This is a genomic window from Cyclonatronum sp. (assembly GCF_022565315.1).
GTDB lineage: Bacteria > Bacteroidota > Rhodothermia > Balneolales > Cyclonatronaceae > Cyclonatronum.
In genome coordinates, this window is record NZ_JAIUMX010000001.1 from 1 (window position 1) to 115,343 (window position 115,343).

At 52.3% G+C, this 115,343-nt stretch carries 98 protein-coding genes (1 of these 98 running past the window's edge); 52 read left to right on the forward strand and 46 right to left on the reverse strand.

The genetic code is table 11. The features are described 5' to 3' along the window. Positions 1-135 precede the first annotated feature (135 nt). The 4 genes from metH to rpmB all read right to left on the reverse strand — a co-directional run bounded on the left by metH (position 136) and on the right by rpmB (position 4,780). Positions 136-3,852, reverse strand: coding sequence for a methionine synthase (metH, locus tag LAT75_RS00005; protein ID WP_291480550.1), 3,717 nt, complete (start codon positions 3,850-3,852; stop codon positions 136-138). A gap of 299 nt (positions 3,853-4,151) precedes the next feature. Then, positions 4,152-4,322, reverse strand: coding sequence for a DUF4295 domain-containing protein (locus LAT75_RS00010; RefSeq protein WP_291480551.1), 171 nt, complete (start codon positions 4,320-4,322; stop codon positions 4,152-4,154). Between the two features lie 33 nt (positions 4,323-4,355). After that, positions 4,356-4,529, reverse strand: coding sequence for a 50S ribosomal protein L33 (rpmG, locus tag LAT75_RS00015; RefSeq protein ID WP_291480670.1), 174 nt, complete (start codon positions 4,527-4,529; stop codon positions 4,356-4,358). Positions 4,530-4,546: 17 nt separating this feature from the next. Beyond that, positions 4,547-4,780 (reverse strand): 50S ribosomal protein L28, encoded by a 234-nt coding sequence (gene rpmB, locus LAT75_RS00020; RefSeq protein ID WP_291480552.1) that lies wholly within the window; start codon positions 4,778-4,780, stop codon positions 4,547-4,549. 265 nt (positions 4,781-5,045) lie between these two features. Here rpmB and LAT75_RS00025 point away from each other — a divergent pair, with 265 nt between their 5' ends. Both LAT75_RS00025 and LAT75_RS00030 read left to right on the forward strand, forming a co-directional pair. Further along, positions 5,046-6,986 carry a S9 family peptidase gene (locus LAT75_RS00025; protein ID WP_291480553.1) on the forward strand — a complete coding sequence of 647 codons (1,941 nt, stop codon included), beginning with the start codon at positions 5,046-5,048 and terminating at the stop codon, positions 6,984-6,986. Positions 6,987-7,155: 169 nt separating this feature from the next. Further along, entirely contained in the window at positions 7,156-8,250 is a 1,095-nt protein-coding gene (locus tag LAT75_RS00030; protein WP_291480554.1) for an SGNH/GDSL hydrolase family protein, read from the forward strand. Between the two features lie 455 nt (positions 8,251-8,705). On the opposite strand, the gene LAT75_RS00035 is transcribed toward LAT75_RS00030, so the two are convergent. The 10 genes from LAT75_RS00035 to glmS all read right to left on the reverse strand — a co-directional run bounded on the left by LAT75_RS00035 (position 8,706) and on the right by glmS (position 22,723). Then, entirely contained in the window at positions 8,706-9,146 is a 441-nt protein-coding gene (locus LAT75_RS00035; RefSeq protein WP_291480555.1) for a PIN domain-containing protein, read from the reverse strand. Then, positions 9,118-9,369, reverse strand: a complete 252-nt coding sequence (locus LAT75_RS00040) for a DUF6364 family protein (RefSeq protein ID WP_291480556.1) — start codon at positions 9,367-9,369, stop codon at positions 9,118-9,120. The genes LAT75_RS00035 and LAT75_RS00040 overlap by 29 nt, the downstream gene beginning before the upstream one ends. Positions 9,370-9,563: 194 nt before the next feature. Then, positions 9,564-11,357 (reverse strand): efflux RND transporter periplasmic adaptor subunit, encoded by a 1,794-nt coding sequence (locus LAT75_RS00045; protein ID WP_291480557.1) that lies wholly within the window; start codon positions 11,355-11,357, stop codon positions 9,564-9,566. Positions 11,358-11,399: 42 nt separating this feature from the next. Next, on the reverse strand, positions 11,400-12,749 hold the full coding sequence (locus LAT75_RS00050) for a TolC family protein (protein WP_291480558.1): 1,350 nt from the start codon (positions 12,747-12,749) through the stop codon (positions 11,400-11,402). 26 nt (positions 12,750-12,775) lie between these two features. Further along, the gene (locus tag LAT75_RS00055; RefSeq protein ID WP_291480559.1) at positions 12,776-16,558 is read right to left on the reverse strand and encodes an efflux RND transporter permease subunit; all 3,783 of its coding nucleotides are present in this window, start codon (positions 16,556-16,558) and stop codon (positions 12,776-12,778) included. Between the two features lie 148 nt (positions 16,559-16,706). Further along, entirely contained in the window at positions 16,707-17,192 is a 486-nt protein-coding gene (locus LAT75_RS00060; RefSeq protein ID WP_291480560.1) for a hypothetical protein, read from the reverse strand. 61 nt (positions 17,193-17,253) lie between these two features. After that, positions 17,254-17,472, reverse strand: a complete 219-nt coding sequence (locus LAT75_RS00065; RefSeq protein WP_291480561.1) for a heavy metal-associated domain-containing protein — start codon at positions 17,470-17,472, stop codon at positions 17,254-17,256. A 223-nt stretch (positions 17,473-17,695) separates the two neighbouring features. Next, positions 17,696-20,119 (reverse strand): heavy metal translocating P-type ATPase, encoded by a 2,424-nt coding sequence (locus tag LAT75_RS00070; RefSeq protein WP_291480562.1) that lies wholly within the window; start codon positions 20,117-20,119, stop codon positions 17,696-17,698. Between the two features lie 113 nt (positions 20,120-20,232). Continuing rightward, positions 20,233-20,772, reverse strand: a complete 540-nt coding sequence (locus LAT75_RS00075; protein ID WP_291480563.1) for an AraC family transcriptional regulator — start codon at positions 20,770-20,772, stop codon at positions 20,233-20,235. Between the two features lie 115 nt (positions 20,773-20,887). Continuing rightward, complete coding sequence (gene glmS, locus LAT75_RS00080) at positions 20,888-22,723, reverse strand: glutamine--fructose-6-phosphate transaminase (isomerizing) (protein ID WP_291480564.1); 1,836 nt, start codon at positions 22,721-22,723, stop codon at positions 20,888-20,890. Between the two features lie 451 nt (positions 22,724-23,174). Between glmS and LAT75_RS00085 the strand changes: the two genes are divergently transcribed. Further along, entirely contained in the window at positions 23,175-24,377 is a 1,203-nt protein-coding gene (locus LAT75_RS00085; RefSeq protein ID WP_291480565.1) for a putative sugar nucleotidyl transferase, read from the forward strand. A 33-nt stretch (positions 24,378-24,410) separates the two neighbouring features. On the opposite strand, the gene LAT75_RS00090 is transcribed toward LAT75_RS00085, so the two are convergent. After that, positions 24,411-24,809 carry a hotdog domain-containing protein gene (locus tag LAT75_RS00090; protein ID WP_291480566.1) on the reverse strand — a complete coding sequence of 133 codons (399 nt, stop codon included), beginning with the start codon at positions 24,807-24,809 and terminating at the stop codon, positions 24,411-24,413. A 261-nt stretch (positions 24,810-25,070) separates the two neighbouring features. Here LAT75_RS00090 and LAT75_RS00095 point away from each other — a divergent pair, with 261 nt between their 5' ends. After that, complete coding sequence (locus LAT75_RS00095; RefSeq protein WP_291480567.1) at positions 25,071-25,949, forward strand: transglutaminase-like domain-containing protein; 879 nt, start codon at positions 25,071-25,073, stop codon at positions 25,947-25,949. Positions 25,950-25,993: 44 nt separating this feature from the next. On the opposite strand, the gene LAT75_RS00100 is transcribed toward LAT75_RS00095, so the two are convergent. From LAT75_RS00100 to LAT75_RS00110, 3 genes are all read right to left on the reverse strand, one after another. Continuing rightward, positions 25,994-28,528 carry a CHAT domain-containing tetratricopeptide repeat protein gene (locus LAT75_RS00100; protein WP_291480568.1) on the reverse strand — a complete coding sequence of 845 codons (2,535 nt, stop codon included), beginning with the start codon at positions 28,526-28,528 and terminating at the stop codon, positions 25,994-25,996. Between the two features lie 370 nt (positions 28,529-28,898). Next, positions 28,899-29,858 carry a signal recognition particle-docking protein FtsY gene (gene ftsY, locus LAT75_RS00105; protein ID WP_291480569.1) on the reverse strand — a complete coding sequence of 320 codons (960 nt, stop codon included), beginning with the start codon at positions 29,856-29,858 and terminating at the stop codon, positions 28,899-28,901. 87 nt (positions 29,859-29,945) lie between these two features. After that, positions 29,946-30,533, reverse strand: coding sequence for a CDP-alcohol phosphatidyltransferase family protein (locus LAT75_RS00110; protein ID WP_291480570.1), 588 nt, complete (start codon positions 30,531-30,533; stop codon positions 29,946-29,948). A 160-nt stretch (positions 30,534-30,693) separates the two neighbouring features. Here LAT75_RS00110 and LAT75_RS00115 point away from each other — a divergent pair, with 160 nt between their 5' ends. From LAT75_RS00115 to htpX, 6 genes are all read left to right on the forward strand, one after another. Next, positions 30,694-31,308, forward strand: coding sequence for an NUDIX hydrolase (locus tag LAT75_RS00115; RefSeq protein ID WP_291480571.1), 615 nt, complete (start codon positions 30,694-30,696; stop codon positions 31,306-31,308). Next, positions 31,305-31,886, forward strand: a complete 582-nt coding sequence (locus LAT75_RS00120) for an HAD family hydrolase (protein WP_291480572.1) — start codon at positions 31,305-31,307, stop codon at positions 31,884-31,886. The genes LAT75_RS00115 and LAT75_RS00120 overlap by 4 nt, the downstream gene beginning before the upstream one ends. Before the next feature lie 66 nt (positions 31,887-31,952). After that, complete coding sequence (locus LAT75_RS00125) at positions 31,953-32,687, forward strand: HAD family hydrolase (RefSeq protein WP_291480573.1); 735 nt, start codon at positions 31,953-31,955, stop codon at positions 32,685-32,687. Between the two features lie 24 nt (positions 32,688-32,711). Continuing rightward, positions 32,712-33,710 (forward strand): tRNA preQ1(34) S-adenosylmethionine ribosyltransferase-isomerase QueA, encoded by a 999-nt coding sequence (gene queA, locus LAT75_RS00130; protein ID WP_291480574.1) that lies wholly within the window; start codon positions 32,712-32,714, stop codon positions 33,708-33,710. An 84-nt stretch (positions 33,711-33,794) separates the two neighbouring features. Next, a complete protein-coding gene (gene pheA, locus LAT75_RS00135; RefSeq protein WP_291480575.1) occupies positions 33,795-34,940 on the forward strand; it encodes a prephenate dehydratase in 1,146 nt (381 codons plus the stop codon). A 66-nt stretch (positions 34,941-35,006) separates the two neighbouring features. Continuing rightward, positions 35,007-35,888 (forward strand): protease HtpX, encoded by an 882-nt coding sequence (gene htpX, locus LAT75_RS00140; RefSeq protein ID WP_291480576.1) that lies wholly within the window; start codon positions 35,007-35,009, stop codon positions 35,886-35,888. 514 nt (positions 35,889-36,402) lie between these two features. Here htpX and LAT75_RS00145 read toward each other — a convergent pair. From LAT75_RS00145 to LAT75_RS00155, 3 genes are all read right to left on the reverse strand, one after another. Continuing rightward, positions 36,403-37,806 carry a Glu/Leu/Phe/Val dehydrogenase gene (locus LAT75_RS00145; RefSeq protein ID WP_291480577.1) on the reverse strand — a complete coding sequence of 468 codons (1,404 nt, stop codon included), beginning with the start codon at positions 37,804-37,806 and terminating at the stop codon, positions 36,403-36,405. 104 nt (positions 37,807-37,910) lie between these two features. After that, positions 37,911-39,695 (reverse strand): DEAD/DEAH box helicase, encoded by a 1,785-nt coding sequence (locus LAT75_RS00150; RefSeq protein WP_291480578.1) that lies wholly within the window; start codon positions 39,693-39,695, stop codon positions 37,911-37,913. A 693-nt stretch (positions 39,696-40,388) separates the two neighbouring features. Beyond that, on the reverse strand, positions 40,389-40,985 hold the full coding sequence (locus LAT75_RS00155; protein WP_291480579.1) for a hypothetical protein: 597 nt from the start codon (positions 40,983-40,985) through the stop codon (positions 40,389-40,391). Between the two features lie 406 nt (positions 40,986-41,391). Here LAT75_RS00155 and LAT75_RS00160 point away from each other — a divergent pair, with 406 nt between their 5' ends. The 4 genes from LAT75_RS00160 (at position 41,392) to LAT75_RS00175 (ending at position 45,332) form a co-directional block, all read left to right on the forward strand. Continuing rightward, entirely contained in the window at positions 41,392-41,814 is a 423-nt protein-coding gene (locus LAT75_RS00160) for a protease complex subunit PrcB family protein (protein ID WP_291480580.1), read from the forward strand. Positions 41,815-41,936: 122 nt separating this feature from the next. After that, entirely contained in the window at positions 41,937-42,389 is a 453-nt protein-coding gene (locus tag LAT75_RS00165) for an Rrf2 family transcriptional regulator (RefSeq protein WP_291480581.1), read from the forward strand. A gap of 267 nt (positions 42,390-42,656) precedes the next feature. Next, positions 42,657-44,168: an SLC13 family permease gene (locus LAT75_RS00170; protein WP_291480582.1), complete on the forward strand. Its 1,512-nt coding sequence runs from the start codon at positions 42,657-42,659 to the stop codon at positions 44,166-44,168. A 60-nt stretch (positions 44,169-44,228) separates the two neighbouring features. After that, complete coding sequence (locus tag LAT75_RS00175; protein ID WP_291480583.1) at positions 44,229-45,332, forward strand: porin; 1,104 nt, start codon at positions 44,229-44,231, stop codon at positions 45,330-45,332. Positions 45,333-45,553: 221 nt separating this feature from the next. On the opposite strand, the gene LAT75_RS00180 is transcribed toward LAT75_RS00175, so the two are convergent. Then, the gene (locus LAT75_RS00180; RefSeq protein ID WP_291480584.1) at positions 45,554-46,048 is read right to left on the reverse strand and encodes a hypothetical protein; all 495 of its coding nucleotides are present in this window, start codon (positions 46,046-46,048) and stop codon (positions 45,554-45,556) included. Positions 46,049-46,197: 149 nt separating this feature from the next. On the opposite strand from LAT75_RS00180, the gene LAT75_RS00185 reads away from it, so the two are divergent. Further along, entirely contained in the window at positions 46,198-46,512 is a 315-nt protein-coding gene (locus LAT75_RS00185; protein WP_291480585.1) for a hypothetical protein, read from the forward strand. A gap of 93 nt (positions 46,513-46,605) precedes the next feature. On the opposite strand, the gene LAT75_RS00190 is transcribed toward LAT75_RS00185, so the two are convergent. Beyond that, positions 46,606-48,354: a DUF885 domain-containing protein gene (locus LAT75_RS00190; protein WP_291480586.1), complete on the reverse strand. Its 1,749-nt coding sequence runs from the start codon at positions 48,352-48,354 to the stop codon at positions 46,606-46,608. Positions 48,355-48,729: 375 nt separating this feature from the next. Further along, complete coding sequence (locus tag LAT75_RS00195) at positions 48,730-50,172, reverse strand: M28 family metallopeptidase (protein WP_291480587.1); 1,443 nt, start codon at positions 50,170-50,172, stop codon at positions 48,730-48,732. Between the two features lie 26 nt (positions 50,173-50,198). On the opposite strand from LAT75_RS00195, the gene LAT75_RS00200 reads away from it, so the two are divergent. After that, positions 50,199-50,405, forward strand: a complete 207-nt coding sequence (locus LAT75_RS00200; protein ID WP_291480588.1) for a hypothetical protein — start codon at positions 50,199-50,201, stop codon at positions 50,403-50,405. Here LAT75_RS00200 and LAT75_RS00205 read toward each other — a convergent pair whose 3' ends face one another. Next, positions 50,406-50,936, reverse strand: coding sequence for a hypothetical protein (locus LAT75_RS00205; RefSeq protein WP_291480589.1), 531 nt, complete (start codon positions 50,934-50,936; stop codon positions 50,406-50,408). A 292-nt stretch (positions 50,937-51,228) separates the two neighbouring features. On the opposite strand from LAT75_RS00205, the gene LAT75_RS00210 reads away from it, so the two are divergent. From LAT75_RS00210 to LAT75_RS00220, 3 genes are all read left to right on the forward strand, one after another. After that, the gene (locus LAT75_RS00210) at positions 51,229-51,789 is read left to right on the forward strand and encodes a TlpA disulfide reductase family protein (protein ID WP_291480590.1); all 561 of its coding nucleotides are present in this window, start codon (positions 51,229-51,231) and stop codon (positions 51,787-51,789) included. An 87-nt stretch (positions 51,790-51,876) separates the two neighbouring features. Beyond that, positions 51,877-54,333, forward strand: a complete 2,457-nt coding sequence (locus tag LAT75_RS00215; RefSeq protein ID WP_291480591.1) for a PP2C family protein-serine/threonine phosphatase — start codon at positions 51,877-51,879, stop codon at positions 54,331-54,333. A 95-nt stretch (positions 54,334-54,428) separates the two neighbouring features. Then, complete coding sequence (locus LAT75_RS00220; RefSeq protein WP_291480592.1) at positions 54,429-54,935, forward strand: DUF4112 domain-containing protein; 507 nt, start codon at positions 54,429-54,431, stop codon at positions 54,933-54,935. Positions 54,936-55,030: 95 nt separating this feature from the next. Here LAT75_RS00220 and LAT75_RS00225 read toward each other — a convergent pair whose 3' ends face one another. Both LAT75_RS00225 and LAT75_RS00230 read right to left on the reverse strand, forming a co-directional pair. Further along, positions 55,031-55,351: a type II toxin-antitoxin system HicB family antitoxin gene (locus LAT75_RS00225; RefSeq protein WP_291480593.1), complete on the reverse strand. Its 321-nt coding sequence runs from the start codon at positions 55,349-55,351 to the stop codon at positions 55,031-55,033. 5 nt (positions 55,352-55,356) lie between these two features. Next, the gene (locus tag LAT75_RS00230) at positions 55,357-55,626 is read right to left on the reverse strand and encodes a type II toxin-antitoxin system HicA family toxin (RefSeq protein WP_291480594.1); all 270 of its coding nucleotides are present in this window, start codon (positions 55,624-55,626) and stop codon (positions 55,357-55,359) included. Positions 55,627-55,823: 197 nt separating this feature from the next. On the opposite strand from LAT75_RS00230, the gene LAT75_RS00235 reads away from it, so the two are divergent. After that, entirely contained in the window at positions 55,824-56,114 is a 291-nt protein-coding gene (locus tag LAT75_RS00235; RefSeq protein ID WP_291480595.1) for a nucleotidyltransferase family protein, read from the forward strand. Between the two features lie 6 nt (positions 56,115-56,120). Here LAT75_RS00235 and LAT75_RS00240 read toward each other — a convergent pair whose 3' ends face one another. The 4 genes from LAT75_RS00240 to LAT75_RS00255 form a co-directional block, all read right to left on the reverse strand. Further along, complete coding sequence (locus LAT75_RS00240; protein WP_291480596.1) at positions 56,121-57,422, reverse strand: MATE family efflux transporter; 1,302 nt, start codon at positions 57,420-57,422, stop codon at positions 56,121-56,123. Positions 57,423-57,446: 24 nt separating this feature from the next. After that, on the reverse strand, positions 57,447-58,313 hold the full coding sequence (locus LAT75_RS00245) for a hypothetical protein (protein WP_291480597.1): 867 nt from the start codon (positions 58,311-58,313) through the stop codon (positions 57,447-57,449). A 466-nt stretch (positions 58,314-58,779) separates the two neighbouring features. Further along, entirely contained in the window at positions 58,780-59,058 is a 279-nt protein-coding gene (locus tag LAT75_RS00250) for a helix-turn-helix transcriptional regulator (protein WP_291480598.1), read from the reverse strand. Continuing rightward, the gene (locus LAT75_RS00255) at positions 59,051-59,449 is read right to left on the reverse strand and encodes a type II toxin-antitoxin system RelE/ParE family toxin (RefSeq protein WP_291480599.1); all 399 of its coding nucleotides are present in this window, start codon (positions 59,447-59,449) and stop codon (positions 59,051-59,053) included. Before LAT75_RS00255 ends, LAT75_RS00250 begins: the two co-directional genes overlap by 8 nt. Positions 59,450-59,556: 107 nt before the next feature. On the opposite strand from LAT75_RS00255, the gene LAT75_RS00260 reads away from it, so the two are divergent. The 7 genes from LAT75_RS00260 to LAT75_RS00290 all read left to right on the forward strand — a co-directional run bounded on the left by LAT75_RS00260 (position 59,557) and on the right by LAT75_RS00290 (position 64,484). Further along, a complete protein-coding gene (locus tag LAT75_RS00260) occupies positions 59,557-60,231 on the forward strand; it encodes a hypothetical protein (protein WP_291480600.1) in 675 nt (224 codons plus the stop codon). Positions 60,232-60,363: 132 nt separating this feature from the next. Then, complete coding sequence (locus LAT75_RS00265; RefSeq protein ID WP_291480601.1) at positions 60,364-60,819, forward strand: hypothetical protein; 456 nt, start codon at positions 60,364-60,366, stop codon at positions 60,817-60,819. A gap of 9 nt (positions 60,820-60,828) precedes the next feature. Further along, entirely contained in the window at positions 60,829-61,692 is an 864-nt protein-coding gene (locus tag LAT75_RS00270; protein WP_291480602.1) for a hypothetical protein, read from the forward strand. A 24-nt stretch (positions 61,693-61,716) separates the two neighbouring features. Next, positions 61,717-62,295 carry a 16S rRNA (guanine(966)-N(2))-methyltransferase RsmD gene (gene rsmD / locus LAT75_RS00275; RefSeq protein ID WP_291480603.1) on the forward strand — a complete coding sequence of 193 codons (579 nt, stop codon included), beginning with the start codon at positions 61,717-61,719 and terminating at the stop codon, positions 62,293-62,295. Between the two features lie 21 nt (positions 62,296-62,316). Next, a complete protein-coding gene (coaD, locus tag LAT75_RS00280) occupies positions 62,317-62,808 on the forward strand; it encodes a pantetheine-phosphate adenylyltransferase (RefSeq protein WP_291480604.1) in 492 nt (163 codons plus the stop codon). Positions 62,809-62,882: 74 nt separating this feature from the next. Continuing rightward, positions 62,883-64,082, forward strand: a complete 1,200-nt coding sequence (locus tag LAT75_RS00285; RefSeq protein ID WP_291480605.1) for a pyridoxal phosphate-dependent aminotransferase — start codon at positions 62,883-62,885, stop codon at positions 64,080-64,082. Between the two features lie 117 nt (positions 64,083-64,199). Next, a complete protein-coding gene (locus tag LAT75_RS00290; protein ID WP_291480606.1) occupies positions 64,200-64,484 on the forward strand; it encodes an FmdB family zinc ribbon protein in 285 nt (94 codons plus the stop codon). 141 nt (positions 64,485-64,625) lie between these two features. Here LAT75_RS00290 and LAT75_RS00295 read toward each other — a convergent pair whose 3' ends face one another. From LAT75_RS00295 to lipB, 3 genes are all read right to left on the reverse strand, one after another. Next, positions 64,626-66,125 (reverse strand): sodium:solute symporter family protein, encoded by a 1,500-nt coding sequence (locus LAT75_RS00295; protein WP_291480607.1) that lies wholly within the window; start codon positions 66,123-66,125, stop codon positions 64,626-64,628. Between the two features lie 220 nt (positions 66,126-66,345). After that, positions 66,346-67,245, reverse strand: coding sequence for a lipoyl synthase (lipA, locus tag LAT75_RS00300; protein WP_291480608.1), 900 nt, complete (start codon positions 67,243-67,245; stop codon positions 66,346-66,348). Positions 67,246-67,338: 93 nt separating this feature from the next. Further along, positions 67,339-68,070: a lipoyl(octanoyl) transferase LipB gene (lipB, locus tag LAT75_RS00305; RefSeq protein ID WP_291480609.1), complete on the reverse strand. Its 732-nt coding sequence runs from the start codon at positions 68,068-68,070 to the stop codon at positions 67,339-67,341. A 155-nt stretch (positions 68,071-68,225) separates the two neighbouring features. Between lipB and LAT75_RS00310 the strand changes: the two genes are divergently transcribed. From LAT75_RS00310 to LAT75_RS00340, 7 genes are all read left to right on the forward strand, one after another. After that, positions 68,226-69,644 carry a hypothetical protein gene (locus tag LAT75_RS00310; RefSeq protein ID WP_291480610.1) on the forward strand — a complete coding sequence of 473 codons (1,419 nt, stop codon included), beginning with the start codon at positions 68,226-68,228 and terminating at the stop codon, positions 69,642-69,644. Positions 69,645-69,984: 340 nt separating this feature from the next. Then, a complete protein-coding gene (locus tag LAT75_RS00315) occupies positions 69,985-70,632 on the forward strand; it encodes a hypothetical protein (RefSeq protein WP_291480611.1) in 648 nt (215 codons plus the stop codon). Positions 70,633-70,777: 145 nt separating this feature from the next. After that, complete coding sequence (locus tag LAT75_RS00320; protein ID WP_291480612.1) at positions 70,778-71,158, forward strand: YraN family protein; 381 nt, start codon at positions 70,778-70,780, stop codon at positions 71,156-71,158. 117 nt (positions 71,159-71,275) lie between these two features. Beyond that, the gene (locus LAT75_RS00325) at positions 71,276-72,127 is read left to right on the forward strand and encodes a proline dehydrogenase family protein (protein WP_291480613.1); all 852 of its coding nucleotides are present in this window, start codon (positions 71,276-71,278) and stop codon (positions 72,125-72,127) included. A 27-nt stretch (positions 72,128-72,154) separates the two neighbouring features. Beyond that, positions 72,155-74,296, forward strand: a complete 2,142-nt coding sequence (locus tag LAT75_RS00330; protein WP_291480614.1) for a hypothetical protein — start codon at positions 72,155-72,157, stop codon at positions 74,294-74,296. A 130-nt stretch (positions 74,297-74,426) separates the two neighbouring features. Next, positions 74,427-78,605: an ATP-binding protein gene (locus tag LAT75_RS00335; RefSeq protein WP_291480615.1), complete on the forward strand. Its 4,179-nt coding sequence runs from the start codon at positions 74,427-74,429 to the stop codon at positions 78,603-78,605. A gap of 58 nt (positions 78,606-78,663) precedes the next feature. After that, the gene (locus tag LAT75_RS00340; protein WP_291480616.1) at positions 78,664-79,134 is read left to right on the forward strand and encodes a GAF domain-containing protein; all 471 of its coding nucleotides are present in this window, start codon (positions 78,664-78,666) and stop codon (positions 79,132-79,134) included. A 122-nt stretch (positions 79,135-79,256) separates the two neighbouring features. Here LAT75_RS00340 and LAT75_RS00345 read toward each other — a convergent pair whose 3' ends face one another. Then, positions 79,257-81,368, reverse strand: a complete 2,112-nt coding sequence (locus tag LAT75_RS00345) for a helix-hairpin-helix domain-containing protein (RefSeq protein WP_291480617.1) — start codon at positions 81,366-81,368, stop codon at positions 79,257-79,259. A 10-nt stretch (positions 81,369-81,378) separates the two neighbouring features. Beyond that, a complete protein-coding gene (locus LAT75_RS00350) occupies positions 81,379-82,164 on the reverse strand; it encodes a hypothetical protein (RefSeq protein WP_291480618.1) in 786 nt (261 codons plus the stop codon). Between the two features lie 222 nt (positions 82,165-82,386). On the opposite strand from LAT75_RS00350, the gene LAT75_RS00355 reads away from it, so the two are divergent. The 8 genes from LAT75_RS00355 to LAT75_RS00390 all read left to right on the forward strand — a co-directional run bounded on the left by LAT75_RS00355 (position 82,387) and on the right by LAT75_RS00390 (position 88,377). Next, positions 82,387-83,307, forward strand: coding sequence for a DUF4835 family protein (locus tag LAT75_RS00355; RefSeq protein WP_291480619.1), 921 nt, complete (start codon positions 82,387-82,389; stop codon positions 83,305-83,307). A gap of 21 nt (positions 83,308-83,328) precedes the next feature. Continuing rightward, positions 83,329-83,979 carry a hemolysin III family protein gene (locus tag LAT75_RS00360; RefSeq protein ID WP_291480620.1) on the forward strand — a complete coding sequence of 217 codons (651 nt, stop codon included), beginning with the start codon at positions 83,329-83,331 and terminating at the stop codon, positions 83,977-83,979. A gap of 108 nt (positions 83,980-84,087) precedes the next feature. Beyond that, complete coding sequence (locus LAT75_RS00365) at positions 84,088-84,711, forward strand: MarC family NAAT transporter (RefSeq protein ID WP_291480621.1); 624 nt, start codon at positions 84,088-84,090, stop codon at positions 84,709-84,711. Between the two features lie 205 nt (positions 84,712-84,916). Further along, positions 84,917-85,222, forward strand: a complete 306-nt coding sequence (locus tag LAT75_RS00370; RefSeq protein WP_291480622.1) for a hypothetical protein — start codon at positions 84,917-84,919, stop codon at positions 85,220-85,222. A 72-nt stretch (positions 85,223-85,294) separates the two neighbouring features. Continuing rightward, positions 85,295-85,663, forward strand: a complete 369-nt coding sequence (locus LAT75_RS00375; protein ID WP_291480623.1) for a hypothetical protein — start codon at positions 85,295-85,297, stop codon at positions 85,661-85,663. A gap of 146 nt (positions 85,664-85,809) precedes the next feature. Next, complete coding sequence (locus tag LAT75_RS00380; RefSeq protein ID WP_291480624.1) at positions 85,810-86,400, forward strand: DivIVA domain-containing protein; 591 nt, start codon at positions 85,810-85,812, stop codon at positions 86,398-86,400. 27 nt (positions 86,401-86,427) lie between these two features. Next, positions 86,428-87,264 carry a purine-nucleoside phosphorylase gene (locus LAT75_RS00385; protein WP_291480625.1) on the forward strand — a complete coding sequence of 279 codons (837 nt, stop codon included), beginning with the start codon at positions 86,428-86,430 and terminating at the stop codon, positions 87,262-87,264. 150 nt (positions 87,265-87,414) lie between these two features. Further along, on the forward strand, positions 87,415-88,377 hold the full coding sequence (locus LAT75_RS00390) for a hypothetical protein (protein WP_291480626.1): 963 nt from the start codon (positions 87,415-87,417) through the stop codon (positions 88,375-88,377). A 102-nt stretch (positions 88,378-88,479) separates the two neighbouring features. Here LAT75_RS00390 and LAT75_RS00395 read toward each other — a convergent pair whose 3' ends face one another. The 3 genes from LAT75_RS00395 to LAT75_RS00405 form a co-directional block, all read right to left on the reverse strand. Then, on the reverse strand, positions 88,480-89,550 hold the full coding sequence (locus tag LAT75_RS00395) for an isoaspartyl peptidase/L-asparaginase (protein WP_291480627.1): 1,071 nt from the start codon (positions 89,548-89,550) through the stop codon (positions 88,480-88,482). Between the two features lie 101 nt (positions 89,551-89,651). Next, entirely contained in the window at positions 89,652-93,704 is a 4,053-nt protein-coding gene (locus LAT75_RS00400; protein ID WP_291480671.1) for a CotH kinase family protein, read from the reverse strand. 264 nt (positions 93,705-93,968) lie between these two features. Further along, complete coding sequence (locus LAT75_RS00405; RefSeq protein ID WP_291480628.1) at positions 93,969-96,149, reverse strand: glutamine synthetase III; 2,181 nt, start codon at positions 96,147-96,149, stop codon at positions 93,969-93,971. Between the two features lie 351 nt (positions 96,150-96,500). On the opposite strand from LAT75_RS00405, the gene LAT75_RS00410 reads away from it, so the two are divergent. From LAT75_RS00410 to LAT75_RS00420, 3 genes are read left to right on the forward strand one after another with little or no spacing between them, the layout of a single operon-like run. After that, positions 96,501-97,418 carry a 1,4-dihydroxy-2-naphthoate polyprenyltransferase gene (locus LAT75_RS00410; protein ID WP_291480629.1) on the forward strand — a complete coding sequence of 306 codons (918 nt, stop codon included), beginning with the start codon at positions 96,501-96,503 and terminating at the stop codon, positions 97,416-97,418. A 3-nt stretch (positions 97,419-97,421) separates the two neighbouring features. Beyond that, positions 97,422-98,501: an o-succinylbenzoate synthase gene (menC, locus tag LAT75_RS00415; protein WP_291480630.1), complete on the forward strand. Its 1,080-nt coding sequence runs from the start codon at positions 97,422-97,424 to the stop codon at positions 98,499-98,501. Beyond that, a complete protein-coding gene (locus LAT75_RS00420; RefSeq protein WP_291480631.1) occupies positions 98,485-99,906 on the forward strand; it encodes an AMP-binding protein in 1,422 nt (473 codons plus the stop codon). Before menC ends, LAT75_RS00420 begins: the two co-directional genes overlap by 17 nt. Positions 99,907-99,958: 52 nt before the next feature. On the opposite strand, the gene purB is transcribed toward LAT75_RS00420, so the two are convergent. The 3 genes from purB to LAT75_RS00435 all read right to left on the reverse strand — a co-directional run bounded on the left by purB (position 99,959) and on the right by LAT75_RS00435 (position 103,430). Beyond that, a complete protein-coding gene (purB, locus tag LAT75_RS00425) occupies positions 99,959-101,251 on the reverse strand; it encodes an adenylosuccinate lyase (protein ID WP_291480632.1) in 1,293 nt (430 codons plus the stop codon). A 72-nt stretch (positions 101,252-101,323) separates the two neighbouring features. After that, the gene (locus LAT75_RS00430; RefSeq protein WP_291480633.1) at positions 101,324-102,730 is read right to left on the reverse strand and encodes a hemolysin family protein; all 1,407 of its coding nucleotides are present in this window, start codon (positions 102,728-102,730) and stop codon (positions 101,324-101,326) included. A 238-nt stretch (positions 102,731-102,968) separates the two neighbouring features. Further along, positions 102,969-103,430, reverse strand: a complete 462-nt coding sequence (locus tag LAT75_RS00435) for a single-stranded DNA-binding protein (RefSeq protein WP_291480634.1) — start codon at positions 103,428-103,430, stop codon at positions 102,969-102,971. Positions 103,431-103,853: 423 nt separating this feature from the next. On the opposite strand from LAT75_RS00435, the gene LAT75_RS00440 reads away from it, so the two are divergent. From LAT75_RS00440 to LAT75_RS00455, 4 genes are all read left to right on the forward strand, one after another. Next, positions 103,854-104,186 carry a metalloregulator ArsR/SmtB family transcription factor gene (locus tag LAT75_RS00440; RefSeq protein WP_291480635.1) on the forward strand — a complete coding sequence of 111 codons (333 nt, stop codon included), beginning with the start codon at positions 103,854-103,856 and terminating at the stop codon, positions 104,184-104,186. A gap of 277 nt (positions 104,187-104,463) precedes the next feature. After that, entirely contained in the window at positions 104,464-104,937 is a 474-nt protein-coding gene (locus LAT75_RS00445) for a redoxin domain-containing protein (RefSeq protein WP_291480636.1), read from the forward strand. Positions 104,938-104,961: 24 nt separating this feature from the next. Then, positions 104,962-107,580, forward strand: a complete 2,619-nt coding sequence (gene topA, locus LAT75_RS00450; RefSeq protein ID WP_291480637.1) for a type I DNA topoisomerase — start codon at positions 104,962-104,964, stop codon at positions 107,578-107,580. A 59-nt stretch (positions 107,581-107,639) separates the two neighbouring features. After that, positions 107,640-108,119, forward strand: a complete 480-nt coding sequence (locus LAT75_RS00455; RefSeq protein ID WP_291480638.1) for a hypothetical protein — start codon at positions 107,640-107,642, stop codon at positions 108,117-108,119. Between the two features lie 89 nt (positions 108,120-108,208). Here LAT75_RS00455 and LAT75_RS00460 read toward each other — a convergent pair whose 3' ends face one another. Together LAT75_RS00460 and LAT75_RS00465 are read right to left on the reverse strand one after the other, a co-directional pair. Beyond that, on the reverse strand, positions 108,209-108,697 hold the full coding sequence (locus tag LAT75_RS00460; RefSeq protein ID WP_291480639.1) for a GNAT family N-acetyltransferase: 489 nt from the start codon (positions 108,695-108,697) through the stop codon (positions 108,209-108,211). A gap of 410 nt (positions 108,698-109,107) precedes the next feature. After that, on the reverse strand, positions 109,108-109,932 hold the full coding sequence (locus LAT75_RS00465) for an alpha/beta hydrolase (RefSeq protein WP_291480640.1): 825 nt from the start codon (positions 109,930-109,932) through the stop codon (positions 109,108-109,110). A 221-nt stretch (positions 109,933-110,153) separates the two neighbouring features. On the opposite strand from LAT75_RS00465, the gene LAT75_RS00470 reads away from it, so the two are divergent. The 3 genes from LAT75_RS00470 (at position 110,154) to LAT75_RS00480 (ending at position 113,163) form a co-directional block, all read left to right on the forward strand. Continuing rightward, a complete protein-coding gene (locus LAT75_RS00470; RefSeq protein ID WP_291480641.1) occupies positions 110,154-110,816 on the forward strand; it encodes a ComEA family DNA-binding protein in 663 nt (220 codons plus the stop codon). 23 nt (positions 110,817-110,839) lie between these two features. Further along, positions 110,840-112,393, forward strand: a complete 1,554-nt coding sequence (locus LAT75_RS00475) for a response regulator (RefSeq protein WP_291480642.1) — start codon at positions 110,840-110,842, stop codon at positions 112,391-112,393. A gap of 131 nt (positions 112,394-112,524) precedes the next feature. Next, complete coding sequence (locus LAT75_RS00480; protein WP_291480643.1) at positions 112,525-113,163, forward strand: SAM-dependent methyltransferase; 639 nt, start codon at positions 112,525-112,527, stop codon at positions 113,161-113,163. 26 nt (positions 113,164-113,189) lie between these two features. Here LAT75_RS00480 and LAT75_RS00485 read toward each other — a convergent pair whose 3' ends face one another. Both LAT75_RS00485 and gltX read right to left on the reverse strand, forming a co-directional pair. Beyond that, positions 113,190-113,891 carry a SprT family zinc-dependent metalloprotease gene (locus LAT75_RS00485; RefSeq protein WP_291480644.1) on the reverse strand — a complete coding sequence of 234 codons (702 nt, stop codon included), beginning with the start codon at positions 113,889-113,891 and terminating at the stop codon, positions 113,190-113,192. A gap of 58 nt (positions 113,892-113,949) precedes the next feature. After that, positions 113,950-115,343, reverse strand: partial view of a glutamate--tRNA ligase gene (gltX, locus tag LAT75_RS00490; protein ID WP_291480645.1) — the 3' portion only. 91 nt of this gene lie beyond the right edge of the window; the window shows 1,394 of its 1,485 coding nt (coding positions 92-1,485); the start codon falls outside the window, past its right edge; its stop codon occupies positions 113,950-113,952.

The following is a 115,343-nucleotide window of genomic DNA, read 5'->3' on the forward strand; positions in this document are numbered from 1 at the left end:
AGACCCTACTGATCAACAATCCCAAAAACGCTCCTGGCGCAGGGTTTATCAGGCTGACGCGAAAACAAGCGATGCCCACTGAATTCCCACCCAAAAAAAGAGCCCGAATTTGTTACGCAGATGAGATGAGGAGCCTCACGGCTCGTAGCCCAGCACCGGGGCCAGCCAGCGTTCGCAGGTTTCGACCGGCATGTTTTTGCGGCGGGCGTAGTCCTCAATCTGATCGCGCTGAATGCGGCCCACGCGGAAGTAGGCCGATTCAGGGTGTGCGAAGTAAAAACCGCTGACCGAGGCCGCCGGGTACATCGCAAAGGATTCTGTGAGGGTGATGCCCGTTGTTTCCGGTACCAGCAGCAGGTCGAAGAGCTTCTGCTTTTCGGTGTGGTCGGGGCAGGCGGGATAGCCCGGCGCCGGCCTGATGCCGCGGTACTGCTCCCTGATGAGGTCTTCATTGCTGAGGGCTTCTTCCGGGGCATAGCCCCAGCTTTGCCTGCGCACCTGCTCGTGCAGGTATTCGGCAAAGGCTTCGGCAAGGCGGTCGGCAAGCGCTTTAATCATGATGGCTTTGTAGTCGTCGTGCTCCTCTTTGCAGCGGCTTAGCAGCGCTTCGATGCCGATTCCGGCTGTAACGGCAAAACCGCCCATGTAATCGGGCAGGCCGCTTTCCTTCGGGGCGATGAAATCTGCCAGGGATTTATTCGCCTGACCCTCCCGTTTTTCGGTCTGCTGCCGCAGCATGCTGAACACGGTTTTTACCGAGGTACGGCTTTCATCGGTGTACACTTCCACGTCATCGCCCGCGGCATTGGCCGGGAACAGGCCCCACACGGCCCGGGCTTTGAGGCTTTTTTCGCGGATGATGTCATCCAGTAGCCTGTTGGCTTCCTGAAACAGTTCGCGCGCCTGCTCTCCCACCACCTCATCTTCCAGGATGGCCGGATACTTGCCGGCAAGCTGCCAGGTGATGAAAAAGGGGGTCCAGTCGATGTACTGCCGCAGCACGCTCAGGTCGGCATCTTCCATCACCTGAATGCCGGTTTGTTTCGGTATGGCAATGTCTTCGGCTTTCCAGCTTACGGGCGTCCGGTTCGTTTTCGCGGCTTCATAGCTGAGGTAGCGGTCGCGGCTGCCCTTGTTGCGGTGCCCTTCGGCCAGCATTTCGTACTCCTCCCGCACCGATGCCGTGTAGGCCGCCCGCATGCTTTCGGTAACCAGCTTGCCCACAACGGGCACGCTTCGCGAGGCATCGAGCACGTGAATTACGGGGCCGGAGTAGTGCGGCGCAATTTTCACCGCGGTATGGATGCGCGAGGTCGTAGCCCCGCCGATCAGCAGCGGCATTTTCATCCCGAGCCGCTCCATCTCCCGCGCCACGTGCACCATTTCATCAAGGGAAGGCGTGATGAGGCCGCTCAGGCCGATCACATCCACCTGCTGCCGCTGTGCTTCTTCCAGAATTTTTTCGGCAGGCACCATCACCCCGAGATCAATCACCTCAAAATTATTACAGGCCAGCACTACGCCCACAATGTTTTTGCCGATATCGTGCACATCCCCCTTTACCGTTGCCAGCAGCACTTTGGCCTTGGCGGTTGAGGTTTCGGCTTTGCGCTGCGCTTCTTCGATGTAGGGGATGAGCACCGCCACGGATTTTTTCATCACCCGTGCGCTTTTCACCACCTGCGGCAGGAACATTTTTCCTTCCCCGAAGAGGTCGCCCACCACGTTCATGCCGTCCATCAGCGGACCCTCGATCACCTGCAGCGGTTCGGGGTATTTGAGGCGGGCTTCTTCGGTATCGGCTTCCACAAAATCGACGATGCCTTTGAGCAGGGCGTGCTTGAGGCGCTCTTCCACGCTTTTTTCGCGCCATTCCAGGGTTTTGGTTTCCTTCACTTTGGCGTCGCTTGTGTAGCTCTCGGCGAAGTCAACCAGGCGCTCGGTTGCATCGGGGCGGCGGTTCAGCAGCACATCCTCCACGCGCTCAAGCAGGTCTTTCGGGATTTCGTCATAAACCTCGAGCATGCCGGCATTCACGATGCCCATATCGAGTCCGGCACGGATGGCGTGGTACAGAAAGGCCGAGTGCATGGCCTCACGCACGGGATTGTTCCCCCGGAAGGAAAATGAAATATTGCTGATGCCGCCGCTTACTTTGGCATGCGGCAGGTTTTCCTTAATCCATTTGGTGGCCCGGATAAAATCGAGGGCGTAGGAATTGTGCTCCTCAATGCCGGTAGCGACGGTGAGCACGTTGGGGTCAAAGATGATGTCCTGAGGCGGAAAGCCAACTTCTTCGGTGAGGATGCGGTAGGCGCGTTCACAAACTTCGGTTTTGCGTTCGTAGGTATCGGCCTGACCCTGCTCATCGAAAGCCATCACCACTACCGCGGCGCCGTATTTCATGATTTCGCGGGCCTGTTGGATGAAGGCTTCTTCGCCCTCTTTCAGGCTGATGGAGTTGACCACGCATTTGCCCTGCGTACTTTCGAGCCCGGCTTTGAGCACGCTCCATTTCGAGGAATCGATCATCACCGGCACGCGGGAAATATCGGGCTCGCCTGCCAGCAGGTTCAGGAAGCGGCGCATCAGCGCTTCCGAGTCGAGCATGCCCTCATCCATATTGATGTCGATAATCTGCGCACCGTTTTCGACCTGCTGCCTTGCCACGGAAAGGGCCTCATCCAGATTGTCTTCCTTAATGAGGCGGGCAAAACGGGGCGAACCGGTCACGTTGGTGCGCTCCCCTATGTTCACAAAATTGGTTTCCGGGGTGATGATGAGCGGTTCCAAACCCGAAAGGGAGAGCAGTTTCGTAGGCCGGGGCAGTTCTCTCGGGCGGGCTTTTTCGGCCTGACGGGCAACAGAGGCGATGTGTTCGGGCGTTGTGCCGCAGCAGCCGCCGACCAGGTTCAGGAAGCCGTCGTCGAGGTAGCCCCGGATGGCATCCCCGAAAAATGCGGGCGACTCGTCGTACTCGCCGAATTCATTCGGTAGGCCGGCATTGGGGTAGAGGCTCGTGAACACGTGCGAGCTTTTGGCCAGCTCCTGAATAAACGGCCGCATTTGTTTGGAGCCGAGGGCACAGTTCAGCCCGATGGAAAGCAGGTTGGGCGTGTGCATGAGGGAGGTCCAGAAGGCGCGGGTCGTCTGACCGGACAGCGTGCGGCCGCTCTGATCTACGATGGTACCGGAAATCATCACCGGCAGCGAAAGGCCGGTATCCTGTGCGTGCTGCTGAATGGCGTAGAGCGCGGCCTTGGCATTCAGGGTGTCGAAAATGGTTTCCACCAGCAGGATGTCTGCGCCGCCTTCCACCAGCCCCACGATCTGCTCGTAGTAGGCACCGGCAAGTTCTTCAAAAGTGACGGCCCGGAAACCGGGATCATTTACATCGGGCGACATTGATAGGGTGCGGTTGGTAGGGCCCATGGCACCGGCCACAAAGCGGGGTTTGGTGGGGTTGCGCGCGGTGAAAGCGTCGGCGGCTTCACGGGCAAGTCTGGCAGAGGCTACGTTCAGTTCGTGGGTGAAGGCTTCCTGCTCATAATCAGCCAGCGAAATCCGGTTTGAGCTGAAGGTGTTGGTCTCGATCATGTCGGCCCCTGCCTCCAGAAAAGCTTCATGAATACCCCGGATGATGTCCGGACGGGTGATGCTCAGCAGGTCGTTGTTTCCCTTCAGGTTTACCGGCCAGTCTTTGAAGCGGTCGCCCCGGAAGTCTTCTTCTTCCAGCTTGTGCTTCTGAATCATGGTGCCCATAGCGCCGTCGAGCACAAGTACACGTTCCCGAAGAAGTTCACGGAGTTTTTGAAGATTTTTTGATTCGGAAACGGAGGTGCGTTGCATCATAGCGAAATTATATTAGTCGGATAGTACTTAAGCCTGAAAAGAGCTGTCGGGCGGCATTACAATATCAAAATTCTTTTAAACCGGATTTAAACAAAGGAACGTGTTTTTGAATTCAGGCGGAAATATACAAATCACAGCACCGCTGCAAATTGCTGCTGAAAACCGGTTACTGCCGCAGATTAAAATAAAAAAAGGCTGCATTCACATAGGAATACAACCTTTTTACTCACTACAACTACAACTACAACACGTTCTTAGGGCGGTGTAAAGAGTTAAATGGAGGCAAAAACAGATAAATATCAGGAGCGGTTAGCGGAAATGAAGTCACTGATCTTATCAGCTTCAACAATCGCTTCCTTAAATTTTGGGCTGCCCTGAGCTGTTTTCTGACCTATAATTACTTTCGCCATTTTACGCTGAGACATTTTGGCGGCAAGTACTTTTTCACCGAATGATTGCTTCTTAGCCATTACTGAATACCTTGCGGGTTAAGAATGAATTGCTTATTTGATTTCTTTGTGCACAGTGTGCTTGCGCAGAACAGAATTATACTTCTTCAGCTCCATACGGCCGGTGGTCGTTCTGCGGTTTTTGGTCGTAACATAACGGGAGGTACCGGGCTTTTCGGTGCACTCCAGAATTACCTGAATGCGATTACCTTTTGCTTTTGCCATGATGCTGCTCGTTTAGCGAATTAGATTTTGGTGAGTAAACCGTTCTTTTTCAGTACGGCGTAAATACCATTTTTATTGATGGTACGAAGCGTTTTCGAGCTTACCTTCAGGGTTACCCAGCGGTCTTCTTCCGGAATGTAGAATTTTCTTTTCTGAAGGTTAAGGTGAAAAAGACGCTTGGTCTTGTTATTCGCCTTGGAAGAACGGTAGCCGTTCATGGCTTTAGACCCTGTAATATCGTCTCTGCGTGACATGGGATATCTTTTTTTGGATGGGATATACTTGGTTACAAAGGAAGCTTTGCAGCACCACACTGCGGATTGCGTAAGTGTCTGCTGCAAAGCTTCCTGTTTTTATACAGATTGCAAAAATAAGAGGATTTGAAATCAAAACCAATTTTATTTCATCCCTGCTATACAGGCCTTATTTTGAAGCAAAACACAAGGCTGCGTTTTTCTGCTCTGCCACGCGGCTTTTCCGCTTATTTCTTATACACCCAATCGAATTTGATCATTTATAATGGAAACTGAAAACAAACCTCTGCCCGGGAATCCGTCGCTTGCCTCCTCAACCGAAGAACTGCTTGCTCTTGCTGCCAAAGACACGGGCACCTACCGCTACTCTGTAGAAGACTACTTCCGCAAACCCGCCCTCTCGGCCTTTCAGCTTTCTCCCGGCGGCACATGGATTGCCTACCGCGAGCGCGATGAGCGCGGCCGCCGCCCCATTTTTGCCCGGCATTTTGAGACGGGGGAAGTCCGTAAGATTCTGGACGAGGGTGATGAGCTCATCGACGGATACATGTGGGTAACCGACAGCCGCCTGCTGTACGTGCAGGACAAAAGCGGGGATGAAAACCATCAGCTCTACGGCATCAATGTGGACGGCACCGGCTTTCAGGCACTCACCCCTTTCGACGGGGTGAAGGTGATGCTGCTCAGCCAGCTGAAGGAAGATCCGGAGCACATCATCATACAAATGAACAAAGACAACCCGGAGCTTTTTGAGCCTTTCAAGATTAATGTGATTAGCGGAGCGCTGGAGAAGCTTTTCACCAACAACGACCCCGTATCGCCGGTAACAGGCTACCATTTCGACAAAAGCGGCCGGCTGCGGGCCTTCACCCGGCAGGAAAACGGTACCGAATACGTGCTGCTGTACCGCAGAGATGAAGCCTCCGGCTTTGAGGAAATCCTGCGTACCGGCTGGCAGGACAGCTTCGACCTGCTCGGTTTCGATTATACATCTGAAAATCCGCACCTTGCCTTTGTAAGCTCCAACCTTGAAAGCGATACCGCAGAGCTGATCCGCTACGACCTTGCCGCCTGTACAAAAACCGAGACCCTGTTCCGGCACGAGACCTACGACGCCGGCGGACTCAGCCTTTCCCGCAACCGCGGCTACGAAATTGATTTTTATTACTACACCGGCGAGAAGGATGTCATCATCCCCGTGAGTGAAACCTACACCAAGCTGCATGAACACTTCACAGCCTTTTTTGAGGGGCAGGAATTCAGCGTTGCAGGCAGAACGGACGATGAATCCCGCTACCTGCTGTATGCCGGCAGCGACCGCAGTTACGGGGCCTACTTCCTTTTTGATACCGGCACCGGCAGTTTCGAAAAAATCGCCGACCTCATGCCGCACCTTGATGCAGCACACATGGCTGCCATGCGCCCGGTGCAGTTTACGAGCCGTGACGGCCTCAGCCTGCACGGATACCTCACCCTGCCCGCGCAGGCAGAAAGGGGTGAGAAAGTGCCGCTGATCGTGAACCCGCACGGCGGTCCGTACGGTCCGCGCGACGAGTGGGGCTTCAACCCCGAAGCGCAGCTTTTTGCAAGCCGCGGCTTTGCGACCCTGCAGATTAATTACCGCGGCTCAGGCGGCTACGGCAAAAAATTCTACCTCGCCGGCAGCAAACAAATCGGGCGCCGCATGCTCGACGACCTCGAAGACGGGGTAGCCTTTGCCCTCAAAAACTTCGCGATCGATGAAAAGCGCATCGCCATATACGGCGGCAGTTACGGCGGACTCGCAGCCCTCGGCTCCCTCGTTAAAACCCCTGAGCTGTACTGCTGCGCCGTCGATTATGTGGGCGTCTCCAACCTGTTCACCTTCTACAAATCCTTCCCGCCCTACTGGAAACCCTTCATGGGTCAGCTGCGCGCACAGTGGTTCGATTTTGAGGATGAATCCGATCAGGAAATCATGAAACAGGTTTCCCCGGCTCTTAATGTGGATAAAATAACCCGGCCCGTGTACGTGGTTCAGGGCGCCAACGACCCTCGGGTGAACATTCATGAATCGGATCAGATTGTCGAAAACCTGCGCGCCCGCGGTTTTCACGTACCCTACATGGTGAAATACAACGAAGGGCACGGCTTTCAGCACGAGGAAAACCGCATCGAACTCTACAAAACCATGCTCGGCTTTTTTGCCCTGCATTTGAGCAGCTGAGTTTTTAAACGAATTTTCGCTGCCTCAGTCGGAAACACTGCGCTTTCAATCTAACCGGTAAACAGCCCGTGAAATGCACTGCCTCAATGTCCGCATCAAAAGGAAAACGCATTTCACGGGCATCGTAACCTTCTGCTGAACAAACCTTTCCCGCAATCCGGATTCAATCATGATCAAAAATCTTGCAGCATTTTTTACGGGACTTTTGGCGGCCTTAATCATAGCAGAGGTTTTGCTGCGGTTATGGAGTCCCATTGAAATCCGGGTGAGGGGCAACCGCATCATGCTCCCATACGAGAGGATTTATGAATTCCAGCAGGTGGATATTCCCAGGCTTGATGAGCAAATCAGGCATACCAAAAACAGTTTAGGCTTCAGAGGTCCGGAACCAGATGGCAAGCCGCATGATGTGGCCCGGATCATCGCAGTTGGCGGAAGCACTACTGAGGGTTTTTATCTGTCTGATGGCAAAGATTGGCCCGCCGTTATGGCTTCTGCACTAAATGCGGCAGGACATGAAGTGTGGGTAAATAATGCCGCAATGGACGGACACTCTACAATAGGACATCTCATCCTCCTTGAAGATCATCTGCTTCCCCTGCAGCCCGATTTCATCATCCTGAAAGCAGGTCTGAATGATATTGGCAGAAGCGACAGCTATGAACGACGAGTCAGGTCCGGGCTACGGTTTTCATCGGCTGCTGAGTTCGTCAGGTCTGCTTCATATTACAGTGAAGTCGTAGCTACGGGCCTGCATCTTTACAGGATTTACCTTGCAGGAGACGCAGGGGTCAGACATCAGTTTTTAGACCTAAAACAACAGCCGGTGTTTGAAGAAATTGACCGTGAAGAAGCCGAACGTGCCCTTGCCTGGCATGCCTATTATTTTACAGAGCCGTACCGGAACCGCCTCAGCCGTTTTGTGGAAATGTCTCTTGAATCGGGCATTATGCCCGTTTTGGTAACACAGGCAATATTAGCCGGCGAGGGAACCGACCCGTTAACAGGTGTTGATTTAGCTAAAATCGAATACAGAGGAGGAAGCGGTTATCAGCTGTGGCGTGTGCTGCAGCTGTACAACGAAACGACCCGCGAAGTTGCCCGGGCCTATGGCATTCCCCTGATTGATTTAGCTGCAAAAATGGGAAAGTCATCTGAATATTTTTATGATATGTTCCATTTCTCCAATGCGGGCGCGGCAGTTGCAGGTACCATTATCGCTTCAGGAATGACTGACATTCTGGTTCACGGCAAGGCGGAGTAAAGCGAAGCATGTTATCTTCCGCATCCTGCGGGCATTAGGCCATTCAGCAATTTTTATGCGTACCTTTTTTGATTTTCCTTAATGCAGCCTGACCGTTTCCATTCTTACTGCTTTATCAGCCCCGAACATCATCAACTAACTTGATCTTCGGTGCTCATTCCCCCAGCCCCTACTCAATGCGCGCGATCACATCGCCGCACATGAGCATGATTTCCGGCAGGTAGGGGTTCATGATGGGCTCTTCGGCGCTGAGCCGGTGTGCGCCCTCGTCTTCGAAGGCCATCGGGCAGTATTGGTGGTACACGACGCCTTCATTTCAATTTCAAGTTCCCTCAGCACAAACAGGCGCCATGCCTTTGTAGCAAACCTACTTCGCTAAAAAAACCACAAAGCCCCCCGTAATGCAGCTTCCGGGGGGCTTTGTGGTTTTTTGGGAGGAAGTCAGCTCCTGAAAATCATTTAAAGAAACTCATAAACTCAGCCGGCGTCATAACCGGTAATCTTTTTTCTGATTTTTTGTAGTCTGAAATATTTCTCGTTATGAAATAATCAGCGCCATGATTCAGCGCGGTAAAATATTGCAGGGCATCTTCTTTGTCGCGGAATTCTGATGAAATGGCCTGAAGCATTACCGGCCTTCCTCCACTCAGGATATCACAGGCTAAGATAAAATCATAAAGCTTATCCGAAGCATTTTCAATCTTGTAGATTTCAAAAGAAAGATAAATCAATGTTGCCAGGCTGCTTTCGGAAATTGCCAGTTTGGCCTTGTTCACAGATGCGAGCTCCAAAATCTTTACAGATTCATTAAAGTGCGGCTCACGTTTCGAAATAATGTCAAAAGCCACATCAGCGTCCAAAAAAAGTTCAGGCAAATTTCCTTTGAACATATTCATTTAAGAGCTTTTGATCTTCCTTTGATCGGATCGACTCCGATTTCTCTAATGCCAGAAGCAATCTTTTAGCGGCACGTTGCTGATCCGTTTCAACTCCTTCATCGTGATATGAACCCATAACTTCTTCAAACATTTTGGAAACAGTAACACCCTTCCTTTTAGCTCTGCGTCTCACAGAGCTAATTACCTCTTCTTCTACGGTAAGTGTCAGCTTTTTTTTCATAAGAGCATGGGTTTTGTGATAAATACCTGTTTCTTATCCATTCTACGAAACGGCAGCATGATTTACAACATATCAGGTTCCCGTCTTGAGCTTTTTCCCGCTGTACTCCGGGTTTTGTAAGTGAGGAAGTTCACCGCAGCCCCGACCGGCTTCAGATCCGGCCGGGTCTGCGGTGAAGCTCATTCCCCTGGCCACTACTCAATGCGCGCGATCACATCGCCGCACATGAGCATGATTTCCGGCAGGTAGGGGTTCATGATGGGTTCCTCTGCGCTGAGCCAGTGTGCGCCCTCGTCTTCGAAGGCCATCGGGCAGTACTGATGGTACACTACGCCGTCAACACCGAACTGCCGTACGGCGAGTACCATCTGATCCGAAAGATGACGGAACTGTGCCCGGCCGTCCTCAATATCGCCGGCGGCCAGCAGCAGCTCAACGTGTGCGCCAAGGGCACGGCTGAGCCCCCGCCACGGCTGCACCATATCAACCGGCAGCTGCGCCCGGTCCAGCCCGGCAAGCTGCTCCTGAAAAGCTTCAAAGGCCTGCACCGAGGCCGTGAAATCAGATTCAACGTAAGCCTCTTTCCCTTCGAGATAGGTTCGGGTGAGGCGGGTGAGCCCGGTTCGGAATGCTTCAGGTACATCCCGGAACCGGCGTACTTCGGCGTGGTCGCCGTGCCCCTGCCGCACCGGCTGCAGGCCGGGTCCGCGGTTCATCATGCTGAAGCGGTCAGCCAGCTGGAAAGCGCTGTCCAGCTTAAAGGCCCCGCTGAACACCACCCGCTCGCCAGCTTCGAGGCCGTCTTCAATCACAAAAAAATCACCCGCCCGCAGCCCGAGGGTCACTTCGCGGCTTTCAAAGCGAGGGGTTTCGGCTTCGGTGTCTTCCACAAAAACCACCGATCGCGGCCCGGTCCAGAGTACCGCGCTTGCCGGCACCATCAGCTGTGTTTGGGACAGGGTGATACGTGCCGTGGCCTGCACCAGCTCTCCGGGGCGCAGCTGCGCATCGCGGTTGCTCACCGAGGCCCGCAAGCCCGCTGTGCGCGTGCGCTCATCCACCATCGGATCGATGAACTCCACAACTGCCCCGCTCAGCTCACCCGCCCGGCCGCGGCGGTGCCAGCTGATTTCGGTGCCGGTCTCGATCCACGGCAGGTCTTCTTCCCAGGCTTCGAAACGCAGCCACACCTGTGAGAGATCCGCCACTTCCATCAGCACGGTGCCCTGTGCTACATAGGCGCCCTGCTCCACATTGCGGCGCATGAGCACGCCGCTGACCGGCGCGAAAATTTCGAGCTCCTGCCGCACGCGTCCGCTTTCAAGAATGGCGTCGATCTGCGCCTCGCTCAGCTCCCACTGCAGCAGCCGTGCCCGTGCCGCCCGCAGCAGCTCAGGGTGCTGCGCTGCCAGCCGCTGCGCCTCGAGCAGCTCCTGCTGTGCACTCACGAGCTCGGGTGCATACACCCGCGCAAGCAGCTCACCCCGGCTTATCTGCATGCCGGTCTCAGCCGTGCGCAGGTAGGTGAGGCGCCCGGGGAAATGGGCACTCACCCGGTGCAGGCGGCGCTCATCGGGCACTACCCGGCCCGGCAGGCTAAGCTCGCGCACCGGCTGTGCCGACACCACTTCCGTAGTGCGGATGCCCGCAAGGTGCACGGCGGCTTCACTCATGCTGAGCTCGAAATCGCCGCCGTCATCGGCGGAAGCCGGGGTAAGGTCCATCGCACAAATCGGGCACAGCCCGGGCCCCTCCTCGCGGATGGCCGGGTGCATGGAGCAGGTCCAGACCGTTTCAGCCGCAGCTGCGGAACCGTTACCGGCTTCCCCGTGGCTGTGCGCGTGATCATGATCGTGGCCGTGGCCGTTATGCGCATCATGATTATGACTTCCGCCAAAAATCAGCCATCCCAGAAAAAGTCCGGTCAGCAGTACGCCCGTAAGCAGCAGCAGTGTTTTTTTATTCCATTCCATCATTCTAAAAATCAAAAAGTTAATCGTTCGGGATGTGAGCCTATTTTCGGGTGCGGCCTACTCAAGGCTGAGCACCAGTTCCAGCCAGCTTGCGGTTTCGCGCTCGATGCGGGCCAGTTCACGCTCCGCGCGGAAGCGGGCTTCAAGCCGGTCGGTGCGGGCTTCGAGCCAGTCGCGGCGCAGCTGCAGCAGCTCCCTGAAGCCCGTTTCAGAGGCGGCGTAGCTTTCCAGCTGCAGGCGGTAGAGCTGCTCAAAAGCCGGCTGCAGCTCCTCATCGTAGAGGCTTACCGCCCGCCGGGCTTCGCGCCAGGCCGACTGCAGGGTTTCCGCTCGGGCGACCATCCGAAGCCGGGCCGCCTCGCGGTTTTGTTCGAGGGCCTGCATGCCGGCGCGGTACTCGTCACGCCGGCCGTCGTATTTGCCTCGCCACAGCGGCACGCGCACGGTCGCCATCCCGTAAAAAGATTCCTTCATGGCGGGCATCATGTTCATGGTGCCGTAATCGCGGCCCATCACCTCAAATCCCAGACCGAATTCGGGCAGCCCCATGCGGCGGTTTTGCTCCATCGCGTGCTCCAGGGCCTGCGTGCGCTGCGTGTATTCGCGCAGTTCCGGCCGGTTTTGCAGCAGCTGCAGGGTGATGTGTTCCGGGCCTGCCACCAGCTCCCGAAGCGGCACCTCAGCCCGAAGATTCAGCGGTCGCTCAGGCGCGCGCTGCAGCAGCGTATTGAGCCGGGTCTGAAGCGGAAGCCGGGCATCCTCCACGTTCTGGATGCGGGTCTGCAGCCGGCTGCGCTCCATCTGCAGGGCGATGCGCTCGGTTTGGCGCGCGAGCCCGGTTTCGTGCCGTGCCGCCAGCCAGTCTTCGAGCTGTGCGAGCAGGGCCAGCTCTTCGTGCAGGAGCTGCTCCCGCTGCCCGTTTTCGGCCAGATCGAGCCAGCCCAGCTGCACCTCAAGCACCAGATCGAGGGCGGCCTCCAGATGGCGCTGCCCTTCGGCGGCGGTGAGCTGTTCCTGCTGCCGCTGCGCTGCGCTCAGGGTGCCAAACCAGGGGAACATCTGCATGGCCGAAACCGAGAAGCGCCCCAGAAGCTGACTCTCCTCCGCCGGATTAATGAAGTAGCCCAGATTAACTTCCGGGTCGGGCAGCGACCTCACCTGACGCTCCCGGCTTGCCTGCGCCTCAATCTGATGCGCCGAGGCCGCAAGGGCCGGGTTAAAGCTGAGGGCTTCCAGAATCAGGGCTTCGGCTTCAGCCGGCAGCTTTTGATCGGCCACCTGCTGCGCCAAAGCGGAACTTCCGGCGGCAGGCAGCAGGGCAAGCAGCCCGAAAACGGCGAGGAGCTTCCCCATCCCCCGAAAAAAAACAGCGGAGGCGGGAATGGCCTTGTTTTTTGTAGTATGCATGATTGTTTTCATCATCATCATAAAAATCAGGGTGATGTGGTTTCGGCCGGAGCCGGAATCACGAAATCGGGGCGGTATTCGGCGGCAATGGCGTAGAGCAGGGGCACCATGAAAAGCGACAGCAGCAGGAACAGCACGCCGCCGAACAGCGGTATGGCCATGGGCGTCATGATTTCGGCGCCGCGGCCGGGCGAGGTGAGGATCGGCAGCAGGGCCAGCAGGGTGGTCGCGGTTGTCATCAGGCAGGGACGCACCCGGCGCAGACCGGCTTCGATGGCCGTTTCGATGATTTCAGCGCGGCTGTCGGGTCGTTTCTCGGCAAACAGCTGCCGCAGATAGGTCGCCTGCACCACGCCGTCATCCACGCCTATGCCGAACAGCGCAAGGAAACCGACCCACACGGCCACGCTCAGGTTCACGGTACCCATGCCGAACAGGCCGCGGATATCCATGCCAAGCAGGCTGAAGTTCATGAACCAGGGCTGCGCCCACAGCCAGAGCATGAGGAAACCGCCGGCCCATACCAGCGCAATGCTGCTGAAGATGATGCCGGTTTGGGTAACCGAGCGGAACTGCAGGTAAATCAGCATGAAGATGAGCAGCAGGGTTACCGGCACGATCACCAGCAGCCGCTGCGCCGCCCGCTGCTGATTGCGGTACTCGCCCTCAAGGGTGAAGCTGACGCCCGCCGGCACTACGAGTGCGCCCGAGGCGATGCGCCGGTCGAGATGGCGCTGCACGTTTTCGGCCACCTCCACGGCTGCAAAACCCGGCACCGCATCGAAGGTGACATAGCTGTTCAGGAAGGTGTTCTCGCTGCGGATGCTCATCGGGCCGGTCGCGAAGCGAATCTCCGCCAGCTGACCCAGCGGAATCTGACTGCCGTCAGGGGCGGGTACCAGAATGAGGGCGATGTTCTCCGGGTTGTCGCGGTACTCACGGGCATAGCGCACCCGCACCGGATAGCGCTCGCGGCCTTCAACGGTAGTGGTGAGGGGCATGCCGCCAACCGCGATGGAAATCACCTCCTGCACCTGCTGCACGGTAAGGCCGTGCCGGGCCAGGGCTTGCCGCTGCAAATCAATTTCGAGGTAGGGCTTGCCCACCACGCGGTCGGCAAACACCGAAGCTGCGCGAACGCCCTCAACCTCGCGGATCAGGTGCTCGAGCGCCACGGAGAAGTCATCAATCGTTTGCAGATCGGGGCCGCTTACCCGGATGCCGATGTTGGCGCGCATGCCGGTTTGCAGCATGATGATGCGGGTCTCGATCGGCTGTAGTTTCGGGGCAGTGGTTACACCGGGGATGGTGGCCGCGGCGGCTACTTCGCTCCAGATGTCATCAACCGAGCGGATGTGATCGCGCCACTGCCGGTAGAAGCGCCCGCGCCGGTCGGGGATAAGGCCGCCGTTTTCGTCCCGCACAAAGTTTCCTTCGCGGTCAACCCGGAAGCGGATGCGCCGGCCGTTTTCGTCGGTCCTGAACTCCGGATGATAGGTCACCACATTTTCGAACATGGAAATCGGTGCGGGGTCAAGGGCCGACTCCACGCGCCCGATTTTGCCCAGCACGCCCGACACCTCAGGGATGGAAGCCACGCGCATATCCATGATCTGCACCATTTCGGCGACCTCCGCCATGCCGGCGTGCGGCATGGTAGTGGGCATTAGCAGGAAGGAGCCTTCATCGAGGCGGGGCATAAACTCGCGGTTAAGGCCGGGGAAGGTGTGCGAGGCTGACTGCCAGAGCCCGGTTTCACGCAGCTCCCAGCCGACTGATTCCGCAGCCGTAGCCGGCAGCTGAAATACCCGGCTGAAGCCCAGCCACGACAGCGCGCCGAAAAACAGCAGCAGCACCGGAAGCACAAAAAACAGTGCTCTCCGCTGCATAAAAAACCGCAGCGCCCGCTCATACACGCGCATAAATCCCCAAAACGAAAGCAGCACCAGCGCCACCACAAAAACAAGAAACAGGGTGTTAATCAGCCGGCTGTTTTCGGGGCCAAGCGGAAGCCAGCTGTCTGACATCAGCCAGCTCAGCCCCAGCACGATGATGACGGTGTTGGCCAGGCTGAGCAGGCCCGGCTTGAGGCCCTTAACTTCAAAGGCGCGGAGGAGCCCTGTGAGGCCCAGCCCCAGCAGTATGAAGCCCGCCCACGGCAGCAGCCAAAAGGCCGCGAGGCCGCTCACCACAAGCAGGGCGCTCCAGATTTTTTTCCACAGCAGCTTGTCGAAGCGGGCCGTGAACAGCCAGTACGCAAACGCGGGAATAATGGTGAGGGTGATGACGAGCGCGGCCAGCAGCACAAAGGTTTTGGTGAACGCCAGCGGACCAAACAGGCGGCCTTCCTGCGCTTCCAGCAGAAATACGGGCAGAAAGCTGATAATGGTGGTGAGCAGGGCCGTAACGATGGCGGGGCTCACTTCCTGCGCGGCTTTGGCAATCACTCCGATGCGGCTTTCGGCCAGGGGCGCATCCTCCAGCCTTCGCAGCATATTTTCGGTAAGAATGATGCCCATATCGACCACCGTACCGATTGAGATCGCGATACCGGCCAGGGCTACTACGTTGGCTTCTACACCGAAATGCCGCATCATGATGAAGGAGATGAGCACGGCCACAGGCATGAGCGCGGAAACCAGCAGGGCGGTGCGCAGGTGCATCACCAGGGCGATGATTACGATGAGCGTAATCAGGATTTGCAGGGTGAGGGCCTGCTCCAGGGTGCCGAGGGTTTCAAGGATGAGGTCGCTGCGGTCGTAGAAGGGCACGATGCTGACCTGCGAGCGGGTGCCGTTATCGAGGGTGCGTACCGGCAGACCAGGGGCAATTTCTTCCATTTTGGCTTTTACCGCCTCAATCACCTGCAGCGGATTTTCACCGAATCGGGCAACGACCACCCCGCCAACGGCTTCGGCGCCTTCGAGGTCGAGCATGCCCCGCCGCTGCGCCGGACCCGTAGTGACTTCGGCCACATCGCGGATGAGCACCGGCACATTGTTGTTCACGGCTACCACGCTGTTCTCAATATCAGCGAGACTGCGGATGTAGCCGAGGCCGCGCACCACGTACTCAACGCGGTTCATTTCGAGGGTGCGGGCGCCCACATCGAGATTGCTCTGCCGCACGGCATTGGCGATCTGCGTTACCGTAACACCGCGCTCACGCATGCGCACGGGGTCGATATCCACCTGATATTCCCGCACGAAGCCGCCAATACTTGCGACCTCCGCCACGCCCGAAGCCGAAGAAAGGGCGTATTTCACCTGAAAATCCTGAATGCTGCGGAGCTCATCCAGATCCCAGCCCCCGGCGGGGTTTCCGTCGGGGTCGAGCCCCTGCAGGGTGTACCAGAACACCTGACCCAGCGCGGTGGCATCCGGACCGAGGGAGGGCTGCACGCCTTCCGGCAGGATGCCCGCGGGCAGCGCATTCAGCTTTTCGAGGATGCGGGCGCGGCTCCAGTAAAACTCCGCATCATCCTCAAAAATGATGTTGATGGCCGAAAAGCCAAACATCGAGTTGCTGCGCACGGCCCGCACGCCGGGCAGACCTAACAGCTGCGTTGTGAGGGGGTAGGTAATCTGATCTTCAATATCCTGTGGCGAGCGGCCGGGCCACTCCGTAAAGATAATCTGCTGATTGTCGCCGATATCGGGGATGGCGTCAACGGCAACGGGATCGCGGGGCCAGATGCCCAAATCCCAAGCGAAGGGCGATGTAGCGAGGCCCCATCCCACCAGAAAAAAGAGCAAAAGCGCGGCAATAAGCCGGTTTTCCAGAAAAAAACGAATGGTTCGGTGAAGCATAAGCTGCTGTGTTGAAATGGAGAAAAGCGTGGAGCGCACATCCAAAGCGGACCATACCGGGGCATGGCAGCAAAGCTGACGGGTTTGGGGGGATGTGCGAAAAAAAGCTGAATGCGGGCTTCAGAGCCCTTCAGTCAGCGGCGCTTTCTCAAATCAGATAGCAGCAGTTTACGACACGCAGCGGGAGGGCGGCTGCGGGAGGGCGGATCAGATCGCCGGAAGGTCGGGGAGCGGAAAACCGGGGGAGGGAAGCCTGCAGGGCTTCATCAGCGGTATTGTGCTGAAGCAGCGGAAAAAGGGGGAAGGATTCTTTTTGCGGAACAACGACCCTTTTCAGGATTTCAGCGAAATTGGGCGCATCAGATGCCAGGCTGAAAAAGCAGTCGCACTCCGTACAGCAGGCCGGCACAGCTGCGGATGGTTCGCATCCGCGGGTGCGCTCATCAATGCTAAAAAAAGGGGTAAGTCCGGCAAGCAGGGTTTCACCTGCAAGCTGAGCAACGGCTTCGGCCTGTTCAGGGCAGCAGCTCATAAGCGCGGCCCGCTCCGGGGCTGGGGCAGCAGTTTCCGGGCAGGGCAAACCGGCATACGCAGCCACGGCTTCTGCGGCAGGCAGAACCACGGAAAGCATCATCCAAAAACTTATGAAAATGCTGACTTTTGACCGTAATGAGTTGGTATGCCCTTTCATCGGTTTAGTTTACTACGTCGGGTCCTTTGTAGGTAAAGCCGCTGGCTTCCACAATTTCAGCTACCATTTCTTCGGTAACCTTTCCGGCTATCATAGCGATGCCGTTGGTGTGATCAACTTCGGCTTTTTCGATTTGCGGGTGCTTTTCAAGCTGTTTTTTCAGACGGGAGGAACAACCGTTGCAGGTCATTCCTTCCACCCGAATGCTTAGTGTGTCTTCCATAATGAGAGTTGTTTGTTTAACCAACCATCATCACCAAAACAACAAGAAGTGCAAGCCCTACTTTCAGGGCGGTCATTTTGTTCTTTCTCATGGCAATACCCTAACTTGCTTATTCGTGAGTCCTTAGCGTGCTGACGAATATAGTTAAGTAAACCATGACTGGCAACCTGATGGCCGGATAATTTAAAATTAAGTTGGCTGGCGGTTAATATACTCATTTTGCTTACAATTTCCGGATACGCAGGCTGTTGCCGACTACGCTCACCGAGCTCAGGGCCATGGCAAGGGCGGCAAACATGGGGCTGAGTATGCCAAATGCCGCAAGCGGTATGCCCACAGTGTTGTACACAAAGGCCCAGAAAAGGTTCTGCCGGATGATCCGGAGCACGCTCCGGGAAAGTGTGATGGCCTCGGCAACCTTGCCGAGCGAAGCACCGGCAATGGTGATATCAGCTGATGAAACCGCGAGGTCGGTGCCGCTGCTCAGCGCAATACCGAGGTCGGCCTGTACCAGCGCTGCCGCATCGTTGATGCCGTCGCCCACCATGGCCACATGCTTGCCCTGCTGCTGATAGTGCTGCACAATCTGCGCTTTCTCGTCGGGCTTCACGCCGAAGCGCACTTCCTCAATGCCCAGCTTTCCGGCTACGTAACGCGCCGTTTTTTCCTGATCGCCGGTAACCATCACCGGCATGATGTTCATGGCTTTGAGCTGCTTCACAAATGCGGCCGCATCTTCGCGGGGCTCATCGCTGATGCTCAGCAGGCCAGCCGTTTCGCCGTCGATAAGCACAACCAGAACCGTGCGGCCGGCTTCCTGCCAGGTATCGATTCGGGCCTGCACATCCGCACTTGTCCCGCCCAGCAGCTCTACAGAGCCGATCTGCACTTTTTCCCCGTTCACCACTCCGGTAATGCCGGTTCCGGCCTGCGTCTGCGTACTTTCCGCGCGGGGCATGTGCGGCGCTTTTTGCTTTGCGTAGCGCACCACAGCCTGCGCGATCGGGTGATCGGACTCCTGCTCGACGGAGGCCGCAAGGCTGAGCAGCTCCTCCTCCGGCAAACTTCCCGTGGTGAAGATGCCGGTGAGCTGCATTTCGCCGGTGGTGAGGGTTCCGGTCTTATCGAGGAGGATTACGTCGGCCTTTCGGGCTTCTTCCAGGGTAATGGCATCTTTTATGAGGATGCCTTTCTCTGCCGCCCGGCCTGAGCCGACCATAATGCCGGTGGGTGTTGCCAGCCCCAACGCGCAGGGGCAGGCGATAATGAGCACAGCCACCATGTTGACCACCGCTTTTGCGGGGTCGCCGTCCAAGAACATCCAGGCAAGCAGGGTGATGAGGGCAATCACAATTACGACGGGTACGAATACGGCAGCGACTTTATCCACCAGCCGCTGAATCGGCGGCTTGGAGCCCTGCGCGCGCCGCACGGCCTCGATAAGACGGGCCAGGGCTGTATCTTCGCCTACGGCAGTAGCCTTCATCCGGAAGGACTGATTTGTGTTGCGCGTGCCGCCGGTTACGGCATCGCCGGGGGTTTTGTCGGCCGGCACGCTTTCACCGGTCATCATCGATTCATCAAGCGAGGGGCTGCCGCTGAGCACTTCACCATCAACCGGAACCTGCTCAAATGCCTTCACGAGCAGCTCGTCGCCCGTGCGCACCTGATCGAGGGTGATGGTTTCGGGCTGCCCCCCGGCACCGATGCGGTGCGCGCGCGGCGGCGTGAGTTTGAGGAGCCCGCCCAGGGCATCACGGCTTTTGTTTCGGGCGCGCTCTTCCATCCACCGGCCCAGTAAAATGAGGGCGATAATCACAGCCGCGGTATCGAAGTACACATCCATCGGTTCCACCAAACCGCCTTCGCGCCCGAAGAAAGTCGCATAACCGCTAAACAGGAAAGCCGCGCCGGTACCCACGGCAACCAGCACGTTCATGTCGGCGCTTTTGCGCTTCACCGCTTTCCATGCGCCCGTAAAAAACTGACTCCCGGCATAAAACATAATGAAGCCGGTAAGCAGCAGCTGCGCCAGATTCCATTCAAACATAACCGGATGGATGGCCTCATGCCAGGCATGGATGAACATCGGGCCCATATCCATCACACTTACGAGCAACGCCAGCGGCAGCGCGATAAAAAACCGGCGCCGGAAAGTGGTGCCCTCCGTTTCTGTGGGTGAAGCGGTAGTAGTGTTTCCGGTGATGGCTTCTGCTTCGAAACCCGCTGCATCTACGGCTTCAATTACGGGGTTCAGGTCGGGCTCATCCCGGAAAAAGCGGGCTTCGCCGGTCGCGAGATTCACCGAAACGTCGCGGGTGCCCGGCACCCTGGCGATGGCCTTCTCGACACCGGTTACGCAGCTCGCGCAGCTCATGCCGGTAATTTTCAGGCGGTGCTCAGCGGGCTGCTGTTTTTTTGTTTCGGGCAGTACCGCTTCGAAGCCGGCATCGTCAACGGCCTGCATCAGCCGCTCTTCCGAAATTTTGCCGGCCTCGTAAACCACTTCGGCCTGATTGGTCGCCAGATTTACGGAAACTTCTTCAACGCCCTCAACCCGGCTGAGGGCTTTTTCGACACCGCTCACGCAGCTCGCGCAGCTCATGCCTTTGATATCGAATCGGATGCGGGAGAGGGTTGCTTCCATAGCAAAACGGGCTTTTGGCTTTCGGGATGATGACTCCTTAAGGTAGGCACTTTACCGGGCCCGGGCGTTCGGATTTGCCGCTACTTTGTATATATTTTTTGGGTGATGCGTTTCTAAATCGCATCCAGTGAGCGGCGTTCCCCGCCCTTTTGCCGCCAGGCCGTGGGGCTGAGGCCGGTCTGTTCCCTGAAGCGGGCCGAGAAGTGCTGCGAGGAACTGTAGCCGAGGGTGAGGGCAATTTCACCAACGCTGAGGCGGTTGAGAGCGAGTAATTCTTTGGCGCGTTCGGTGCGCAGCTTCTCATAAAACTGCGTGATGGTGTGTCCGCTTGTTTGGGTGAACTGCCCGCTCAGGTAGCTGTAGTTTTTGTTTAGCTTGCTGCTTAGCCAGTCAGAAAGCAGGCCCGGTGCTGCCCCCGCCTCGATTTGCTGCTGAAACCTGATGATCTCACTTTTGATCTGAGCGCCCAGCTGTTCGTCGCCCGGGGGGATAAGCTCAAAGCCTTTTGCACGAAGATCCGCTTCCAGCTGCTCCAAAGCGGCCTGTTCCGGCGGACTTTGCAGCACGGCTTCACCCAAACGAACGGTCTCCTGGCGCAGCCCGGCATCGCTCAGGCTTTGCTCCACCGCATCGATACAGCGGGGACAAACCATATTTTTTATGCTGAGGACATACATGCGGGCAATCCGGCTTTCGTCGGTTAAAAAAGAAAAGGCAGTATCCTTCCGATTGAGGATACTGCCTTTACAAACATCTGCCGCGGGAAAATTATTCCACGGTAACGCTTTTGGCCAGGTTACGCGGCTGATCTACGTTACACTTGCGGTACACCGCAATCTGATACGAGAGAATCTGCAGCGGAATTACCGTGAGCAGGGGCGTAAGTAAATCGTGCGTTTCCGGAATGGTAACCGAGAATTCAGCAAGGCGCTGAACGTCTTTGTTATTATCCGTAGTGATGGCAATTACACGGCCTTTGCGGGCACGTACTTCCTCGATGTTGCTCACCATTTTGTCGTTGGTATGTGCTGCTGAAGCGAGTACCACTACCGGCATAAGCTCATCGATAAGGGCGATAGGTCCGTGCTTCATTTCAGCGGCCGGGTAGCCTTCCGCATGGATGTAGGAAATCTCCTTGAGCTTGAGCGCGCCTTCAAGGGCAACCGGGAAATTGTAGCTGCGGCCGAGATACAGGAAATTCGGGGCATAGGCAAAAAGGCGGGCAATGGCGTCAATTTCATCAAACTTGGTCATGATTTCCGCCACCTTCTTCGGAATTTCGCTCATGGCCTTAATGATTTTTGAAGCTTCGTCCGGAGCCAGCGTTTTACGGCGCTGACCGAGCAGAATGGCCATCATGGTAAGCACCGTAACCTGTGCGGTAAACGCTTTGGTTGAGGCAACCCCGATTTCAGGGCCGGCGTGAGTGTACACCCCTGCATCGGTTTCACGCGCAATGGTTGAGCCTACCACATTGCAGATGCCAAGCACAAGCGCTCCTTTGGAGCGGGCTTCGCGCACGGCTGCCAGGGTATCGGCTGTTTCACCGCTTTGGGAGATCACGAGCATCACATCTTCTTTGGTGATGAGCGGATCGCGGTAGCGGAACTCGGAAGCGTATTCGACCTCGACCGACATCTTGGCGAGGTGCTCAATCAGGTATTCACCAACAAGCCCGGCGTGCCAGCTTGTACCGCAAGCCGCAATAATGAGGCGGCGGGCATTTACCAGGCGGTCTGTGACTGCTTCGATACCGCCGAGAACAATTTTATTATCTTCCACAATAAGCCTTCCGCGCATACAGTCGGCGATTGTTTGACTTTGCTCATGAATTTCTTTGAGCATGAAGTGGGCATATCCGCCTTTTTCAATTTGCTCAATATTCATTTCAAGCTCGTGAACTTCCTTGCTGAGCTTAACATTTGAAATGGTTTTCACCTGATAGCCGTCGCGGCTGATAATTGCCATTTCATCATCATCGAGATAAACCACTTTATTGGTGTATTCGATAATCGGGGAAGCATCAGAGGCAATAAACACCTCGTTATCGCCAATGCCAAGCAGCAGAGGCGAGCCCTTCCGGGCTACGATAATTTTATCCCGCTCGTTTTTATTTACGATAGCCAGACCGTAGGTGCCGTCAACCTGCTTGAGAGCCATCTGAACGGCTGTTTCAAAATCAACGGATGCAACCCGCTGAATTTCTTCAATAAGGTGTGCGAGCACTTCTGTATCGGTCTCTCCCTGAAAAATGTGGCCCTTATTGCTAAGTTCTTTTTTGAGGGCATCGTAATTTTCGATAATGCCATTATGAACAATGGCGAAATTCTGACTGCCATCCCAGTGGGGGTGTGCGTTGATGTCGTTGGGCTCGCCGTGTGTGGCCCAGCGGGTATGCCCTATGCCAATGGTGCCTGTAACGTCTGTTTCTGTGAGCAGACTCTCAAGATTGGCAACTTTGCCCTTTCCTTTCCTTACAATTAATGTTCCGTTTAAAATTGCGATTCCTGCTGAATCGTAGCCTCTGTATTCAAGTCTTTTAAGCCCCTTGATGATAACATCTGAAGCTTCGCGAAATCCAATGTATCCGACTATTCCGCACATAAGAGTATTGGGTTTGTTATTGATTTACTTAATAATACAGGTTTAACTGAACTGCTCAATTAATGCACAGTAAACCTGCACGACCTGCTGTTCTTGACTTGGAAAAGTTATAATTCACCTAAATTAGGGAATTAAAACCAGTGTTGAAAGCGCATTTTTTTTTCACCTTTTATCATGATTCCTGTTCCTGATTGTGCATTAAGCTTACTTTGCTAAATTGTAAAAACAGCTTGCAACATCCACAAAAGCCTTTTTCTGAAAATGGGTTGATCTCTCAGAAACATGTTAGTTATAAATACATATATTATAATAATGGCATTACTTAATGGCGTTATACGGCAATCTGATTCACAAAATGTGCTCATTTAATTGCTATATTGGCTAAACTCTATTCCCTTTTTGAGTTATAGAGCCATCTCTAATCAGGTCTTCCAAGCTCAATAGCTGAACCATGCAACTTTGCTTTTTCGATGATTCAAGGGCTACACGGCTGATGCCCCTCACATTAACAAAGCCGTCAAATATGGTCAGGATCGGAATTCTGACTATAGCTGAAAAATGGGAGCGGTACCTCAGCCCGGAACTGGTTACACGTCAGCTCCCTGAATATATGGCTGGTGTGTACCCCGCACCTCCGCTCAACCCCGACGAGGACTGTATTTGGATTAACGGCCGTTTTTTACCGGACCTCGAAGTTTTAGGCCAAATTATGCAGCTGCAGACCGATGAAGGCCTGATGCACAGCAATACGCCCGTTGCTCTGAGGATGGATGGCAGCAGAAGTGTCAGCATTTTCAATGCTGGCAGCATTCCTGGCACAGATATAAGCTTTCGTGATACCGACCGCGGAACTTTGCTTGATGCACCCTGGCAGGTTTTTGGATTTAACGGCGGGGAAATACTGGCAGATATAAGCCTGCTCAAATCAGGCTTAAGACCTGTTGATGAAAGTCGGTTTCCGGGTGTATTTTTTCAAAACGCCTATCAGATATTTGTTGATGAAGGCGTCGTAATCGAGCCTGGCTGCACAATACTTGCAGCAGAAGGGCCTGTTTATATTGGTGCGAAAGCTACCATTATGGCAGGTTCAATGCTCCGTGGCCCTGCTGCTGTGTGTGATCATGCTACCGTAAAAATGGGCGCAAAAATTTATGCTGACACCACCATCGGCCCCTGGTGTAAGGTCGGGGGGGAAGTTCAGAATGTGGTAATGCAGGCCTACTCGAATAAAGGCCATGACGGATTTCTTGGCAACTCTGCCATCGGCGAATGGTGCAACCTCGGTGCCGACACTAACAACTCCAATCTGAAGAACAACTACAGCAGCGTGCGGCTCACTGAATGGGAGACCGGAAAGGAATACGATACCGGCCTGCAGTTCTGCGGCACCATCATGGGCGATCACTCCAAAACAGCCATCAATACCATGCTCAATACGGGCACGGTTTGCGGGGTTTTCTCCAATATCGTGCTGGGTGATTTCCCCCCGAAGCACATCAAATCCTTCCGATGGCTCACCAAAAACGGTGAGGATATCTACAAGTTCGACAAAGCTATGGAGGCTGCCGAAAGAATGATGGGCCGCCGCGGCATTGAAATCACACCGGAATACCGGGCTATGATGCGGTTTCTGTTTGAAAAAGCCAACCGCTAAACCGCACGGCCGCACGGCCGGCACCCTTGCCGTTTATGCCGGCTCGTAGGCCTGATCTTCTTCGGGCTCCCGCTCGCTTGTAATACCGTGCGCTTTGGGGCGGCCGTTTTCATCTACATGCACGAAAACAATTTTATCGATAGTGATAATCTTGTTTTTATTGAATTTATTCCGGACTTCACACTTAAAGGTAACAGAAGTTGTCCCGAAGCTGAGTATCTCCATACCCATTTCAATGATATCTCCGGCTTTGGCCGAATTGATGAAATTGATTTCGGAGATAAATTTCGTAACAAGCTTATCGCTCTGAAGCTGGCAAATAGCGAAAATCGCAGCTTCTTCATCAATCCACCGCAGCAGGCTTCCGCCAAACAGGGTGTGGTTGGGGTTAAGGTCTTCAGGCTTGATTAGTTTTCTGGAATAGAATCTCATGATATTTTTATCTTAATGGACAGCATTATTATCGGAACTGTATTTCTGGATTTTCGCATTTTCAAAAGGCATCACAGCCTATAGCAAAGCTTGTACCAAACTGATGCAGCCTGTCGTTTCAATTTCCTGTATTAAGCTTTTCAGGTATTAATCAATGCTGCTTTCTCTAAACATTTAAACCGGCAATAGCGTTGCTGAAGTACAGGATAGCTGCCAAACTGCTGTTTTTCTTTCAACGACTCAGACCTACGTATCAAAACCTTGAACGCACAGACCACCATACAGCGCGAAATTTCAGCATTAATCAGGTTGTTGGATGATCCCGAACCCTCTATCCGGCAAACCATAACCAATCGCCTTATAGAAATAGGGGAGGCAGCCGTGCCTCAGCTTGATGAGCACCGGGTTAAAACCAGCGACCCAAGCCTGCGTAATCAGGTTCAGTCGATAATCCGCTCAGCTACTTTCGGCAGTTACCAGGAAGAAGTTGCTGTTTTGGCAGGGCAGGGCATTCACACCATGGAAGAACTTGAAGATGCTGTTTTTCTGTTTTCACGATTCCAAAACCCAACCCTGCGCATCCGGCCTTTCAGGGAGTTGCTTGATGCACTCGCTCACGAAGCAGCTGTACCTATTAAAAAAGCAGATACGGCTGAAGCACAAATGCTGGCTTTTACCCGCTTTTTGTTTGTTGAAAATGATTTCAGGGGTTGCACCGAAGACTTCCTGCACCCCCGGCATTCCTATCTGCACGAGGTACTTCAGCACCGGCGCGGAATTCCGCTATCGCTTGCTTTTGTGATGCTTTTTTTAGCAGACCGGCTTAAACTGCCCTTCTACGGAATGAACATCCCCCTTCATTTTCTGGTGAAGTTTGTTACCCCTTCCAACCAAAGCATACTTGTAGATCCGTTCAATCAGGGTAGCATTATTTCAAGGGAGCAGTGCGACCGCTTTCTTGCAAATAACGGAATTCGCAGGTTTCCGGAATACTATGAAGCAGCATCCCCTTATTCGATGTTCACGCGCTTTGTACGAAACCTCATTAACGGGCACATGGAAAGCAGCGAACCTGAGCTTGCCCGCTCCCTGCAGGAGCTGCTTATGCTCGTTGAATCGGCCCATACAGATCGTCAGTAATAAAAAAACGGGCACATGTATTCTGCGCTTACCTGAGCCCGTTTTCACCTGCCTGTAATTACAAAGGATGCCCAGTTAACCGGGTGAGCATACTGCGGGTTTTCAAGCAGGCTCAGCTGTGCTTCGCGCAAAGCCTCTTTATAGTTAAGTTCCGTGTTTCTGCGGCTAAAGCGCGGCCGTTCCTCGTATTGCCGGTTTAGTTGCTGGTAAAAATTTCGCATCAGCAGAGAAGTTGCACGGTCTTCCACACTCCAAAGGGTTACGGCTACCGCAGAGCTGCCGGCGTTCAGGAAAGCACGTTGCAGGCCAAGCACTCCTTCACCGCTTAAAACCCTGCCGATACCCGTATTACAGGCGCTTAACATTACAATATCAGCGTTTAGCCGTAAAACACTGATTTCAGTTGTCCTCAAAAATCCGTCAACATTATGACCGTAACCCTCATCTTCTGCAGAAGTTGCAAGTACCAGACCGGAATACCGCGGGTTACGTTCATCCAATAACCCGTGCGCAGCAAAGTGAATAAGACTGTAGCGTGAAATATCAGGCTCAGAAAGTACCGTTTCTCTTGCCTCCGTACCCGTTTTGAGGCGTACGGCTCCGGGGAAAAACTCAGCAACCCAACGACCTTCAAGCTCGCTGAACGGCAGCGGGCGCAGGTTTTGCATATCTGCGATGTTTCCGGAGGTTCGGGCATCCGGGTCAGAGGCCGGGATTACAGGATTAGCAAACACAAGTGCTTCACGCCTGCCATTTCGGTTAATCAGATGGCGCTGATTTAGCAGGCTGCGGGCAGTAAAAGAGGGGGTAAAGGAGATGGTTTTTGTTTCAGCAAAATAAGTATCTCGGTAGCGCAGGGCAGCAACAGGCAAATACGCCCAAACACCATCTACCGAAATAATCAGCTCTCTGGCACCGGCCAAAATCTCCAGAATTTCAACCGGTATCATGGCTGTCGTTACTTCATCCAAAAATGGCTTCAGCTCTGATAAAGGCAGCCCTGAAATAATTCTTTCCCTCACTCCGGTAACATTTTCTGCAAGCTCCTTACCGGAGAGGCTTACAACCCCCTGTCGCGTTTCTGTATTGGTGAAGGCCAGATAGCCGGTTTCAGAGCCCCCGGTAACAATATGTAAGCCAACGGCACCCTGATCTAACTGAGCAGCGGCCTGTGCAAGGCTGATGCGCGGCGGGTTCATAAGTTCGTGCAGTGCCGGGTTTATAAGCGAGACTTCACCCAACAGTGCTTCAAGCCTTAACTGCTGCTGCTCGATCTCCATTTGCAGCGTATCACGCTGTATAGGATCGGCAGCCTGAAGTACCTGATTTTCCAATGAAATAATCCCGGCCTGCAGTACTTCAAAATCCTGCTGTCTGTTAATTTCAATCAGAGATTGCGAAAGCAGGCTGCTGAGGTTCAGTTCTTCTGAAAAAACTCTTGATTTGAGGCGTTCTGCTACATCAAAGGCCTTAGCTGCATCTCCTTTTTTCATGTAAATCAGAACTATTTCAGACACATACCGGCTTAGCTCACTAAAGTATTCCGCGCGTGTGTTTCCCGTTAATGCCGTCTCCAGGCGGAACTTTTCAAGGTACTCGAGAGCTTCACCGGCCTGAATGAGGCCTGCCTGCTCGTTAATTGCTATCAGGTTGAAGGCTTTCCTGAAATAAAATTCGGGTTCGATACGGTAAGGAGCGGCCTGAATATACCTGGTACCCGCTTCCCTAAAATATCGCGCTGCTGATATGTAATCAGAATTAAGATAGCTGAGATATGCCTTTTGGGCTATAAAGTCAGCCGTTTCAAGCTGCGACCCAAGCTCCCCAATGATTTCTTCTGTGGCACTGATTACCTCATGCGCCTTAACTGTATCACCGGTTTTTAACAAAAAATCCAGATATGAAAGCTTAAGCCGTACAACCCAGGGCAAGTTCACCTCCTTTACCATAGCATAGGAGCGCTCGTAATTATACTTTGCAGCCTCAGGTTCCCCTAAATTAAGATGCACCAGCCCCAACGCGCTGTAAAGCAATGATTTGGATCTGGTTTCTCCAAATTCCTGCGCGGCTTCAAGACCTTCCCTGTAATAAAGCATGGCAGCATCAAAATTTCCGAGGCGGTTCAGCACATTGGCAAAGCTGCTTACAATCTCCATATACAGGCGCCTGTGGTTGATCAGCGTTGCATAGTGAAGTGCCCTTTCGTACATCACCAGACTTTGATCAAGGCGGTTTAAGTCGTCGAAAGTACGGGCATAGTTCAGGTATGTTGCTGCAAGGCCAAGTTCACCACCGTTCTGAACACGAAAACGGTACTGCAGGGAGCGATGATGATAGTTAAGGGCTTCAACAAATTCTCCTGTTTCTCTGAGTAAGGTTGCAATACTGTTATTAACTACCGCATTGCGATGTGAATCATCTTCATCTATGAAATCCAGAATTCTTTTAAAACTTAACTTTGCCTGATCATAATCTCCAATCCATCTGTAGAAAAAACCACGCTCGGTAAACAACATATACTGCAGGTCAATATCAGGATTTCGCTCAAGGTATGCTTCGGCCTTATCCAATAATTCCAAAGCTGAAGCCTGATTTAGCTGACGCCTAAGAAGCTGTGCCTCAGTTATCCATAGCCTGACGATCTGCATGCTGTCGGCAGCAACACTTGTCTGCGCTTTTACAGTTTCTGCATAAAAAAACACCCCTGCGTTGCAATACGGCGTATGTACAGGTAAACAGAACAATAAAATGAGCATAGCGCTTTTAAGCAGCTTGCCTTGCGGTTTCATACAGTCATCTTAGGATTTAATCTAATAGTCCTTTAACAGCAATCAATTAAGCTAACGTTTATATATTAGTCAAGCTCAATGAGTAACTATTTAAATATTCCCGGCTTCCCCCACAGCCGGCTCAATTGCGCACAATATCAGGTATCAAAGTCGAGCGCTATCAGGATTTATCAAAAAGTGCATTTACAAAGCCGACCCGGTCAAAAACCTGCAAATCAGCTGCCTGCTCACCTACACCGATATATTTCACCGGCACGTTCAGCTCCGAAGAAATCCCGATTACGATGCCGCCTTTGGCAGTGCCGTCCAGCTTGGTGAGCGCCAGACCGGTGATATCGACCGCTTCCGTGAAGGCCTTCGCCTGCTGCATGGCATTCTGACCGGTTGAGGCATCAAGCACAAGCAGCACCTCGTGAGGGGCTTCCGGCACGATTTTGCTCATCACGCGTTTAATTTTCGAGAGCTCGTCCATCAGTCCTTTCTTATTGTGCAGGCGGCCGGCTGTATCAATCAACACTACATCTGCGCCGCGCGATTTTGCTGCGGCTACGGTATCGTAGGCAACAGCTGCCGGATCGGCATTCTGACCCTGCTGAATAATGGGCACCCCGGCCCGCTCGCTCCAGATGGTGAGCTGATTTACCGCCGCGGCCCGGAAGGTATCTGCTGCACCAAGCAGTACATTTTTTCCGGCCTGCTTGTAGTGCCAGGCAAGCTTGCCGATGGTTGTCGTTTTCCCCACACCGTTCACCCCAACTACCATAATAACATGGGGTTTGGCAGGCGTTGCCGCTTCAAACTCGGCCGGTTTGTCGGTGTCATTTTCGCGCAGCAGCGCAATGATTTCTTCCCTTAAAATCCGCTGCAGCTCATTTGTGTTCAGGTATTTGTCTTTTTTGACCCGATCTTCAATTCTGCGGATAATTTTGAGGGTTGTTGATACTCCTACATCAGAGGTAATAAGCACTTCTTCGAGCTCATCGAGCACCTCATCATCAACCGTATCCTTCCCGATAACCGCTTTACCGAGCTTGCTGAGCAGGCCGGTCCGGCTTTTTTCAAGGCCTTCTTTTAGCCGTTCTTCCTTCTTTTTAAAGCCTAATTTTTCTAAAAAACTCATAATAATTTATTCGCTTGGTTCTGTCTGCATGTTAGCAGACAAATTGCTGAAAATAATCTTTAAGGCGATATACCGCAGGGGCAGCCCTCATTCATACTGTGCGCCCTGCATTATTTCGTACCCGCGCTTCAGATAAATATAGCTTGAATACCCGAGCATGGTCACACTGGCATATTTTAGAATAAGGGTGAGGGTTTCCGCATCCGTAAACACCAGCGCAAGCCAGTACAGTGCCAGGATGTTTACCGCAATTTTGCCGGCCATCACCGACATGGCCACCTTGCCTCTTTTCTGCTTAATGAGCAGGGAACCTGCCAGAATGAGGACATCCCTCAGCACAATAAACCCAAACAGCCAGCTCGGCACCATGCCGATCCACCACACATAGGCGAACAGAATTCCGGCGCAGGCTTTATCGGCCAGCGGATCGAGCCATTTCCCCATCTCACTAACCTGATTAAGCGCCCGGGAGGCAAAACCATCCAGAAAATCTGACAGGATGATGTACCCCACCACAAGCTTCATTTCCAGATTTGGCTGGAAGTCGTTGGCATAATGAAGCCATATCAGAATAGGCAGGGCGAGTATTCTGGAAACTGACAGAAAATTACCTACCGTCCAAATCTGCTTGGTTGGTTTTTGGCCGGTTTCTGATATGTTATTCGCAGTTTCCAAAATGATGATTAAAGGGTTATTTTGCGAAGCTATACGTTTTAATGCCAATCGCATCAGATTATTAAGATACTTCTAATCCCGCGAATTTACACGAAAAGAGTGCATCACCCTTCCCCAGCACCGTGCAGTTATCCCGACTGCCCTAAACCCGCTTACATTTTTGGATTCTGTTGAAAATTGGGCCGGGAAATCGGCCTGGCTTAAAGAAAAACGCCACTCCGGCAAACAGGTTTACAAGGGCGTACTGCTGAATGCCTGGCAGGATGACGTCATTTTGCCGGACGGCAGCCGCTCGAAAAGAGAGTACATCAAACACCCCGGCGCTTCGGTTGTGCTGCCGGTTTTTGAGAACGGGGATGTGATGCTTATCGGGCAGTACCGCTACCCGGTGCAGCAGGCCCTGCTGGAGGTGCCCGCCGGAAAGCTCGACGCTGGTGAGCCGCCTGAAGTGACGGCAAGGCGGGAGCTTACCGAAGAAACCGGCCTCAGCTGCCGCGAGCTGCACTACATCGGTTTTTTCCATCCCTGCATTGGCTACTCAGATGAAGTAATCCACCTGTTTACCGCATGGGACCTGGCTGAGGGGCGGGAGAACACTGACGATGATGAGTTTCTCACCCATTTCCGGCTTCCGTTCGCGAAGGCCGTTGAGATGGTCCACTCCGGTGAAATCACCGATTCCAAAACCATCATTTCCCTGCTGCGCACCAAAGCCTGGTGGGATCGCAGCGGACCTTTTCCGCTGCCCGGCCAAACCCCCATCAAACCTGAATGAACGCACCTCCAATGCAGCCTGCCTGTTTTCTTGACCGCGACGGCACCCTGAATGTGGATCACGATTTTGTGCACCGGCCTCACGAGTGGGACTGGATTCCGGGCGTGCCCGAAGCCCTGCTGAAACTTCAGCAGGCCGGCTACAAGCTGATTGTGGTCACCAATCAGTCGGGCATCGCGCGCGGCCGCTTCACGCTGGCGCAGGTGCACGCGCTGCACGAATATGCCGGAAGGCTGCTGGCCGATACCGGCGTTCAGATTAATGGCTGGTACATTGCACCCTGGCATCCGCAGTTTCATGAGGGGCAGGATCCGGAGCTGCTGAACGAACGCAAGCCCGGCACGGTCCTGTTCGAACGGGCAGCAAAAGAGCATCAGCTGGATCTGAGCCGGTCACTCATGGTCGGCGACAAGGCGAGCGATCTCGAACCCGCACTCCGGCTCGGCATGAAGCCATTTCTGGTTCGCTCACGGTTTTTCAGCGACGAACTTGCGCAGTGGTGCACCCGGCACGAGGTGCCCGTATCAGAAACCCTGCCCCTGCTGCTCAGCGAGCGCCCGGAACTGCTTCAGCTCTGAAGCCCGACATACCAGTTTTACGGCAGCAGAGGCTGCCTTCTTTTTTCAAAATCTGACTTCACCTTTATGGAAACACCCGGCACTTCTTTCATCTCCATCGATTTCTGGAACACCATCGTAAACGCCCACACCAACGGCGAAAAACGCGCCAAACGCCGCATTGAAGCCCTCCACAAACTGGCTGAATCGTTCGGGAAAAACATTTCTGCCACCGATGTTAAGCAGGCGCACGCCCATGCCTCCGCACGCTTCGACGAAATCTGGCTGGGGCAGGCGCGCACCCCAAATTCATACGAGCTGGTGGGCTTCACCCTTGAATCCCTGAAGCTTTCGATAAGCCCGGAGCAGCAGCGCGAGCTGGCTTTTGTTTATGAGGAATCCCTGCTCGACGGCCCGCCCGAGCTGGCTCCCGGTGTGCTGGAAGCCGTCGAAAAACTGGCCGCTCACTACAAGCTGGGCATCATTTCCGACACTATGTTTTCTCCCGGTCGGGTGCTCAAAGCCTTTCTAAACGACAAGGGCCTGGGCAGGCATTTTTCGGCTTTTGCTTTTTCGGATGAAGTAGGGGTAAGCAAACCGCATCCCAAAATGTTTGAGAAAATTCTGACCGAAACCGGCAGCAGCACTCAGGGCTCCTGGCACATCGGCGACATTCAGCAAACCGACATCAAAGGTGCGCAGGGCTTCGGCATTAAGGGCATTCTGTACACCGGGGTGAGTGATTTTCACAAAAAAGACACCACGGCCGACCTCATCTGCGAGAGCTGGGAGCAGGTTTGTGATGCCGTCATCAAATCCTGATCCGTCAGCTACTTCCTATCTGAAATGAAACAGTTTACGCTTTCTGATTTTGACTACGAGCTGCCGGCTGAGCTTATCGCGCAGAAACCGGCTGAGCCCCGCGACCACTCCCGGCTGCTGGTGTACCGGCGCGAAACGGGCGAAATCACCGATACCGTTTTTCATCAGCTCGGTGCGTTTCTGCACCCCGGAACCACGCTGGTGATGAACAACAGCCGGGTCGAAAAGGCACGGCTGCTCTTCGGTAAAATGGAGGTGTTCATCACCCATACCCACAATCCGCACACGGTTGATGCGATGGTTCGCCCCGGCAAGAAATTTCGGGAGGGCCGCGAAATTGCCCTCACTGACAGAATTACCGCGCGGGTTGACCACATCGAAGACGACGGCCTGCGCCGGCTCACCTTTAACCTCCCGCTCGACCACCTGGCCTTCGAAGCACACCGGAACACGCCCTTCCCGCCCTACATTGCGGCCGACGAATCGCTCGCAGAGCGCTATCAAACGGTGTACGCCAAGCCGGAAGGCAGCAAAGCCGCCCCTACTGCGGGCCTGCACTTCACCAAAGAGCTGCTGCAAAAACTGCGGGAGGCAGGTCACCCGACTACAGAAGTGACCCTGCATGTAGGGCTCGGCACCTTCGCGCCGGTGAAAACCGACGATATAAGCGCGCACAAGCTGCACACCGAAAGCTGGATGATGGGTCCGCAGGCGGCCGAAGCCCTTAGCGCGGCCAAGCACATCACCGCGGTTGGCACCACTACCACACGCGTGCTGGAGTCGCTGCCCGAAAGCGGGCGGCAGTTCGCAGCCGGCTCGGGGGATACGGGCATCTACATCAAACCCGGCTACCGCTACAAACATACCGACAGCATGATCACCAACTTCCACCTGCCCAAAAGCACCCTGCTTATGATGATTGCCGCATTTACCGGCTATGAAGAAATGAAGCGCATCTATGAGCACGCAATTCAAAAAAAATACCGATTTTATTCTTTTGGGGATGCCATGCTGCTTTTGTGAAGCAAAATGGCAAAATCCGGCACGGAGATTGTAGTGCTACCCGTCTTGTATGAATGCAGATTTTAATCCACATATCCTTTCAAAATGAGTGAGAAACGTGAGCTTAGCGATATCCGCAAAGAGCTGGACCGCATCGACCATAACCTGCTTGAAGCGCTTGCTTTCCGGCAAAAGCTGATTCAGGAAACCGCGCACCTCAAGCGCGACAAGCGCGCCGTGCTGCGCGACCCCTCGCGGGAGCACGAGATCCTGAGCCGCATCGGGCGGGTTGCGCAGGAGCAGGGCGTTGACAAATACTTTGCGATGACCCTCTTCCGGCAGATTATAGATTACTCGGTGCGTTTTCAGACCGATTTCCTGATGGATCACCACAACCTGCGCGATGCGGAAAGCCTGCTCCGGGTCGGGTATCAGGGTACGGACGGCGCTTACAGTCAGCGTGCGGTGCACACGCACTTCGGCACCCGCCGCAACGAACTGCTCTCCATCGGCTACGAAACCTTCCGCGATGTGGTCGAAGCCGTTGATAACGGCTCGCTGCACTACGGCATGCTGCCCATCGAAAACACAACCGCCGGCTCCATCAACGATACCTACGACCTGCTGCACAAGCATGAGCTGCACGTGGTAGGCGAAGAAGTAGTGCGGGTGCAGCACTGCCTCGTAACGCTGAGCGATGTGCCCGTATCCAACATCAAACGCATTTACTCGCACCCGCAGGCAATTGCGCAATGCTCGGAGTACCTTTCCAAGCTGCATCACTGCAAAGTTGAGGCCTATCTCGATACCGCTATGGCAGCGAAAAAAGTACTGGAAGATGACGACCTCTCTCAGGCGGCCATTGCCAGCCGCGATGCTGCCGAGCTGTACGGCCTTCATGTCGTCTCCGATCTCATCGGCAATCAAAAAGAAAACTTTACCCGCTTCCTGGTTGTTGCAAAGGAGCCTGTAGTTTGTGACGGACAGATTAAAACCAAGACCTCCATCATCATGAGCGCGGCACACCGCAAGGGAGCGCTGGCGCAGGCCCTGAATATTTTGCATCAGTACGACCTCAACCTTACTAAACTGGAATCACGACCGAGCCCCGGAAACCCGTGGGAGTATTTGTTTTATATCGACTTTGAAGGCAACCTGGCCTCACCTGCTGCCGCAGAGGCACTCGAAAAACTGCGTGAGCACTCAGGCTTTATCAAAGTACTGGGAACCTACCCGGCGCGTATATCATAAACCGGCCCGGCTACGTTTAGGGTCACAAAACTTCAACCGAATCAACATTAAAATCATAAATACTATATGTTCAGAATAGCCTTATTTCTGCTTACCAACCTTGCAATTATTTTTGTTGCGGGTATTGTGCTGAGCATTTTGGGGGTAGGCTCAACCCTTGATGAAACGGGGGCGCTTAACCTCACCAACCTGCTCATCATCTGTTTTGTTTTCGGGATGATAGGCTCCGTGATTTCGCTGCTGCTGTCCAAGCCGATTGCGAAATGGAGCACCAAAGCCCAGATTATTCAGGATCCGCGCACGCAAACCGAGCGCTGGCTGCTTAACGAAGTACGCGATATGGCCACCCGTGCCGGCATCGACATGCCCGAAGTTGCGATTTTCCCCATGCAGCAGGCCAATGCCTTTGCAACCGGCTGGAACCGCAACAACGCCCTCGTTGCAATCAGCACCGGTATGCTTGAGCGCTACAGCAGAGACGAAATCCGTGCCGTTATGGGCCACGAGATTGGTCACGTAGCAAACGGCGACATGATTACGCTCACGCTCATTCAGGGTGTGCTTAACACCTTCGTGATGTTTTTTGCCCGCATCATCGGCCATATCGTGGACCGTCAGATTCTTAAAAATGACAGCGGCTACGGCATCGGTTATTTTGTTGTAACCATTGTGATGCAGATTATCCTCGGTATTCTGGCTGCCATGATCGTGATGTGGTTCTCCCGCAAGCGCGAGTTCGTGGCCGACCGCGCAGGAGCCGAACTTGGCGGCAAAGCCGGCATGATCAGTGCCCTTAAGCACCTCAAGGCTGAATCGCAGGTTCCCGATCAGATGCCCGAATCGATGAATGCTTTCGGCATTTCGTCCGGCAAGCGCAGCGGCATTCAGGCGCTCTTTATGAGCCATCCGCCGCTCGATGAGCGCATCAAAGCCCTCGAAGCCGCCTGATATTGGCCAGCCACCATCACAGCCTAAATCTCAAAAAAAGGCCGCTGCTCCGTTCGGAACAGCGGCCTTTTTTTAATGTTGTCCGCACCGTTGCAGGCTGAAGTCAGTATGCTTTGGCATTCCCGGTGCTGTTATTTTTGGGAATACTCCGTGCACATCACTGGCTGCAGTGCTGCTCGTGCCATCCCAAATCGGCGGATTAGCCCGTGCTTTTTTTGGGGGGGCAGTTTCGCTATCCCATCAGTAAGCCTAAAACCTGTGTAAATCCGGCAGGGTACACCCAATCCGCGAGTAACAGGCGCAAAAGCACGGGCTAATCCGCCGATTTGGGATTTTCCACAAGCACTGCAGCCAGTGATGCGCAAGGCGTTTCCCCCCCCAAAAAAAATCAGAGGGAGACGGACAAGGCAAGGCAAGGCAAGGCAAGAGATGATCAGCTTCCCGGCCTTCGATGCGCCCCTTTACAGTTTGACCGCTCAGGAGTGGTGTGTTTTCCTCTCTGGCTCAGGTTCGCTTACGGGAAAATGCCCATGCGCTCATAAATGCTGCCCACCTTTTTAATTGCGCTCACAAAAGCTGCTGTGCGCAGGTCAATACCGTGAAACTTGCGGATTTCGTTGATTTCATTGTAGGCTGTAATCATGGTGTCTTCAAGGCCGGAATCTACGAGATCAGCTTCACTTGCGCCGTGTGCGAGCTTCGAAATGTCTTCATCAGAGAGGCTTCTGCTGGTCATCACCTGCATGGCATCGAGCATGCGGCGGGCTGAGTTTTCCTCGAAGCGGCGGTCCATCCGGCCAAAGCGAACGTGAGAAAGGTTTTTGAGCCATTCAAAATAAGAAACCGTAACCCCGCCGGCATTCAGGTAATTATCAGGAATTACCAGGGCACCGCGGCTTTTGATGATGTCGTGGGCTTCCTGCGTTGTAGGGCCGTTAGCAGCTTCTGCAATAATTTTTGCCTTGATGCGGGGTGCGTTTTCAGCATTGATCTGGCCTTCGAGTGCGGCGGGCACCAGAATATCGCAATCAAGCTCCATCGCGCTGCGGCTGTCTTTAATGAGAGTTACCCCGGGGAAGGTCGTAATGGTTTTGTGTTCTTTGCGGTGAAGATCGAGCGCGATGATATCGATGCCGTCTTCGTTGTAAACGGCGCCGTCCCACTCGCAGATTGCAATAATTTTGGCATCGGCTTCCATCAGATATTTGGCTGAGTGATAGCCCACATTCCCGAAGCCCTGCACGATCACGCGTTTGCCTGCTAAACCGGGTTCAAGGCCGAGGGCTTTCATATCCTCTTTGTTATCGCAGGCTTCCCTCACCCCAAAGAATACCCCTCGGCCGGTAGCTTCCGTGCGGCCACGGATGCCGCCAAGACCTATCGGTTTGCCGGTAACGCATCCCAAAGCATTGAGAGACGGGCTGATGGCCGTGTAGGTATCAACGATCCAGGCCATTTCCTGCTCGCCGGTTCCGTAGTCGGGGGCGGGCACGTCAATATCAGGACCAATGAAGTTTTTGCTTACGAGCTCAAAGGTGAAGCGTCGTGTGATGCGCTCCAGCTCGGCGGTGGAGTAGTTTCGGCGGTCGATTCTGACACCACCTTTTGCCCCGCCAAACGGCACATCAACAACGGCACATTTATAGGTCATGAGGGCTGCCAGGGCTTTTACCTCATCTTCGTTCACCATCATACTGTAGCGGATACCGCCTTTGGTGGGCAGCTTATGATGGCTGTGCTCGGCCCGCCATGCATGGATGGTTTCGATGGAGCCGTTATCCCGCTTCAGCGGGAAGGTGAAATGACATACGGTATTGCAGGCTTTGATCTGCTCAAGCAGACCATCGGTGAACTTCACATATTTCGCAGCACGATCGAAATTGAGGTTCACCTGTTCAAAAAAACGCAGGTTTTCCATAAAAGCAATAAATTTGATATAATCGTTGAATCTATTCTGAAAAAGCGCTTCCAGAAAGAAGCGATTTTTTTATGCACATCTTAATGTTCCAAAGGTACGAAGAATTATCCCAGAATTTTCTTCTTAAGTTTCCCCCAAAAGCCGGCGTTTTCTGTGGCTTTTGATGTTTGTTTTTCCGGGAAATTGAGGCTGCTTTGCTGTACCTGTTCGATTTTTTTCTCCTGTTGGCGTATCACTTCGCTTCGGTCGCCGGTCTTCTTTGGAGGCCGGCTCCGACCCGGAGCCCGACGGCGGCCCGAAGACGGGTTATCAGAAGTTTTACTGCGTGATGACTTCTGATTTGCCTCACCACTGTTAGAATCCTGTGATCTTTTCTGACGCGGCTTACGGTTACGGCGCTTCTTCTTTCGTACTTGCTGTCCGTCGTCGTCAGCACTTTTGGTAGCGGCTGTTTTTCGGTTTTCACCGTTCTGATCCTGTCCGGAAGTTTCCGAATCAGCCCCCTGTGGTTTTTTTCTTCTTCTGGATTTTGGCCTGCGCTTTGGCCTGTCGGAGCCTTTTTGTTCTTCTTCATTGTTTTTTGGGGCAGGGCTTTCTTCCTGCGTATCAGGTGTCTGCTGCACTGCGGTGTCTTCGTGCCTTGGCTGCGGTCTGTCTTCGCGGGGCCGGCTTCCCCTGCCGGATGAACCCCGGCTCCGGCCCGCATTCCTGCCCCGACCACCCCGTTCGCGGTTATCCTGTTCTGCATCGCCATCCTGCTGTGCTGCACCAGCAATTTCTTCAGGTACCTGACCTTCCTTGATTTCCAGCCCTTTTGCATCCATAATCTGAAGCATGGAACGCCAGTCGCGGCGGGATACAAAGGTAATGGCTGTTCCGGTGGATTCAGCCCGTGCAGTGCGGCCGATACGGTGGATGTAATCATCCTCGTCGTTAGGCACATCGTAATTGATGATATGGGAGATATCATCAACATCTATGCCACGGCTCATCACATCTGTTGCAACAATGACCTTGGTTTTGCCGCTGCGGAAGCGCTCTAAGGTTGCTTCACGGTCTTTCTGTTCTTTGTCGCCGTGCATACTCTCAACGGCAACGCCCATTTTATTAAGCGAACGTGAGAGCAAATCCACCCCACGCTTGGTTGAAGCGAAAACGATAGCAGAATGCCACTGCTGTTCTTTAAAGAGGTGAATCAGCAGATCTTTTTTGCGGGCGTCGTCTATTTTGTAGTAGTACTGATCGATACCGGCAGCAGGTGCAATCCGGCCTACGGCAATCCGTTCAAAACCTCCCTGTGTAAATTCATTGGCAAGACTTTCAATCCTCGGTGTTACTGTAGCAGAAAAAAGCAGGGTTTGGCGGTTTGAAGGAATCCGGTTTATGATGCTTCTAACATCAGGCAGAAACCCCATATCGAGCATGCGATCAGCTTCATCCAAAATCAGCACATCAATATTGCTGAAATCGTAGGTTGTGATTTTCATCTGATCGAGCAAGCGGCCGGGTGTGGCAACCACTACATTTACGCCGGCTTTCATCGCCTTCTCCTGAGCCGACCAGTCTGAACCGCCGTAAACACAGGCGCTTGAAATGTTCGCGTGATAGCCCAAAGCCATGAACTGTTCGTCAATTTGCTGGGCGAGTTCACGTGTTGGGGCAAGCACCAGGGCCTGTATGCCCGATTTTCGGCTTGAAAGTATTTTTTGTATTACCGGAATTACAAATGCTGCTGTTTTTCCGGAACCTGTATATGATGTACCAAGGAGGTTTTTGCCGGCAAGGGCAATAGGAATAGCTTCTTTCTGAATTTCAGTTGGGGTATCAAAACCCATATCCAGAATACCGTCGAGCACCTCAGTGCTGAGGTCGAAATCAGTAAATAACAAATCAGACTAAATTAAAAATGATGTTTATTTTGCCTTAAATCCGGTTTAGACTGCTTGTGAGTGCCGTTTTGGTTTGGGTCAAATGCATGGCGTCGATACAAGCTGACTGCTTTGCCTTTAATATTCAGGTGCTTTCAGTCTGTTTAAACAAATATCTGATGGAACTGTTTACGGGCGGGGCGTGAACCCGGGGTAATAACATGCGGCTCGTATCTTTACGGTCTTAAAGACTGCCATACGTACATAAGCTGCAAAACCCGATTGCATTCAGGTTTGCTTACCTGAATGCCACCATTCTAATCATGCTTTTGAGCTGTTACGCACAAAATTCGTTACTCAGTCAGGCAAAGAGCGCAGATCTGATTCCCGGCTTGTTATCTGCTGCACGAAGCAGCGCAGTGCCAGGTTTATCATATCCGGATTTAAAGCAACTATTAAGCTTTAAATATCCTGCCAAGATATGCAAAAGACTTCAATTTTGATAGCAGGCAGTTTCATGCTTCCATCATTTAATAAAAACGGTGTTTAAAGGCCCGGGGGGTTCTCCTTAATCGCGAAATGCGCTTATCTCAAATTAAATGTGGCTTCAGCCCGGGGCAGCAATAAAAAGGGCTTCAGACAGATGTTTTTCTGTCTGAGGCCCTGTATTACCATTTGAAGAACGTTCAACTTTACTACCGGCCGCTTTTAAGATTAGGCAAAAGCACCGTGTGCTGATTCGGCTTCAGCTACATGCTCATTGTTATTTGAGTCCGTTTCATCCTGTGTTTTCAGGTAGTCTTCGTAGCGCTCTCCGTAAATATCAAGCATTACTTCATCCCGAAATGATTTGGCAAGCTCGAAGGCTTTTTCATCACCGTATTTGTGAACACTCCATTGCCGGTTTTTTATTTTTCCGGGTTTGGGCGACCAGGTTACCTGGTAATAATGATTTACCTTCCCGCTTTTCAGCGTTTTCTGGGTTTTACTTACACCTACCACGCCTGACTTATTTCGTTTATCCCGGGTTACAAGCCTGCGAATGGGCTTGTCGGGTATTTTGCTTATAGTTTCAAGGGCTAATTCCCGTGCTTTTTGTGCAAACTTTAAAGCCCGTTCTTTCCCGTTGTATTTGCTGTCGGAGTAGAGCTTGGAATATGTTTTCCCGTTTTTGTACACACGAACATACCAGCCGTGGGTTCCTTTAGAGTCAATTCTGCTGATACCTTTCATGTTGTTGGTATCTGACTTCTCAACCGACTTTTTCCTTTTCTGAATTCTTTTCGCAGGAGCTTCTGTTTTAAATTCCATATTTGAGTGTACCGTCGTTTTTTGATTTTAGAAGCGAATAATAAATTCAAGTTGCCAACCTTTACCAGTGTAGGCCTCATCGCTCAAAGCACTTTTGCCTAAATGGCCATCTCACAGTGTTCATACACTGAACTTCGTTATTTGCTACGTTAAACTACGTATTATTGATAACAGTACAAATACGTATCTTATTTTTTACACTTAATCCTCGATTTAAAACCCCGAGCCCCCTGTACCCTTAATTACTTCAAAACAATTGATTATCATCATCTCCGTAGATATAATAGCTTACCAAAACGCTAAATAATTGTTAACTATGAAGAACACTTCCCCTATATTTGGACTCTTGTTTACCGCAGTCCTCCTTATTTATGCAAGTGCCTGCTCGCAATCCAAAAATTTGCAGATGGAAAACCAAGCTGAAACCCCGGAACCCCTCAGCATTGCCAAAGGAAATTATGCTCCTTTTCAGCCAGGTGATGACGAAGCTGTTTTTGAACTCCTTATTCAATCGCAGGACGCATATGAATCGCTTGCCCGCGAATTCGAAAAGGGAGGATTCTCTGATCCATTTCCGGAAATCGATTTTAGTAAAAGAATGGTTGCAGCGGTTTGGTTGGGGGAAAGCAACAGCTCCGGCTACAATATTGAGATAACAGGCTTTGATGAACAGGAAGATCGTTTTCAGATTTGGGTACGAAATGAATTTCCTGACCCCTCCTGTGCTTACCTAACCGTCATTACCACACCTTTTCATATTGTTAGCCTCCCAAGATCCGACAAACCGGTTACATTCCGGTTTAACCGTGTAATGAACAGCTGCAACTGATTGCAGCTGCAAGCCCTTAATCTTGTTGTTCTTTTGCGCATAAATCTGATTTATAAATTATATTATTATGTATATATTTCAGATTCCAAGTTCTCAAACCCATTCCAAAAGAAACAGCCCGTATGCAATTATTGTCACAAGGTGCTCAATACACTATTTCAGCCATCATTGCGCTCGCACGTGAGCCAATGGGTAAAGCCGTTTCAGCCGGTGACCTTGCCCGCCCGTTAAATTGCCCGGCTGCATATCTTTCACAGACGCTTGCCCGGCTTGTTCCGCATAAAATTATCGACACCCGCAGGGGTCTCAACGGCGGGGTATACCTGCTTAAAGAACCCAAAGATATCCGCCTCATCGATATCGTGAACGCCATCGACGGCAGCGATTTTTTTGAAAAATGTTTTCTTGGCATACCCGGCTGCGGGCATATCGAGCCATGCCCGTTTCACGAAACCTGGTCTAACATGCGTACTGAAATACAGATGTGGCTTGAGCAAACCACCATCGAAGATGCAAGTAACGGCATGACGGAAGAGTGGTTCGACCTTCGGCTGAAGTTTGACCGCAGGCGGTAGCTCTAAGAAAACAGAACCGCCGCTTTTCATATATTTTGTATAAAAAATGCCCGCAATATCAGATTGCGGGCATTTTTTATGACTTTTAAAAGGCAGGGCATATTTTTGTCTGCTATTCGTAAATTATTTTGAATGGAAACGCTTTTTTGAGTATAATTGAACCCTAATATTCAAATTAGATTATTAGCCAACTAATACAATGCCCTGCGCAGTCCGGTAGCGAAACACCGCTCTTCGTAAATCCTTCAATTACATAACCCTGATTTTATGAGCACGTATGACCTCAGGTCCCGTATCGGCCTTTTTTTAGGTCCCGCACTATTTTTGCTGATAGTTTTGCTGCCCACTCCGGAATCCCTCAGTACTCAGGCCCATATGGTGGGTGCTGTTGCTGTACTCATGGCCGTTTGGTGGGTGAGTGAAGCCTTGCCTATCGCCGCCGTTGCGCTGCTTCCGATAAGCCTTTTCCCGCTGCTCGGGGTTATGCCTACCGGCTCGGTAACCGCGCAGTATGCCAATCAGATCATCTACCTTTTTATCGGCGGTTTTTTTATCGCCGTTACCATGGAGCGATGGAACCTGCACCGGCGAATTGCGCTCTCCGTAATTAAGCTTGTGGGTACCGCACCGGCCCGCATTATTCTGGGGTTCATGATTGCCTCCGCCATTCTTTCGATGTTTGTAAGCAACACCGCTACCGCCATGATGATGGTGCCCATCGGCCTTGCCGTAATCAAGCAGGCTTCAGATATCGTAAAGAAAAACAATGTTCAGGGCGTCGATACCCGCCCCGAAAACTTCCATTTCGCCATTGCACTCATGCTCGGCATCGCCTACGCCTGTTCGATCGGCGGAGTGGGCACCATCATCGGTACGCCGCCCAACACGGTTTTTGTAGGGGTCGCAGAAACCCTTTTCGATCAGCAGATCAGCTTCGCCCTCTGGATGCTTTACGGAGTGCCGCTTGCCGCCATCATGCTTATTCTCTGTTGGGGCTACCTTATCAAGGTCGCCTTCCCGCTGCGTATCAAAGAGCTGCCCGGTGGCCGTGAATTCATCAACGAAGAACTCAAAAAACTGGGCCCGATGTCCAAAGAGGAGAAAATGGTCCTCGGGGTGTTTAGTCTGGTAGCCGCCGCATGGATTGTGCGCGGTTTCGTTGACTTCGGTTTTTTCAACGACGCTGCGATTGCCATCACCGGCGCCATGATTCTGTTCATCCTCCCCTCCAACTACAAGCAGGGCGTTTTCCTGCTCGACTGGCAGACCGCTGTTAAAATTCCCTGGGGTATCGTGGTTCTTTTCGGCGGCGGCCTTGCCCTCGCGCACGGCTTCAGCCAAACCGGCCTTGCCGCCTGGATCGCCAACTCCCTGATGTTCCTGTCCGGCTTCAACATCATCATCCTTATTTTCGCCGTAGCCCTGCTCACCATCCTGCTCACCGAGGTTACCTCCAATACCGCAACAGCTACCATGCTGATGCCCATCCTCGCGAGTATGGCGCTTGCCATGAGCGTGCACCCCTACGGACTCATGATCGGCGCCACCATCGCCGCCTCCTTCGCCTTCATGCTGCCGGTTGCTACCCCGCCCAATGCCGTCGTATTCGGCAGCAGCTTTGTTACCATCCCTCAGATGGCGCGGGCTGGTGTCTGGCTGAACATCATCGGTGTAATCATCATCGTGCTGTTCACCGTGTTTGTACTACCGCTCATCTGGGATATCGACCTTACCGTTCTGCCCGAATGGCTGGAAGGCATAGAATCCATCGGACAGTAACAGACGCACAGAATTTCACCAAACGCTTAAAAAACCTTTCACACACTCAGATCTATTATAATGACGCTCAAAAATTATTTTTTCGCCCTCCTTGTCGTCTTAATCAGTTTGTCGGTCAGTTATCAGGCACAGGCTCAGATTGACCTCCGGGTTGGCGGCTACATCCAAACCTGGTACGTAGCCGATCAGCACACCGAGCTGAGCTCCGGCAGCGAACTTAACAACAGCGGCTTCCGCGTGCGCAGGGCCCGGCTTACCGCAAGAGGAAGCCTCAACGAAACCTTCAGTGCCACAACCTGGCTTGAGCTTTCAGGCCAAAACAACATCCTGCTCGATTTCCACATGGATGCCCACATCAGGCCGTGGCTGAACCTTCGCTTCGGGCAGTTCATCATGCCGGGGCAATCGCACGATACCGCCCGGCTCGTGTCTTCCCGGCTGTTTTTCTACGAGCGCCCGCCCGTAACCACAACGCTTGCCAGCGGCATGGGCTACGACGCCTTTCGCGATATCGGCATGATGGTGTACGGAACCTACGGCCCCCTCTGGTACGGCATTCACGCCGGTAACGGGGCCGGACGCTTCAACCAGACCGGTACCACCATCACCAACCGCAGCTGGGGCAGCGGGCTGTACGGCGCACGCATCGACTACACCCTCATCGACGGCCTCGTTCTTGGAGGGCACGTTTCCACCAATCAGCAGCGCGACCTCGTGCAGGGCGGCAGCGAACCCTTCGACCTCGACCGCACCTCATGGTCCATCCGGCTTGCTACCAACAACCTGGGCGCCGACCGCCTCTACACACAATTTGAATACATGGAAATGAGTGTAAACGATACCAACCGCGGAGTCGCCACCATCGACGGTGCCTACGACATGAACGGCTTTTACGCCGAAGCCGGCTACGGACTCACCCGCGAATGGCACATACTCGGCCGGTTCGACAAAATTATCCAAAAACCGGGTCAGGCCGGCAGCTTCCGGGATGTACCCCGCTACAATCAGGACAGCATCACCCTTGGCATCACCCGCTACTTCTTCCACGAAAACCGCGAAATTGCCCGCACCTACCTCAACTACAACCTCGGCACAGCCGACCCCGGCGACCTCAGCCGGCACGCGCTCGTACTCGTACTTCAGCTTCGGTTTATCCCCGTCTAACCAAAGGCAATACAGACATCAAAAACAAAGCCCCGCTGCCTAAGCAAACAGCGGGGCTTTATTTTTTGGGAGAAACTCCGTGCACATCACTGTTTTTCGTGCTTGTGAGAAATCCCAAGTCAACGGCTTGTCCCTTGCTTTTGGGGTGAAGGCGCTCCCAAAATACCCGGCCCAACAAATGTACTGAGGCCTCTTAACCAAACAGCAAAATCCGGGAACAGCTACAGCCGCTTCGCCTTGTTCCGAAACTTCCGGATCGTGCGCTCCAGCTCGCCCGCCCGTTTCGATCCCAAAAACAGCTTACGCCCGTTAGAAAAGCTGATTTCAACCCCTTCACTTCCACCCACGGTGTAGGCGCGGGTAGGGCCGTAGCGCACACCCCAGCCTGCAAGCCGCCGTATCGGGCTGGTCTCCACAACTTCAACATCCTGCACAAACTCCCAGTCAATCACCTGAAACTCATTCTGAACGGGGCTGAAGCGGAACTCCAGTGCCTGCTCGTCAACCCGTACGTGCAGCTCCATCCTCCGGAAAAACATCACCAGAAAAAAGAACAGCGCAATGCTTGGCACCATCGCCAGCAGGATAAAGGTGTTCACGCCAATGAGGGTGAGCTGGAAAAACGAGTACAGTACTATCACAAAAACGCTCAGCATGGCAAACCAAAGTCCATGCCGGCCAAACGATTGCGTTTCTTCAAAAACGGGATTTTTCATGTCTTGTTTAATTCGTATCTGAAAAGGCTTACCTGCACTCGCAGTAAACATTAGGGCAGCTGCAAAACATTCTGTTTTACAATTAAGCCCCTTGCATGCAAGCGGCAAAGCTGTTATGTTAAATTTTATTCTTCATAAAAGATGTGATTATGAAAAAGCTTGGACTAACCGCCTTTTTTTGCCTGCTGCTGCTTTCCGGATTTTACCTCCTTTCCCTGCAGCTCAACACCCAACCTGAAACACCGCGGGTTGTTGTAATCACCCTCGACAACGACAACCTGATTTACCTCGACGGGCAGCGCATTTCGTTCGCGAATCTTCAGAAACAGATCGACGGCATCCGCAACACCGAGCCGCTTGTGTTCGAAATCCGAAGCGAGGCCGGCAGCTGCATTTACCGCATCAACGACCTCACCCGGTTCCTGCATCCCGATCCTGTGCAGTTTGCGCACGCCCGACCCTGAAATCCGAATCCTGACTTTTTTAATAAGCCGCATCCGTTTCCAAAACCAATGCGGCTTTTTTGTTTTTCACAATCAGCGGCCCAAGAGTGCACCTCAGCGGTTTTCGACAATCCAGCCGCGCACCTGCTCTTCCAGCACTTCCAGGGTGATGCTGCCGTTGGCCAGCACCATATCATGAAATGCCCGGATATCGAAAGCATCACCGAGTGCTTCTTCCGCTTCGCGGCGCAGCTCCCTGATTTTGATCTCGCCCGTTTTGTACGCCAGCGCCTGACCCGGCCAGAAAATGTAGCGGTCCACCTCATTCCGGATATTCAGCAGCGTGAGGGCTGAGTTGGCTGCCATGTAGTCGATGGCCTGCTGCCGGGTCCAGCCTTTGGCGTGTATGCCGGTATCGACCACCAGCCGCAGCGCACGCCACATTTCATAGGTGAGGCGGCCAAAATTGCTGTACGGATCCTGATAGAAGCCCATCTCCAGCGCCAGCCACTCCGAGTACAGCGCCCATCCCTCCACAAAAACGGTAAAGCTGCTGTTCCGGCGGAAATCCGGCAAACCTTCCAGCTCCTGCTGAAGCGCCAGCTGCAGGTGATGCCCCGGCACAGCCTCATGAAACGACAGCGCCTCCACCTCATACAGCGGCCGACTCGGCAGGTCGTAGGTGTTCACAAAATAGAAGCCGGCCCGGGTGCCGTCCTGCGCGGGGCTGTTGTAGTAGGCGGTCGTCATGCGCGGGGCGAGGTAATCGGGCACTTCGCGGAGGCCGTAGGGCATGCGCGGGAGCCTGCCAAAAAATGCGGGCAGGGCACCGTCCATTTTTTTCAGGACGAGCGCCGTGCGCATCAGGAGCTCCTCAGCAGATTGCGCGTAAAATTTCGGGTCGGTGCGCAGATAGTTCACGAAAGCATCGAAATCGCCCTCAAAGCCGGTGGTTTCAATCACCTCGAGCATTTCCGCGCGGATGCGCGCCACTTCCGAAAGGCCGGTCTCGTGAATTTCATCCGGCGTGATATCGAGCGTAGTGTAGAAGCGCACAAGGTAGTCGTAATAAGCTTCGCCGCCCGGCACCTGCGAAATGCCGATGGCTTCGGGTGCGGCCGGGTAGTATACATCCCGTAAAAAAGCGGCGAGCTCACGATAGGCCGGGAGTACCTGCGCATCAATCAGCTGCACGGCTTCAGCACGCAGCCGCTGCTGCTCGGCCTCCGAAACCTGAGCCGGGAAGCGGTCGAAAGGGGCAATAAAGCGGCTGTCTTCCGCACGGGCGGCAATCAGCGCCTCCACCGTAGGGATGTAATTTTCGAGCACCACCCGCGGCCTTACGATGCCCTCCTCCACGCCCATGCGCAGCCGCTGCAGGTACTGCGCGTTCATAGCCGGAAAAGCCCGCAGCCGCGACAGGTAGTTTTCGTAGTCAGCCACGGTGCCGAAAGGCATGCGGTTGGGCTGCTCGGCAAAGGTTGCGTGGTAATCCCACCAGCCGTTAAGCGGCAGCAGGTACTCGCGAAGCTCGTGCGCCTCTGTTGCGTTCATCATCTGCCGCTCAAAGAGCCGGTAGCTGATCTGATCCTGCACGGAAAGCCGGCCGTAGCTGATGCCGCGCAGCCGCTCCAGAAATCGGGTATTGGCATCGTAGCGGGCATAGAGGGCATCAAGGCCGGCATCGGGCAGCAACGCGTTGGCATCGGTGTTGCCCGAGCTGCCCGCGAGGTAAGGATTTACCGAAAGCTGATACGCCCAGTAGTCATCAAAAAGCTGATGCAGGCGCTGCTCGTCGGTCTCAACCGTACACGCAAGCAGAAAAACCGTTAATAAACCGATGCCAAAAAGTCTTTTGCTCATAAATCCGGGCCTGAATTGTGGTTAGGTTCTGGTTCTGATGCTGTTTTGCAACATCTGAAGGTTAAATATAGGTGCTCAAAGGCTTAAAAAGCTCAAAATATTCGTTTGCAGAAAAAGCATCACCCTGAATCCGGATCATTACACCTTCCTGCGCCATCCCGCAAAACGCCCGATGATGGCGCGCGTCTATTGCGGACCAGGCCGGATTTTTGCGTTTCTTTTTAAGGCGCAGAAAACCAAAAGCACGGGATTGGCCGTGGGTTTTTCAGGTTATAAACGGCACGAAAGACCGTGATGCGCACGGAGTTCCCCCTAAAATAAGAAGGCGCAGAAAGGTAAGCGCCGGCGGAGGCAGGAGGAAACGCTCATTTTTTCTTACTCATCGGCCCAGGGCAGGCGGGCTTCCATATCGGCTACCACGTAAATCATTACGGCTGTGGCCGCAATTACGCGGGCGATATCTTCTGGGTTTTGCTTATCGAGGGTGTCGGAATCGGTGTGATGGTACCAGAAGTATTTTTCCACATCGGTATCGATGCCCATGCCCGGCATACCTTCGCGCATGAGCGGACCGATATCGACCGTGCCGGAGCTGCCGCGCCGCAGGATTTCGGCTCCGGTTGGTGCGGTGAGTTCCATGATCGGCTCGAGCATTGCGAACGCTTCCTCTGTGCCGGTGAAGCCAAAGCCGAGCGGCGCGAATACGCCAAAGTCGATTTCAAAAGCCAGCTGATGGTTGCGGAAACTGCCATCTTCCATCACCATATCGCGGTAGGCAAGGCCGCCGCGCACGCCGTTTTCCTCGTTGGTCCAGCCGACCAGCCGGATGGTGCGCCGGGGCTGCAGGCCGAGTGCTTTCATCAGCCGCATGGCCTCCCAGGTTGCGATCACGCCGCCGGCATCATCCATCACGCCGTGACCAATATCCCAGGAGTCGATGTGTCCGCCGATTACGACAATTTCCTCCGGCTTTTCGCTGCCGCGCAGCTCGGCGATGATGTTGTGTGAAAGGGCATCGGGCAGCATCTGCGCTTCCATTTTGAGGGTCACTTCCATGCGTTCGCCCCGGTTCTGAAAGCGCTGCATCAGCTCGGCATCTTCCAGGGTGATGGCCGCGAAGGGGATGGGATCGACATCCTCATCGTAGCGGATGTTGCCGGTGTGCGGGGTCTGCATCGAAAACGGGGCTACGGAACGCAGCAGTGAGGCAACAGCCCCGACCCGTGAGGCTTCGGAGGCACCGCGTACCCGGTACTGCACGGTTTCGCCATAGGTGGTGAAGGGCACATTCCAGACCACGATCTTGCCCCTTGCTTCGGCGGCGCGCTCCCGGAGCTCGTCAAAACTCTGCACGACCAAAATCTCCGCCCTTATGCCTTCAGCCGGCGTACCGACCGAGCTGCCGAGCCCGAGCATGCGCAGTTCGCGCTCCCACGGCCCGTGAAACGTGAGCGATTCGCGGCCGCGCACCCAGTGCGGCACCATCACTTCCTGCTTGTACACGCGGTCGAAGCCGTCATCATTCAGCTGCCCGTACATCCAGTTTATGGCGTCTTTGAGCATTTCGCTGCCGCTGAGGCGGTGCGGGTAATAATCGGTGAGCCAGGCCAGCCGCTCCCACATGAAGTCCACATTTTCGGGATCGAGGGCGGCTTCGATAAGCTGATTAGCCACATCGCGGTAGCTTTCGGCCCAGCCGGCACCGGCAGGCTTGTTCGCTGATGAAGGTTCGGTGCTGCGCTCACCGGCAGCAATTGCGGCGGGTGCTGCCGCGAAGCATACAAGCAGCAGGAGGGTCAGTAGCTTTGTTCTCATCATAAAAAGGCTTACATCGAAAGTTATTTGTGAACATATTAAATCGGGAACTGCCGAAATATCACATTTTAGACTATTATGCAAGTCCGCCGGACCTTACAGGCACAAACCGGAAGACTTCCGTTTTTGGCTATTCGCTCAGCACGATTTACGGGCTGTGGTTTTGGGCAGCTTGGACCGGGGTGAAGTTTACTGTAACCGGCGCTGCTGAGGCGGTCTTATCCTCCTACAGCTGATCAGCGCGGTGTAAGAATAATTTCCAGCCTGCCCTGTAAAGGAGGCAGCCCCTGATACCGGTCTGAAAACTTTGAGAGATCAGCTGTTTTAACAATACTTAACTCAAGCCTTTCCCCTATCTGTCCCTCTTCGGGTATGCGGTCAAGATGCACGGTTGGATCAAGCAGCAGCGGTGCCAGCCGCGCTTCTGATCCGGCAGCAGCCAAAAGTTTAACCTGAGTTGCTGTGAGCGAAAAATTTCCCGCTATAATTGATTCCGGGCCTTCTTTAAACTGATAGTTCAGAAGAAACTGTCCACCATGTGTAAGTTTCAGGAAAGAATTTGCGGTTATCAGCGTATCAAGAATATTCGCGGGCTGTACTGCCGTCGCTAAAGGAATAAACTCAAAACGGGAAAAGCTGTAGTCACCCGCTACTTCATCAGGAGTCACGTTTACCGGGTTTTCTTCCGAACAGCCTGCTACTACAACCAGCAGAATGGCCGCGGCCAAAATGGCTCCTTTACCTTTATGAAATCGACAAATTCTCATCAACTCTCCTCATAAGTGAACAAATAGCTGCAAATGGCAAAGCGAACACAGAAAGGCTCGCAAGCTGATTCCAGCGATCTGTATTCCTCAAACAAACTATCATAAATAATACTTAAATAAAAAGCTGAGGCGGTGAAGCGCTCAGATATCAGGCGTGCAGCTGCTTCAGCAGGGTGGCTAAATACAAAGACGCAACTACACACCTATTTTAAGTGTGGCAGATTTCTTCGGGCTCGGGGTTCTGCAGCTAATTCCGTATTTTGCAGAAACTAAATAACTATACAGTAATAAAATGAAGCTCCGACACTATCTCATCATTCTGTTCATGCTGCTTGCTGCAGCTCCGCTTTTTTATTTTTCGAACCGTCCGGCGGGTCCGGCTGAGTTTCCTTCCATCATGATGCGCGACATCACCGATCCGCTCACCCGCAGCGACGAGCTCAAACCAGCGCCGGATTTCAGCCTGACAGATATGGAAGGTAACCCCTTCACCCTGAGCGATCACAGGGGCACGGTTGTGGTGCTGAACCTGTGGGCAACCTGGTGCCCGCCCTGCCGGGAGGAAATCCCCGATTTTATGGCGCTTCAGGAAGAGATGCAGGGTGATGTGCTCTTCCTCGGAGTTTCGGTCGACCGCGAAGGCTGGGAAATCGTGCGGCCGTTTGTGGAGCTGATGGAAATCAACTACCCGCAGGTGGTGGATGACGGCACCGTTGCCCGGCTGTACGGTCCGATAAGGGGCATCCCGACGACTTTTCTAATAAACCGCGACGGCTACGTGGAAGGGTACGCGCCCGGCATGCTGCATAAAGAGCAGCTGAGGCCGCTGCTGGAGGCGCTCATAGCCGGCTAAAGGTTTAGGTGCAAAGCTTTGTAATTTCGGCTAATTTGGAAGGTGCATTTTGAAGTAAAAATCATCCTTCTTTTAGCCTTAGCCTGCTTGTTTTCCTATTTCCGAAATACCGATTCAGCCTGGATTGCCGCCGGACTGCTCTGCCTGATGCTGGCTTTTGCCATTCACGGCCTTGCCATACCGGGTGCCGCTCCACAGCTGAACAACCCGGAACAACAGATTCGGGAATCCGCCCAAACCTTACTTACACACTGGGGTGCCTCAGAGGTAAGCCCGGCGGACAGGCCCAAACTTATTAAGCAGCACGAATTTACCGAAGCCTTCATCCGGCTGAACGGTAAGCGGGCCATGCGAACCACAGAAGGGGCGCATCAGGCCCGGATTCCTTTTTATGTATGGCAGGCAGGCTACGATCTGGCGCTGCCGGCCTCAGCCGGGGAAAGCGCAGCGGCTGACAGCAGCACTGTTACCGTGCTCACCAAATGGAGCGAAAGCTCGGAGCTGGTTGAGCTGCAGATGGAAGGCAGCCGGCAGCCCGTGCTATCGCACGGCATGGGTCCGCTCGGTGCTGATGTATCTGACACCCTTGCCGTGCAAAGGGCCCGCTCGTTTTTGAACGAAAGCATCTGGAGCCGCTGGCAGAAGACCGTAACACACGTTTCGCGGGAAAGCGCAGAAGCTGACTTTTTCTACCTCATCCGCTTTAGTGTGGATGAAGCGGCCGTGCCGTCTGAGCTAACCGTAGAGCTGAGCAGCTCCGGCGCCCTGCTCAGGATTTCGCACAGCCCAACAGCAGGCGGGCCCGAAGTATCGGTGGCCGAAACCATAGTCTCTGTTCTGATTTCCGGACTAATCCCGGCCTTTATCCTAATCCTCCTCATCGGTCAGTTCTTCAAACGGCAGTACAACCGTATGATGGACCTGCGCATCGCGCGCTCCGACAGCCTGCTCATCGGCCTTATTGGCGGGGCGTTCATTGCTGTTACTGTTTTTGTGATGAATGAAACACCCGAACAGCAGCTGTATCTGCGCCTGCTGCTTTCCGGCGGACTTTTTCTGATTACTTCCCTTTTGTTCAGTGCCCTCGCGCTGGTTCTTTTTTCGACGGCAGACTCCCTCGTTCAGGAAGCATGGCCCGAAAAGAAGCACGCGATCACCTACATCCGGCACGGATTTTTGCTAAACACACAGGTCGGCAAAGCGCTGGCACGAGGTCTCGGGGGCGGAGCCGCAATGAGCCTGCTCTACACGCTTACCCTCATCGCAGCCGATTTCAGCGCTCCGTCGGTTTCACCGGAGCAGGATTCGATTTTGAGTGCCTTCGGGAACATTTCACTGCTCTACGTGCCGGGCGAATCCCTGCTTACTGCCGTGCTGTTATGCACCTTCTTTTTGCTCATCCCCGGTTCATGGCTGAAGCTTCGGGGCCTCAGTACCGCGGCCGCAGCAGGGCTGCTCATTTTGGGCCTGTCATCCGTGAGCCTTGCCCCGGATCACCCTGTGTACTGGTTTGAGCTGCTTCACAAAATGATGCTCGCCTGCATCCCCGTGCTGCTCTTTTTACGCTACGACAACCTAAGCGCCATCACTGCTATTTTCGTTTTCGTGCTGGTCAATCACAGCATCTACAGTTATTTCGCACCGCACCTGCCGGATGTACTCCCGCTTGTGATGAATCTGGGACTGATAGGCGGACTTGGCCTGCTGGCGATTGCGGGGCTGCGTAGCAAAACGGAGCTCACCGAGCTGCCCGATGTAGAGCCCGAATACCTGAAGCGCCTCGCACGCGAAAAGCGCATCGAAAAAGAGTTTGAGCTGGCACGCGAAGTACACGACTCTTTCCTCACCTCCGTGAAGCCCGATATACCGGGCTTCGACATTGCGGCAAGCTGCAACACCGCTTATGAGGTGGGCGGCGATTACTTCGACTTTATTTCGCTGGATGAGCACCGAACCCTCGTTGTTATTGCTGATGTAAGCGGAAAGGGCGTTAAAGCAGCCTTTTTTATGACCCTGCTGAAAGGCTACCTGCAGGCCGTTGCGGATCAGCACCGGGATGTCGCTGAAATCATAAAAATTGTGAACCGGCTGTTCCATGCCAATTCCCCGCGCGGCACGTTCATCACTGCGCTGGCCGGCGTGCTGGATGCCCGCTCGGGCGAGTTCACCTTTGTGCGGGCCGGGCACGACCCGCTGCTGCTGCTCAATGCCCAAACCGGCACTGCGGAGGTACATCAGCCGAACGGCTTCGCGCTGGGCATGGCGCGGCCGGCAGCTTTCGATGTATTTCTGGAAACCCGCCGATTCACCCTGCAAAACGGTGAGGCCATCGTACTGTTCACCGATGGCTATGCCGAGAGCTTCAATCCGGCGCGGGAGCAACTGGGCGAGAAAAAACTGGCGGAAGTTGCTGGTAGCCTGTACCGGAGCAATCCTTTGGGCTCGGCACGCCTTCTGGAAGCCGTACATGCGGAAGTGCTGCGGTTCAGCGCAGGCGCGCATCAGCACGACGACATGACCATGATTGTGCTTCAGAAGCGCTGATGCCTTCACCGGGCGGGGTGCGGCATCTGAGCCCCTGCCGTCGAAAAATGCCCGAAACCGGAACCTAAACCGATACTCCCCCCCCCCGACCTGCCATGGCGCAAGCTGACGGAAACACATCCCCCGAAAAAAACAAACCGCGTATAAACAGTACAAAGTCTGAGGACGAGCTGCGGCAAATTCTGGAGCGGCTCGACACCTTCAGCTACTACACCGACAGCAACATCCGCGTGCCTTTTACGAAATTCCGGTTCGGGCTGAGTCCGCTGCTTGGGCTGCTACCGGGCGTCGGGGATTTTGCCGGGCTCATTCTCTCCCTCTACGTGCTGTGGGAAGCCCGCCGCGCCGGGGCAAGCGGCAGGGTGAAGCGCCGCATGATCCGCAATATGCTGATTGAGTTTGTTTTCGGGCTGATACCCGTAATCGGGGATGCCTTCGATGCGGCCTTTAAAGCCAACACGCGCAATACCGCGCTGCTGCGCCGCTACCTGCTCGAACAGCTGGACGAAGCCCCCAAAGAGCGCTTCCCGTGGCTGGCCTTTGGCGTGTTTATCGTTTTTTTTGCCCTGCTCGGCTGGGTGGTGTGGCGGGTTTTTGGGTGATGGGATCACCCTGTCTCAACCACCCAATGCCCGATTAATGCACGGGCTACAGCTTCTTTTAAGCCTTACCGGAAAAACGCATGGTAGCGCGGTTGTTAATCGGTGAGGATTAGTTTTTCGGTGATGTATTCATTCAGGCTTTTGCCCTCTTTTTGTGCGCTTACATAAACCCTGCGATGAACATCAGAAGGAAGACGAAGCATGAGCCGGCCGGAGAAGGCTTTGTCCGGCTCCTCATTACGCTGCCGGCAAAAATCGAGATAATCATCAACCGAATCGCGAAAGGCCTGCACCAACTCGTCAACGCTTTTGCCCTGAAAAGTAATTACATCACGTAAATCCACAACCTCTCCGTGAAAGAGACCGGCTTCTTCGTCAAACTCAACTTTTCCCTGATATCCTTTATATTTTAACATAACGGCTACTTTTTTGGTGGTGTAATGCCAGCTTCTTTCAGAAAACGCCGAACAGACTTAAGCGCTCCCTTGTCTGTTTCTTTCTCCGGGTGTGGACGATGAAACACGGCCCGCACGCCATTCAGCGCGACTCTGATACGTGACCCGCTGCCTTCACTAAGTTCAGCTCCCAGGGCAGATAGCATTGATTCGATTTCCTTCCAGTCAACATCAGACCTGACCGGGTTGTCAAATATCGCCCGCAGCGTGTTTATGTGTCTGGAGTTAAGTTTCATAGTGTCATTTTACGACACTATACGGACAATCGCAATTTGATGGACAAGTATTTTGAGGTTATTAACCCAGGAAGTGTAATTAATGGCTTAAGTCCAGTATTCGGCTACTGCTCGGCTGGCTGGTGTGGCGGGTTTTTGGGTGATGGGGCTTAAGCGGTTGTTTTGATTCTTCGGCTACTACAAACCATCTTTCAGGAATGAAAACCATACAGGAAATACAGCACATTTTAGAACAGCATAAGGCGCGCCTGCAGGAAAAGTATCTGATAAAGTCGCTTGCCGTTTTCGGATCGTATGCGCGCGGCACCGCAGGTCCGGCCAGCGATGTGGACATTCTGGTTGAGTTCAGCGGCCGTGTAGGTATGGAATTTATTTCGCTGGGGGATGAGCTCGAAGAGCTGCTGGGGCAACGGGTGGATTTGGTTTCCCGGAATGGTATAAAGGCCCGCTATTTTGAGCAGATTGAGAGGGACTTGATTTTTTGCTGAGGATGCTCACCCTACCCGCCCCAGCACTTTGCCCGGCAAAAACCAGAGCAGGGTTGCGCCTCGGGCGATCATGTAGGCGGTCATGGCCAGCCACAGGGCGTGGTTACCGATAGAGCCGACGCTGAGGTAGTAGGCCGGCAGAAAGACGAGAAAGGTGGAAATGAGCATGGAGTCGCGCATCGGGCCGGTTACGGTGGCCCCGATGTAGATGCCGTCGAGCATGAAGCAGAAGCTGTTGATGAGGGGCGCGGCGACGGTCCAGGCGAAGAAGGTGAGACCGAGAGCGATCAGCTCCGGGTTGTCGGTGAAGATGCGCAGCAGGCTGGCATCGAAAAGGTAGTAGATCAGGCTGAAGGCCGCGCCGAGGCCCATGCCCCAGGCTACGAGCAGCTTCACGGCCTGCGTGAGCCCCGCACGGTCGCCCCGGCCCGCGTACTTGCCGGTGATGCTCTCCGCAGCATAGGCGAAGCCGTCAACCCCGTAGGCCATGATGTACCAGAGCTGCATCAGGATGAGGTTGACCGCCAGAATTTCATCGCCCAGCGCCGCACTTTGTATGGTGAAGAAGGAGTAGGTGAAAATCAGGCTCATGGTGCGGATGAAAATATCGCGGCTCACGCTGAAGAAGCGTTTGAGGCCCTCAACGGCGAGCAGGGCCTTGCGGCCGAGATGAATGTAGCCGCGCCCGTAGTGCCGGAAAAAGAGCCAGAGCGCAAAAAAAAGCCCGAGGTACTGTGCAATCACGGTGCCGTAGGCCACGCCATCGACCGTCATGCCGAGGCCGTAAATAAAGAAGATGTTCAGCCCGATGTTGAGCAGGTTGATGAAAATGGTGATGTACATCGGGAAGCGCGCGTTCTGCATACCCAGAAACCAGCCCTGTATGGCAAAGAGCGCCAGCACGGCGGGCGCATCCCAGATGCGGATATAAAAATAGAGGGCGGCCATTTCGCGCACTTCCTCCGAGGTGCTCACCACCAGCATGGCGCCGGAAAACAGCAGGTACTGCGAAACAATGAGCAGGCTGCTGCCGAGCAGGGCCGCGAGCATCGCACGGCTCAGCACAACGCTCACCTCCGCATCGTTTTTGCCGCCGTAGGCCGTAGCGGTGAGGCCCGTGGTGCCCATGCGCAGAAAACCGAAGCCCCAGTACAGGAAGTTGAAAATCATGCCGCCGATGGCGAGCGCGCCGAGGTAGTACACGCCGTCGAGCCGGCCCACAAGCGCCGTATCGACAGAGCTGAGCAGCGGCACCGACAGGTTGCTGATGATGTTGGGGATGGCGAGCCGAAGGATTTGCCGGTTCAAACGCGGGTGGATTTAGGGGTCAGTTCAGAACGGCTGATGCGTACCGAGGTAGCTGGCGAGCAGCCCGAGGATGCGGTCGATATCGGCGATAAACACCCGCTCATCCCGCTGATGGTAGGGGAAGATGGCGGGCTCGAGGGCAACGGAGGGCACGGCCGTTTCGGGACCGGTTTCTTCGTTCAGGACTTTGCCGTAGGTGAGGTAATCGTTGGTGTTGTTGCCCCGGTACAGCAGCGGATCAAGCTCCGTTAGGCGGTCGGCGAGGGCCAGCGTGCGGGCCTGCTCTTTTGGAGTGGGGTCGGTTTTGGTGAACTCCCAGTGCCCGGTATAGAGCGCACAGCCGGGTTCGCCGCGGAACAGCGGCGTGGTATCAACCGTGATGACCGCATCGGGCAGCAGCGCCTCATCGATGAGGTGGCGGGCGAGGCGCTCGGCGCCCATGCCGGATGTGAGCCCTTTGCCGGCATCGCGAAGGCGTTCGGGGTGCTCGCGAAGCCCCTTGCTTTCTTCCATTTCGGAAAGCAGCACGAGCAGCCCCGGCCACTGCTGCTGCGGGGCCTGCTCAAGCAGGCTCATGGTGATGCCGATGCCCGCGGTGTTATCCATTTGGCCCTGCAGCTCGGTTTCGGTTCGGGTGAAGGGCAGCTCCGCCGGGCAATCAGGGCCGAAGTGGTCAATTTTATCGAGGTGCGCGGTGAGGGCAACAAGCCCGGGCCGTTTTCCCGGCACATAAAACAGCAGGTTGCGCTCCGCCACGACGGTGATTTCGCAGCCGGGAATTTTCTCTGCGGCATCGAGCAGGTACGGGTGCAGGCGCTCTTCGAAGGAGCTGAAGGAGGGGATGCGGGCGGTATCGCCGATAATCTGAAGACAGCGCTCAGTGAGGGTCAAAGGCTTTGGTTTTGGCTTTGGGTTGAAACATTTTCGGGCAGGGGGGATGATACCATTTTTTGAAGGAAAATGGGGAAGCAAGCTTTTCTGCGCAGCAGCTTTGTTTTTTTAGGGTGATGCGGTTCCGGCCTTTCGCTTGGCTCACGGGAGGGTTGATGCCTTTGAAGGGCGCTGTTCAGGAAGGGATGCAATGCCGGCGACACCCTGCACCGATGCGGGCATTTGCAGAGCGGGGTGGCAGGCCTTATCATTTGGGCGTGGCTTCATCACCCGTCATCCCCAAAAAATAAAACACGCAGTTTTTAATCTGACCGGAGACGGATGAGGGCAGCCATCACCCTTCACCCAAAAAACCGGAACCGGAGTGGAACATAAAGACCCGGGCAGTAAGTCGGGGCACAGCGACTTCCCGTAACAGACGATCAGACGTTAAGCGGCGCAATGCGCTTGCGCGACAGGAGACTGATTATTGAATTTCGAGTTTTACTTTGCGCCCCAGGGCTTTTGCGTACTTCCGCAGGGTTGAGAGGCGGATATCATCGGCATGATTTTCCATCCGTGAAATAACCGATTTTGATGTGTTCAGTTTGTCTGCCACTTCTTGCTGGGTGATACCCATTTCTTCGCGTGCCTGTCGCAAAATTACGCCAATTTTGAAGTTCAGATAACCTTCTTCAAAGTTTTCGGCAAAGTCCGGACTTTCAGCTTTTTTCTTCTCTATAAATCGCTCTAAATCGTCATGCATTGTTTTTTCTCCTGAGGTAATCGCGTTTCCGTTCTTCAGCTAATTTAATTTCCTGTGGCGGCACTTTGTTGGTCTTTTTCGAAAATCCGTTTGTCACAATAATGAGCGCATTACCATCAAAAAAGCATAAAAGCCGGTAAGTGTCAGAACCCAAAGTAGCCCGGATTTCCCAAATGTCGTCGGTATTCGTTAGCTTCTTCAGATACTGAACAGGTACCTGATCAACCTCTCTCACAATTCTCAAGACCCAGGATATTTTCCTTGATGACTTATCAGGCAGATTTTCCAGGAAATCTAAAAACCGGACTTTTTCCGCTTTCGCTGTGGTAGAAATTAATTTTCCACATTCATTAATGTTAGCATAAATGCGAACCCGGTTCAAGTACTTCATTTAAGCTATTGGCTCAGTCAGAGCTTATTTTCAGTGTTTTATCAGGCAAATTTTCGAGACCTTGTGGAAATCTGTTTGGTTTAACCGAATCCTTTTAGCCCAACCCTATGGAACAAAGTTACTGGCAGGCGCGCTGGCGCAAGAACAAGATCGGGTTTAACGGGGCACAGCCCGATGCCGCGCTGTTGCAGCACTGGCCGGCGCTGGGTGTACCGGCGGAGGCCTGCGTGGCGGTGCCGCTCTGCGGGAAATCGGTGGATATGCGCTGGCTGCGGGAGCAGGGGCATCTGGTGTACGGGGTGGAGTTTGTGGAGCAGGCCTGCGGGGCATTTTTTGAGGAGCATCACCGGCCGCCGGACGGAGGCACCGTTCAGAAAGGTGTTTCCGGGCGCATTCCTTATTATCAGCACGACGGCGTGCTGCTGCAGGCGGCGGATTTCCTGAAGCTGCGGCCGAAGCAGGTGCCGGTTGATGCCACGGCGCTGTACGACCGCGCCGCGCTTGTGGCCCTGCCGGCTGAGCAGCGCCCGGCCTACGCAGCCCGGTGGACCGAACTCTTCCCCGAACTGGAGCAGGCCCTGCTCATCAGCTTCGAGTATGATCAGGCCCTGATGGGCGGGCCGCCGTTCTCGGTTGGCGGGGCCGAAATCAGGGCACTTTTCGGGCAGGCGTTTTCGGCCGAAGAACTCAGCCGAACCGACATGGTGCCCGTATCGGAAAAGTACCGGCGCATTGGCCTGCCCGAGATGATTAAGGTTGCCTGGAGGTTAAGCCGGCGTTAAAACCCGCAGCGGATTTGCGGGCACCAAGAAAAAAAGCCATTTTTGCCTTCAAGTTGCATATCTTTGGGTCAGGGTGTATTTTCAGCCTCTGAATTCGAATTCTATCAAACCACGCATTTCATTCTATTTACAATGAATATAGACCAGAGAAACCGAATTGTGAGCATCGTGCTTATCGTCGTCATTCTATTTTTAGGCTACTGGCTGTACGTTACCATCACCGGCCCCTGGCAGGAAGTTCAGCGGGAACGTGCCGTGACGGAGCAAGTTCGTGATAACCTGATGGCCGTGAATGAGGCTATCCGTTTTTACAACGAGCAGAATAACCGGTTCCCGGTAGCGCTTGACTCGCTGATGGTTTTCCTGACAGCCAACGAGCGCTTTATGGCCAACCCGGACAGCGTGCTCCGTAACCGCCGCTTTGATGCAAACAACTTTTTCCTTTCTCCGCGCACGGGCAACCGTTTTGAGTACGCGCTGAATGATTCAGCCCGCCCGCCGCTGTACCTGCTCAGCGATCCGGACAGCGACGACCACATCGGTACCCTCACCCGGGTAACAGACCGCGGAGCTCCAAGCTGGCGATAGGCACATGATATGAGCGAACCCGCGCACGTGCTCGGCATCAGCTTCAGCGGCAATGCGCTTTATTATGCACTGAGGCCAAAAAACGAGACGTCTTATTTGAGCTATATCGGAAAAGCTGATTTCAGCTTTTCCGTGCTTGATGCGTTTCGCAATGCTGATGAACAGCTCTGCACGCACATACACCGCGCGATTTCCAAAATAACCACCGGCCTCAACGCGGAAACCATCCGGATTGTGAGTTTCCCTCAGTTTGAATGCTGGACCTCGCTCCCAAAACTTGCCTACGACGTACCCGCTGAGCGCGAAGCGCACCTGAAATTGCTGGCTTTTGGGCTTGAACGCCGAAATATTGAGACAACGTGGTTTGAAACCAGCATTCAGGATTTCCGCTTCTTGTGCATTCGCGACCTCACTATGGTGAAAATGCTGAATGCCTGCACCGCATCTTTTTTCAGCACCGAGTACTGTTCCGATTTTGAGGTCGGTATGGAGTGGATGAAGCTCACCGGCAACAGCGGCTCCTTTCTTGCGCTCGGCTGCGGACATGAGTCGCTTTCCGTTTCTTCTTTTGTGCTCGGCAAACTTCGTGCGGCAACGAGCATCCGGCAGACCCGCCCCGAAAATCTGGTTTACGCCTGGCGGCAAAATGAAGCTTCGCTGAGCTGGATGAACGGCTATCACGATGAGATTCTGCTCTACGGCCCGAATGCCGACCTGGTACGCAATCATCTCGCTCCGGTTTTGGAAACGGGCGCCGGAATCCGCAACATCAGCTCGCTCGATGATATTGGCGTACAGGCTGCTGAACAAACTTACTCTTTCCCCCTGCAGCACGCTTTTCCTGCCATTATGATGGCCGTAAAACAGGATTAGCCCGGCTGAACGTAACCCCCGCCCATGAGAATCATTACCGGAAAATTAAAAGGCAGGCGCTTCGATGCCCCCAAAGATGTGCAGATACGGCCAACCTCTGACCGCGCTAAAGAAGGCCTTTTCAACGTAATTGAAGCACGCCGGTACATTAACGGTGCCCGCGTGCTTGATCTGTTTTCGGGCAGCGGCAACCTCGCTTTTGAGGCCATTTCGCGCGGCGCCCTGCAGGCGGTACTGGTTGAAGCGAGTCATCTTGGCGTAAAACAAATTGAAAAAACAGCAGCTCAGTTTGGCATTGCAGATCAGGTTACGGCCTACTGCGTGCCGGTTGAGCGCTACCTCGCGCAGCGGCCCGTGCCCTACGACCTTGTGTTCGCCGATCCGCCCTACGATTTGCCGGGCATCCCGGAAATGGTCGAAACCGTGGTTCACGGAGGCTGGCTGGCCCCCGACGGCTGGTTTATTCTCGAGCATGATGTGCGCCACCTGTTTCACGAGCATCCCAACTGTGTGTTTACCAAGCCCTACGGCCGCACGGTTGTGAGCATCTTTATGCTTAAAACCGGGGATGATGAGTCCGAAGCCGACTCCTCTGATTCCTGAGCCCTTCAAAAGCCTTTTTTTATGAAAGCCCTCTACCCCGGCACCTTCGATCCCATCACCTACGGCCATCTCGATATTCTGGAGCGGGCTTCTTCGCTGTTTGAGGAAGTCGTGATTACCGTAGCCGTAAATACCCGCAAGGAATCGGTGTTTACAGAAGCCGAGCGCGTTTCGCTGATTGAGCAAAGCCTCGAAGGCAAAGCCTGGGCAAAGAATGTGCGGGTCGTGGCCTTCACAGGACTGCTGGTTGATCACGCCCGTGAGCTGAAGGTCAACACGCTGATTCGGGGCGTACGGCAGCTGTCTGATTTCGAGTACGAGTTCCGCATGGCGCTGATGAACCGCCGCCTCGCCCCCGAAATTGATACCGTGTTTCTGATGCCGCAGGAGCAGCTCACCTTTGTTTCGGCCACCATCGTGCGCGAAGTGGCGTACTGGGGCGGCGACCTGAGTCAGTTTGTGCCCGACCACGTTGCGGCAGCGCTGCGCCAAAAATTTCCTCCCAAACGCTGAATTTTTTTTGAACCGGGCCTGCTTTAAGGCTTACCGAATCTTCCTTTTCCGAAAAACAACCAACACCCACCCGTATGATATCCAAAAGAGCACAGTCGCTTGCGCCCTCCGAAACCATGAAAATTTCCGGCATAGCCAAAGAAATGCAGCAGGCCGGCAAGTCCGTGATTTCGCTGAGTCAGGGCGAGCCTGATTTCAAAACCCCGGCTCACATTTGTGAAGCAGCCAAGCGCGCCATCGACGAAGGGCACCACGGCTACACCATCAATGCCGGCACAACCGGGCTTCGCGAGGCCATTGTGGAGAAGCTGAAGCGCGAGAACAATCTGGAGTACACCGCAGCTGAAGTTGTGGTTTCCAACGGCGCGAAGCAGTCGGTCGGGTTCAGCCTGCTGGCCGTGGTTGATGAAGGCGATGAAGTGCTGATTCCCGCCCCGTACTGGGTTTCCTACCCGGAAATGACCAAGCTGGCGGGCGGCGTGCCCGTTATCGTGCGCACAGCTTTTGAAAACGACTACAAGCTCACCCCGGAGCAGCTGCGCAGCAGCCTTTCCAAAAAAACGAAAGTGCTGATTCTCTGCTCGCCCTCCAACCCGACCGGCAGCTGCTATACCGCCGGCGAGCTGGAAGCCCTGGCTGAGGTGCTGCGCGATTTCCCGAATGTGGTGGTGCTCTCCGACGAAATTTACGAGTACATCGTTTTTGACGGTCCGCATGTGAGCATGCTGCAGGTTGCCCCCTGGCTCAAAGACCGCTTCATTGTGGTGAACGGCTTCTCCAAAGGCTTCGCAATGACGGGCTGGCGGCTGGGCTACATCGCCGCCCCGAAATCCATCGCCGGGGCGCTGGGTAAAATTCAGAGTCAGGAAACCTCGGCTCCGAGCACCATTTCGCAGATTGCCGGCGAGGCAGGCTACCGCAGCCCGCTTTCGGCTCCGGCCATTGAGGAAATGCGCAAGGCTTTTGCCGAACGCCGCGATTACTTCATCGCAGAACTCAACAAGATTGACGGGGTGAAGTGCTTCAAGCCCGGCGGCGCGTTTTATGCCTTCCCGAATATTTCGGCCTACCTCGGCAAAACGGCTCCCGACGGAAGCAGCATCAGCTCGAGCACCGATCTGTGTATGTACCTGATTGAGCATCACGGCCTGGCGATTGTGCCGGGCGATGCCTTCGGCGAGCCCGAGGGCGTGCGCCTGAGCTACTCCGCCTCCATGGAAACCCTGGCCGAAGGCCTGAAGCGTTTCCGCGCCGGTCTCGCAGCCCTGAGCTGAGTTTTGAGAACCGGGTAGTGCATCGGTCAGCGGACTGCGGTCCGAAAAATGGCACACCATTTGCTTTATTTGCCGCTGAACTCAATTCACCCTATCAACCTGTTCATTTTCTGAATTATGCCAACCTACGAATACATTCGCGAAGACGGCAGCCGGTTCGACTGGCTGCAAAAAATGTCGGATGCCCCGCTTACCGAATGTCCGCAGACGGGCCAAAAAGTCAGACGCGCCATTCACGGTGGCAGCGGCGTCATTTACAAGGGCACCGGTTTCTACAACACTGATTACAAGGCCAAACCGGCACCTTCCGCCAAAAGCAGCGATGCTTCCGGCAGCACCGGCGATAAGACCGAACCCACCGCAGCGCCAAAATCTGATGCGGCCCCGGCAAAAACGGACTGATTCAGGTCCGGCTGAATCATCCGATTCATTTTACCAAAAAGGCAGCCTCCCCGCGGAGGCTGCCTTTTTTTGTGCAGGGTGATGCGGCCCGGAAGCCCATCCATCACCCTGCCAAACAAACCAAACTGCGGGTGCCGCCCGCTACTTTATTTTGTGCTCTTTGATGGCATCGGCGAGGGTGCCCGATTCGGTGTAGAAGGGCCTCCATTTTTCTTCGGGGTCGGGCTGCGTGAGCAGCGAAACGACTACGAGCGCAAGGATGGAAGCACCGGCAGAGGGCAGCACGATGTAGGCGGTATCGAGCAGGGGCTCGGCAAGCACGGCATTGAGCACGGTGATGAGCAGGGTAACGGCCATACCGGTGGCGATAGACGCCACCCCGCCGGCGGTGGTAACGCGCTTCCACAGGAAGGCTGCGAGCAGGGCAGGGGTGAGGCCCGCCCCGATCATGGTGTAGGCCGTGAACGCCATCGCGAGGATGGTATCAAACTGCGTGAGCATGAAATACGCACATACCCCAAGCGCAAGCACCGTGATGCGCTGAAACACCACAATCCGCTTTTCGGAGGCCTGCGGATTCACGAACCGCTGGTAGATGTCGCGGGTGATGTTGGTGGAAGGCGCAAGCAGAAAGCTGTTGCCGGTGGAGGTGATGATGGCCACCGCGGCGCAGATCAGCAGGAGTCCGCCGGCAATGGGGATGCCGACCTCCGTGCCAAAGCGGGCCGTGTGCAGGATAATCTGCTCGGAGTTCTCTACGGCAAGGTGGTAAAGCGAGTCGGGGCTCAGGCTGTTGAAGTGGCTGAAGGCCAGAATCGCGAGCGTGGCGATGGCGGTTTCTACCACGATGGTACCGATAACCCACCACACTACGGCGCTTTTGGCTGCCTTTTCATCCCGTGCGGAAAAGAACTTCTGGTACATGTTCGATTCGCCCATCAGCAGCAGGAAAGTGGGCAGAAACACGCCCATCGCCCAGAGAAAGTTATGGTCGCCAAACACCGTGAACAGGCTGGGATCAAGCTCGGTGCTCACATACTCCATGCCGCCGAGGTTCATAAAAACCAGCGGCACCGCAAAAAGCACGGCAATGGTGATGATGGCCCCGTTGATGATATCGACCGATACAATCGAGAGCATCCCTGCAAAAGCCGTGAAGGTGATGATAAAGGCAGCCGTAAGCAGCACGCCCTGCCACTGCGGCACTCCGGCAACGAGCTCGAGCACGAAAGCACCGCCGCGGAACTGATAGCCCACAATGGTGGTGTAGGCAATCACGATTACGATGGTGCCCAGAATGCGCGCCCATTTGTTGTAGCGCAGCTCGAGAATATCCGGCACGGTGTACTGCGAAATCCGCCGTACGCGGGCCGCAAGAAAGAAAACGAGGATGATGCCGATCCAGGCACCTGCAGCCATCCAGAGCTCCGAAAGGCCGACCTGCGCGGCGAGTCCGGCACCGGCGAGCAGGCTGCCCGAACCGATCCAGGTGCAGAGCAGGGTCGCGACCAGCTTGTAGGTCGGCACCGAGCGCCCGGCAACCATGAAATCCTCCTGATTCTTAATGGCGAAGCTCTTCACAATTGAAATCGACATCAGCAGGATGAGGTAGCCGATTACGACCCAGAAAAAAACATTCATCACAAACCCCGGTTTGGTTTACTTTTTCGATGGATGGCAACTGCCCCTGAGCCCGGCCGCCGGCTGAGATACACATCCTCCTTTAATCAAAAAAGCCCCGAAGGGCTTTAGTTAGGAGGATGCACTGCCGCACACCGGAAACCTGCCAGGTATTGCCACCGCAATGATAGCAATACGCAGGCAGGATTAACAGCAAAAATTGAGGCGGAAAGGACCGGCCTTAAAGGTGGCGTTCTGCGTGGTAGGAAGAACGCACGAGCGGACCGCTTTCCACGTGTTCGATGCCCTTGCCCTCGCCGATTTCCTTGTAGGTGGCGAACACATCGGGGTGCACCCACTCCTGAACATCGAGGTGCATTTTGGTAGGCTGCATGTACTGCCCGATGGTCATCACATCAAGCTGCGCGTCAACGAGATCATCCATGAGTTCGAAGACTTCCGCCGGCGTTTCGCCCAGGCCGACCATGATGCCGGTTTTGGTGCGCAGGCCGCGGTCGTGGCAGATTTTGAGCAGCTCGAGGGAGCGGTCGTAGCGGGCCTGCGGCCTTACCTGCTTGTACAGGCGGGGCACGGTTTCGAGATTGTGGTTCAGCACTTCGGGCCGGGCTTCGATCACGTACTCGAGGGCATCCCAAACGCCGCGAAAATCAGGGATCAGCACTTCGATGGTAACACCCGGGATTTCTTCCCGGAGGCGTTTGATGGTTTCGGCGAAGATGGGCGCGCCGCCGTCTTTGCGCTCGTCGCGGTTCACAGAGGTGATAACAACATGCCGCAGCCCCATCAGCTTTGCGGCATTGGCCACGCGGTTGGGCTCATCCCAGTCGAGGCCCTGCACCGGCCGGCCGGTTTTGATGGCACAGAAGCCGCAGGAACGCGTGCACACATCACCCAAAATCATGAAGGTAGCGGTGCCGGCGCCCCAGCACTCGCCCATGTTCGGGCAGCGGGCTTCCGCACACACGGTGTTGAGGGAATGCGTGCGGATGGTATCGCTCACTTCCTTAAACTTGGGGCCGGAGGGCAGTTTCACCCGCAGCCACTCGGGGCGCCTGCCGGCTACAGCACTGTTTTTGGATGCAAACGTTTGGGCGGCCTGAGCCTGTGTTGCGCAACTCATCAGATAAATCGGGTTTTGAATTTGTGGAAATTGGGTTGTTTTCGCTGAAATTAAGGCTTAACGGCAAGGATTCCGCATCAGCCGAAAAGCTTTTTACACGCTCAAAGGCAAACCGGAACTGAGCCGGAAGGCAAACTGCTGCTGCAGGGCTTCGGCCATGCGCTGCTTTACCTCATGGAGGTCAACGACATCCCCCAGTAGTTTCTGCATGCTCGTAACCGGCCGGTCCGGAATACCGCAGGGCACAATATGCCCAAAATAAGACAGGTCGGTATTTACATTAAGGGCAAAGCCGTGCATGGTCACCCAGCGGGAACACTTGATGCCCATGGCGCAGATCTTCGCACCGCCAACCCATACACCGGTATAGCCGGGCTCCCGGCTGCCGGTGATGCCGTAGGTAGCCAGCAGCTGAATAACAGCTTCTTCGAGGGTACGAAGGTAGCGCCCGATGTCGGTGAAAAAAAGGTCGAGATCCAGAACCGGATAGCCCACGAGCTGACCCGGCCCGTGATAGGTGATGTCGCCTCCGCGGTCGATTGCGACAAATTCCGCCTCAATCTGCCTCAGGAATTCAGGCGAAGCCAGCAGGTGATTGCGGCTGCCGCTCTTGCCGAGGGTGTACACGTGCGGATGCTCCACATACAGCAGATAGCCGCCTAAAGAAGCCTCCTCCCGGTGCACCGAAAGCTGCCGGGCCGTTTTGCGGTCAATCATTTCCTGCTGCAGGTTTTTCTGCAGTTCCCAGATCCGGGCATACGGCTGATGCCCGAGGTCATGAAAATACACAAGGCGCTCCGGCGCTGAAATGGCTTTTTGTTTCATGGCATCGCTAACGTCGCTTTACTGTAAATCGTTACCTGATGCGCTGCAATACGATAGTGGCAGGGGCTGATTTCAGGCTTGCAGGGCGGGAAATCTCTGTTATCTTTTCGGCGGAACCATAAAATGAAATATATCTGCATTTAACTATCGTGATTATGAGCACATCCTCCCTGCACTACAAAACGATCGGACTGGCCAAAGAAAATGAATCCCCTGAAAATCCGGGTGCGCTGGAAAAGCGGGTTGCGCTCATCCCCGAAGATGTGCGCAGGCTAACAGAGGCCGGCTGCACGGTTTTTGTGGAAGCCGGTGCCGGTAGCGGCGTGGGTTTTAAAGATGCGGATTATATAAAGGCCGGCGCTGCCATCCAAACAACGAAAGAGATTTACCGGGACAAAGATCTGCTCATTAAGTTCAAGGGGCCTGCCCTGGAGCACATCCCGCTAATGCGGCCTGGCAGTACGCTTTTCTGCATGGCGCATTTTCATTCTTTCCCCGCACGGGCGAAAATGCTGGAAGAGCACAACATAACCGTGATCGCGATGGAACAGATTGTGGAAGCGCCCAAACGCCGCAAAGATGAGGAAATCATAGGCCGTATGGCGGCTGATGCCTGCCTTGAGGAATCCATCAAACGAAATATGCACAACCTGCTCAACATCTACATCTTGGGCTACCGTGACGGGATGAAGGGTATGATCCGCCGGTTCGCCAATCAGAACCCGCACTCCATGTCGCTGCTTCAGCCCGGTCAGGCACGGTCGGAGCGGGTAAAATCGGTCAGGCACGCACTTTTTGTTGTTGACTCCACCGCTTTTCCGGAAACTCTCGATGTTGTGCAGCGCATGAAACCCGAAAACGCCATGCTGTTTGATGTGGGTAAATTCCGGAGAGAGAAAGGCAAAGCTGCACTCCGTTACTACAAATGGGTGCATGACCCGGCAAAGTACGGGCTACGCCGCATTCAGTGCCTGCACGAGACCGGGATGGCCGGCGCACGCTATGGGTTTAAACTGCTGCACGAAGTGAGTCCGCTCCGGAAAGAGGCGCAGGCTGCTGAGGCTACAGTACTCGGCTACGGCAATGTGGGCATGGGAGCGATTCATGAATGTTACATGCAGGGGGTGCGGAAGGTGAACATCCTCGGGCGCTTTCACACCAAAAAAGACCGGATTGAAACCTGGCTGAAGCGCTCTGATGTGGTTATTAACGGGGCCGAGCAGCCGGTTGAGCTGCGTGGCAAAAACTACCTCATTACAAACAGGCACCTGCGGGAGGTACTTCCCAAAGGCAGCGTTGTGATTGATCTGATTGGCGGCAGCGCGACCAACCGCAGCCCGGTGGAGCCGGTCGTAGAATGCACCTACCTCACGGATCCGCACTTTGAGCAGGATGGCGTTTTGGTTTCCGCGCTCTGGGGCTGGCCGATGATGGGCATGATGAAGGAGACAGCCGTGCGGTACAGCGGTCAGATTACGGACGTACTTCTTGGCAGCGACGAGTACCTGATTGGCGGTTTAACAGAGCCATTGCACCCCGGTGTTGCCCCTGCCATTGTTTGCGGCCCTTTTTAGCCGGCAGTTTCAGATATTCTCTTCAAGGGCCGTTTATTCAAAAAGGCCTCCCGCCATTTCACTTAATAAGCTGTTGTAATCTCTAATGGGAATAACCATTATTCCGGGTTACCAGAATCCCCTATCTTTTAGCAGGCGCAAATACGTTGTGTGCCTTCTGCCGGTTGGCAGCAGGCTTACCGTTTCCGTTATAGCAGCTTTTTGCTTTCTGCTTCAACCCCCCTGCTGCTAATGATTTCTTAGTTGAAAGTGGCTGTTTTTTTTAAATGAAGCGGATTGTCCCTATTTTACAAACACTCTGCAAGGCATTACCCTTAGATACAAGTAACGATTCCTATTTATGAACCGCGATAACCGATCCCGCGAATACCAAAAAGCCCTTGAACTATTCATAACCTACTGGGGTGAGATGGCTTCAGAGTGGGGTATCAATAAAACGATGTCTCAGATTTACGCGCTGCTTTTTGCCGAGCCCGAACCAATGGATACTGATACCATTATGAAAGAGCTGAGCATCAGCCGCGGAAATGCGAATATGAATGTGCGCAACCTCATGCAATGGGGTCTTGTGCACAAGGTGAACCTGCCCGGAAACCGCAAAGATTTTTTTACTTCTGAAAAAGACCTTTGGACTACAGCTGCCCGCATCATTGCGGAACGGCAGAAACGTGAAATTTACCCCATCAAGAAAACCCTCACACAGTGCCTTGATTTACTAAATGAAGGGGAAGGAGATACGGCCCAAACAAATCACTTCAAAGCAAGGCTGGAAGGTTTTATCAGTTTTCTGAAGCTGTTTAATGATTTTTCTGAAGCCATTCTACCTTACATCTCGGAAAAAAATACGGAACAGATTAAAGGGATCGTAGAGATGGCCAAAATGTATAACCTGCAGCAGGCTCAGGAACAGGAACTTGAAAAACAGCGCAGGCAAAAAGCCTCAGAAATTGCCAAGCGCAAGCGGGAACTTGCTTCGGCAGCGAAATAGTTTGTAAGCTCTGTTACCCACAGTCGTAGCATTATCCGCAGCATGCCGGTTTTGTATTTCCCAATCAGCCCTGGCGGTACTGAAAGGCCAAGCCGGGGCGGATATCACCAAAAACTGCTGATCATTTATCCAAGCTGAGTTTATTTTGAGTAAAAAATTACCTGCACACCTTGAGCTGGGCCGCCGCGGTGAAGATATCGCCGTAGAATGGCTCGAGAAAAATGATATCCGGATCCTGGAGCGTAATTATCACTTTGAAAAAGCCGAAGTTGACATTATTGCTTACAACGGCCGGCAAATTATATTTGTGGAAGTTAAAACACGTTCTTCCAATAATTTCTCCGAGCCCGAAGATGCTGTAACAGACGAAAAAAAAAGGTCGCTGCATAAGGCTGCGGGTGCCTGGCTTTATGAGCGAAAAATGGACGGCGCACCCGTAAGATTCGATATAATTTCCGTAATTTTGCCTTCCGTGCAAGCAGTGCCGGTTGTACGGCATTTTGAGGGGGCATTCTGGCAGTTGTAAGAAATGCAGGATACTGCTACCTGCTTTTTCACTGTTCAGGCTCCTGCCGTACTTTCTGGCTTGCCAGCTGTTTTTTTTAATCTCTTCCCTTTATTTCAACGACTGTTAGCCGCTCATATGAAACTCCCCTATGCCCTCGCCAAACGCTTTGTTGCCGGTGAATCGCTCGATCAGGCTGTACCAAAAGTTGCTGACCTGAACGAACATGGTATCAAAGTAACCCTGGATCTGCTTGGCGAAAACGTCAAAGACCGTAAAACGGCTGACGACACCCTGCAGCACTACATTGAATTGCTGGAAGGCATTCATGCTCAAAATATTGACTCATCCATTTCCATAAAGCTGACTATGCTCGGTCTGGATATCGACCGGGATTACTGCCGGAACAATCTGTTTGAGCTGCTTGATGCTGCCGTTAAGTTCAATCAGTTCATTCGTATCGATATGGAAGGAACCGACTACACACAGGCAACCATCGACCTGTACAAAGAAGCCTTCAAAAAATACGGCAAGCATGTGGGTATTGTGATTCAGGCGTATCTGCACCGCACCAAAAACGACATCGCTGATCTGGCGGAACTTGGCGCAGATGTGCGCCTTTGCAAAGGTGCTTATAACGAGCCCGAGCGCCTCGCGCTGCAAAATATGGATGCTATTCGCGAAGCCTACAAAGAATACCTGAAGGTTCTCCTCGACAAAACCGTGTACCCGCGTATTGCAACGCACGACAACAAACTTATCAGCTGGGTAAAAGAATACACACAGGAGAAGGGTATCGGCAAAAGCAGGTTCGAGTTTCAGATGCTGTACGGCATGCGCCTGAATACCTGCAAAGCGCTGGCTGCCGAAGGCTACAACGTACGCGTGTACGTACCCTACGGCACTATGTGGTTTCCCTATTTTACCCGCCGGTTAAAAGAGCGGAAAGAAAATATCTGGTTCGTGCTTTCCACCATGTTCCAGAAATAACGGGTTCACCAAACTGATTTCCCGCTGATGCCAGCCTACGGGTTTAAAGCCTTAACAGCCGCACTCTTGTGCGGCTTTGTATTGAGCTGGATTCCCCTGCTTCGGGAAGTTCATTTTTTATCGGCCGGGCTGGTTGGGCTTATCGGGGCATACACGGCTGCATATATAGCCGCCAAACGAACCTATACGCGCAAGCCGGCAGCCGGACTTAAGGAAGCCTTCGGGCTGGTTCTTATTTTTCTGGCGCCGCTGTTGCCCATGCTCGCAGGCGCTTTATGGCGCGGCTGCTTTTCAGCTGACGGCCTGAGTTTCTGGCTTCTTATACCGGGCCCGTCGGTGCTGCTGGGTTTTGCTTTGGGCCGGTACATGTCGCTGCACACTGCTCGCCCCCGGTTTTACACGCTTGCTGTATTGACCTTCGTTGCCGCCGGCATTTTTGTACGGGAGTTTTTCAGCTACCCGGCTGTTTTCTATCACAATCATGTTTGGGGGTTTTGGCCGGGACCGATTTACGATGATGTGGTTGAGCTGCGCCCGTCGCTGGTGCTTTTCCGGTACATCACCCTTTGCTGGGCGGCTTTACTGTGGCTGATGCCGCACTGGCACAGCCGCAAAAACCTGCGGCTGCCGCTGCTGCTGCTCACTCTCAGCCTGATGCTCAGCTACCTCAACCTTGCACGTGCCGGCATTCTGCACTCCGAAACATGGATTCAGCAGCAGCTCGGCGGCAAACTCGAAACAGAATACGCCGTGCTGTTTTACGACCGGCAAATTGATGCTGCCGAAATTGAATGGCTGGCCGCATGGCACGACTTTCACATCCGCGAACTCGCTGAAATACTGACGCTCGACCTCAGCACGCTTCCCAAAACACACAGCTATCTGTACCGGCATGAGTGGCAAAAAAAACAGCTCACCGGCGCTGGCGGAACTGTTTATGTACCGGTTTGGCTGCGACAGCCGCAGATGCACATTCACTGGCAGGCGGCTGAGCGGGTACTGCGGCATGAGCTGGTTCATGTGCTTGCCCGGGAATTCGGGGCACCGGTCATTAATGCGAGTCCGGTAATTGCCCTTGTGGAAGGGCTTGCTACGGCTTTCGAAACCGAGCGGGACCCGCGCGGCACCGCCGATCAGCTGGTCGCCGCACAGACCGAACTCCCGACGGAGCGTTACATGCGCCGGCTGATGAGCCTTACCGGCTTCTACGCGCTCGACGGCACGTTGAGCTATACTATTGCCGGCTCTTTTACAGGCTGGCTTTGGCAACACTGCGGTACCGATGCTATGAAACAGGCCTACGCTACAGGTCGCATCAGCCATTCATGCGCACAGCCTTTCGGCACCCTTGTGGAAGGATGGCACGCACACCTGCAAACAGTGGAGACAGACTCCCTGCAGTTCGCCCTTTCCGGACGCCTGTTTGCCGCACCCGGAATAGCAGATGCCCCTTGCAGCTTTCACCCCTCACAACACCATCGGGATATCTCTCACATACAAATGCTGATAGCCGAAAACCGGCAAAATGATGCCCTTATATGGCTGGAGACACAACAGTCAGACTTGCAGTTTTGCGGGTTTAACCGGCTTTCTCTGGTTCGGGCAAACCTGCTGATGCGCGCCGGTAACGCACAACCGGAAGCGCTCCTGAACCTCATGCAGGGCTGTGAGACATCACCCGAAGAACTACCTGCTTCTCTTCGCCTGCTTGTTGCTGACGCTCTGATGCTCAGCGGCAGCGAACACCAAGCTCTGAAGCTGCTCGGAAGTTTAGGATCAGATTCAGAAGCGGTACGGCTTCGGACAGACGAACAGCTGCAAACCGTACTGCTTGAGCTGCTTTACGAACCCACGCCATTTATCCCGGCATATATTGCCCCCGATTTAAAACCCTGGGTAGTTTGGCACTGTACACAACATATCCATGACGAAGGATGCCGCACTTTAGATCCCGGCGTTTTTATCACCGATAGCCGCAGACATTTTGTAATTTGGGAAAATTACATCCGGGCACTTTACAAGTTTCATTCAGACGAAAATGCAGCCGACTGGGTGGCAACACTCGAAAGCCGCCTCGACAACCCGGTTTCCGACCAGGCAAGGTTGCTGAGGCTTAACGAATTAAGCCGGTTTTCAGCTATCAAAAAAAAGGGCTCTGCCCGATTGTAAACGGCATAACCATAAAGATTTCTTAAATTACGAAATCTGGTTTTTGAAAACTGTTGCAGCTTCCCCCATTGAACCCGACCGGTTTTGACTAAACCACTGCAAAGCGGTCAGAGTTGTACATATTTACAAAATGAAAGCTTTACCCCTCCTTCTTGCTATTCTGCTTACAGGCCTGATCAGCGCTTATGGTCAGGGTGCGGAGCGTTTGCGCCATAGCGAATACCGCATAATCACTTACCAGACTCAGGATGGCATGCCTACTAACCTTGCAAAAGGCGTGATTACCGATCAGCTTGGGTTTATATGGTTCGCTACAGATTCCGGTATAGCACGGTTTGACGGGGAAGATTTTGTTCATTATTCAGACATGCTTTCAAATGCTTATCCTAAGGGCTTCTTCGAAAGGGCTAACGGGGATCTTTTAATTTACCATGATGCCGGCATTTCGAAAATTGAACAACATAATTCGCGCAGTCTTGAACTTTCGGTTTTGCTCCGCGGAAGCGGAAGCCCCGGTGTTTCAACCGTAAACTATCCAAAATCCCTTTTTGAAGACCGGGAGGGGCGTTTATGGATTGGGGAAGTCTATTCCGTAGCCTACCTCAAAGATGACACGCTTCACCGGTATATTTTGCCGGATATGTACCGCACCTCAAGTTTTATCCGTTCTTTTGAGTTTGCTCAGGATTCGGAAGGCACCATATTTATATCATCTCAGCAGGGGGCTTTATTTTATCTCGATACTTCTTCAGACAGTTTTGAACTGATTCCCGGTTCTGAGGAAGTAGGAACTGTTAGCTCTATGATTTATGAGCCGGTTACCGACCTGATATGGGTTGGTACTAACAATGGCGTTTTTGGCCTTCGGGCAGCTTATGGGGAAGACACCGATGCCCCGATTGGCTTTGAGATCAGCCGGATTCTGGAAAACCCGCTTATATCCAAAATTGCGCCGGGCGAACCCGGCACTGTTTGGGTAGCCGGCTGGAACAGCCGGGAAACCGGTTTACTGCGGGTTGAAGTATCAGAAAACGGCGTCACAAATGTGATAGCCATCCAGCAGTTCAATCTTAATTCCGTGAATGATGTGCATTATGTACCTGACTCCGGCTTATGGGTTGTTACTGATGAAGGGGCAGGATTTCTTTTCGAAACTGATTTTGTGCGCGTTCCTGTAAATCAAGATCGTTTCTATGTGCAGGGACTTTCACGTCACCCTTTGGAAAACACCTTTTACATGACTGACGCCTCGCAGGTGTACAAAATCCGCCCTGAGGGCAATTATTATGAAATTGAAGTGCTGTTTGTTAACCCGCTAAACGACGATATCCTCACCGTTAACTCTAACGAAACAGGAATCCTTTTCGCTACCTCAAGAGGGCGGGTGTACCACATGCTGCACGGAGCCGGACAAAATGAAGCTGACCTCATCTTTTTTGATGACGAGTTTGAAAATTCGGTTTTCTTTAGCCTGCGAACCCCCGAGGGTGACTTTTGGTACACTCAGTACAATGCAGCAGGAATAAGCCGGATTCGCCCTGATTTGTCCCGAACTGTTTATGCCGAAGACAAAGGGCTGGATCAGTTCATCAACGTAATACGGCTGAGCCCAAACGGGACCCTGTTTGCGGGGAGCAGCGGGGATAAAAAGCTGTATCAGTTCACAGAGTATGAAGAGCGCTTCGTACCGGTTCCCATAACCGGGGTAACGGGCCGGGAGGTCGCACTTAACCAGCTCATCATAAATGATATGTGCTTTCTTGATGATGGCAACATTCTGCTTGGAACCAACCGTGGCGTAGCTATTTACCACCAAAACACGGAAACTCTGGAGATGCTCGCTCTCGATCCTGAAGCCGATAACGAGTATATCAAAAGCATTTTACACCTTAACGGCACCATTTGGATGGGCACCGACCGCGGCATTCTTGCCTATGATGAAAACATTGGCGTATTGGTAAGATACAACGAGTTTAACAACGGGCTGCCATCACGGACCAACGCTTACCGCGGCTTTACCACAACTCTGGATGGCAACTTATGGGCTGCAACATCATCTGGCATCGCGGCTTTGCTGCACCCGTTTGATATCAGCCAGACACAAACCCCGACCCTCATTTCAGCCGCTATCAGCGATGAACATGCCGTTCTTGATATCACTGGAGGAAGCAAAATTCCTTACAACTCTTTTCTCACGCTGCATTTCCGAAGTCTGATGTTTCCTACCCGTAACATAGTTTATCAGTATCAGATTAATCAGGATTCCTGGCAAATGCTGCAGCAGCAATCATTTGTAAACCTCTCCCAGCTCTCCCCGGGAAGCTATCACGTTAGAGTTAGGGCCCTGCAACAAGGCTCATACAGCTGGAGCGACCCTCTAAGCGTATCTTTTGTAGTGCTGCCCCCCTGGTACTTCAGGCCCGTTTTTCTGGTGTTTTACCTTATTGGGATTTTACTGCTTATATACACAACCACATCGCTTTATACGGCAAGCCTGAGGCGGTCAAAAGAGCGCCTGACCATTGCCGTACAGGAGCGTGTAAGTGAAATTCAGCAGAAAAGCAAAGAACTTGAGGCAGCCAAAGAGGAAGCCATTAAAGCTAACGAGGCAAAAAGTCTTTTCCTTGCCAATATGAGCCACGAAATCCGCACACCATTAAACGGAATTATTGGTTTTCTGGAACTGCTAAAGGATACAGAACTTAACAACGTACAACGCGAGTACATCAGCTATGTGTCAAATTCGGCACATACGCTCACGCAACTTGTAAATCATATACTTGACTTTTCTAAAATCGAAGCCGGCAAACTGGAGCTTGAGAGTGATACCTTCAGCATAGAAGAGCTTTGTACCAATACGCTTCAGATTGTCAGCTTTTCCGGGGCCGGGCGAAACGTACCTGCTTACCTGGTAACCGACCCGCACCTGCCTCATAAAGTAAAGGGGGATGCCCTCCGAATCCGGCAAATACTCATCAACCTTGTGGGTAACGCAGTCAAGTTTACAGAAAACGGAGAAGTTGAACTGCATATAACGCTAATCGACGAAGCCAGAGCCGGCACCTACTCGCACATCCGATTTTTGGTAAGCGATACCGGTATTGGTATTTCAGAAGAAAACCTGCGCCGTATTTTCACCCCGTTTACGCAGGCTGATATTTCAACAACCCGTAAATACGGGGGCACAGGGCTTGGCCTGTCCATTACAAAATCACTGATTGAAAAAATGGGGGGCGAGCTCGAAGTTGAAAGTACCGTTGGTGAAGGAAGCCGCTTCTCTTTCACGCTTCCTCTCGAAGTCGTTGAAGAGGGAATAAACCCGACAGGCTCAGCTGAACCGTTTTTTAAAGGTAAGTGCCTGTTGTTCCTCAAAAATAAAAGGGAGTATGAGCTTACAGCCGAATATCTTGGTCTTTTCGGAATTTCTGAAACCCTGCATTGCAGCAGTCCGCTTATACCGGAGCATTACAAAGCTTCAGAACAAGCTGTACTTATCTTTGCTGACTCACACCTTTTTAAAGATCCTGAGGATATCCTTGGTTTCGCAGAAGTGCTCAATAAAAAGCGCATAAAGTGCAAAGCATTCATAATTGTTCACGATATTCATGAAGATTTCAGCACCCTTTGTGAAAACTTATACCGCCAGAAGAACATTTATTGCGAACGTCTTCTCAGGCCTGTACATTTCAATTCGCTGTACCACACCCTTGGTAAACTTAAGCCTTCATTCCGTTCTGATGCAAAGAATACTCAGATCCCGACTGCTAAACCCGGATTTGAAATTCAGTCCGTAATTTCCGGGCATCAGGCTGCTGAAATACAACCCGAACCTACCGTATCCTCCGCGAAATCGCCAATATTGCATAGCCATGCCATGGACTCTATTTCACCGATTACAATTCTTTTGGTAGATGACAATACCATCAATCTTAAGCTTGCGTCTATTCTTTGCAAAAAATCACTCGGCCGTATTCCATCCAATATTATTACCGCCGATAACGGAGAGGCAGCTGTAGAAAAAGTCCGCGAGGTTCACCCGGATCTTATCCTGATGGATCTTCAGATGCCGCTGATGGATGGTTTTGAAGCAAGCCGGGAAATTCTCAACTATGTGAAAGAAAATCAGCTGCCTGATATTCGCATTTTCGCCCTAACCGCCGGGGTTACAAGTGAAGAAGAGTCCCGTACTCAAAAAGCCGGCATGACCGGCTTCATCACCAAGCCTATCAACAGGGAACAGTTTCATAAGGCCGTTATGGACGTTCTTTATGAAAAGTACGGTAAAGAACTAACCCTGGAGTTGCTCTGAGGCTTTCAGCCCGATTATCAATTTTCCGTCCGCTCAAAACTCATCAAACTTTTCATCAATGCCTTACGACAAATCTGTACTCAACACCCTGCCTGCAAAGGCTGAAGAAATCATCGCTTCAAATACCGACCGCGACACCATCCTGCTTGAAATCTGTAAACTGCTTCGCGATACCGTACCGGTTTATGACTGGGTCGGTTTTTACATCGCTGATCCTGAAACAGTCCGGGAGCTTTATCTCGGCCCGTATGTGGGTGAAGCCACCGATCATACCCGTATCCCTTTTGGGAAAGGAATCTGCGGTCAGGTAGCTGAATCGCACAAGACCTTCGTTGTTGAAGACGTTCATGCGCAGGATAATTACCTTTCGTGCAACATTCATGTAAAGAGCGAAATTGTAGTACCGATCCTTAAAAATGGTGATTTCGTTGCTCAGCTCGATATTGACTCCAACACCCTTGCGGCAATGGATGCGCACGACCAGCAGGTACTTGAAGATATTTGCGTGAAGCTAAGCCCCTTGTTTTGAGGCGAATTTGAGCCTTAACGAACCACACTTTTAGGGAAAGTATATTTTGGGGGAGGAGTGACGGCAGAATGCACCCCGGGCTGCTCTGCTTCAGCCGCAGCAGCTTACAAAGCCGTCTCGACTCATATGCGGACGCGCATTTGCAGCCCGATTTGTGAACGTACGTTGCCCTGAGCCTCCGTGAGTCCGCTGCCGGTTGTGCTTCTGTCTTCAAATACCGTGAGCCCGTACTTCAGCCAGAAATCAAAGCGGGATGCCGTTGCGTATCGCAAAAGGGCATAGGCACGCTGCCCGGTACCGGATAGCATTGTATTTGAAAACACATACAGCAGATCATTTTCATACATAAAAATCCGGGATGCAAAACTGTCGGTTTCAAACACCGCAAGCCGCAGATCAACGGTTAGTGCTGGAAGGGGATTCCAACGCACATCCTGAAAGAGCAGCACACCATAATCAGGGCTTTGCGCATCGCGGTTGCGGGCACGTACCCATTCAGCGCGGGTACGCAGCCGCAGTTGTGGCAGCACCTGATACTCGGCTTCTGCGCGCATCGAGGTTCGGGCATCCTGCCCTGTCGCCATTAGCGAACGGCCGAAGGCATCAGTTACTTCATAGTCATTTTCTCTGATTTTACTTCTCGCCACAAAGTAGACGGAAAACTGCCGGCTGAACCTGAAATCCAGATATCCAAGCATATCATACCCGGACGTTGCCTGCGTAGTGCCGAAACGCGGTGCCGGAAACCGAAAACGGTCGTAATAAAACCCCGTCGATACCAGCCGGCTGAACCTGTGCGTGAGGCCTGTGTAGAGCCCTTCCTCGTTTCGGGGGCGTCCGCTGCCTTCCCCAAAAGCCGAACCAAATAGCGATTGAAAATCACGGGCATAATTCCGGTAGATAATCGTGATATCGGTGCCTTCACCTAAAGGGTACTGAAGCCCGCTGATTAAGCCGGTACCTCCGTTGCGGCTTCGTGCTGCTTCCCCAAAAAAATAAAGCGGGGCCAGAAGTAAACGGTAATCTGCACCAAAAGCCGAAGCCTGCCTGCCTTCAAAATCGTAACGGTTATGAAGCGCATCTCCCGGCACAATGTAACGGTTGTAAGCCGCATGATAGCCGGTGGTGCCAATCATACCGTAGCGGCCGGAGTAGGTGATGCGACCGCCCGCCATATCGAGGCGGGTATTGTTGCGGCGCTCCCGCTCTGTTGGGGTGCGGTGAAAGCCGCTCGCAGAGGGGAAACGAATGGTCTCCCCATCGATAACAGAGGCACTCAGGGGCCGGCTCGAATAAAACCCTGTGAGTTGCAGCTGCCGGCCAACGGTTGCCGCCACACCCCTCATAAAGCGCGTCTGCTCGCTCGACTGATAGGGTGCAAGACCGCGCTCAGCCCTGAGCGGACCGCCGGACACATCCCGCCCTTTGCCAAAGCCAAGGCCGGTATGCAGTACAAGCCCCTGACCGGCCCAGATTCCGTAGTCGCCAACTACAAAGCGCCTCACCATGCCAACATTCTGAATGCCGGCATGCCATGAATTAAAATCAAAATCGTACGGTCTGCTCAGAGGCTCACCCGGAGCCTTAAGCTGTGTAAGGTTAAGCGAGAGGTGCCGGCTGCGGTAGTTAAAGCGCTGATAAACACGCCACGGACCACCGGCGTAGCGGGTCTGCCCTTCAAACTCGGGAGGGGTGAAACCGGCTTGTGTTTCCAGTACCCGCTGCCCGCGGCTTATGTACTCAAAGCGGCCACGGTAGGTCCAGTAAGCGGGGCTTGTTAAGAGCATTCGGGCCAGCTCAGCACTGCTGCCTACAGTAACATAAGGCCGGATGCGGTCAAGGCTCACCCGGCCAATCCCACGGATCTGAAGAAGCTCTTCGAGGCTTTCAAAAGGTTTTTCCCCTCTCCTGGCAACAATGGCCTGAGCCTGAGCAAGGCTGATTCCGGGAACCTGAGCCAACTCCTGAACCGAGGCGCGATTAATGTTAAGCGGGTTTGATGCGAGATCGAGCAGGAATCCGGCGAGGTCTTCCTGCCCCTCTGTTTCGTCGTCAGGCTCAGTTTGTTCGAGCAACCATTCCAGCTCCCGTTCAAGTACCCGAAGCGAATCCGGCGGTATGGTTTGCTGAGCCATCAGGGGAAGCCCCGGGCCCGAAACAAACAGCATCAACAGTACCGGGAAAAACCATAACCGTTTGCTGAATATCAGCTGTGGTAGCCGGGTAGATTCCATGGCAGCGTCCTTAAAAATGCAGGGTCAGGTCAAGCCCGGGGCTCCATCCGAGCACGTAGTGCTGCTGAGCAACCAGGTTGATATGAAAATTAGCAAAGCGATAACCGGCGCCGGCAGAGAAAGTTTGAGGGGCAGTTGTAAGGCCGCCCCTCAGCACGAATGCATGGGAAAGCTCCATCTCAAGGCCAGCGCGGAAAGCCAGCGGAAACCGGACATCTTTAACCGCATCAAGTGCGAACAGCGCTTTCTCCGAGATGGTATAGGCAAGGCCAAGGGCAAACTCGGCCGGCAGTTCCTCACGGGCTTCGCCGGCTCTGCCCCGGTTAAGGTTGGCCGCGCGCGCGCCGAAACGAAGTTCAGGGATGACCTCCCAGGCCAAACCAATATCAATCGCTGCCGCTCCGGCTGAGCCGTAGCCTTGTATAAGAAGATGGGTATAATTGAGTGCAAACCCGGCATAGAAACCAGCATACCCGTACGAATAGCCAAGGCGCAGCCGTGTTTCGCGGTAAAGCTCGTCACCATAGGTGTGAAGTCCGGAGGCAGCTACACCCCCAAGCACCTGATAGGTTGCAGCCATTGCTGCATCAGTAAGCTCAGCAAAGCCATAATTGCGGATGCCGTAAAACGATACCGACCGGGGGCTGCCTGCTGACAATGCAGGATTTGCGAAAACCGCCCATGCGCCATCACCTGCTGCGGTTACAGCCTGCCCCATACCCACCTGACGAGCCCCAAGCACCTGCTGCGCATACAGCTGTGGCCCCGTAAGTGCCCCTGCAAGGAAAAAAAACAAGCCTGCTAAAACAGCTTGCAACCTCATGCCCGTATGGTACCTGTAATCATACTTTTCCATAGATGCTTACGTTTTGAAAGCTTATCTTTTTGCGAGATGAGCAATGGATACTTAAAATCCAAAAACCTTACAGCTCTTAAAGGAAAAAATCAGATTTCCTGCTCCGGCAATGGCTGTTCTGCTTATCAAATACTAATTTTGCTCTGTTAAGCCCGTTTTATTTTGTACAAGCCTGCAAGCCATTCTTTTTTCGTTTACGCTATCTTTCTGCTGCTCCTCATTCCGGCCTATTTTGCGCCTGCACACGGGCAGGAAATCCGGGCACGGGTTGATCTGAACACCAGCCAGATCAGCAGCTCAGACTATGACTACCTGAACGAGCTCCGCACCCTCATTGAGGAATATGTAAACGAAACACGCTGGACAGAAGACAGCTACCTGGAAGATGAGCGCATTGAAGTCGACATCCGCATTACACTAACCAATGCCGATAATAACGCCAACTTTGATGCCAACCTGATTATCCAGTCCAGCCGGCCAATCTACAACACCCTGGCTAAAACGCCCCTTGTACTCATCAGCGACAACGCCTGGCGCTTCAATTTTACACGAAACCGAAACATCCTCCGGGATGATTTCCAGTATGACGACATTGCCTCCGTAATTGATTTTTATATATTTATCGTTCTGGCTTACGATTATGACACTTTTTCTGAGCTTGGCGGCAACCCCCACCTTCGCCGTGCAGAAAATATTCTGAATGTGGCACAGTCAACCGGAGGGGCCTCCGGCTGGACCTCCATCGGTACCCGGCGTAACAGGCACGGACTCATCACACAGCTCAACAATCCAAACTATGAGGGCTTTCGCCGGGCCTTGTACAAATATCACCGCCTGGGTCTTGATCAGTTTACCCTAAACCCCGACCGCGCAAGGCAGAACATTCTGGAGGCGTTTAACCTGCTTCAGGAAACCCGCCGGCAAACAACTGAGCGGTACTTGTTCGACCTGCTTTTCTCGGCCAAAAACCGGGAGTTCACCGCGGCCTTTTTAGATGCGGAACTCTCAACGCGGCTTGAAGCCTTCAACCTGCTTACCGAGCTTGATCCAAGCCATATTTCGGAATATGAAAAATTACAGTAAAACCCGCTTTCCGTTAGCTGTATGAAAAAAATAGTATCCCGAATTAAAGACCCCATAAGCTGCCTTACACACATGGCAGGGGCTTTTTTCGCCGTTATCGGGCTCATCCTGATGCTACTTACCGCCAATGCCCCGATAGAAGCAATAGCTTTCAGCATATTTGGCGGCACCATGTTCCTGATGTACCTGGCAAGTACGCTTTACCACCTTTTTGATGCCGGTGATGCGCTCACCAAAGCCCTCCGGAAATTCGACCATGTGATGATCTACTTTTTCATCGCCGGCACCTTTACACCCTTCACCTTGCTGCTGATTGAAGGAAATCTCCGCTGGGTTTTCATGGGTATAATCTGGGGGATAGCCCTCGCCGGCATGGTTTTTAAATTGTTCTGGCTTCATGCCCCGGCATGGCTCTCGATCACACTTTATTTAGGGATGGGCTGGCTGGGCCTGCTGATACTTCCCTACGCCTTTGGCAACCTGAGTGCCGCTGCCGGAAACTGGATTATTGCCGGCGGTCTATCTTACACAATTGGTGCTGTAGTTTATGGTGTGAGGCGGCCCGATCCCTGGCCCGGCACTTTTGGGTTTCATGAGATTTGGCACCTTTTTGTGATGGGAGGGAGCTTCAGTCATTTTTGGGTGGTGTACCGCTACCTTCCGCTTGGCTGATAGCAACAACACTAATCAGGGCCGGAAAAGCCTTATATTTGAGGTCGCACCCGCATCAGATCTAATACGCAAGCGGGTTAATATACTCACGCAAAAAAAAGGATTTCATTGATCTCCGTCGGTTTTCTGCTCACAACATTTATTTCCATTTTTTCCATCGTGAACCCGTTTACGGCCATGCCCGTATTTCTGGCCCTTACCGGAGATCTAACGGAAAAGGAGCGCAATAAACAAGCTTTATGGGGCGCCATTTATATGGTTATCATCCTGGGGGCCTTTCTTTTTGGCGGTCAGTATATCATCAGTTTTTTCGGGATCAGTATCGAAGGCATCCGGATTGCCGGCGGGCTCATGATTATGCGGTTTGCCTATTCGCTGCTTAACCCTGCAGAAGGCGGGCGCAAAATCACACCTGAAGACGAACAGGAGAGTCAGAATAAACCCGACATTTCCTTCAGCCCGCTGGCCATGCCGCTGCTGTCCGGGCCCGGCAGCATTGCGGTTGTACTCGGCTTTGGCTCACAAACTACCGGTGTATTCGATGCAGTTCTTGTATTTGTGGCAATTATACTGGTAGCTGTTGCCGTATTTGGCGTACTTTACGTAGCGCCGCGCCTCATCAAAATACTGGGTAAAACAGGTATGACCGCCCTCACCCGCATGATGGGCTTTATTGCCTTATGTATCGGAGTGCAGTTCATCATAAACGGCATCTCCATGCTGATTGTGTAGACTGAACCCATCATCGCCACTGATTTACCCTGTTTTCACTGAAGTTATGCAGCGGTTTGATATCATCATAAACAACAGTAATTTTGAAACGCAAACAGATCACATCCGTAAAAATATAACATGCCGCCACTGGCTAAAACTTCCCTTCCCTTCCTCAAATCAGCCATACCTGACTTAGAGGTATCACTTTAAATCTTATTTTACCATGGGCCTCTGGACCGCAATCGTCATTATAGTAGTAATGAGCCTTCTTGCTGATATGTATAACAAAAATCAGAAGAACAAGGCACGCTTCAGCGGTAATGACAAAAAGATTAACGAGCTTAACGAGACCATTAAGACCCTTGAAAAGCGCATTGAAAATCTTGAAATTATTGCCGTATCTGATCCCGACAACTTTCAGGACCGTGCCCGCAATACCTCCTATTACCATGAACCGGAAGAACCGGCGCGTGCCAATCAGCGACTGGTGAACGAGCTGGCCCGGGCCAAACAGGGCGGGCAGAGATAAGCAGCCCATGTCCATTGCCGGTTTAACACGGCAAGCATAGCTGAATCCATCAACCTGCAAAAAAAAGACTTTATGTTCAGCGAAGACATCATCATCCCTCTTGTTGCCATTTTGGCCGTTTTCGGGCCTGCCTTCTACCTTATTTATGCAGGAGCCAAACTCATCCGGTACCGGATTGACCGCAAGTATGCACATGAAAACAGCAGGGAAGTTAAAGAGCTGCGAGAGTTTATGGAGCGCACGGAACTTCGCCTGCAGGCCCTCGAAGAAATCGTAAGCGAAGATGGCGTAATTCTGGAAGATGCGGTTGCCAAAGCCGAAAAACGCATCTCAAAGCCCCGGAAGATTTCAGCTGACTACCTCAAAGAGAACAGCACCCCTGCATCAGATAACCCTGCTGACCCCGGCAGCAGCAAACTCAGAAATCAGCTTAAATCGTGACATAATGCCCGCAATTCGTTAACTTACCTGACCTTGCACTTAATTTTGCTGCAAGGTCTTTTTTTTTATCTGACCTGTGCGCTTTATCCTGCTCAGGCAGCAGCATCCCGTTATCATCCCGAAACTCCTCACTCTGTGCAGCCGCCATGACGATTACAGCCCTTGATATTAAGCAGCGCAATTTTTCAAAATCCCTCAGAGGGTACGATCCCGCAGAGGTAAATGCTTTTCTGAACATGCTGGCTAACGAATGGGAGCATCAGGTTACCAAAATAAAATCGCTTGAGCGGGATGTACGCGAAGTAAACGACAAGCTAAGCCACTACCAGCGAATTGAAGCAACCCTGCACGAAACCCTGCAGACTGCCCGCGAAAATGCTGAACAAAAAATGGAAAATGCCCGGAGAGATGCCAAAAACAAGCTTCAAAAGGCTGAAATTGAAGCCGAACAGGTTATTAAAGAAGCCCGCATGCAAAAGCAACATATCCGGCAGAGCATCCTCAAATTACTTGAACGCCGCGAAGAAATTATCAGGGGGATGAGCTCCTACCTCGATGTAGCTCAGAAATCGCTGGATAGCTTCCACAAAGACGGGCAGGGCGTTTATCAGCTCCCCCGTGATGAAGCCGAAACAGAGCCCCTGCCGGTTGACCGGAAAAAAGATACCGCCGCCGGAATTGCCAAATCAGCACCCGGCACTGAAGATATTGACGACCTTATCGAAGAATTAGATTAACCTTTCCGTTTACATAATTTTTTAAAAATGACATTCGACACTATAGAAAGCTTCCGAAACAAAAGAGCCGAAGCTGTAGATTTTATACGTTCCAAAACCGACTATCAACCTGAAGTACTCATTATTTTGGGTACCGGCCTCGGCAATCTTGCCCGTGAACTTGATGCCGAAGTTACCATCAGCTACGAAGACATCCCGCACTTTCCCGTTTCAACGGTTGAGTCACACTCCGGCAAGCTGCTTTTCGGCAGCCTTGGCGGCAAACGGGTTGTACTAATGCAGGGCCGTTTCCACTACTACGAAGGCTACAGCATGCAGGAAATTGCTTTTCCCGTTCGTGTAGCGCAGGCTTTGGGTGCGCGGGCGCTTCTGGTAAGCAACGCTGCCGGCGGCATGAACCCGCTGTTCCGCCGTGGCGACATCATGTGCATCACCGATCATATCAATATGCTGGGCGACAACCCCCTGATCGGGCCTAATGACAACGAACTCGGCGATCGCTTCCCGGATATGAGCGAACCCTACAGCAACCGTCTGGTAAAAATCGCCGAAGAAGTTGCGCTCGAAAGCCGCATCAAAATGCATCAGGGGGTTTACGTGGCCGTTCCGGGGCCTAATCTTGAGACCCGCGCCGAGTACCGTTTCCTGCGCCTATTCGGAGCTGATGTGGTTGGGATGAGTACCGTGCCAGAAGTAATTGCCGCAGTACACATGAAAATGGAAGTTTTTGGCATCTCTGCCATCACCGACGAGTGCTTCCCGGAATCGCTTCAGCCGGTTGTGCTTGATGAAATTATTGAAGCAGCATCTATCGCTGAACCCAAGCTCACTAATGTGATCAAGGGTGTGCTTGAAAAACTTTAGACCGAAACAGTAGCTTCTGCATAAGGTACGCATGGATTGACATCTACAATTATCCGTTTTTTCTTCGTACCTTATGCGGCACCACTTCATCACTACTGATGAATCAGCCATACAGCGACACACATCATTACCAGGCACCAACTTCTTGCTATGAAATCCAACTCTTCGAACGATATTTGGGACGAGCACAGATGGGAAACCCATATAAATGAGGCGGAACAAAAAAGTGAAGAAATCCGCCATTTCTTAGATAAAACCTTCGGCAGCGAGGGTCCGCGTTGGGTTAAAATTTTACAGGAATCTGAATCGGAGCACGAAGCGCTCGATGCATATATAGAGGAAGAACTCCTGCTCGATGAAGCCTATCTCCCCGACGATGATGACGACTGGGATATTGACGATTTTGACGACTTTGACGACGATTTTTTTGCTGCAACTGACAGTCAACCGATTGATTCAGATGGTGATTCACCTAATTCAGAGGCAGATGCAGATGCACATCCTTATCCAGGGTCGGATGTCCCCTTTGATTTCGATCCTTTTGCGCCGATTACAGGCAGCAGCAATAATAACAAAATAAACAGTCAGGATGATGACGACGATTATTCGGATGAATCCGGTGATGACGATCTCGGAGAATTCGACGATTTCGACGATTTAGATGAAGGCGAAGAATGGAAACTGCTCAGTAATGATCACACTTTGAGCGACTTCGGTTCACTTGACAATCTCGATGTTTATGACCGTGCTCATGCTTTCGGCACGCATATGCTTGTGAGATCTGCGCATTTATATTTCGAAAAAACTGAGGATCAGCACCTGTATAATCTGTTCATGGCTGATGTGCTTCAGATTAGTGCAAAAATTGCTGCCGGCTATACGCTTGGTTTCTTTGATGATATGCTCGGTGGCAATATCGCTTTTTGCAAAAAGGCGCTGCACGCTGCCAATCGTGCACTGAACAACCTTCGGTTCATTAAAGAACGCAATCTGGTTTTCGGTGAAATTGAGTACCGGCAGCTGCACTGCGACCTCTTTGAGATCCGTAACGACCTTGGTATTTACATACAGGAACTGCGGGATCTGTTCGATCAGCACCAAAACTTAATGTGATGTAATCTATTTTAAATCAGCTTCATTTAACCCCAAAAAGCCCGCAGGAACAAAGCTGTTTCTGCGGGCTTTTTGGGTTTTGTAAAGCAGCTTTCCTTGTCTTTAGCGGGAAGCTTCAGCCTCGTTTTCATCCCATATAGCAACCTCAAAGCGCCCGTTTGAATCGGCAGCTCCGCGAAACATTCCCCGGCTGTTGAAGATCATGGCAATTTCACCAGTGTGGCTCACCCCGATAATTCCGCCGTCACCCGGCTGGAGTTTGTCATGAATTACGATGCGGGCCGCTTCATTAAGGGAGGCTCCTGTGTATTCCATAATTGCACAAATCTGAAATGCAACGGCATGCCGGATGAATTCTTCCCCGGTTCCGGTTGATGAAATAGCACAGCTTTTGTTGTTGGCATAAGTACCGGCACCTACAATGGGTGAATCCCCGACCCGTCCGAAACGCTTGTTCGTCATGCCTCCGGTAGAGGTTCCTGCAGCGAGGTTGCCGTTGCGGTCGAGCACGGCTACGCCTACGGTACCATACTTGTTGTCGTCTATTGCCTGATACGGATTCATGGATTGCGCACTGTCGTCATGATCGAGGGTTACTTCATCGCGCTCCCTTGCGCGTATCAGCTGTTGATGGCGACGCTCGGTGTAGAACCAGGACTGTTCTACACGCTCAACACCAGCGCCGTCGGCAAAGCGCTCAGCGCCTTCACCGGCAAAAAGCACATGCCGCGAGTTTTCCATCACATGGCGGGCAAGGGTGATAGGGTTCTTCACCGTTGTTACACCTGCTACTGCACCGGCAGCAAGGTTACGGCCGTCCATAATGGAGGCATCCAGTTCAAAGGTTTCAGCATTTGTCATAACAGCCCCCCGGCCGGCATTATAAAGGGGGTTATCTTCCAGCAGGCGAACAACCTGTTCAACCACATCAAGTGCATCAGCACCATCGGCAAGCATGCTGCGCCCAAGCTCGAGTGCCTCTGCGAGACTGTCAACATATTGTTGCTTAATTTCCGGATCTATATCCCGGGAAATTACACCGGCCCCGCCGTGTAAAGCGATCGCATACTCAACCCGCTCTGCAAAGGTTTCCGAATCAGATTGATTGCTTTCGGCACATGCGGTAAATAGCATAAGGGCGATACCTGATATAAAAAATAAACTGTGCTTCATTTTGGTATTTGCTTGGTTAACGGCTATAGTTGGGTAGTTTCCAGGCCGAATATGCCCCGATTAACTTGCTTTTCCAAATCCGGCAGGGTTCAGCTGCGGGCTTATTTCACAAGCAGCATTTTTTTTACCTGCACAAAGCTGCCGGCTTCTACCCGATAGAGATAGACCCCGCTGGCAATGGGGAAGTTTCGTGCATCAAATGTAACAGTATGTGTACCGGCACTTTGCATGCCGTTTTGGAGGGTCGTTACCAGCTGCCCATTCACACTGAAGACATCAAGTCGTACATGAGTTGGCTCCGGAATCGAGTATGTGATTTGGGTAGCCGGATTAAACGGATTGGGGTAGTTTTGATAAAGCACAAATTCAGCTGCCATCTCCGTGTCTGTTCCGGGCGCCGAAACCGGTGTAAGTAAATCCAGAATAATGGGAAAACTGCCTCCGCCTGATGGATTTACCGTAGAAATGCCTTCTGCCCAAACACCATCCGGACTGGTGAGTACCTCAATTTCGTGGCCGTCAAGCAGGGAGCGTTCCTCAACACGCCTAATGCCAAACGGGAAATCGTTTGGCAGCATTACTGCCCATCCGCCGTCAGTAGTTTCTACCCACTCCCGGAAGAAAGCGGCATAGCGGTCATCAAACTGAATACCAGACTGTTGCACAAAAGTCGTATAAACAGGGCGGTCAGCACCGGTTTCATCATCATAAATTACCACAAAATTACCGGGTACAGCATTAGAAAAAGCGGCTACTCCCGTAGCCTGATCAGCTTCCTGCCCGAACGACAGCACCCGGATATCAGAGGTTGTATCAAGCACATGATGCACGCCGCTGCCACCTTCGCCATCATTAAGCATCAGGCGAATGCGAAGAATACCGCCGGGTGTAAACCGCCTGTTTCCACTTGGTTCCGTAATAAACCAACCCTCATACTGACCTTCACCGTTGGTTGTAAAGGTATAATGACCCGTTTCGAAAGCGGCCTGGCTAAAATCAGGGGAGGAGGTGGTACGGATAAACGAGGATGCATCATTGCCGGCAAATATCATGTTTCCGGCTCCGTTTTGGTGATAGTCATCCTCATCATCAATCACCCGATTGGCGAAGCGGTACGTTGCATTAGGCTTCAGACCTTCGAGCTTCAGCCGATAGGCAAAAGGGATGCGGTCATTATTTTCAGGCTGCGCTCCCTGCATGAAGGCAGGCATTATTACTTCTGTGAGCGCTGCCACCCGAAGCGGTTCACTTATAACACTATGGGTTTCGGAGGCAGCCTGTAGCCTATAAATACCAGGCTGTGTAAAACTGATTCCGTTAAACTGCGCGCGGCCGGCTGATGCACTTACTGTAAGGTTTCCGGTTAGCTCTCCGGGGCCATCAGCCTTGCTGAGTGTTATAGTGCCGTTAAAACCGGAATCCTCATTACCGCTTGCATCAAACACAATTACTTCGAAAGGCTTCAAAGAAAAACCGGTTTGAGCTGTTGGGCTCAGCTGCGCAAACTGCAGTGGCTCATTCACTTCAAAAGGTTCTGCCGATATGCGGATGTCTGCCAGCCTCAGCTTGCTGCGCTGTCCGCTTTCACTATCGAGGCGAACGCCGGTGTAGTAATATACCCAACGTAATTCCGCATAGCTGCGGTTGAGTATTGCCTGAGGCAGTTCTACTGGGCCTATATAGGAACTGTGGCCTGCTGAACTGTTCCGCTCGTACTGTACCGGTTCACCATTGCTGTCCAAAACATCCTCAAAATTATCATTCGGGCTGATGCGATACTGCAAGCGAATGTTATAGACTCGTGAATTCGGCAATACGGTACCGCCTCTCCAACCGGCATATAGCTGTGCAGTACCTGATGTGTTCAGCCCCACGACTGCTGCACCCAGCCAGCCGCCGCCCTCTTCCTGCGCGTTAGCTGTATTAATAAACCCGAGCCCTTGATCACCAAGGCCATTTAAGCGGCTGCGGTTTGAGAGGTTATAGGGAAGGGTCCAGGCTTCATTAAACTCAGATGTAAGGGTAGGATCGGCAACGGTAGCCTGATAGAACATCATATGAGCGGGGTAAGTACCGGCCTGTTCGGTTGCACTCCAGCTGCTGAACGTAAAATCGCCCTGAACCATGTGCCAAGGATCAATAGGTGGCTCAGCTCCGTCGTCATCCTGCGGAACAAAAACAGCCGTCAGGTTGGTAGCCTGCTGCGGTGATACAGCGATAGCGGAATCGGTTGAAGAAACGCTTCCAGTCCATTCTGAAAAAACATAGCCTGTTCGGGCAACCGCTTCGAGTATTACTGATACACCACTAAAGTAGGTACCCGACCAGGGGTAGGGCTGAGCGCTAATACCCGGTGTGCCCTGTCTGATTTCCGTTTGATTGATACGGATGTACCCGTGCGCAGGATCGCTTACATCAAGGGTGATTTGTGCCGGAGCCGATGACAGGTTGAACTGCTGCCGGATGTGCTGCCGGAGAAAATCAGGGCGTTCAGCGGCAAAATCACGCATTACCTGAATATGCTGCTGCCATGTTTCCTCCGAAACCGGGCGCCTCCAGCGGTTGATGTGTTCCTGAATTTCAGGCAGATACATGGCCTCAAGTGAATCCAGCCGGGTCTGTACGTACTCAGGGCTGAAAACCGTGTTCAGCAAATCTGCCGCCCGGTTGATAAACTGACGCCGGTATTGCTGGTTTTGAAGCAGCTGCCGCGGGATGAAGGTTGCCCATGGCGGATTTGGCCATCCGGGTCCGTTATCCTGCAGAGCAAATGCAAGGGTGTTATGTGCCGGACCCTCCTGATAACCCTCTACGTAGTTGAAATCAAGCCCAAAACCAAAATCAGTATCAAACATCATCCATCGCCAGCGCCCGTCAGCACCGGGTTCACCTTCCGGAAGCGTACTGTTTGTTCCGCGCCAGTATTGTTTATTGTTTCCCGGCCAGTCTGTATTGCGGAAATAAACCTGTGCCAGAAAGTAATCGGTGAAGTTTTCCACATCCATACGGTTGCGGAGCTCTTCAAAATTGGCATTATTTGCTACACCGGGATTATTGAGGAATGACCTCATTTGATTGTAGTGCGTGAGGCCCTCTGGGTTTCCGCTGTCAAAAACGGAGTTGTTTTCAGCAATCGTGAAGCTTTCCTGATTTCCCGAATCTAAACTGTAATGGGTTTCAAGATAGCGCTCATCAAGCCGGTCGCGGATATTGTGCACGCCCCAGTATTCCCCGTTAATAAATACGATGGCCGGGCGTGAGTGCTGCATATCAACCTCAAGGCCCCGTATGAGCGACTGCATGAAGCTGTCCCGAAAGATAGCTCCGTCCCAGTCGTTACCGCTGTTTCGGAGCAGCAGCCGCTTAAACTGCCCGATTGGTTTGTCAGGAAATATCTGATGGTTAATCCAGGAGGTTCCGTAATCAGAGCGGGCATACAAACGGAGTGATTTGCGGGGCCTGCTGCGGCTTGTGCCGCCGTGTATTCGCACACCAATACCCTGCGAAAAAGCAAGTGAGCCGTCATCCTCAAAAAACTCAATCCATGCGGGCCGCTCCCATTCCCGCCCGCGCTGATTGTAATTCAGGTTATTGCCGGGCACATAGATTCCGATTTCATTATCAAAAAAATTATCCCTGTGCGAAGTAATGGAAATAACCGGCATGCTGTACCGGCTGAGGCCCGCTTCATCAATGATAAAACTCCCCGTGATCACCTCACCCGGCTGCATACCTTCAATATAGGCACGTGCTCTGATGGTGTGGATTTTAAAGACTTCACCAAATGGAGGCTGCCAGGCTTCGTTGTACTGATCGTGTGCCGGGTCGATGTTGTTGGTTGGAATCATTGAAATATCATTCGGCTCTCCGACCCTTGAACCCAACAGCAACGGCCCGTCGAATATCGGGCTGTTTTCATCGGGCTCGCTCCCATCGGTTGTATAACGAATTACAGCCTGCCCTCCGGAAGAGATGAACAGGCTGATAGGCTCGGTATAAAAACCGGGCGCAAGACTAAACTGCGGCACGGGGGCTGCGGCTTCGGGTTGCTGAACCTGTTCTGCCTGCTGTTGGGTATCATTGAAAGCATAGGATACGTTTCCCGAACCATGGGCATGCAGCACATTGACCTGTAACAGCATCAGCAAAAGCATCACAGCAACCACAGCTGGTTGTGTGTAAAAGCGGAGGGGCATTTATTTAGGGGGAGGGCTGTAACGAATGATCGATAGAAAACGATTTTATTTATGGAAGGCCAACGGATTACAGAGCAATCCATTGGGTTATGATAGTGCATTATAATAATTTAATGCAATTACGCAACTATTATGCGATTTTTTGTTACAAATCTCACAAAAAAAGGCGGCCTCCCGAACGGAAGCCGCCTTTTTATAAAAACACTGCCTTGCAGATGCTGCTTACTTTATAAACAGCATGTCTTTGTAGGTAGGCATTGGCCAGTAATCGTCGGCTACGTAACGCTCGAGGCGGTCGGCAATCTCGCGCACCTTGTTCATCGCAGGGATGATGTTAGTCCGCATATGCTCAGCCTTCTCAACCTCGGTTTCGCCGCCGAGTTCTGCATTTTGCTCCATAAGCTTTTCATTGGCTTCGATAAGGGCATCAAGCTCTTTAGCAAGATGATCTGCTACGCGCTTAGTACCGGAAATCGTAAAACCAAGCTTCTCGCCGCGGTCAAGGGTAGCGGCAAGCTCATTCAGGTAACGGATAATAGCCGGGATTACCATGGTCTGAACCATTGATGCGGTTGTTTCACCTTCAATGTTGATACCCTTGAAGTACTGATCCACAAAAATTTCAAAACGGGATTCGAGCTCGGCCGGGCTGAGCACATTGTACTTTTCAAACAGGGCTGCATTTTTGCTGCTCTTAAGGTATGGCAGGGCATCCATAGTGGTTTTCAGGTTAAGCAGGCCGCGTTTGGCTGCTTCTACCTGCCACTCTTCTGAGTAGCCGTCGCCGTTAAAGAGGATGGCATGATGCTCGTTCGTCACGTTTGTGAGTACAACTTTGAGTGCCGACTCAAAATCAGCGCTCTTGAGCTGCTCATCGAGCAGGTCACACATGTAGTCTACGGCTTCGGCCATAACCGTATTCAGCACTGTAACCGGCAGTGAGATCGATTGAGCTGAACCTACTGCACGAAACTCAAACTTATTGCCGGTGAAGGCAAAGGGAGAGGTTCTGTTTCGGTCGCCGGCATGTTTTGGCAGCGGCGGCAATACAGGGGTTCCGAGGCCAAGCAGCCCACCTTTCTTAGACGACTTCAGCTCACCAGATTTAATCTGATTGTAGATATCGTCGAGCTGATCGCCCAGAAAAATTGAGATTATGGCAGGAGGTGCTTCATTCGCACCGAGGCGATGATCATTGCCTGCTGAGGCTATAACAGCCCGGAGCAAATCCTGATGTTTGCTTACTGCTGAAATAACAGCGGTACAGAAAAACAGGAACAGCATATTCGAATGCGGGTCGTTACCCGGCTCCATCAGGTTTAATCCGTCAGAAGTACTTACAGACCAGTTGGTGTGCTTGCCGCTTCCATTCAGGCCGGCAAAAGGTTTCTCATGCATGATACAAACCAGGTCATACTTCCGGGCTATCTTACGAAGCACAATCATGGTAAGCTGCTGATGGTCAGCCGCTACGTTGGCGGTTTCAAAAATCGGGGCAATCTCATACTGGCCCGGGGCTACTTCATTATGGCGTGTTTTAACAGGAACTCCGAGTCGGTAAAGTTCTTTTTCCACATCAAGCATGTAGGAAAGCACACGATCCTGAATAGACCCGAAGTAGTGGTCGTCGAGCTCCTGACCTTTAGGCGGAACGGCACCAAAAAGAGAGCGGCCGGCCATCACGAGATCCGGACGGCGATAGAAAAATTCCTTATCGATGAGGAAGTACTCCTGTTCTGCACCTACGGTAGAAGTAACGCGTGTAGCCTCAATACCGAAATACTCAAGGGCGCGTAAGCCGGCTTTGTTCAGAGCTTCAACCGAACGCAGCAGCGGGGTTTTGTGGTCGAGAGCTTCACCTTTCCAGGAAACAAAAGCCGTAGGAATGCAAAGGGTTGCACCGTTTTCATTTTCCATGATGAAGGCCGGGGAAGTAGGATCCCAGGCGGTATAACCACGTGCTTCAAAAGTGGGGCGCAGGCCGCCGCTCGGGAAACTTGAGGCATCCGGCTCACCCTGAATCAGTTCTTTGCCTGAAAACTCGGCTACAGCACCGCCACCCTGATTAGGCGTAATAAAGCTGTCGTGCTTTTCAGCAGTATGTCCGGTAAGCGGCTGAAACCAGTGAGTGTAGTGTGTGGCACCGCGCTCAGTAGCCCAGTTTTTCATTACAACTGCAACTGCATCGGCCACATCCGGATTTAAAGGTGCATTATCAGTGACCGTTTTTTTGAGTTCCTTCCAGATTGTTTTTGGAAGACGGGCCTTCAATTCAGTAAGATGAAGTGCATTTTCACCGAAAATACCAAGGATGTCGAATGCCTTGCCGCTCTCACTTAAAGAGCCGTTTCCGGGGGATTTTACAGCAGCTATTGCATCGAATCGTTTGAAAGATTTACTCATAATATAGTCTTGGATTTGTTTTGAGGGCCGGTTGCGCTTTGCACCGGTCTGATTCGGATTCAATAATAAGGTAATTTTTCCTAAATGCCATACTTTTTTAAGTCCAATTTGTTTAACCCCAAACTTTGGTAGGTCGCATAGCCTTAACACAACTAAAAAGCGCTTTTAGATTAGATGTGATGCGTTACGCCCTAATTCTGCAAGTAAAAAAGTGCTTACAGCCTGAACCCGCACTTTCAGCTTAAAAACAGGGCAGCTGCCATTTTAGGGAATGATTTTGATGATGAATCAGTATTTTCAGATGCCCATAGCCAACTGTTTCAATTACTGTTCAAATTCCAACTTTTTTTTGTGAGCACACCCGATTCGGCCCTGCTTCCCCCTCAGTCACAGCTTTCGGTTTGGATCGCCGCCATGCGGCCCAAAACCCTTGCCGCTGCTTTTGTTCCCGTACTGATAGGCGGAAGCCTTGCCTACAGCCATGATTCCTTTCTTGCCCTGCCCACCTTCGCAGCTCTGATGTGCGCTTTTCTGATTCAGATTGGCACCAACTTTGCAAACGACTACTACGATTTCAAAAAAGGGGCAGACAGCACCAATCGGATCGGCTTCGTAAGGGCAACTTCAGCCGGGCTTATTGCCCCGGAAAAAATGCTGCGTGCAACAATCCTTACCATGGCTGCTGCTTTTGTGCTGGGCCTCTATCTGGTGTGGCACGGCGGCTGGGTTATTTTGCTGATCGGCCTGCTATCCATTTTGTTTGGAATTCTTTACACGGGCGGCCCTTTTCCACTGGGCTATAATGGGTTAGGCGATGTATTTGTCTTCCTCTTTTTTGGTTTTGTAGCGGTGATGGGCACGTACTATCTCAACACCTTTACCTGGTCGGCACAGGCTTTTTGGGCTTCCATTGCAGCGGGTGCTCTTTGCACGAATATCCTGGTAATCAATAACCTCCGCGATGCCGAAGAAGACCGCATTACCGGCAAAAAGACCCTCGGCGTACTTTTTGGCGATAGCGCTCTGAAAATCGAATACGGCCTAATGTTAGCCCTGGCATTTGCCATCCCTCCGCACTTTTTTGTTCAGGAAGGCTATAACTGGCAAGTACTCCTGCCAATGGCTCTGATTTTGCCTGCAGCTGTTCTCTACCGCAACGTACTGATTGTACCCGACAAGCGAAGCCTCAACAAAACCCTCGAACAAACCGCACAGTTTATGGCCGCCTTTGGCATATTTTTTTCAGCCGGTTTGGTGCTTGGTGCATAAAGCATGAAGCTAACGATCTTTAAATACAGCCTCCCTTTTCGCACACCCTTTCGCACAGCCGGTCATATTTTTGAAACGCGGGAGGGGTTGCTTTTTTTGCTGGATGATCAGGGCTACCTGCTCGCATCAGAAGCCGCGCCTCTTCCCGGCTTCTCCTCCGAAAACCTTACTGATATCCTGGTCTATCTGTCTTCAAATCCCGGCTGGTACCGATTCTTGAGCCTGCACGACCTTCCGGATTTTTCTGATAGTATGCCGCCATCCCTTCAGTTTGCCTGCTCTGTACTCTGGCTTAAGCACAAAGCTCATAACAGCAACACTTCCGTTACTGTAGTTCTTGGAAAATCTGCGGCTGCCCGCGTTGCCGTAAATGCCGCCATTGGCCTGGGCAGTGCTGTTGAAATTACATCTAAAACCAGGCAGGCTGTTTCCCATGGCTTCAAAACCATTAAATACAAAGTTATAGGAGAAGCTGACGAGCTACTTTCGGCCCTTAAAACCATCCGGAATACTTTTCCCGCACTTAAACTGCGCCTCGATGCTAATGGCTGCTGGCATCCTAAAGAAGCAGCAGCAGTACTCCAAAAGTTCGAGCCGCTCACGATTGAGTACTGCGAACAGCCGGTTCAGCCGGATGATGACCACCACATGGCCTGGTTGCGCAACCAAACCAGCATCCCCCTTGCTGCAGATGAATCCGCCCGTACCCCTGCGGATGTTCAGCGAATTCTAAGTAACAGGCTGGCTGATGTGCTCATTATTAAACCTATGTTGTGCGGCAGCATTACAAACCTGCTTCGGATTTCTGATGCTGCAAGAAAAGCGGGCACGGATATGATTTTCACCACTTCTCTCGACAGCGCTCTTGCCCGCAGAGATACCGCCGTTCTTGCCGCGGCTCTGTCAGATAACGCAGCTATGGCGCACGGACTCTCAACCGGCAGCCTGCTTTCACAGGATACGCTTAATGAGCCTGACCCGATTTTTAACGGGCTGTTCGAAACGGCCGGCATTGCCCCCCTATTAAACCCTAAATCGCTGAACTACAGCGTTTTACATAAGCTATATGAATTTACCGTTTAACTTCCGGCCTCCTGTTCCGTTTATTTTTTCGGCGGCAACAGGCGGGCTTCTCGACCTCCGCTCTACCCGGGAAACGGTAATCCGGATGGCGGCCGTCATAAAGCGCTGGCACACACAATACTGCTCTGAACCTGAGCAACCGCTTAGCTTCCCCGCCAATCACCGCATGGCTCCGGAGTTTATTGCTGCATGCTGGCATGCTTCTGTTCCCTACTGGATTGAACCCGCACTCGCATCAGCCACTATCACAGCCCGTGCAAAACACCTGCTTAACCCGGTACCCTACCACTGGAAGCAGGCTCTGGATGAATATCTTAAAAACAACGGCGACGACTTTCCAACAAGGTCTTATACAGATGATCCGGAATCAATTTTCAGCTACCTGTTTACTTCAGGAAGCAGCGGCGCGCCCAAGCTTGTCGCGCTGCGCCGGGCACAGATGCAGGCCGCATTCAGTAGTATGGAAACCAGCCTGCTCCCTGACAGACTCGAATCGTGGCTGCTTTGCCTGCCGCTCAATCATATTGGCGGCGCAGCAGTTGTACTTCGGTCGTGGCTGAACGGCAACTCCATTGTTGATGCGCGCATGTGTGGTTACGATGAAATGCTGGCTCAACTTACAGGAAATGAATCCCTCACTCTGGCCTCTATGGTACCCACACAGCTTGACCAACTGCTTGAAATCGGAAAAGCCCTGATTGTTCATCCCGGTTTTAAAGCCATCTTGCTTGGGGGAGGACCTTCACCCAACGCGCTAATCGAAGAAGCCCGCTCCCGCGCAGTACCTGTAATGAAAAGCTACGGTATGACCGAAAGCTGTGCCCATGTAATCAGTGTTCCCTACAAAGAGCTGGGTAACGCCCCTTTTGGCAGCAGTGGCAAAGCAAACCCCGGACATTATGTTCAGATCCGGGATGCGTACGGAGCCGTTTTACCGGCAGGAGAAACCGGCCTGCTTTGGCTAAAGGGACCACAGCTGATCAATACCTACGCCGATGCCCCCGCAAACAGCCCCGCCTCGTTTGATGCTGATGGCTGGTTCTGCACCGGCGATTACGCACGGCAAGACTCCGGCGGCTGGGTTTACATTGAAATGCGGCGCTCTGATCTCGTAGTAAGCGGAGGGGAAAACATCAACCCCGGGGAAGTTGAATCCATACTGCGCAGCGAAATAGACGGGATTGCCGACCTGGTAGTAGGCGGACTGCCGGATGCCCGATGGGGGCAGAGGCTGGTTGCCTGGATCGTGTTTGAGGGCGACAAACCTGATCCGGATAAGCTCCGTAGCTGGCTCAAAGAAAAAATGCCGGCATGGATGGTACCTGCCGAATTCAGGTTTCCGGAGCGAATACCGCGTAACGAAATGGGTAAAATTCAGCGGGAAGCCCTGGAAAAGCTTTTATAGTTTAATTCCCGCCTCCTTTATTGCAGGCTTTGGTCAGGCCTGGCCAAAGCCGCTAAAGCCCGACACGGGCAAAAATCCGGTTAACCTGTGCCATATGGTGGCCAAGATCGAATGCGTCTTCAACATCTTCTTCCGAGAGTTTCTCACGTACGGCATCACTGCCCAAAACCAGGGGTTTGAGATGTGTTTGCTGCTCCCAGGCCTGCATGGCAAGCGGCTGTACTGTATCGTAGGCTTTTTCGCGGCTGAGCCCTTTATCTATGAGCTTGAGCATCACGCGCTGAGAAAAAACAAGACCGTGTGTGAGGTCTATATTCGACTTCATGCGACCGGTGAAAACCACAAGCTGCTCCATAACGCGGGCGAATCGGTGGAGCATATAGTCCAGCAAAATGGTAGCATCGGGCAGGATGATGCGCTCCGCTGATGAGTGTGAAATATCGCGCTCATGCCACAGCGGCACGTTCTCGAATGCCGTAACCATGTAGCCGCGAATCACCCTTGCACAACCGGTGATGTTTTCTGAGGAAATCGGATTCCGTTTATGCGGCATGGCCGACGAGCCCTTCTGACCTGCGGCAAAATATTCCTCAGCTTCCCGGGTTTCGCTTTTTTGGAGATGTCTCACTTCAACTGCCATCTTTTCCAGGGTGGATGCAATCGTAGCAAGGGTAGCTACGTAATAGGCGTGGCGGTCGCGCTGCAGGGTTTGGGTGGAAATCTCGGCAGCTTTGAGACCGAGAATACGGCAGGTAATTTCCTCAACCTCCGGCGGGATGTTCGCAAACGTGCCAACAGCCCCGGAAAGCTTACCGACTTCTACATCAGCGGCGGCCATAACAAAACGCTTTTGGTTGCGCTTCATCTCGGCAAACCAAAGAGCGCATTTCAGGCCAAAAGTTGTGGGCTCTGCGTGAATGCCGTGTGTGCGGCCCATCATTACGCTGTGCTTGTGCTCAATGGCTTTGGCAGCGAGCACATCACACATGCGCTGAATGCCGGCGGCAAGAATTTCATTGGCTTTTTTGAGCCGTACCCCCCATGCTGTGTCAACCACATCGGTTGAGGTAAGGCCATAGTGTATCCATTTTTTTTCGGGGCCCAGCGTTTCGGAAACCGCGCGGGTAAAAGCTACAACATCGTGCCGGGTAACAGCTTCAATTTCAAGGATTCTGTCAATTGAGAAGCCGGCATTGTTGTACAGCTCATCCACATCTTCGGAAGGAATGTGCCCCAGCTCGCTCCAGGCACGGCAGGCTGCAAGTTCAACATCAAGCCAGGCCTGGAACTGCGCCTGATCGGTCCATATTGCCGCCATTTGCGGCCGGCTGTAGCGTTCTATCATAGTAATAAGCAGGTTTTGTTATTAGCAGAAAAGGCAGGGCGGGGCAGAAGTGCGTCATCCTGCAAAAAAACTTTAGTCGGCTCCGCTTCCTTCACCCGAGGCATCATCGAGATAATCATCGGGGAGCACATGAATTCTTATTTTCCGGAGGCGGTTGTTCTCAGTTTCATGTACCGTTAGCTCCAGGCCCCTGAATATGATCTGTTCCCCTTCTTCGGGGATACGCTCGGTTAGGTGATACACTAACCCACCCAGGGTTTCATACTCGTCATTGTCGGTTGTAAGTTCACGGTCAAGCACCTGCGCTACATCATCGAGATCGACTCTTGCTTCAAAAATGTAATCTCCGTTTTCAGTACGGGCAAAAAGCTCTTCAGTCTCGCTGTGCTCATCATGAATTTCGCCGATAATTTCCTCGAGAATGTCATCAAGTGTAATGAGGCCTTCGGTACCTCCGTACTCATCAACAACAATAGCAACGTGTGTTTTCTCCCGCTGAAAATCGCGAAGGAGGTCATCAATTTTTTTTGAGGTAGGCACGAACAACGCCTTTCGGGCATTGGTTTGCCAGTTTATTACGGAGCTGTCCTGATTGGACAGCAGAAACGGAAGAATATCTTTGGCGTGAATAATACCGGTTATGGTATCAAGATCACCGTCGAACAAAGGGAAGCGGGAGATGCTTTTTTCCCGGATGAGGGCAAGCACGTCATCCAAAGTTGCCTCTGTAGAAACTGCAACCATGTTTACCCTTGAGGTCATTATTTCTTTTACCTGCGTATTGCTGAACTCAATTACGTTTTCGATAATCTCACGTTCTTCCCCCTTTAAGGTACCTTGCCTTTCACCAACTTCAGCAATGGTTTTGATATCTTCTGAGCTGATCTCATCCTGCTGTGTTGGAATCCGGGCTTCGAGCTTGGCAGCTGAGTGAGCGATAATGCGGGCAAGGGGCGATAAAATCAAAAAGAAAAACAACAGCAGGCCGCTGAGGCGCCGGGAAATAGTATAGGTATTTTTTAAAGCAAGAATTTTCGGCGTAATCTCAGTCAGGATTACAATAGTAAAAGTGAGAATCAGTATTTCGGCCGAAAAAATAAGCCAGGCCGGTAAAGCGAAGGCTTTAATAAGTTTACCGGTTACAACAGCAGCAAAAACGGCTGTTACTATATTAGCTGTTGTATTTCCGATTAAAATGGTAGCAAGCAGCCGCCGTGGCTCATCAAGCATGCGCTTTACACGCATCTCCTGACTGTCGAGCCGCTTTTCTTTATCGCTGAAGCGGGTTGTATTCTGCTGCGAAAAGTAGGCGACTTCAGAACCGGAAAAGAAGGCCGAAAAGATGAGCCCCAGAAAAATGACAAGTAACTGCAGCCCGGTTTCTACAGGATCCAGGGTATTGAGATGCCCGATGGCTTCAGCCTGCGTTTGCGCGACAGCAATGCTAAAATCAGACAGTGATAAATGCGGAGGCTCCAACGGAACAGATAAATTAGTAATCAGTACGCACTAACCCGGAATAAGGCCGGCGTTTTTTTCGGTAAAGGCAAAAGGTAAACCTTAAAAATACAGTTCTAAATATACTAATTAAAAGTGGCATCTTTCACCTGCTAACAGTCAGTGTAACTGCCCTGCAAGTTGCCGGTTTGATAAAATAACAAAGCCCGGCCTGCTACAGCTTGCAGATCGGGCTTTGGGTTGTTTACAGGGCCGGGCGTTAAAACGGAAGGTCGTCTTCGACCTCGTTAAGTGTATTATCTGAGAAATTGTTAACATCGCCCGATGCGGCTATACCAGGCTTTGATGCAGCGCCTGAGCTGCTGTAATCACCTCCTGAACTGCCCTGCCCGGGGGGTGTCAGCAGCACGATGTTCAAAGCCTTAATTTCCGTAGTGTAACGCTTTTGTCCGTCTTTATCTTCCCACTGCCGGGTTTGTATCGGCCCTTCAAAGTAGGCTTTGTTACCCTTTTTCAGATAATTCTGGCAGAGTTCAGCAAGCTTACCCCAGGCGATAATTCTGTGCCACTCGGTCCGCTCCTGCAGTTCACCGTTGTTATCGCGGTAACGCTCGGAGGTTGCCACACTAAGTGTAGCAACAGCTGTGTTATTTGAAGTATAGCGTACCTCTGGATCAGCACCTAAGTTACCGATAACCATTGCTTTATTTAAACTGGACATATGTTGTGTCTCCTTTTTTGTTCTCGTATTAGTTGTTTTGCATTAAGATTCACACAGGCCTGAAACCTTACAGCAAATTTGAATTTTTTTTTGCGGAGTATCAAAAAAGCCGGTGCAGGCTTTGGGAGGAAGGAAATGAATCAGGCATTGTTAGTAAGCAGTTTGATAGCAGCTGATGGCAGCGTAAATCAGGTTTTACAGCCCGGGTATGGCGGCTGAACTTAAGATACAAACGATTTAGAACCAAGATACATTCACTGCATTCTCAGATCACAAACACATTAAATTACCGATTAGTTATATAGTTGCGTTTTTCATACCTTATAAAGTCGCTTCACAAATTGTTTTCAACTACCGTTTACATGCTCCGGGAATCATAATTGTTCAACCCAAGCTCCCTTATTTTTCACTTAAGTATTTTGTATGCCTAAACTTAACGACCAAACCCTCGAACACGTAGCACAGCGGTTTAAAGTGTTAGGTGAGCCTATGCGTCTGCGCCTTCTCGCTTGCCTGCAAAAGGGGGAGTACTGCGTTCAGGACCTGGTAGAGCTTACGGGGGCCGGGCAGGCGAATGTATCCAAACATCTTTCCCTGCTTATTTCGCACGGCATCCTCGGCCGGCGTAAAGAGGGCCTCCATGTGTATTATTTTATTGCAGACGAATCGGTTTACAACCTGTGCGATCTGGTTTGTGAAAGCATAGCCAACAAGGCCGAAGGTGTTCAGCGGCTCTTCAGTGATGCCAGGGCCTGAACCAGCAGTATATTCAGACTGCAACGAGGCTGGCTTTATTCAGCTGTAAAGGCATTTAAGGAACGTTTATAAGGCCTGGTTCCATTTTGGGCCACACATCCTTTACCGAAAACTGCAGGGCCTGCCCTTGCGCAATTTTTATGCTTCTTTTTTTATTGGGGAAACTTTTTCATTTTGCTCTTTAGAAAAATTGTTGTGAAAAAAATGAGCTGGCTTCAGTGGTTTCTGAAAACCGGATGTTCAATAACATCAACCAAAACCAAACTTTTTTTGCACTATGGTAACCAAAGGCGATAAAATCAATACAGAATTCACTCTTAAGGTAATTCGGGGCGGATCAGAAACGGAAGTCAGCTTTGCTGAGCTGCTTGATAAGCCTGCAATCGTTTCTGTTTATATGAAAAACAATACCGGCAGCTGCGATAAACAAAATAAAAGCCTTGCCGAACATGCAGGCAGTTTTGCGGAAAGAGGCTACAACCTCATCGCCATTTCAAAGGATAGCTGCGGTTCACATAAAAAGTATGCGGAGAAGCTTGGCATAAGCTATATTTTGGCCTCCGACCCCGCGAACGCCTTTTCAAAGGCAACAGATTCTGTTGTTGAGAAAAAAATGTACGGCAAAACTTACGAAGGTCCTTCCCGTTCAGCCTTTGTAATCGGTACAGACGGATCCGTTTTGGGAGTAATCGAGAAGCTCAATCCTGCTGATCATGCAACAGAACTGCTTGAACTCATCGATTCTCTCTAATTATATCACGTATTAACTTTTTATATGAAATCCTTAGTCATTGTTGAGTCCCCGACCAAAGCTAAAACCATCAAAAAATACCTGCCAAAAGGCTATGTGGTAGATTCTTCTAACGGGCACATCCGCGATTTACCGGCATCGGCCAAAGAAGTGCCTGCCAATATAAAAAAAGAAAAATGGGCTTCGTTGGGCATCAACACTGAAAACGGCTATGAGCCTCTTTATGTGGTATCTACACAAAAAAAGAAAATTGTTAAGAAGCTCAAGGATTTAATTAAAGAAGCTGATGAGCTGATACTTGCAACTGACGAAGACCGCGAAGGAGAAGGCATTTCTTGGCACCTTCGTGAAGTTCTGAAACCTAAGGTGCCTGTAAAGCGCATGGTTTTTCATGAAATTACTGAGGATGCCATCAAAAAAGCACTCACAGAGTTTCGGGAAATCGATATGAATCTGGTTGATGCGCAGGAAACACGCCGCATTATCGACCGGCTTGCAGGCTATACCATCTCCCCGCTTTTATGGAAGAAAATTGCACCCGGCCTTTCCGCAGGCAGGGTGCAGTCTGTTGCTGTAAAGCTGATTGTTGACCGGGAGCGGGAGCGGATGCGGTTCCGTAGCGGTACCTACTGCGATCTGAAAGCTGTGCTTTTTCCGGAAAGCAAAAATTCTCAGTTTGAGGCTGAAATGAGTGCCCTTAACGGCAAGCGCCTTGCTTCAGGAAAAGATTTCGATGAAAACACAGGCAAGCTCAAAAAGCCCGATGCCGTTGAACTGCTCAGCTTCGGGCAGGCTGAAATGCTCAAAAATCAGTTACTGGAAAACGGCGTGTGGCGTGTGCTTCAGGTTGAAACCAAAGAGCAGAAACGCTCACCGGCACCTCCGTTTACAACCTCAACCCTTCAGCAGGAAGCCAACCGGAAATTCGGTTTCTCTGCAGGCGATACCATGCGTGTGGCACAGGCCCTGTACGAGCAAGGCTTCATTACCTATATGCGTACAGATTCTACCTTTTTGTCGAATCAGGCGATTACCGCCGCACGCAAGGGCGTCGAATCACTATACGGCCCGGAGTACCTGAGTGAAAAAGAGCGCCGGTACACCACCAAATCAAAAGCCGCTCAGGAGGCTCATGAAGCAATCCGGCCGGCCGGCAATCAGTTTCAAACACCAAACGACACCGGCCTTAGCGGTCGCGAGCTCAAGTTATACGACCTTATCTGGAAACGCACCGTTGCCACGCAAATGGCCGAAGCACGCATTGCGTTTACCAATGTGCTTATTGAGGGTATCGTTACCCCCGGCAAAACATCTGCCAGGCAAAACATTGCCGACAAAACAACTGACGAAGGCCTCATCGAAACCCACTTCAAGGCCTCAGGGAAACGCATCCTCTTTCCGGGCTATTTCCGGGCGTATGTTGAGGGAAGCGATGATCCGGAAGCACAGCTGGAAGATCAGGATAAGCCTCTGCCTGCACTTAAAGAACAGGACACACTGGGCTGTAAAAAGCTTGAAGCCGTAACCCACGAAACGAAACCGCCCGCCCGCTTTACAGAAGCTACCCTTATCAAATTTCTGGAAAAAGAAGGTGTTGGCCGGCCGAGCACCTATGCTTCCATTATCGGAACCATTCAGGACCGGAAGTATGCAAAAAAAGACGGATCAGCCCTTGTGCCTACCTTTACCGCATTTGCCGTTACAGAGCTGCTGGAAACGCACTTTCCTGACGTGGTTGATACGCATTTCACCTCCGAAATGGAAAATCAGCTGGATGAAATCGCCCACGGCACCTACGACCGCCTTTCCTACATCAAATCTTATTTTGAAGGGGAAAAAGGCTTAAAAGAAAACGTTGAAAAACAGGAGTCGCAGATTGACCCGGCCAAAGCAAGGAGAATTAACCTTCCGCTCGAAGGGCTTGACGGTATCGAACTATTCGTAGGCCGTTTTGGGCCCTATGTTCAGATGAAAAAAGGTGAAGAAGTGGTTTCAGCCTCCATCCCCGAAAGTATGGAACCAAGCGACCTGACAGCTGATAAAATTAAAGAGCTGATCGAAATCTCGGAAGAAGGGCCCGATATTCTCGGCAGGCACCCTGAAACCGGAGAAAATGTTTATATGCTTACCGGTCGCTATGGCCCGTATGTGCAGCTTGGTGAAGTAACTGAGAGCAATAAAAAGCCCAAACGCGGCTCATTGCTCAAAGGCATGACCACCGAAGACGTAGATTTACCGATGGCCCTGAAACTTCTTTCCCTGCCCAGAACCCTTGGCAACCACCCCGAAACCGGATTGGAAGTAAAAGCCGGCGTTGGCCGTTTCGGTCCGTTTATCCTGCACGACGGCAAGTTTAAATCGCTCGGGAAAGACGATAATGTGCTTGATGTAAAGCTCGACCGGGCGCTCGAAGTGCTTGCACAGCAGAAAACCGGTGGCAGAGGTGGCGGGCGCGGCAGCGCATCGGTACTCAAAGAACTCGGGCCTCACCCCAAGACAGGAGATGCTATCAACATTCTTGACGGCCGCTACGGCCCGTACATTAAGTTTGGTAAAAAGAACATCAGCCTGCCCAAAGATACAGATGCACAGAGTTTCAGTATGGAGCAGGCTGTTGAGCTCATCAAACAAAAAACCAAATAGGCCCTTGCCTGCCGGGTCGTTAGCCGTTTTTAATGTCAGCATTTGTGCAACCCTGTTTTTTGTATCCGCCTAATATTCAGATTCTGGATTTGGCCACCCTCGTTTCCCTTTACCGATCAAGGGGCGAACCCTTCGATGTACCTGCAGCAGAAATAGTAAGCTGTGCAGTTACCCATCGAATAATCAAAAGAACAAAGCGCTGGTTTGGGCTTCATTACTCTCAAAAAGCCTGGGATTCGCTGCTTACAACCGGTTCGGAAGGCTACCCGCTTACTCCGGCTGAATTCAACATTTTAGGGCTTGCAGGTTTACCGCCGCAGCCGCCTCTTACCCGGGAGTTTGCTCAGAAAAACTGCGGCACTACTGCTGAACTTGGCTATCTCATTATCAACGACCTGGTTCAATTCGGGTTTCTTGAGGCAACAGCCGGCCATGAGCTTTATCTCGCTGAGCGGGGTGAGATTGCCCTTGACGGAATTTCAAGACGGCTCTACGGAACAGAATTCAAGCCTGAGTTGCTTTGGTACTACCAAACGTAACTAAGCCTTTACAGGGTAAAACTGGCTGTTACGAAGAAGGCTTCCGGTTGTGTACCGGAAGCCTTCTTCGCATATCAGGGTTTGTCTTTTTATTTATGGATATAAATCATCTTCTGATGAGGCAAGCCTGCATCATCATAAACCCGACCAACTGTATTAAATCCATACTTCTGATAAAATGGAATTGCATGGGTTTGAGCGCTTAGCTCTATAATACGATGCCCTTGTTTAAAAGCTTTGCTCATCAGCTGCACCATTAACAGGTGTCCCAGGTACTTGCCGCGGTACTCCTTCAGAACTGACATCCGGCCAAGTTTACCATCGGGGGTCAGTCTTCCGGTAGCAACAGGCTTTCCGCTGCTGTTATACACAACAACATGGTGAGATACCGGGTCAAAGCCATCAACTTCCAGTTCGATAGGAACTTTCTGTTCATGTACAAATACACTGAAACGAACACTTAAAATATCATGGGAGTATTTTTCCCATGAAGCTGCTTTTACTGTATAATCTGAATATCTGGCCGATTTTAGCAGTACGTCTCTTTTCCTTTGCTGCTTTTGCTTTTTTACTATCATTATTATCAGTCTCCTTTGATTTGGACAACGATTGAGGCAATGTTTTCAAGCAATTTTGTCGTGTAAATCATACCGCCGGCTTTCACTTTGTTCCTAACAATTCACAGTATGCACAGGCGAATGTTATACTGTTATGAAAGTCGGCCCTAAGCGTAAGTAAACACGATCTTATTGTCTGGCTTGCAAATAATTCAAGGATAATGTGTTTTTGTGAGTCCGGTAAATCAGCTTTGAATGCACTATCCTTACACTATTATAACTAAAAAAAAGCGGGATTATCTCAGGGCTAAACACTTTTTTTTGTAAAATTTACGACTATCTCACAGCAGTGTGCTTCTCACACTTGTTTTTGTGGCTTAACTGAAGCCCTGTGCAACCCAAATGCGGGATTACTGCATTGGAAAAATGGCTTATTTACTTTCAAAATAAGCTTTTGCTATGGCTGCAAACTGCTGTGGCTTATCTAAGAATGCGTAATGTCCGGCTGATTCTATTTTTATAAGCACACCCTTTTTAAGACCCTTCTCCATTCTTTCAGCCTGATATAGCGGGGTTGCATCATCATTCAGGCCCCAAACAAGCAGAACCTCATGTTCTATCTCAGGAAGGCAGGGTTCCAGGTATTCCCGAACTGTTTTTACAAATATTTCGCGCATAACCCCGCTTAGCTGACTGTACTCCGACGAGCCCAGTGATCTCCAAACAGCTGTTTTGCGCAATCGTGAAAGGCCCTGCTCACGTAAAGCAGCAGGCAGCAGCTGAAACGGTGTCTTCAGCACTTTTGCTAAAGCTGTTCGGTAATAGTAGCGCCAGCTGCGTTTTGGCTTCATTCCTGCGCCGCCGGTAAGTAATATCTGCCCAAAGGCTCCTGCATACTCAGGCGCTGCAAGCAGCTTTAGCATAACACGTGCCCCGAACGAATGGGCAAGCACAGCAATAATATCATTCCCAAAAACCTTTTCTTTGAGTTGCATAACAAATGTGCCGTAATCCGAAACATCCCAAGCCTGCGTAGGTGGCGGTGTTTTGCCAAAACCCGGAAAATCCGGAAGTACCACATAAAAACCGGGTCCCAAAGAGGATGCCAGGCCCGACATAGTATCAGCACTACAGCCCCAGCCATGCAAAAAAAGAATTGCTTTGCCGCCCGTCTCTCCAAACACACGAATTCTGACCTGTTGCCGGCCTATGCTTATAAGATGTTCACCCGTTGCAGGTCTGCTGCTTGTTGTCATTAGCTGAGATGCGGATTAATATTTTTTTGAGATTAAAATAAGGGCTCTTTCTGTTTCAGGTACTGCCTGCCGACCTGATGGCAGCAGAACTGTTTTAAAAAATAATGTGCATTTTAGCCCAAATTTAATTAAATAGGAACTTAATATCCTGCATATCCCAACCTTAGCCGCCTCATTTATTTTCGCTCTACAGCGCGGCCTAACACAGACGACTGACTTCTATGAAACGGTTTCTCTACTTTTTAACAGACCGCCTTCAGATAACCTATTATGAAAGGCTGGGGGTGCTCGCCCTTGGGGGAGCATTTGTACTGCTATTAACCATCAATCAGCTTTACCATCCGGCACCGGCATTTTCCGAAGACTATTATCAGGAGATCATCGCTGATTTTCATGAACGGGTTCAGGCACGTGACAATGCGCACCAGGAAATAATGGCCCGATATTACCCGCAATCACAGCAGCAGATTTCGGGCTCAGCTTACGAACATGAGCTTAATTCAGGCAATGCCAGTGAAAAGCAGACCTCAGATCAGCTTTCTTTGGCAGCCCAGCCTTCCGCCTCCCCCGCAGCGGCTGTCAGAACGGAAGCCGCTACAGCCACAGCCACGACTATGGCTGCTCATGCTGAAACATCGCGTGCATCATCAACCAATACGGAAACAGCACTTACACCTGAATCCAGAATCAATATTAACACTGCCGATGCCGAAGAGCTTGTTAAACTGCCGGGAATCGGGCCTGCGATTGCTGCCCGTATAATTGAGTATCGTAATGAAAACGGCCCTTTTGAAGACATCAGTGAAATAAAAAATGTACGAGGTATAGGTCAGGCCCGTTTCGAAGCTATCAAAGATTACATCACAACACAATCCGACAGTTAAACTAAATTAAAACTGATTCATCAATGAGTATTCGCATTTTATGGGCCGACGACGAAATCGACCGGCTGAAGCCGCACATCATGTTTTTAGAAAAAAAAGGCTTCGAAATGGTACCGGTAACCAACGGAGAAGATGCCATCACCCTGGTACAAAAAGAAGTTTTTAATCTTGTTTTTTTAGATGAACAAATGCCCGGTATGGACGGGCTCACAACCCTGAGCAAAATCAAAAAAATAAACCCGCAGCTTCCTGTAGTAATGATTACCAAAAGCGAGGAGGAGTTTATCATGGAGGATGCCATAGGGTTTAAAATTGCAGATTACCTCATTAAGCCGGTAAACCCAAATCAGATTCTGCTTACCATAAAGCGCATTTTAGATCAAAAAAGGCTCAGCAACGAGAAATCGGCACAGAGTTATCTTCAGAGCTTTCAGAGCATCAGCGCACAAATACAAAGCCGGCCGGACTGGTCGGAATGGATTTCCATTTACAGCGCGCTTACCGGCTGGGAGCTTGAGCTTGAAAAAACCGACGAAGGCCTGCTACAGGTGCTCTACGATCAAATGCAGCAGGCAAACACAGAATTCGGGAAATTCATCGACAGCGAATATCAGTACTGGCTCACCAAAGAAGCCAACGAACGCCCGCTGCTGTCGGTCGATATCATCAAAGAGTATATCCATCCTCACATTGGCGGCAGCTACGACAGCAATTTTTTATTCATCATCGATTGCATGCGCTACGATCAGTGGCTGGTTTTTGAACGGTTACTCAGCGAGTTTTACCACATCGAAACTGATTTTTATTACTCTATTCTTCCTACCGCTACACCCTACTCCCGAAACGCTATTTTCGCCGGGCTCTATCCCGCCGATATCGAAAAACACTACCCTCAGTACTGGCGAAATGCGGAAGGCGATGAGTCATCCCTCAATCAGGACGAACCCGACCTGCTGCGTGAACAGCTTCACAGGCTGGGCCACAATTTTGAACCCCGTTACGAAAAAGTGCTCCACAAGGAAGAGGGGAAAAGAATAGCAGACCGCATCATGAATTACGTACAGCATCCTTTTAATGCTTTCGTCTTTAATTTTGTGGATACCCTCGTTCACTACCGCTCTGATTCGGATGTAATGAAGGAAATTGCCCCCGATGTACCCGCCTTCCGGTCGCTTGCCAAAACCTGGTTTCAGCATTCAAACCTGCTGCAAATTTTACGCGATCTGAGTTCGAAAAATGTTCGCATCGTAATCACCACCGATCACGGCTCGGTGCGCGCCCTTCGCGATACCAAAGTGCTGGGCGACCGGAACACCTCCACAAGCCTGCGCTATAAATTCGGGCGGCACCTCAAGGCCGACAAAAACGCGGCCATCATTGTGGATAACCCGGATGATTTCCGGCTGCCGCGCATCAACTCGAGCACGAACTACATCATCGCAAAAGAAGATTACTTTTTTGTGTACCCGACCAACTATCACCGTTTCCAGAATAAATACAAAGATACGTTTCAGCACGGGGGCGCATCTATGGAAGAGATGATACTGCCGGTATCCGTTCTTACCCCCAAAAAGTAAAAAAGCAGACCATACCCCGCAGTCCGCTGGTTGTGTGATGCCATAAATAAATTGGTGATGGAAGTATAAATCATTATAATCAACCCATCACCAGTTTTAGTCCAGCAAACTTTCAACGAAACAGCGTCGCTTTGAATCCGATTTTGTACTTCATTAGAGATATCCGGAAAACGGGAGCAGTTGCACCAAGTTCCAAATATCTTTGCAGCGATATGGTTCGGTTTCTCGCCAAACAAGTACAAAAAACCAAAAGCCCCCTACGGATTCTTGAACTCGGGCCCGGCACAGGCACCCTCACAAAAGCGATCCTGAAAGTTTTAAGACCGGAAGATTCGCTGGATCTGGTTGAGATCAATCCTCATTTTTGCCGGATGCTTCGCCGGGAGTTCAGCCATCCGAATATGCAGGTACACTATACCGACCTGCTGGAATTCAGCCCCGGCAAGCCCTACGATTATATTTTTTCGAGCATCCCCTACGAAAGCATCCCTGAAGAAGTAAGCAAAGGCATGTGGGAGCAAAAATTAAAGCTGTGCAAACCCGGCGGTTTTATTTCTTACTACAAGTATGTGAATTTCAATCACTTCAGGTGCAAATACGAGAAAGAACTCGTAAGCCGCTTCAGTATCGACCGCACATTTGTGCTGCGGAATTTCCCGCCGGCCCAGCTTTTCACCCTCAGAATCGGTCAGGAAACGGCACTACTGCAGCCTCAGAAACCGCGCAGAAAAAAACAGCCGGCCAAGCCCCGGTTCATGCTCACGGCCTGATCAGCGCTTTCTTTGTTCTGCAAGCTTCAGGGATCCTGAAACGCGAGCGGACCGTGTATTTTTAGCCAGCGCTCAGCCTCAGCGCGGCGGGGGTATAAAGAATCGACCAGTGCCCAATACTCCGGGCTGTGGTTCAGATGCCTGAGATGGCAAAGCTCGTGTATAAAAATATAATCCTGCACAAAGCGCGGGCATTTTATGAGCCGCCAGTTCAGGTTGATGTTGCCTTTCCCCGAGCAGCTGCCCCATTTTGTCCGCTGATTGCGGATGGTAACCCTGCCGACCTTAAAGTTGTATTGGGATGCAATTTCCGAGAAACGCTGCCCGATTTCGCTTACAGCCCAGTTCGAATAAATCCATGAAAACAGGGCTGCATCAGGTTTCTCGTATTTGCTTACGTTTATTTTGAAGCGGCCGTTTTCAAATGTAATACGGGTTCGGGGCTCGTTTTTAGTGATGTCAACCGGCACCCATTCGCCCCCATACAGCAGGAAACCTTCATCAAAGCGGTTCAGGGCGCCGGTCTGCTCCTTGCGCTGATTCAGCTTCTGAAGGTTTTCTATCACCCATTCTTTCTTTTGCTCAAAAAAGTTTTTCAGCTCCCGTTCCGATGCCCGCGACGGCCCCGATACAATTACTTCATCAGGCTTTACCCTGATGCGGATATATTTTTGGTTGCTCCGGCGCACAAAGCGAACCGCTGCTGTAAGCTCATCTTTTCGATCCATAACATCAGATTCGGTTTTATGCAGCCCGGCTGCACGCAGCCACACTGCAAATAAGGAATTAATCAGCCAGTTTTTGTACTGCGGTTCCGATACGGCCCAGCACTTCCTCACGCCCAAGCAGCTGCATGGTCTGGAAGAGATCCGGGCCGCCCCCAACTCCTGTAACAGCCAGGCGAACCGGAAGCATGAGCTTGCCCATACCCACACCGGCTTTTTCAATCACAGCCATCAGGGCTGCTTTCAGCGCTGCGGCCTCAAAAGCCGCGCCTTCTAAACCGCTGATTTCGGCAAGGTAAGTGTTTATGAGGTCAGCTGTATCCGCTTTCCAGGCTTTTTTCACCGCTTTTTCATCATACTGCTCGGGTGCTTTAAAAAAGAAGGCGCCGGCTTCGGGCAGCTGAGCCAGGGTTTCGATGCGCTCAAGCAGCAGACCGATGGCACCCGCAAGAAAGGCATCGTCGCCGGCCTCCATGCCGTGCTTTGCCAGCTCCGCGCGCGCCGCCGGAAGCAGCTCCTCCGGGTTTCGGGCACGCAGGTAATGCGCATTGTACCAGCTCAGCTTGTCGTTATTGAACACAGCCCCTGACTTACTCACCCGGTCAAGCTCAAAAACCTCACAAAGTTCTTCCAGGGTAAACAGCTCGCGCTCATCGCCGGGGTTCCATCCCAGAAAAGCCAGGAAATTAACCAGCGCCTGCGCTTCGTAGTGATTTTGAATGTAATCCCGCACGTTCACCATAATCCCCTGCTCCTCAGCTTTGCGCTTGCTCAGCTTACCGCCCGCGGGCGACATAATCAGCGGCAGGTGCGCCATCACAGGCGGGGTCCAGCCGAAGGCCCGGTACAGCAGCATGTGCTTAGGCGCACTCGGCAGCCATTCCTCGCCGCGAATCACGTGCGTGATGCCCATCTCGTGGTCATCCACCACATTGGCCAGGTGATAGGTCGGCAGCCCGTCAGATTTCATCAGCACCTGATCATCAATTTCGGAAGCTTCGAACCGCACCTTGCCGCGGACCATATCTTCAAAAGCTACGGTATCGCCTACGGGCACCATCAGCCGGATCACATACGGCTCACCCGAAGAAAGCCGCTGCTGTACTTCGGCCTCAGAAAGCGTGAGGCTGTTTTTCATTTTGTTCCGGGTGATGGCGTCATACTTGAAAGTTTCGCCCACGGCTTCGCGCGTCGCCTCGATTTCTTCCGGCGTATCAAAGGCATAGTAGGCATGGCCGCTTTCCACCAGCTGCGCGGCATAGCGACGGTACAGCTCTGAGCGCTCACTCTGCCGGTAAGGGCCATAGCCGCCGTTGCTGCCCGGACCCTCATCGGCCTCAAGCCCTGCCCAGCGCAGGCTCTCAAGAATGTCAGCTTCGGCGCCCTCCACATACCGCTTTTGGTCGGTATCTTCGATGCGAAGCACGAAGGTGCCGCCGTTGCGGCGCGCAAAAA

Bases quoted from the DNA above. Each gene is read 5' to 3' on its own strand.
- metH (WP_291480550.1), bottom strand. From the start codon at position 3,852: ATGATGCAACGCACCTCCGTTTCCGAATCAAAAAATCTTCAAAAACTC.
- LAT75_RS00010 (WP_291480551.1), bottom strand. From the start codon at position 4,322: ATGGCTAAGAAGCAATCATTCGGTGAAAAAGTACTTGCCGCCAAAATG.
- rpmB (WP_291480552.1), bottom strand. From the start codon at position 4,780: ATGTCACGCAGAGACGATATTACAGGGTCTAAAGCCATGAACGGCTAC.
- LAT75_RS00025 (WP_291480553.1), top strand. From the start codon at position 5,046: ATGGAAACTGAAAACAAACCTCTGCCCGGGAATCCGTCGCTTGCCTCC.
- LAT75_RS00030 (WP_291480554.1), top strand. From the start codon at position 7,156: ATGATCAAAAATCTTGCAGCATTTTTTACGGGACTTTTGGCGGCCTTA.
- LAT75_RS00035 (WP_291480555.1), bottom strand. From the start codon at position 9,146: ATGAATATGTTCAAAGGAAATTTGCCTGAACTTTTTTTGGACGCTGAT.
- LAT75_RS00040 (WP_291480556.1), bottom strand. From the start codon at position 9,369: ATGAAAAAAAAGCTGACACTTACCGTAGAAGAAGAGGTAATTAGCTCT.
- LAT75_RS00050 (WP_291480558.1), bottom strand. From the start codon at position 12,749: ATGCATACTACAAAAAACAAGGCCATTCCCGCCTCCGCTGTTTTTTTT.
- LAT75_RS00055 (WP_291480559.1), bottom strand. From the start codon at position 16,558: ATGCTTCACCGAACCATTCGTTTTTTTCTGGAAAACCGGCTTATTGCC.
- LAT75_RS00060 (WP_291480560.1), bottom strand. From the start codon at position 17,192: ATGATGCTTTCCGTGGTTCTGCCTGCCGCAGAAGCCGTGGCTGCGTAT.
- LAT75_RS00065 (WP_291480561.1), bottom strand. From the start codon at position 17,472: ATGGAAGACACACTAAGCATTCGGGTGGAAGGAATGACCTGCAACGGT.
- LAT75_RS00070 (WP_291480562.1), bottom strand. From the start codon at position 20,119: ATGGAAGCAACCCTCTCCCGCATCCGATTCGATATCAAAGGCATGAGC.
- LAT75_RS00075 (WP_291480563.1), bottom strand. From the start codon at position 20,772: ATGGTTTGTCCCCGCTGTATCGATGCGGTGGAGCAAAGCCTGAGCGAT.
- glmS (WP_291480564.1), bottom strand. From the start codon at position 22,723: ATGTGCGGAATAGTCGGATACATTGGATTTCGCGAAGCTTCAGATGTT.
- LAT75_RS00085 (WP_291480565.1), top strand. From the start codon at position 23,175: ATGCAACTTTGCTTTTTCGATGATTCAAGGGCTACACGGCTGATGCCC.
- LAT75_RS00090 (WP_291480566.1), bottom strand. From the start codon at position 24,809: ATGAGATTCTATTCCAGAAAACTAATCAAGCCTGAAGACCTTAACCCC.
- ftsY (WP_291480569.1), bottom strand. From the start codon at position 29,858: ATGAGTTTTTTAGAAAAATTAGGCTTTAAAAAGAAGGAAGAACGGCTA.
- LAT75_RS00120 (WP_291480572.1), top strand. From the start codon at position 31,305: ATGAACGCACCTCCAATGCAGCCTGCCTGTTTTCTTGACCGCGACGGC.
- LAT75_RS00125 (WP_291480573.1), top strand. From the start codon at position 31,953: ATGGAAACACCCGGCACTTCTTTCATCTCCATCGATTTCTGGAACACC.
- queA (WP_291480574.1), top strand. From the start codon at position 32,712: ATGAAACAGTTTACGCTTTCTGATTTTGACTACGAGCTGCCGGCTGAG.
- pheA (WP_291480575.1), top strand. From the start codon at position 33,795: ATGAGTGAGAAACGTGAGCTTAGCGATATCCGCAAAGAGCTGGACCGC.
- htpX (WP_291480576.1), top strand. From the start codon at position 35,007: ATGTTCAGAATAGCCTTATTTCTGCTTACCAACCTTGCAATTATTTTT.
- LAT75_RS00145 (WP_291480577.1), bottom strand. From the start codon at position 37,806: ATGGAAAACCTGCGTTTTTTTGAACAGGTGAACCTCAATTTCGATCGT.
- LAT75_RS00155 (WP_291480579.1), bottom strand. From the start codon at position 40,985: ATGGAATTTAAAACAGAAGCTCCTGCGAAAAGAATTCAGAAAAGGAAA.
- LAT75_RS00160 (WP_291480580.1), top strand. From the start codon at position 41,392: ATGGAAAACCAAGCTGAAACCCCGGAACCCCTCAGCATTGCCAAAGGA.
- LAT75_RS00165 (WP_291480581.1), top strand. From the start codon at position 41,937: ATGCAATTATTGTCACAAGGTGCTCAATACACTATTTCAGCCATCATT.
- LAT75_RS00170 (WP_291480582.1), top strand. From the start codon at position 42,657: ATGAGCACGTATGACCTCAGGTCCCGTATCGGCCTTTTTTTAGGTCCC.
- LAT75_RS00175 (WP_291480583.1), top strand. From the start codon at position 44,229: ATGACGCTCAAAAATTATTTTTTCGCCCTCCTTGTCGTCTTAATCAGT.
- LAT75_RS00180 (WP_291480584.1), bottom strand. From the start codon at position 46,048: ATGAAAAATCCCGTTTTTGAAGAAACGCAATCGTTTGGCCGGCATGGA.
- LAT75_RS00185 (WP_291480585.1), top strand. From the start codon at position 46,198: ATGAAAAAGCTTGGACTAACCGCCTTTTTTTGCCTGCTGCTGCTTTCC.
- LAT75_RS00190 (WP_291480586.1), bottom strand. From the start codon at position 48,354: ATGAGCAAAAGACTTTTTGGCATCGGTTTATTAACGGTTTTTCTGCTT.
- LAT75_RS00195 (WP_291480587.1), bottom strand. From the start codon at position 50,172: ATGATGAGAACAAAGCTACTGACCCTCCTGCTGCTTGTATGCTTCGCG.
- LAT75_RS00205 (WP_291480589.1), bottom strand. From the start codon at position 50,936: ATGAGAATTTGTCGATTTCATAAAGGTAAAGGAGCCATTTTGGCCGCG.
- LAT75_RS00210 (WP_291480590.1), top strand. From the start codon at position 51,229: ATGAAGCTCCGACACTATCTCATCATTCTGTTCATGCTGCTTGCTGCA.
- LAT75_RS00220 (WP_291480592.1), top strand. From the start codon at position 54,429: ATGGCGCAAGCTGACGGAAACACATCCCCCGAAAAAAACAAACCGCGT.
- LAT75_RS00225 (WP_291480593.1), bottom strand. From the start codon at position 55,351: ATGTTAAAATATAAAGGATATCAGGGAAAAGTTGAGTTTGACGAAGAA.
- LAT75_RS00230 (WP_291480594.1), bottom strand. From the start codon at position 55,626: ATGAAACTTAACTCCAGACACATAAACACGCTGCGGGCGATATTTGAC.
- LAT75_RS00235 (WP_291480595.1), top strand. From the start codon at position 55,824: ATGAAAACCATACAGGAAATACAGCACATTTTAGAACAGCATAAGGCG.
- LAT75_RS00250 (WP_291480598.1), bottom strand. From the start codon at position 59,058: ATGCATGACGATTTAGAGCGATTTATAGAGAAGAAAAAAGCTGAAAGT.
- LAT75_RS00255 (WP_291480599.1), bottom strand. From the start codon at position 59,449: ATGAAGTACTTGAACCGGGTTCGCATTTATGCTAACATTAATGAATGT.
- LAT75_RS00260 (WP_291480600.1), top strand. From the start codon at position 59,557: ATGGAACAAAGTTACTGGCAGGCGCGCTGGCGCAAGAACAAGATCGGG.
- LAT75_RS00265 (WP_291480601.1), top strand. From the start codon at position 60,364: ATGAATATAGACCAGAGAAACCGAATTGTGAGCATCGTGCTTATCGTC.
- LAT75_RS00270 (WP_291480602.1), top strand. From the start codon at position 60,829: ATGAGCGAACCCGCGCACGTGCTCGGCATCAGCTTCAGCGGCAATGCG.
- rsmD (WP_291480603.1), top strand. From the start codon at position 61,717: ATGAGAATCATTACCGGAAAATTAAAAGGCAGGCGCTTCGATGCCCCC.
- coaD (WP_291480604.1), top strand. From the start codon at position 62,317: ATGAAAGCCCTCTACCCCGGCACCTTCGATCCCATCACCTACGGCCAT.
- LAT75_RS00285 (WP_291480605.1), top strand. From the start codon at position 62,883: ATGATATCCAAAAGAGCACAGTCGCTTGCGCCCTCCGAAACCATGAAA.
- LAT75_RS00290 (WP_291480606.1), top strand. From the start codon at position 64,200: ATGCCAACCTACGAATACATTCGCGAAGACGGCAGCCGGTTCGACTGG.
- LAT75_RS00295 (WP_291480607.1), bottom strand. From the start codon at position 66,125: ATGAATGTTTTTTTCTGGGTCGTAATCGGCTACCTCATCCTGCTGATG.
- lipA (WP_291480608.1), bottom strand. From the start codon at position 67,245: ATGAGTTGCGCAACACAGGCTCAGGCCGCCCAAACGTTTGCATCCAAA.
- lipB (WP_291480609.1), bottom strand. From the start codon at position 68,070: ATGAAACAAAAAGCCATTTCAGCGCCGGAGCGCCTTGTGTATTTTCAT.
- LAT75_RS00310 (WP_291480610.1), top strand. From the start codon at position 68,226: ATGAGCACATCCTCCCTGCACTACAAAACGATCGGACTGGCCAAAGAA.
- LAT75_RS00315 (WP_291480611.1), top strand. From the start codon at position 69,985: ATGAACCGCGATAACCGATCCCGCGAATACCAAAAAGCCCTTGAACTA.
- LAT75_RS00325 (WP_291480613.1), top strand. From the start codon at position 71,276: ATGAAACTCCCCTATGCCCTCGCCAAACGCTTTGTTGCCGGTGAATCG.
- LAT75_RS00330 (WP_291480614.1), top strand. From the start codon at position 72,155: ATGCCAGCCTACGGGTTTAAAGCCTTAACAGCCGCACTCTTGTGCGGC.
- LAT75_RS00335 (WP_291480615.1), top strand. From the start codon at position 74,427: ATGAAAGCTTTACCCCTCCTTCTTGCTATTCTGCTTACAGGCCTGATC.
- LAT75_RS00340 (WP_291480616.1), top strand. From the start codon at position 78,664: ATGCCTTACGACAAATCTGTACTCAACACCCTGCCTGCAAAGGCTGAA.
- LAT75_RS00345 (WP_291480617.1), bottom strand. From the start codon at position 81,368: ATGGAATCTACCCGGCTACCACAGCTGATATTCAGCAAACGGTTATGG.
- LAT75_RS00360 (WP_291480620.1), top strand. From the start codon at position 83,329: ATGAAAAAAATAGTATCCCGAATTAAAGACCCCATAAGCTGCCTTACA.
- LAT75_RS00370 (WP_291480622.1), top strand. From the start codon at position 84,917: ATGGGCCTCTGGACCGCAATCGTCATTATAGTAGTAATGAGCCTTCTT.
- LAT75_RS00375 (WP_291480623.1), top strand. From the start codon at position 85,295: ATGTTCAGCGAAGACATCATCATCCCTCTTGTTGCCATTTTGGCCGTT.
- LAT75_RS00380 (WP_291480624.1), top strand. From the start codon at position 85,810: ATGACGATTACAGCCCTTGATATTAAGCAGCGCAATTTTTCAAAATCC.
- LAT75_RS00385 (WP_291480625.1), top strand. From the start codon at position 86,428: ATGACATTCGACACTATAGAAAGCTTCCGAAACAAAAGAGCCGAAGCT.
- LAT75_RS00390 (WP_291480626.1), top strand. From the start codon at position 87,415: ATGAAATCCAACTCTTCGAACGATATTTGGGACGAGCACAGATGGGAA.
- LAT75_RS00395 (WP_291480627.1), bottom strand. From the start codon at position 89,550: ATGAAGCACAGTTTATTTTTTATATCAGGTATCGCCCTTATGCTATTT.
- LAT75_RS00400 (WP_291480671.1), bottom strand. From the start codon at position 93,704: ATGCTTTTGCTGATGCTGTTACAGGTCAATGTGCTGCATGCCCATGGT.
- LAT75_RS00405 (WP_291480628.1), bottom strand. From the start codon at position 96,149: ATGAGTAAATCTTTCAAACGATTCGATGCAATAGCTGCTGTAAAATCC.
- menC (WP_291480630.1), top strand. From the start codon at position 97,422: ATGAAGCTAACGATCTTTAAATACAGCCTCCCTTTTCGCACACCCTTT.
- LAT75_RS00420 (WP_291480631.1), top strand. From the start codon at position 98,485: ATGAATTTACCGTTTAACTTCCGGCCTCCTGTTCCGTTTATTTTTTCG.
- purB (WP_291480632.1), bottom strand. From the start codon at position 101,251: ATGATAGAACGCTACAGCCGGCCGCAAATGGCGGCAATATGGACCGAT.
- LAT75_RS00435 (WP_291480634.1), bottom strand. From the start codon at position 103,430: ATGTCCAGTTTAAATAAAGCAATGGTTATCGGTAACTTAGGTGCTGAT.
- LAT75_RS00440 (WP_291480635.1), top strand. From the start codon at position 103,854: ATGCCTAAACTTAACGACCAAACCCTCGAACACGTAGCACAGCGGTTT.
- LAT75_RS00445 (WP_291480636.1), top strand. From the start codon at position 104,464: ATGGTAACCAAAGGCGATAAAATCAATACAGAATTCACTCTTAAGGTA.
- topA (WP_291480637.1), top strand. From the start codon at position 104,962: ATGAAATCCTTAGTCATTGTTGAGTCCCCGACCAAAGCTAAAACCATC.
- LAT75_RS00460 (WP_291480639.1), bottom strand. From the start codon at position 108,697: ATGATAGTAAAAAAGCAAAAGCAGCAAAGGAAAAGAGACGTACTGCTA.
- LAT75_RS00465 (WP_291480640.1), bottom strand. From the start codon at position 109,932: ATGACAACAAGCAGCAGACCTGCAACGGGTGAACATCTTATAAGCATA.
- LAT75_RS00470 (WP_291480641.1), top strand. From the start codon at position 110,154: ATGAAACGGTTTCTCTACTTTTTAACAGACCGCCTTCAGATAACCTAT.
- LAT75_RS00475 (WP_291480642.1), top strand. From the start codon at position 110,840: ATGAGTATTCGCATTTTATGGGCCGACGACGAAATCGACCGGCTGAAG.
- LAT75_RS00485 (WP_291480644.1), bottom strand. From the start codon at position 113,891: ATGGATCGAAAAGATGAGCTTACAGCAGCGGTTCGCTTTGTGCGCCGG.